This is a genomic window from Arthrobacter pigmenti, from assembly GCF_011927905.1.
GTDB classification, from domain to species: domain Bacteria; phylum Actinomycetota; class Actinomycetes; order Actinomycetales; family Micrococcaceae; genus Arthrobacter_D; species Arthrobacter_D pigmenti.
Genome location: NZ_JAATJL010000001.1, coordinates 2520498 through 2635840, shown reverse-complemented (window position 1 = coordinate 2635840; position 115343 = coordinate 2520498). Strand labels below are relative to the sequence as shown.

At 64.1% G+C, this 115343-nt stretch carries 109 protein-coding genes (2 of these 109 cut by a window edge); 60 read left to right on the top strand and 49 right to left on the bottom strand.

The window, feature by feature from the left end:
* Together paaZ and BJ994_RS12280 are read left to right on the top strand one after the other, a co-directional pair.
* Positions 1–1108, top strand: the 3' portion of a protein-coding gene (paaZ, locus tag BJ994_RS12285) for a phenylacetic acid degradation bifunctional protein PaaZ (protein ID WP_167994518.1). Its footprint begins 977 nt before the window's first position; 1108 of the gene's 2085 nt are visible here — the last part of the coding sequence; the start codon falls outside the window, past its left edge; it ends in the stop codon at positions 1106–1108.
* Positions 1109–1303: 195 nt separating this feature from the next.
* The gene (locus BJ994_RS12280; RefSeq protein WP_167994515.1) at positions 1304–2173 is read left to right on the top strand and encodes a type IV toxin-antitoxin system AbiEi family antitoxin domain-containing protein; all 870 of its coding nucleotides are present in this window, start codon (positions 1304–1306) and stop codon (positions 2171–2173) included.
* A 77-nt stretch (positions 2174–2250) separates the two neighbouring features.
* On the opposite strand, the gene BJ994_RS12275 is transcribed toward BJ994_RS12280, so the two are convergent.
* Genes BJ994_RS12275 through paaI form a run of 3 tightly spaced genes read right to left on the bottom strand, consistent with a single transcriptional unit; the run spans position 2251 to position 4718 of the window.
* Positions 2251–2856, bottom strand: a complete 606-nt coding sequence (locus BJ994_RS12275; RefSeq protein ID WP_167994513.1) for a TetR/AcrR family transcriptional regulator — start codon at positions 2854–2856, stop codon at positions 2251–2253.
* Between the two features lie 51 nt (positions 2857–2907).
* Entirely contained in the window at positions 2908–4239 is a 1332-nt protein-coding gene (gene paaK, locus BJ994_RS12270) for a phenylacetate--CoA ligase PaaK (RefSeq protein WP_167994511.1), read from the bottom strand.
* Positions 4236–4718, bottom strand: coding sequence for a hydroxyphenylacetyl-CoA thioesterase PaaI (gene paaI, locus BJ994_RS12265; RefSeq protein ID WP_167994509.1), 483 nt, complete (start codon positions 4716–4718; stop codon positions 4236–4238). The genes paaK and paaI overlap by 4 nt, the downstream gene beginning before the upstream one ends.
* Positions 4719–4894: 176 nt before the next feature.
* Between paaI and BJ994_RS12255 the strand changes: the two genes are divergently transcribed.
* A complete protein-coding gene (locus BJ994_RS12255) occupies positions 4895–6733 on the top strand; it encodes a gamma-glutamyltransferase family protein (protein WP_209066823.1) in 1839 nt (612 codons plus the stop codon).
* 10 nt (positions 6734–6743) lie between these two features.
* On the opposite strand, the gene BJ994_RS12250 is transcribed toward BJ994_RS12255, so the two are convergent.
* On the bottom strand, positions 6744–7103 hold the full coding sequence (locus tag BJ994_RS12250; protein WP_167994507.1) for an ArsR/SmtB family transcription factor: 360 nt from the start codon (positions 7101–7103) through the stop codon (positions 6744–6746).
* 3 nt (positions 7104–7106) lie between these two features.
* Entirely contained in the window at positions 7107–8342 is a 1236-nt protein-coding gene (locus tag BJ994_RS12245) for an MFS transporter (RefSeq protein WP_167994505.1), read from the bottom strand.
* A gap of 140 nt (positions 8343–8482) precedes the next feature.
* Here BJ994_RS12245 and BJ994_RS12240 point away from each other — a divergent pair, with 140 nt between their 5' ends.
* On the top strand, positions 8483–9901 hold the full coding sequence (locus BJ994_RS12240) for a GH1 family beta-glucosidase (protein ID WP_167994503.1): 1419 nt from the start codon (positions 8483–8485) through the stop codon (positions 9899–9901).
* On the opposite strand, the gene BJ994_RS12235 is transcribed toward BJ994_RS12240, so the two are convergent.
* From BJ994_RS12235 to BJ994_RS12220, 4 genes are all read right to left on the bottom strand, one after another.
* Positions 9878–10681: a hypothetical protein gene (locus BJ994_RS12235; protein ID WP_167994501.1), complete on the bottom strand. Its 804-nt coding sequence runs from the start codon at positions 10679–10681 to the stop codon at positions 9878–9880. The genes BJ994_RS12240 and BJ994_RS12235 overlap by 24 nt on opposite strands.
* Complete coding sequence (locus BJ994_RS12230; protein ID WP_167994499.1) at positions 10678–12045, bottom strand: serine/threonine-protein kinase; 1368 nt, start codon at positions 12043–12045, stop codon at positions 10678–10680. The genes BJ994_RS12235 and BJ994_RS12230 overlap by 4 nt, the downstream gene beginning before the upstream one ends.
* A gap of 137 nt (positions 12046–12182) precedes the next feature.
* The gene (locus tag BJ994_RS12225) at positions 12183–14375 is read right to left on the bottom strand and encodes a S9 family peptidase (RefSeq protein WP_167995995.1); all 2193 of its coding nucleotides are present in this window, start codon (positions 14373–14375) and stop codon (positions 12183–12185) included.
* A gap of 134 nt (positions 14376–14509) precedes the next feature.
* Positions 14510–15541 (bottom strand): LacI family DNA-binding transcriptional regulator, encoded by a 1032-nt coding sequence (locus BJ994_RS12220; protein ID WP_342450370.1) that lies wholly within the window; start codon positions 15539–15541, stop codon positions 14510–14512.
* 147 nt (positions 15542–15688) lie between these two features.
* Between BJ994_RS12220 and pulA the strand changes: the two genes are divergently transcribed.
* The 7 genes from pulA to BJ994_RS12185 all read left to right on the top strand — a co-directional run bounded on the left by pulA (position 15689) and on the right by BJ994_RS12185 (position 23633).
* Positions 15689–18757, top strand: a complete 3069-nt coding sequence (gene pulA / locus BJ994_RS12215) for a pullulanase-type alpha-1,6-glucosidase (protein WP_167994497.1) — start codon at positions 15689–15691, stop codon at positions 18755–18757.
* A 177-nt stretch (positions 18758–18934) separates the two neighbouring features.
* Complete coding sequence (gene paaA, locus BJ994_RS12210; RefSeq protein WP_245192287.1) at positions 18935–19909, top strand: 1,2-phenylacetyl-CoA epoxidase subunit PaaA; 975 nt, start codon at positions 18935–18937, stop codon at positions 19907–19909.
* Positions 19910–20263 carry a 1,2-phenylacetyl-CoA epoxidase subunit PaaB gene (gene paaB, locus BJ994_RS12205; RefSeq protein WP_167994495.1) on the top strand — a complete coding sequence of 118 codons (354 nt, stop codon included), beginning with the start codon at positions 19910–19912 and terminating at the stop codon, positions 20261–20263. It begins immediately after the preceding gene.
* Entirely contained in the window at positions 20260–21084 is an 825-nt protein-coding gene (gene paaC, locus BJ994_RS12200; protein ID WP_167994493.1) for a 1,2-phenylacetyl-CoA epoxidase subunit PaaC, read from the top strand. Before paaB ends, paaC begins: the two co-directional genes overlap by 4 nt.
* Positions 21078–21599: a 1,2-phenylacetyl-CoA epoxidase subunit PaaD gene (gene paaD / locus BJ994_RS12195; RefSeq protein ID WP_167994491.1), complete on the top strand. Its 522-nt coding sequence runs from the start codon at positions 21078–21080 to the stop codon at positions 21597–21599. Before paaC ends, paaD begins: the two co-directional genes overlap by 7 nt.
* Complete coding sequence (gene paaE, locus BJ994_RS12190) at positions 21599–22759, top strand: 1,2-phenylacetyl-CoA epoxidase subunit PaaE (protein ID WP_167994489.1); 1161 nt, start codon at positions 21599–21601, stop codon at positions 22757–22759. Before paaD ends, paaE begins: the two co-directional genes overlap by 1 nt.
* Before the next feature lie 94 nt (positions 22760–22853).
* Positions 22854–23633: an enoyl-CoA hydratase/isomerase family protein gene (locus BJ994_RS12185; protein WP_167994487.1), complete on the top strand. Its 780-nt coding sequence runs from the start codon at positions 22854–22856 to the stop codon at positions 23631–23633.
* A gap of 251 nt (positions 23634–23884) precedes the next feature.
* On the opposite strand, the gene BJ994_RS12180 is transcribed toward BJ994_RS12185, so the two are convergent.
* Entirely contained in the window at positions 23885–24328 is a 444-nt protein-coding gene (locus BJ994_RS12180; RefSeq protein WP_167994485.1) for an Lrp/AsnC family transcriptional regulator, read from the bottom strand.
* A gap of 213 nt (positions 24329–24541) precedes the next feature.
* Here BJ994_RS12180 and pdhA point away from each other — a divergent pair, with 213 nt between their 5' ends.
* The 4 genes from pdhA (at position 24542) to BJ994_RS12160 (ending at position 29227) form a co-directional block, all read left to right on the top strand.
* Positions 24542–25735 (top strand): pyruvate dehydrogenase (acetyl-transferring) E1 component subunit alpha, encoded by a 1194-nt coding sequence (gene pdhA / locus BJ994_RS12175; RefSeq protein ID WP_167994483.1) that lies wholly within the window; start codon positions 24542–24544, stop codon positions 25733–25735.
* On the top strand, positions 25732–26787 hold the full coding sequence (locus tag BJ994_RS12170) for an alpha-ketoacid dehydrogenase subunit beta (protein ID WP_167994481.1): 1056 nt from the start codon (positions 25732–25734) through the stop codon (positions 26785–26787). Before pdhA ends, BJ994_RS12170 begins: the two co-directional genes overlap by 4 nt.
* Positions 26784–28262 (top strand): dihydrolipoamide acetyltransferase family protein, encoded by a 1479-nt coding sequence (locus BJ994_RS12165; RefSeq protein WP_167994478.1) that lies wholly within the window; start codon positions 26784–26786, stop codon positions 28260–28262. The genes BJ994_RS12170 and BJ994_RS12165 overlap by 4 nt, the downstream gene beginning before the upstream one ends.
* 104 nt (positions 28263–28366) lie before the next feature.
* Complete coding sequence (locus BJ994_RS12160; RefSeq protein WP_167994476.1) at positions 28367–29227, top strand: MBL fold metallo-hydrolase; 861 nt, start codon at positions 28367–28369, stop codon at positions 29225–29227.
* A 95-nt stretch (positions 29228–29322) separates the two neighbouring features.
* Here the strand turns inward: BJ994_RS12160 and BJ994_RS12155 are convergent, their stop codons facing one another.
* Positions 29323–29958 (bottom strand): dTMP kinase, encoded by a 636-nt coding sequence (locus BJ994_RS12155; RefSeq protein WP_167994474.1) that lies wholly within the window; start codon positions 29956–29958, stop codon positions 29323–29325.
* 182 nt (positions 29959–30140) lie between these two features.
* On the opposite strand from BJ994_RS12155, the gene BJ994_RS12150 reads away from it, so the two are divergent.
* Genes BJ994_RS12150 through BJ994_RS12140 form a run of 3 tightly spaced genes read left to right on the top strand, consistent with a single transcriptional unit; the run spans position 30141 to position 32301 of the window.
* A complete protein-coding gene (locus tag BJ994_RS12150; RefSeq protein ID WP_167994472.1) occupies positions 30141–30623 on the top strand; it encodes a cupredoxin domain-containing protein in 483 nt (160 codons plus the stop codon).
* Entirely contained in the window at positions 30616–31068 is a 453-nt protein-coding gene (locus BJ994_RS12145; protein WP_167994470.1) for a hypothetical protein, read from the top strand. Before BJ994_RS12150 ends, BJ994_RS12145 begins: the two co-directional genes overlap by 8 nt.
* Positions 31069–31077: 9 nt before the next feature.
* On the top strand, positions 31078–32301 hold the full coding sequence (locus BJ994_RS12140; RefSeq protein ID WP_167994468.1) for an MFS transporter: 1224 nt from the start codon (positions 31078–31080) through the stop codon (positions 32299–32301).
* Here BJ994_RS12140 and BJ994_RS12135 read toward each other — a convergent pair.
* From BJ994_RS12135 to BJ994_RS12125, 3 genes are read right to left on the bottom strand one after another with little or no spacing between them, the layout of a single operon-like run.
* A complete protein-coding gene (locus tag BJ994_RS12135; RefSeq protein ID WP_342450368.1) occupies positions 32298–33206 on the bottom strand; it encodes a phosphatase PAP2 family protein in 909 nt (302 codons plus the stop codon). The genes BJ994_RS12140 and BJ994_RS12135 overlap by 4 nt on opposite strands.
* 39 nt (positions 33207–33245) lie before the next feature.
* Positions 33246–33872, bottom strand: coding sequence for a response regulator transcription factor (locus tag BJ994_RS12130; protein ID WP_167994466.1), 627 nt, complete (start codon positions 33870–33872; stop codon positions 33246–33248).
* Complete coding sequence (locus tag BJ994_RS12125; RefSeq protein ID WP_209066821.1) at positions 33869–35125, bottom strand: sensor histidine kinase; 1257 nt, start codon at positions 35123–35125, stop codon at positions 33869–33871. The genes BJ994_RS12130 and BJ994_RS12125 overlap by 4 nt, the downstream gene beginning before the upstream one ends.
* A 167-nt stretch (positions 35126–35292) precedes the next feature.
* Between BJ994_RS12125 and BJ994_RS12120 the strand changes: the two genes are divergently transcribed.
* Genes BJ994_RS12120 through BJ994_RS12110 form a run of 3 tightly spaced genes read left to right on the top strand, consistent with a single transcriptional unit; the run spans position 35293 to position 37273 of the window.
* The gene (locus tag BJ994_RS12120; protein WP_167994462.1) at positions 35293–35766 is read left to right on the top strand and encodes a small multi-drug export protein; all 474 of its coding nucleotides are present in this window, start codon (positions 35293–35295) and stop codon (positions 35764–35766) included.
* Between the two features lie 34 nt (positions 35767–35800).
* A complete protein-coding gene (locus BJ994_RS12115; protein WP_167994460.1) occupies positions 35801–36781 on the top strand; it encodes an o-succinylbenzoate synthase in 981 nt (326 codons plus the stop codon).
* Positions 36782–36805: 24 nt separating this feature from the next.
* Positions 36806–37273: an SRPBCC domain-containing protein gene (locus BJ994_RS12110; RefSeq protein ID WP_167994458.1), complete on the top strand. Its 468-nt coding sequence runs from the start codon at positions 36806–36808 to the stop codon at positions 37271–37273.
* A gap of 7 nt (positions 37274–37280) precedes the next feature.
* On the opposite strand, the gene BJ994_RS12105 is transcribed toward BJ994_RS12110, so the two are convergent.
* The 3 genes from BJ994_RS12105 to BJ994_RS12095 all read right to left on the bottom strand — a co-directional run bounded on the left by BJ994_RS12105 (position 37281) and on the right by BJ994_RS12095 (position 39360).
* A complete protein-coding gene (locus tag BJ994_RS12105; RefSeq protein WP_342450367.1) occupies positions 37281–38093 on the bottom strand; it encodes an alpha/beta fold hydrolase in 813 nt (270 codons plus the stop codon).
* An 86-nt stretch (positions 38094–38179) separates the two neighbouring features.
* Complete coding sequence (locus BJ994_RS12100; RefSeq protein ID WP_167994454.1) at positions 38180–38911, bottom strand: tyrosine-protein phosphatase; 732 nt, start codon at positions 38909–38911, stop codon at positions 38180–38182.
* A gap of 11 nt (positions 38912–38922) precedes the next feature.
* Positions 38923–39360 (bottom strand): VOC family protein, encoded by a 438-nt coding sequence (locus BJ994_RS12095; protein ID WP_167994452.1) that lies wholly within the window; start codon positions 39358–39360, stop codon positions 38923–38925.
* Between the two features lie 84 nt (positions 39361–39444).
* On the opposite strand from BJ994_RS12095, the gene BJ994_RS12090 reads away from it, so the two are divergent.
* On the top strand, positions 39445–39684 hold the full coding sequence (locus BJ994_RS12090; protein WP_167994451.1) for a hypothetical protein: 240 nt from the start codon (positions 39445–39447) through the stop codon (positions 39682–39684).
* A 181-nt stretch (positions 39685–39865) separates the two neighbouring features.
* Here BJ994_RS12090 and BJ994_RS12085 read toward each other — a convergent pair whose 3' ends face one another.
* The 3 genes from BJ994_RS12085 to BJ994_RS12075 form a co-directional block, all read right to left on the bottom strand.
* Complete coding sequence (locus BJ994_RS12085; protein WP_342450366.1) at positions 39866–41542, bottom strand: amidohydrolase; 1677 nt, start codon at positions 41540–41542, stop codon at positions 39866–39868.
* 38 nt (positions 41543–41580) lie between these two features.
* Positions 41581–42819 (bottom strand): MFS transporter, encoded by a 1239-nt coding sequence (locus BJ994_RS12080; RefSeq protein WP_167994449.1) that lies wholly within the window; start codon positions 42817–42819, stop codon positions 41581–41583.
* 110 nt (positions 42820–42929) lie between these two features.
* Positions 42930–43538, bottom strand: a complete 609-nt coding sequence (locus BJ994_RS12075; RefSeq protein ID WP_167994448.1) for a TetR/AcrR family transcriptional regulator — start codon at positions 43536–43538, stop codon at positions 42930–42932.
* A gap of 209 nt (positions 43539–43747) precedes the next feature.
* On the opposite strand from BJ994_RS12075, the gene BJ994_RS12070 reads away from it, so the two are divergent.
* Both BJ994_RS12070 and menD read left to right on the top strand, forming a co-directional pair.
* Entirely contained in the window at positions 43748–45916 is a 2169-nt protein-coding gene (locus tag BJ994_RS12070; RefSeq protein ID WP_167994447.1) for a PhoX family protein, read from the top strand.
* A gap of 61 nt (positions 45917–45977) precedes the next feature.
* Positions 45978–47669: a 2-succinyl-5-enolpyruvyl-6-hydroxy-3-cyclohexene-1-carboxylic-acid synthase gene (gene menD, locus BJ994_RS12065; RefSeq protein WP_167994446.1), complete on the top strand. Its 1692-nt coding sequence runs from the start codon at positions 45978–45980 to the stop codon at positions 47667–47669.
* A gap of 47 nt (positions 47670–47716) precedes the next feature.
* Here the strand turns inward: menD and BJ994_RS12060 are convergent, their stop codons facing one another.
* The 4 genes from BJ994_RS12060 to BJ994_RS12045 form a co-directional block, all read right to left on the bottom strand.
* Entirely contained in the window at positions 47717–48469 is a 753-nt protein-coding gene (locus BJ994_RS12060; RefSeq protein ID WP_167994445.1) for an amino acid ABC transporter ATP-binding protein, read from the bottom strand.
* Between the two features lie 3 nt (positions 48470–48472).
* Positions 48473–49258 carry an ABC transporter permease subunit gene (locus BJ994_RS12055; RefSeq protein WP_167994444.1) on the bottom strand — a complete coding sequence of 262 codons (786 nt, stop codon included), beginning with the start codon at positions 49256–49258 and terminating at the stop codon, positions 48473–48475.
* A 78-nt stretch (positions 49259–49336) separates the two neighbouring features.
* Positions 49337–50128, bottom strand: coding sequence for a transporter substrate-binding domain-containing protein (locus tag BJ994_RS12050; RefSeq protein WP_167994442.1), 792 nt, complete (start codon positions 50126–50128; stop codon positions 49337–49339).
* A 122-nt stretch (positions 50129–50250) separates the two neighbouring features.
* Positions 50251–51603, bottom strand: coding sequence for an isochorismate synthase (locus BJ994_RS12045; RefSeq protein WP_167994438.1), 1353 nt, complete (start codon positions 51601–51603; stop codon positions 50251–50253).
* Positions 51604–51698: 95 nt separating this feature from the next.
* Between BJ994_RS12045 and BJ994_RS12040 the strand changes: the two genes are divergently transcribed.
* The 3 genes from BJ994_RS12040 (at position 51699) to BJ994_RS12030 (ending at position 55147) form a co-directional block, all read left to right on the top strand.
* Entirely contained in the window at positions 51699–52463 is a 765-nt protein-coding gene (locus BJ994_RS12040) for a demethylmenaquinone methyltransferase (protein ID WP_167994436.1), read from the top strand.
* Complete coding sequence (locus BJ994_RS12035; RefSeq protein ID WP_167994434.1) at positions 52464–53732, top strand: geranylgeranyl reductase family protein; 1269 nt, start codon at positions 52464–52466, stop codon at positions 53730–53732.
* Between the two features lie 311 nt (positions 53733–54043).
* Positions 54044–55147, top strand: coding sequence for a polyprenyl synthetase family protein (locus BJ994_RS12030; protein WP_167994432.1), 1104 nt, complete (start codon positions 54044–54046; stop codon positions 55145–55147).
* A gap of 41 nt (positions 55148–55188) precedes the next feature.
* On the opposite strand, the gene BJ994_RS12025 is transcribed toward BJ994_RS12030, so the two are convergent.
* From BJ994_RS12025 to BJ994_RS12015, 3 genes are read right to left on the bottom strand one after another with little or no spacing between them, the layout of a single operon-like run.
* On the bottom strand, positions 55189–55662 hold the full coding sequence (locus tag BJ994_RS12025; protein ID WP_167994430.1) for an HIT family protein: 474 nt from the start codon (positions 55660–55662) through the stop codon (positions 55189–55191).
* Positions 55659–56087 (bottom strand): hypothetical protein, encoded by a 429-nt coding sequence (locus BJ994_RS12020; protein WP_167994428.1) that lies wholly within the window; start codon positions 56085–56087, stop codon positions 55659–55661. The genes BJ994_RS12025 and BJ994_RS12020 overlap by 4 nt, the downstream gene beginning before the upstream one ends.
* A 36-nt stretch (positions 56088–56123) precedes the next feature.
* On the bottom strand, positions 56124–56762 hold the full coding sequence (locus BJ994_RS12015) for a trimeric intracellular cation channel family protein (protein WP_167994426.1): 639 nt from the start codon (positions 56760–56762) through the stop codon (positions 56124–56126).
* Between the two features lie 72 nt (positions 56763–56834).
* Here BJ994_RS12015 and BJ994_RS12010 point away from each other — a divergent pair, with 72 nt between their 5' ends.
* The 11 genes from BJ994_RS12010 to BJ994_RS11960 all read left to right on the top strand — a co-directional run bounded on the left by BJ994_RS12010 (position 56835) and on the right by BJ994_RS11960 (position 70049).
* Complete coding sequence (locus BJ994_RS12010) at positions 56835–57530, top strand: sirohydrochlorin chelatase (protein ID WP_167994424.1); 696 nt, start codon at positions 56835–56837, stop codon at positions 57528–57530.
* Between the two features lie 104 nt (positions 57531–57634).
* Positions 57635–59383: a nitrite/sulfite reductase gene (locus BJ994_RS12005; protein ID WP_167994422.1), complete on the top strand. Its 1749-nt coding sequence runs from the start codon at positions 57635–57637 to the stop codon at positions 59381–59383.
* On the top strand, positions 59347–60129 hold the full coding sequence (locus tag BJ994_RS12000; protein ID WP_167994420.1) for a phosphoadenylyl-sulfate reductase: 783 nt from the start codon (positions 59347–59349) through the stop codon (positions 60127–60129). Before BJ994_RS12005 ends, BJ994_RS12000 begins: the two co-directional genes overlap by 37 nt.
* Before the next feature lie 278 nt (positions 60130–60407).
* Positions 60408–61262: a sulfate adenylyltransferase subunit CysD gene (gene cysD / locus BJ994_RS11995; RefSeq protein ID WP_425339408.1), complete on the top strand. Its 855-nt coding sequence runs from the start codon at positions 60408–60410 to the stop codon at positions 61260–61262.
* The gene (locus tag BJ994_RS11990) at positions 61262–62650 is read left to right on the top strand and encodes a sulfate adenylyltransferase subunit 1 (RefSeq protein WP_167994417.1); all 1389 of its coding nucleotides are present in this window, start codon (positions 61262–61264) and stop codon (positions 62648–62650) included. The genes cysD and BJ994_RS11990 overlap by 1 nt, the downstream gene beginning before the upstream one ends.
* Positions 62640–63824: an ABC transporter substrate-binding protein gene (locus BJ994_RS11985; protein WP_167994415.1), complete on the top strand. Its 1185-nt coding sequence runs from the start codon at positions 62640–62642 to the stop codon at positions 63822–63824. The genes BJ994_RS11990 and BJ994_RS11985 overlap by 11 nt, the downstream gene beginning before the upstream one ends.
* A complete protein-coding gene (locus tag BJ994_RS11980) occupies positions 63821–64537 on the top strand; it encodes an ABC transporter ATP-binding protein (RefSeq protein ID WP_342450364.1) in 717 nt (238 codons plus the stop codon). Before BJ994_RS11985 ends, BJ994_RS11980 begins: the two co-directional genes overlap by 4 nt.
* On the top strand, positions 64527–65462 hold the full coding sequence (locus BJ994_RS11975) for an ABC transporter permease (protein WP_167994413.1): 936 nt from the start codon (positions 64527–64529) through the stop codon (positions 65460–65462). Before BJ994_RS11980 ends, BJ994_RS11975 begins: the two co-directional genes overlap by 11 nt.
* Positions 65459–66709, top strand: a complete 1251-nt coding sequence (cobA, locus tag BJ994_RS11970; protein WP_167994411.1) for a uroporphyrinogen-III C-methyltransferase — start codon at positions 65459–65461, stop codon at positions 66707–66709. The genes BJ994_RS11975 and cobA overlap by 4 nt, the downstream gene beginning before the upstream one ends.
* 64 nt (positions 66710–66773) lie before the next feature.
* Positions 66774–68219: an FAD-dependent oxidoreductase gene (locus BJ994_RS11965; protein ID WP_167994409.1), complete on the top strand. Its 1446-nt coding sequence runs from the start codon at positions 66774–66776 to the stop codon at positions 68217–68219.
* A gap of 129 nt (positions 68220–68348) precedes the next feature.
* A complete protein-coding gene (locus BJ994_RS11960; protein WP_167994407.1) occupies positions 68349–70049 on the top strand; it encodes a sensor histidine kinase in 1701 nt (566 codons plus the stop codon).
* 90 nt (positions 70050–70139) lie between these two features.
* Here the strand turns inward: BJ994_RS11960 and BJ994_RS11955 are convergent, their stop codons facing one another.
* Together BJ994_RS11955 and BJ994_RS11950 are read right to left on the bottom strand one after the other, a co-directional pair.
* Complete coding sequence (locus BJ994_RS11955) at positions 70140–71714, bottom strand: BCCT family transporter (RefSeq protein ID WP_342450363.1); 1575 nt, start codon at positions 71712–71714, stop codon at positions 70140–70142.
* 169 nt (positions 71715–71883) lie between these two features.
* Positions 71884–72516: a putative glycolipid-binding domain-containing protein gene (locus BJ994_RS11950; protein ID WP_167994403.1), complete on the bottom strand. Its 633-nt coding sequence runs from the start codon at positions 72514–72516 to the stop codon at positions 71884–71886.
* A gap of 69 nt (positions 72517–72585) precedes the next feature.
* Between BJ994_RS11950 and BJ994_RS11945 the strand changes: the two genes are divergently transcribed.
* Positions 72586–73503 carry an alpha/beta hydrolase gene (locus tag BJ994_RS11945; protein ID WP_167994401.1) on the top strand — a complete coding sequence of 306 codons (918 nt, stop codon included), beginning with the start codon at positions 72586–72588 and terminating at the stop codon, positions 73501–73503.
* An 81-nt stretch (positions 73504–73584) separates the two neighbouring features.
* Positions 73585–74163: an isochorismatase family protein gene (locus BJ994_RS11940; RefSeq protein WP_167994399.1), complete on the top strand. Its 579-nt coding sequence runs from the start codon at positions 73585–73587 to the stop codon at positions 74161–74163.
* A gap of 32 nt (positions 74164–74195) precedes the next feature.
* Here the strand turns inward: BJ994_RS11940 and BJ994_RS11935 are convergent, their stop codons facing one another.
* Positions 74196–74720: a CGNR zinc finger domain-containing protein gene (locus BJ994_RS11935; RefSeq protein ID WP_167994397.1), complete on the bottom strand. Its 525-nt coding sequence runs from the start codon at positions 74718–74720 to the stop codon at positions 74196–74198.
* A 333-nt stretch (positions 74721–75053) separates the two neighbouring features.
* On the opposite strand from BJ994_RS11935, the gene BJ994_RS11930 reads away from it, so the two are divergent.
* Both BJ994_RS11930 and BJ994_RS11925 read left to right on the top strand, forming a co-directional pair.
* Positions 75054–75491 (top strand): sigma factor-like helix-turn-helix DNA-binding protein, encoded by a 438-nt coding sequence (locus BJ994_RS11930; RefSeq protein WP_167994395.1) that lies wholly within the window; start codon positions 75054–75056, stop codon positions 75489–75491.
* Positions 75475–75828: a TraR/DksA C4-type zinc finger protein gene (locus BJ994_RS11925; protein ID WP_167994393.1), complete on the top strand. Its 354-nt coding sequence runs from the start codon at positions 75475–75477 to the stop codon at positions 75826–75828. The genes BJ994_RS11930 and BJ994_RS11925 overlap by 17 nt, the downstream gene beginning before the upstream one ends.
* A 4-nt stretch (positions 75829–75832) precedes the next feature.
* Here the strand turns inward: BJ994_RS11925 and BJ994_RS11920 are convergent, their stop codons facing one another.
* Positions 75833–77248: a PucR family transcriptional regulator gene (locus BJ994_RS11920; protein ID WP_167994391.1), complete on the bottom strand. Its 1416-nt coding sequence runs from the start codon at positions 77246–77248 to the stop codon at positions 75833–75835.
* Between the two features lie 209 nt (positions 77249–77457).
* Between BJ994_RS11920 and BJ994_RS11915 the strand changes: the two genes are divergently transcribed.
* Together BJ994_RS11915 and gabT are read left to right on the top strand one after the other, a co-directional pair.
* Positions 77458–78888 (top strand): aminobutyraldehyde dehydrogenase, encoded by a 1431-nt coding sequence (locus tag BJ994_RS11915; RefSeq protein WP_167994389.1) that lies wholly within the window; start codon positions 77458–77460, stop codon positions 78886–78888.
* Positions 78889–78919: 31 nt separating this feature from the next.
* On the top strand, positions 78920–80296 hold the full coding sequence (gabT, locus tag BJ994_RS11910) for a 4-aminobutyrate--2-oxoglutarate transaminase (protein WP_167994387.1): 1377 nt from the start codon (positions 78920–78922) through the stop codon (positions 80294–80296).
* 77 nt (positions 80297–80373) lie between these two features.
* On the opposite strand, the gene BJ994_RS11905 is transcribed toward gabT, so the two are convergent.
* Genes BJ994_RS11905 through BJ994_RS11895 form a run of 3 tightly spaced genes read right to left on the bottom strand, consistent with a single transcriptional unit; the run spans position 80374 to position 81854 of the window.
* Complete coding sequence (locus BJ994_RS11905; RefSeq protein ID WP_342450362.1) at positions 80374–80610, bottom strand: helix-turn-helix domain-containing protein; 237 nt, start codon at positions 80608–80610, stop codon at positions 80374–80376.
* On the bottom strand, positions 80610–81215 hold the full coding sequence (locus BJ994_RS11900) for a DUF2975 domain-containing protein (RefSeq protein ID WP_167994385.1): 606 nt from the start codon (positions 81213–81215) through the stop codon (positions 80610–80612). The genes BJ994_RS11905 and BJ994_RS11900 overlap by 1 nt, the downstream gene beginning before the upstream one ends.
* Positions 81216–81854: a hypothetical protein gene (locus tag BJ994_RS11895; RefSeq protein WP_167994383.1), complete on the bottom strand. Its 639-nt coding sequence runs from the start codon at positions 81852–81854 to the stop codon at positions 81216–81218.
* Positions 81855–82166: 312 nt separating this feature from the next.
* Here BJ994_RS11895 and BJ994_RS11890 point away from each other — a divergent pair, with 312 nt between their 5' ends.
* The 5 genes from BJ994_RS11890 to BJ994_RS11870 all read left to right on the top strand — a co-directional run bounded on the left by BJ994_RS11890 (position 82167) and on the right by BJ994_RS11870 (position 88818).
* Positions 82167–83141, top strand: coding sequence for a nitrilase-related carbon-nitrogen hydrolase (locus BJ994_RS11890; protein ID WP_167994381.1), 975 nt, complete (start codon positions 82167–82169; stop codon positions 83139–83141).
* Positions 83142–83143: 2 nt separating this feature from the next.
* Positions 83144–84154, top strand: a complete 1011-nt coding sequence (locus BJ994_RS11885; RefSeq protein ID WP_209066811.1) for an agmatine deiminase family protein — start codon at positions 83144–83146, stop codon at positions 84152–84154.
* A 25-nt stretch (positions 84155–84179) separates the two neighbouring features.
* Positions 84180–85709 (top strand): APC family permease, encoded by a 1530-nt coding sequence (locus BJ994_RS11880; RefSeq protein ID WP_167994377.1) that lies wholly within the window; start codon positions 84180–84182, stop codon positions 85707–85709.
* A 182-nt stretch (positions 85710–85891) separates the two neighbouring features.
* Positions 85892–87301: a flavin monoamine oxidase family protein gene (locus BJ994_RS11875; protein ID WP_167994375.1), complete on the top strand. Its 1410-nt coding sequence runs from the start codon at positions 85892–85894 to the stop codon at positions 87299–87301.
* A gap of 8 nt (positions 87302–87309) precedes the next feature.
* Complete coding sequence (locus BJ994_RS11870; protein WP_167994373.1) at positions 87310–88818, top strand: APC family permease; 1509 nt, start codon at positions 87310–87312, stop codon at positions 88816–88818.
* Here the strand turns inward: BJ994_RS11870 and BJ994_RS11865 are convergent, their stop codons facing one another.
* The 9 genes from BJ994_RS11865 to BJ994_RS11825 form a co-directional block, all read right to left on the bottom strand.
* Positions 88819–89247 (bottom strand): universal stress protein, encoded by a 429-nt coding sequence (locus BJ994_RS11865; protein WP_167994371.1) that lies wholly within the window; start codon positions 89245–89247, stop codon positions 88819–88821.
* 110 nt (positions 89248–89357) lie between these two features.
* Positions 89358–90317: an EamA family transporter RarD gene (gene rarD / locus BJ994_RS11860; protein ID WP_342450361.1), complete on the bottom strand. Its 960-nt coding sequence runs from the start codon at positions 90315–90317 to the stop codon at positions 89358–89360.
* Positions 90318–90345: 28 nt separating this feature from the next.
* Positions 90346–91020 (bottom strand): TetR/AcrR family transcriptional regulator, encoded by a 675-nt coding sequence (locus BJ994_RS11855; protein WP_167994367.1) that lies wholly within the window; start codon positions 91018–91020, stop codon positions 90346–90348.
* The gene (locus BJ994_RS11850) at positions 91017–93071 is read right to left on the bottom strand and encodes a CocE/NonD family hydrolase (RefSeq protein ID WP_167994364.1); all 2055 of its coding nucleotides are present in this window, start codon (positions 93069–93071) and stop codon (positions 91017–91019) included. The genes BJ994_RS11855 and BJ994_RS11850 overlap by 4 nt, the downstream gene beginning before the upstream one ends.
* Positions 93068–94810, bottom strand: coding sequence for a dipeptide ABC transporter ATP-binding protein (locus BJ994_RS11845; RefSeq protein WP_167995988.1), 1743 nt, complete (start codon positions 94808–94810; stop codon positions 93068–93070). Before BJ994_RS11845 ends, BJ994_RS11850 begins: the two co-directional genes overlap by 4 nt.
* 8 nt (positions 94811–94818) lie before the next feature.
* The gene (locus BJ994_RS11840) at positions 94819–95658 is read right to left on the bottom strand and encodes an ABC transporter permease (RefSeq protein ID WP_167994362.1); all 840 of its coding nucleotides are present in this window, start codon (positions 95656–95658) and stop codon (positions 94819–94821) included.
* Positions 95655–96656: an ABC transporter permease gene (locus BJ994_RS11835; RefSeq protein ID WP_167994360.1), complete on the bottom strand. Its 1002-nt coding sequence runs from the start codon at positions 96654–96656 to the stop codon at positions 95655–95657. Before BJ994_RS11835 ends, BJ994_RS11840 begins: the two co-directional genes overlap by 4 nt.
* Positions 96656–98224 (bottom strand): ABC transporter substrate-binding protein, encoded by a 1569-nt coding sequence (locus BJ994_RS11830; protein WP_167994358.1) that lies wholly within the window; start codon positions 98222–98224, stop codon positions 96656–96658. Before BJ994_RS11830 ends, BJ994_RS11835 begins: the two co-directional genes overlap by 1 nt.
* An 88-nt stretch (positions 98225–98312) precedes the next feature.
* A complete protein-coding gene (locus tag BJ994_RS11825; protein WP_167994356.1) occupies positions 98313–99218 on the bottom strand; it encodes a LysR family transcriptional regulator in 906 nt (301 codons plus the stop codon).
* A gap of 131 nt (positions 99219–99349) precedes the next feature.
* Here BJ994_RS11825 and BJ994_RS11820 point away from each other — a divergent pair, with 131 nt between their 5' ends.
* Positions 99350–99727 carry a CBU_0592 family membrane protein gene (locus BJ994_RS11820; protein ID WP_167994354.1) on the top strand — a complete coding sequence of 126 codons (378 nt, stop codon included), beginning with the start codon at positions 99350–99352 and terminating at the stop codon, positions 99725–99727.
* 115 nt (positions 99728–99842) lie between these two features.
* Positions 99843–101276 carry an FAD-dependent oxidoreductase gene (locus BJ994_RS11815; protein ID WP_167994352.1) on the top strand — a complete coding sequence of 478 codons (1434 nt, stop codon included), beginning with the start codon at positions 99843–99845 and terminating at the stop codon, positions 101274–101276.
* Between the two features lie 141 nt (positions 101277–101417).
* On the opposite strand, the gene BJ994_RS11810 is transcribed toward BJ994_RS11815, so the two are convergent.
* The 3 genes from BJ994_RS11810 to BJ994_RS11800 form a co-directional block, all read right to left on the bottom strand.
* Complete coding sequence (locus tag BJ994_RS11810; protein ID WP_167994350.1) at positions 101418–101987, bottom strand: DapH/DapD/GlmU-related protein; 570 nt, start codon at positions 101985–101987, stop codon at positions 101418–101420.
* A 97-nt stretch (positions 101988–102084) separates the two neighbouring features.
* A complete protein-coding gene (locus BJ994_RS11805; RefSeq protein ID WP_167994348.1) occupies positions 102085–102549 on the bottom strand; it encodes a hypothetical protein in 465 nt (154 codons plus the stop codon).
* A 285-nt stretch (positions 102550–102834) separates the two neighbouring features.
* Positions 102835–104451, bottom strand: a complete 1617-nt coding sequence (locus tag BJ994_RS11800; RefSeq protein WP_209066809.1) for an HNH endonuclease signature motif containing protein — start codon at positions 104449–104451, stop codon at positions 102835–102837.
* A gap of 363 nt (positions 104452–104814) precedes the next feature.
* Here BJ994_RS11800 and BJ994_RS11795 point away from each other — a divergent pair, with 363 nt between their 5' ends.
* The 4 genes from BJ994_RS11795 (at position 104815) to BJ994_RS11780 (ending at position 109187) form a co-directional block, all read left to right on the top strand.
* Positions 104815–106116: a GAF domain-containing protein gene (locus BJ994_RS11795; protein WP_167994344.1), complete on the top strand. Its 1302-nt coding sequence runs from the start codon at positions 104815–104817 to the stop codon at positions 106114–106116.
* 87 nt (positions 106117–106203) lie between these two features.
* Entirely contained in the window at positions 106204–107727 is a 1524-nt protein-coding gene (exaC, locus tag BJ994_RS11790; RefSeq protein ID WP_167994343.1) for an acetaldehyde dehydrogenase ExaC, read from the top strand.
* Between the two features lie 51 nt (positions 107728–107778).
* On the top strand, positions 107779–108789 hold the full coding sequence (adhP, locus tag BJ994_RS11785) for an alcohol dehydrogenase AdhP (RefSeq protein ID WP_167995986.1): 1011 nt from the start codon (positions 107779–107781) through the stop codon (positions 108787–108789).
* Positions 108790–108791: 2 nt separating this feature from the next.
* Positions 108792–109187: a DUF779 domain-containing protein gene (locus tag BJ994_RS11780; RefSeq protein ID WP_209066808.1), complete on the top strand. Its 396-nt coding sequence runs from the start codon at positions 108792–108794 to the stop codon at positions 109185–109187.
* A 157-nt stretch (positions 109188–109344) separates the two neighbouring features.
* Here the strand turns inward: BJ994_RS11780 and BJ994_RS11775 are convergent, their stop codons facing one another.
* Both BJ994_RS11775 and BJ994_RS11770 read right to left on the bottom strand, forming a co-directional pair.
* Positions 109345–110145, bottom strand: a complete 801-nt coding sequence (locus BJ994_RS11775) for a hypothetical protein (protein WP_167994342.1) — start codon at positions 110143–110145, stop codon at positions 109345–109347.
* On the bottom strand, positions 110142–110705 hold the full coding sequence (locus BJ994_RS11770; RefSeq protein WP_167994341.1) for an RNA polymerase sigma factor: 564 nt from the start codon (positions 110703–110705) through the stop codon (positions 110142–110144). Before BJ994_RS11770 ends, BJ994_RS11775 begins: the two co-directional genes overlap by 4 nt.
* Positions 110706–110847: 142 nt before the next feature.
* Between BJ994_RS11770 and BJ994_RS18435 the strand changes: the two genes are divergently transcribed.
* Genes BJ994_RS18435 through BJ994_RS11750 form a run of 4 tightly spaced genes read left to right on the top strand, consistent with a single transcriptional unit; the run spans position 110848 to position 114044 of the window.
* Positions 110848–111348: a toxin-antitoxin system HicB family antitoxin gene (locus BJ994_RS18435; protein WP_167994340.1), complete on the top strand. Its 501-nt coding sequence runs from the start codon at positions 110848–110850 to the stop codon at positions 111346–111348.
* Positions 111349–111357: 9 nt separating this feature from the next.
* Positions 111358–112230, top strand: a complete 873-nt coding sequence (locus BJ994_RS11760; protein WP_167994339.1) for a DUF4097 family beta strand repeat-containing protein — start codon at positions 111358–111360, stop codon at positions 112228–112230.
* 15 nt (positions 112231–112245) lie between these two features.
* Complete coding sequence (locus BJ994_RS11755) at positions 112246–113214, top strand: ATP-binding cassette domain-containing protein (RefSeq protein ID WP_167994338.1); 969 nt, start codon at positions 112246–112248, stop codon at positions 113212–113214.
* Entirely contained in the window at positions 113211–114044 is an 834-nt protein-coding gene (locus BJ994_RS11750; RefSeq protein WP_245192286.1) for an ABC transporter permease, read from the top strand. The genes BJ994_RS11755 and BJ994_RS11750 overlap by 4 nt, the downstream gene beginning before the upstream one ends.
* A gap of 12 nt (positions 114045–114056) precedes the next feature.
* Here the strand turns inward: BJ994_RS11750 and BJ994_RS11745 are convergent, their stop codons facing one another.
* Entirely contained in the window at positions 114057–114554 is a 498-nt protein-coding gene (locus BJ994_RS11745; protein WP_167994337.1) for a GNAT family N-acetyltransferase, read from the bottom strand.
* 68 nt (positions 114555–114622) lie between these two features.
* On the opposite strand from BJ994_RS11745, the gene BJ994_RS11740 reads away from it, so the two are divergent.
* Positions 114623–115343 carry the 5' portion of a DNA polymerase III subunit beta family protein gene (locus BJ994_RS11740; RefSeq protein ID WP_167994335.1) on the top strand. 347 nt of this gene lie beyond the right edge of the window, so the window shows 721 of its 1068 coding nt (coding positions 1–721); it begins with the start codon at positions 114623–114625; its stop codon lies off the right edge, out of view.

The following is a 115343-nucleotide window of genomic DNA, read 5'->3' as shown; positions in this document are numbered from 1 at the left end:
TGCCGCCCGCGACCGCATCGAGCAGCGCGTCACGCTCGGTGACCCGCGCGCTGAGGGTGTCACCATGGGCGCGCTGGCCTCGCTGGGCCAGCTCCGGGACGTTCGCGCCGCCGTCGAGTCCATGATCGCCGCCGGTGGTGAGCTGGCGTACGGAACCTTGGATTCACCGCGGGTTACGCAGGCGGACGGGACGGTGGACGTCGTCGAAGATGGTGCCTTCATGTCGCCGGTTCTCCTCACCTGGGAGAACGCCGACGCCGTCGAGCTTCACACGGTGGAGGCGTTCGGCCCGGTCGCCTCCGTTGTAGGGTACGACGACGTCGCCCACGCCGTGCGCCTGGCCGCCATGGGCGAGGGTTCTCTGGTGGCGACAGTGTGCACCAATGATCCGTCTATTGCCCGCGAACTGGTTCTGGGGATCGCTGCCCACCACGGACGTGTGCTGCTGCTGAACCGGGAGGATGCGCGGTCCTCAACCGGGCATGGCTCGCCGGTGCCGCACCTCGTACACGGCGGACCGGGCCGGGCCGGGGGTGGCGAGGAGCTCGGTGGCATCCGTTCAGTGCTGCACCATATGCAGCGCACGGCGCTGCAGGGTTCACCGAACATGCTCACCGCCGTCACGGGCGTCTGGCACGCCGGAGCGGACCGCAACTTCGACGAGGAACACCCGTTCCGGAAGAACCTGGCAACTCTGCGTATCGGCGATGCCATCCGCTCCGACCTGCGCCAGGTGACGCTCGAGGACATCACGGCTTTCGCGAACACCACGGGGGACAAGTTCTACGCGCACACCAACGAGGAAGCTGCCGCGGCGAACCCGTTCTTCCCGGGCATCGTGGCGCACGGATACCTGCTGCTTTCCTGGGGTGCGGGGCTGTTCGTCGAGCCTGCGCCGGGGCCGGTCCTGGCTAACTACGGGCTCGAGAACCTGCGGTTCATCACGCCCGTTGCGGCGGGGGACTCCATCCGCGTCACGCTCACGGCAAAGCGGATCACCCCGCGCGAGGATGAGGAGTACGGCGAGGTTTCCTGGGATGCGGTGCTGACCAACCAGGATGACGAGATTGTTGCCACCTATGACGTCCTGACGCTCGTGGAGAAGTAGCCTCGCTTCGGCGCGTGAATCAACCCACCGACTCCGACGTTTCACGGGGTATGTCTAGACATACCCCGTGAAACCTATGATTCGGTGGGGCATAGTGTGCGTCCTACGTGCGGCCCAATATCGATCTGGGGCGACTTTTCCACATAGGAGTGGGTTCGTCCCCGCGCGTCGGCTGACTCGGCCACCATGGATCCCATGGAGATTGAGAACGTGCTGATCCTGCATGGAGGAGTCTGCCGCAGACGCGACCTGGTTGCTGCCGGAATCAGTGCGAGGAAGCTTCAGCGCGCACTGGAGGAACGTAGGGTAGCCAAGGCAAGACGCGGAATCTACGCGTTGCCGGACGCCGACCGCGGAAGGATTGCAGCTGCGGCGATGGGCGGGGAGCTTGCCTGCATCAGCGCCGCCGAGCGACTCAACCTGTGGGTGCTGCGCAAACCAACGCTCTTGCACGTGTGCTTCGACCAAGCGCGCCAGGTCGGGCCGGACGTCCGGGTGCATCGGGCAGCGCGGCCGGTAACACCTCTGCTCATCTGCCTGCAGGTTATGCGGTGCCTGCCTGAGCTAGATGCGCTCTGTATTGTCGAGTCCGCAGTTGTGAGGCGGCTGGTTTCACTCGAGCAACTCCGAAGCAGTACCGGCGGTAAACGGGATGCGCCACTGCGTCGGATCATAAGCCTCGTAGACCCGCACTCACAGTCCATACTTGAGACCGTCGCGCGATATCCACTCAGAGAAGCCGGGCTCGCCGTTCAGTCCCAGGTCTATGTGAAGGGGGTTGGGCGGCTGGATCTCTTCGTCGACGGGATCCTCGGAATCGAAGCCGATGGAAGGGAATATCACAGCGGGCCGGTGGAGTTCGAAGAGGACCGTCGTCGTTGGAACCTGCTCACAGTGGGTGGTGTCCCGGTCCTGCGTGTGACCCGCGGCCAAGTCGTGGACCGTCCTGAGGCGTATCTCAAAATGGTTCAGCAGACGCTCGCCGCTCACCGAGGCACGCACATCCGCGCAAGTGCTCCCATCGAATCCGGCGGTTCACTGGGCATGTCTAGACATACCCAGTGAACCGGGCGATTGAGTGGGTGCATCGATCGAGACCGGGCGGGAAGGATCGGGCGCGAGCACCGGGCAAATCGGCGGAGCTAGGCGTGGTGGTGGAGGCCCTCGAAGACCATGGCGATGACGTCGTCGGCAAGTTTCTCGGGCGTCAGGGGGCCGCCCGGCTTGTACCACTCGACCAGCGAGTTGATGGTGCCGAAGAGCAATCTCGTGGTGGTGCGCGGATCGATATCCTTCCGCACAGACCCCTCGGACCGGGCAGCTTCCACAAGGGCAGCCACCTGGTGATCAAAGGCACGACGGCGCTCAAGGGCTTCGCGCTCAACCTCCGTGTTGCCGCGCAGCCGCAGGAGCAGCGTCACGAAGGGCAACCGCTCGGTCAGGACGGCAATGGTGCCGCGCAGCACATATTCAAGGCGCTGGTCAGCCTTTCCATCGGTCGCGTCAGCATGGGTCAGAACCGCCTCGAGCCCGCCGAGCGCGTGATCCAGCGCCAGGCGCAACAGATCGCCCTTCGAAGGAACGTGGTGGTAGATAGCAGACTTGCTGATACCCAGGTTCTCGGCGAGCACGCCCATCGAGGTAGCCTCGTAGCCGTGCCGGTTGAAGACGTCAACGGCGATGTTGAGGACAGTCTGCTGGTCGTATCCGGGACGTCCGCGACGCGTTGCGGCCTGTGAACTGGGCATACGGGCTATTTTCGCATGAACGTTCGGTCAGCAGCGCTTTCAAGCGCCGAACTACGCCTTGGGTCGCAGGTCATAAATCCGCTTCAGCTTTCCGCTGGAGCGTGCCAGGGACCCCGTCTCCACAACCGATACCGCGCAGCTTGATCCGATGTGAATCTTGATCTGCTCGCTCAACTGGGAAGCGGCAGCCGCGGCGTCGTCGGAACTCACACCCTCGCGAGGCTCAATCCGGATAGTCAGCTGATCCATCCGCTGTCCCTCCGGGCGTGTGAGCTCCAGTTGGAAGTGCGGGCTCAGCGCCGGAATCCGCAGCGCAATCTCCTCGATCTGTGTGGGGAAAAGATTCACGCCGCGCAGGATGATCATGTCATCGCTGCGTCCCGTAATCCGGTCCATGCGGCGCATTCCCGGACGGGCCGTGCCGGGCAGCAAACGCGTGAGATCATGCGTTCGGTAGCGGATGATGGGCAGCGCTTCCTTGGTCAGCGAGGTGAAGACCAGTTCCCCGGATGAGCCGTCGTCGAGCACCGCATCTGTGAACGGGTCAATGATTTCCGGGCGGAAGTGATCCTCCCAGATGTGCGAGCCGTCTTTGGTTTCAACGCATTCGCCGGCGACGCCGGGACCCATCACCTCTGAGAGTCCGTAGATGTCGCACGCGTCGAAACCCATGCGTTCCTCAAGCTCGTGCCGCATTTCGGACGTCCATGGCTCGGCACCAAGCACCGCAGTCTTCAACGAGGTGCTTCGCGGATCGATTCCGGCTGCCACCATCGCATCGAGGATCGTGAGCAGATAGCTAGGCGTGCTGAGGATGGCGTCGGGCTCGAAGTCGCGGATGAGCTGCACCTGGCGCTCCGTCTGCCCGCCGGAGATCGGAATGACCGTGCAACCGAGCTTTTCGGCACCGAAATGCGCGCCCAGGCCGCCCGTGAAGAGACCGTAGCCGTAGGCGTTGTGAACCTTATCGCCCTTCTTGACCCCGCTCGCCCGCAGGGACCGCGCCACAAGCGAAGCCCACCGGTCAAGGTCCCCAGTGGTATAGCCGACGACGGTAGGCCGTCCGGTGGTGCCTGAGGACGCATGAATCCGCGCCACCTGGTCCTGTGGAACCGCAAACATGCCGAATGGGTAGGTCTGCCGAAGGTCTTCCTTGGTTGTGTAGGGGAACTTGGCGAGGTCCGAGAGCTCACGCAGATCGGTGGGATGGACCCCGGCGTCGTCGAACTTGCTGCGGTAGAGTTCTACCCTCTCGTACGCGTACTTGACCGTCCACTGGAGGCGCTCCAACTGCAGTTCTTCGATGCGGCCGCGGTCGAAACCCTCTTCGGCATCCCAGGTTGCGGCGTCCGCTGCGGTTGCCTTGATGGCTGTGGTGCTCATGCGTTCCTCTCTTCGGACTGGTTGTTCGGCGCGTTCCCGGACGGTTGGGAGCGGCGGTTGGGGACCGTACGCGAGCGTCCCCGGAACTCAGCAATAAGGCGCGTGTCGCCGTCGTCGTTCGCTGCTGTGATGGCGATGTCGTAGAGCCCGCTGCGTCCTGCCGAGGCCCGCCGATTGGCAACGGCGGTAAGCAGCTCGCCCGGCAGGGCGGAGGAGAGGAAGTTGATATCGACGCCGGACGCAACGGTGATGGTGTCCGTTTCGCCAACGGGATTACAGGCAAGCGCGAAGGCCGAATCGGCGAAGGCGAAGACCATGCCGCCGTGCGCAATGCCGAAGCCGTTCAACATCTCCTCGCGGAGGCGCATGGTGATGGTGGCATGCCCGTCCGCGAGTTGGACCACGTCGATTCCCAGCCAGCGAGAGGCATGATCCAGTTCGAGGATGGGGTGTGCAGGACGGACGTCAGTGTCCTTCATGGAGGCCTCTCAGAATTATTTACCGAATGTTCATTAGGTAATACCGGCACGGCGCCGACTGTCAAGCTGATGTTGGCATTGTGGCGCACCATCGGGACCTATAAAAGAGCCCTGCCGCACGCCCGCCAGCGGTGCTAGTCTGTTCCGCACAGCGGCGCTCCGGAAAGGGGTACGCCTTGCGACAACGAATTTTCCGGCTACTGGCCATCGCAGTGTGCTCGGTGTGGACGATCACGGCCTGCACGGTCCCGAATCCCCCGGAAACCGCGCCGACTTCGACAAGCACGGAGCAAACAACTCCGGCGCCCACAAGCACAGCCCCAACCACCACAGCCCCTACAACAGAGGCACCAACAACGACGCCGGCCCAGCCCCACGTCCAGGCGGTTGTCTCTTCCAACTCGCTCGCAACCGATGCCGGAGCTGAGATCCTCAACGCGGGCGGGACCGCCGCCGACGCGGCGGTGGCGGTGGCCGCGGTGCTGACCGTCGTCGAGCCGTTCTATTCGAGCGTTCTGGGCGGTGACACCTGGGCCCTCTACTACGACGCCGGCACGCAGGAAGCCACGAGCCTCAACGGTGTGGGCCCCGTTGGCAGCAAGGCGACGCTGGAAGATTACTCCGCCCGGGCGGGTGAGTACGGGATGCACCAAGCGATCCTGCCGGGTGCCTGGGACGGCTGGATGCTGTGGCTTCGCGACCACGGGAGGCTGGACCTGCGTGAGGTGCTCGCGCCTGCGATCGGGATCGCGCGGGCCGGCTATCCGGTCAGCACCGAAATGACCTTCTGGCTGACCCAGCAGGAAGTTAACATCCGGAACAGCCCCAAGCTGAGCGAGCTGTACCTGCGGAACGGTGCGTTGGTTGCGACCGGCCAGACCGTCACGCAGCCCGATCTCGCCGACACGCTCGAGGCGCTCGCAACCGCGTACGACGACGGCGCAGCCTCCTCGGGTGACGAGGCCGCCTCCCATGCGGCCGGCATCCAGGCCGCTCGGGACTACTTCTACCGGGGGCCCCTTGCGGAGGCGATCGTTGCGTATTCCGACGAGTTCGGCGGGTACCTGACACTTGAAGACTTCGCCGGGTACGAGGCGGAGCAGGTGGAGCCGATCTCGGTCGACTGGGGCCAAGGCCTCACGGTCCTGCAGAATCCGCCGAACAGCCAGGGGATCGCGATGCTCCTTGCACTGAATATCCTGAAGGCTGAGGACTGGACCGGGCGGTCGCCGTCGGACCCTGACGTGGTCCACCGCCAGGTGGAAGCGGTGAAGCTCGCCTATGCCGACCGCTTCGAGTACATCGGCGATCCGGACCGCACGGAGATGCCCGTGGAGGAACTGCTCTCGGACGAGTATGCCGCCACACAGCGCACCCGGATCGACATGGAGCGCGCGGCCGAGTGGCCCATCGAAGCCGGGCTGGACCGGCAGGCGACCGACACCACAACCTTCCACGTAACGGACGCCGAGGGGAACGCCTCAGCAGTCACTACCAGCCTGGGCGGCCAGTTTCTCGTGGTCGGGGACACGGGCATCCACATCAACGAGCGCATGAAGTTCATGTCAACCGATCCGGACAACGTGAACGCCGTGGCCCCGGGCGCAACCGTACGGCACACGTCCAACCCGTACATGGTGCTCCGGACCGGCCGGCCGTACCTGCTCGGCGGGAACACGGGCGTCGATACCCAGCCGCAGGCGCAGCTCCAACAGTTCATGAACGTGGTGGCGTTCGGGCTGGGTCCGCAGGAGGCTGTAGCCCAGCCGCGCTTCGTGAGCACCGCATTCCCGGCGTCGATTTTCCCGTATCCCGCGGACAACATCCTGCACGTCGAGACGAGCTACCCGGCTGCGACGGTTGAGAATCTGCGCGCCCGCGGCCACAACATCGCGATTGGGATCGGGATCTTCGGAACAGCGAACATGCTTGAAATCAGCGAGGACGGTTTGACGGCCCGCATCGGCGCGGAGCCCCGCAACGACACCGCCAGCGGTGTGGTGCTTCCGCCTTAGCGCCCAGCGGCTATTCGTGCGTGGGTTCGCCCGTGACGCGGTGGTCTGCATGGTTCATCCCTTCACGGACCAGGCGTGCCAGGTGCCCGTCGATGATGCTGTAGACAACGTTCCGGCCCTCCCTTTTCGCGCTGACCAGCTGGGTAAAGCGCAGCTTCGCCAGGTGTTGACTGACTGACGTCCGGGTTGCGCCCGTCCGCTCTACGAGGGAGCCCACACCCGCAGGATGCTCCGCGAGGAGCCAAAGGATGTGTAACCGGGTGGGATCAGCGAGCATCCGGAAGGTCGCAGCGCCTGCTTCCAGACGCGCACTGTCCGGCGTGATCGGGTGGTGCAGGCTCGGTGCACCGGATACCGGACTCTCGCTCATGTCTCACCTTCCCGACAGCGTGGACATTCCGTCGGCCTCCATTGCGGGCTCTGCGGGCCAGAGGCGAATCGCCGCCATTGTGCCCAGTGTAGCCAGTACAGCGAGAACGACGGCGGCGCTCACCTGACCGGCGACCGCGCCAACCCAGCCGGCCACTGGGTAGGTGAGGATAAAGCAGGCGTGGGACAGGGAAAACTGTGCGGTGAAGAGGTGCGGCCTGGTTGCATCCGTGGCCGCCCGGCGCAGTAACCGCGCCGAGGGCGTATTGATCATTGAGGTGCCGGCACCGAGGAACGCCCAGACCGCCAGCATCGCAGCCCACGGGGGTTCTGCAAGGACAACCAGGACCGCAGCAGCCATGCCGGCACTGATTACAGCCGCACCTGCGAGCATGAAGCTGCGGTCAGTGATCCGTTCCAGGAGGCGCGGAGTGATCAGGGCGATCACCATGGAACCCGCACCGAAGCAGGCGAGAGCCAGCGCGACTTCAGCATTGGATCCAGCGTAGATGTCCCTGACGTAAACCACCGTGTTGACCAGCACCAGGGCCGTTCCGCCGGCGACCACCAGGTTCAGGGCCAACAGGGCCCGCAGGGAAGGATCCCGAATGAAGATCCGGCTGCCCAGCGTCGTGCGATGCCAGACAGAGCCGGTGTTGGCCTGTACCGGCACGGAGGGTAGCCGGGCGGAAACGACCATCAGCGCGGAGAACAGGAACCCGGCCATCGTCCCCATGAAAAGGTTCGAGTAGCTCATCAGCGTCAGCAGCGCGGCGGCCAGCGCCGGGCTCAGCAGGGACTCCAGATCGTAGGCAAGGCGTGAGAGTGACAATGCCCGCGTATAGTCGCGTTCCTTCGGCAGAACAACGGGAATCAGTGACTGGAAAGCCGGCGTGAAGGTCGCGGAGGCCGATTGCAGGATGAACACCAGGATGTAGATCTGCCAGGCCTGGTCGATGAAGGGCAACGTCATCGCGATGCCGGCGCGCACCAGGTCCGCGCCCACCAGGACGGCCTTCTTCGGCAGTCTTTCCACCAGGGCCGCCATCACCGGGGCAACGAAGACGTAGGCGAGCATCTTGATGGTCAGTGCTGTGCCAAGCACGGCGCCCGCCCGGCCGCCGGCGAGGTCGAAGGCCAGCAGGCCCAGCGCAACCGTCAGCAGGCCAGTTCCCAGCAGAGCGATCACCTGGGCTGCGAAAAGATTCCGGTACGTCGGTACCTGCAGGACACTGAACATGGGCACAAACATATCTTTAAGTGCGCAGTTGTGCACATATGAACCTGTGCGGCATGGATGCGTGCTGTACTCTCAACCAAATCCTGCCGTTCTGCCGGTAGATGATCGGGTTTCAGGGAAACGCGTAAGGAGCAACCAGTATGAACGCAACAGCACCCTTCCCGGATGGGTTCCTGTGGGGAGCGGCTACCGCTGCCTACCAGATCGAGGGCGCGGCACACGAGGACGGTCGGCAGGACTCCATCTGGGATGTCTTTGCGCGCGTTCCCGGCGCCGTTGCTGACGCCCATAACGGCGACGTCGCCTGCGATCATTACCACCGGTACGCCGAGGATGTTGCGCTCATGAAGGAACTGGGGCTGGGCGCCTACCGCTTCTCGACATCATGGTCACGGTGCATGCCAGATGGCAGGACCCCTAATCCGGCGGGGATCCGGTTCTACTCGGACCTGGTGGATGAGTTGCTCGCTGCGGGCGTCACGCCGTGGTTGACCCTTTACCACTGGGACTTGCCGCAGGCGCTGGAGGACGACGGCGGGTGGACCAAACGCGAGACGGCGCACCTTTTCGCGGAGTACGCCAGAACCATGCACCAGGCACTCGGCGATCGCGTCCGGATCTGGACCACCCTGAATGAGCCGTGGTGCTCTGCGTTCCTCGGGTATGCCTCGGGTGAGCACGCTCCCGGGAGACAGGAACCCGCTGCGGCCCTGGCCGCCGCTCACCATCTGTTGCTTGCGCACGGACTGGCAACGCGTGAACTGCGGAAGGGCGACCCGGACGCCCAACTGGGACTCACCCTCAACTTCACCGTTCCGGACCCGCTCGATCCCGACAGCGAGGCTGACCGCGACGCCGCCCGGCGCATCGACGGACAGTTCAACCGGATCTTCCTGGACCCGGTGGTGAAAGGGCACTACCCGGAGGACGTGCTCGACGACGTACGCCACCTGGGTTTCGAGCGTTTCATCCAGCCCGGCGACCTTGACATAATCGCCACGCCGATCGACCTGCTCGGGGTGAACTATTACCACGGCGAAGCGGTCACCACCACAGCGCAGCCGCCCGTGGATAGGCCCGAATCGGCGCGTCGGCTTTCCTCGCCGTACGTCGCGGCCGACGGCGTATCCTCGGTCCCGCGCGGCCTGCCCGTGACCGCCATGGGCTGGGAGGTCCAGCCGGAGGGCCTTCGCAGGCTTCTGAACCGCCTGCACCAGGACTACACCGGGCCCAGGAACATTCCGCTTTACATCACGGAAAACGGCGCTGCGTACAACGACCACCCGGACGAATCCGGCTACGTGGATGACCAGGACCGCCTTGCCTTCATCGAATCACACCTCCACGCCGTCTCCGACGCCATCGCAGACGGCGCGGACGTCCGCGGCTACCTGGCGTGGTCGCTGCTCGATAACTTCGAGTGGTCCTGGGGCTACCACCAGCGGTTCGGCCTGGTGCGTGTGGACTACGAAACGCAGCGGCGCATCCCGAAGGCAAGCGCGCGCTGGTTCGCCGACGTCATCCGCGCCAACGGACTACCCGCCCGGACCACCCGGTGACCCTGGTGGTCCACCCGGCTCACCAGGCCCGCCCGGCTCACCGGGTGGCGCTGGTGGCCCGCCCGGCTCGGAACTTGGCGGCGGTTCTGGGTTGTCTGGCGGCCCGACGCCGGGGCCGGACTGCTCCGTAGGTGCAGGTGTTGGGGAACCCGACGGCTCAGGTGCGGGAGTGGTGCTTGGTGCGGGCGCAGGCTCAGTCGGCGCAGGTTCAGAAGGCGCAGGATCGGGTTCCGGTTCAGGAGGTGGGGGCTGGCTCGGTTCCGGTTCCGGCTCCGGTGTGGGCTCGGGATCAGGTGCCGGATCCGGTGCGGGGGTGGTAGCGGGTGCGGGCTCCGGTGCGGGAACAGGCTCAGGGGCGGGCGCAGGTGCCGGAGCGGGTACTTGAATAGGCGCTGGCGGGAAGGGCAGGCCGGGTGTGCCCGTTGGCTCTGGACTGGTTTGCTCCGGTGCTGGCGTAGCTGACTCAGACGGCGTGCCGTCGCTCAGGCTGCGATCGAGAAACACCCGGAGGTTGGTCATCGCTTCTTCTATCTCCCGCTGTTGTACGGAGTCGACTGCCCCAATGAGAGCGAGCGCACCCAATCGGGTACTCAGGCTGTCCAGCGCGTCCAGTGCTTCGGCGAAGTCGCCGCCCACGGAAAGTTGGCTGACTTCCAGGACGTCTGCCTGAAGCTGCCGCATTGCGGCCGCACCACTGTCCGGGGCAGGACTACAGCCGCTGAGCAGTGCCAGGCTTAGCGCTGCTCCTGCGGAGCAAAGACGGGCTGCTCTCTTCTTCACGGGGTGACACTCTCCTGCAAATTTTCCAAAAGTTCGCCAAGTTCCCCGGTCGCCGGAGGATAGTCAATGGGTTGGGAGTCCGTTCCCGGCAGAAGAGCAGGAACAAGGAAAGCCGCCGCAGTCAGAAGGGTTAGCACTGCCAGAAGCACTATCAGTGCCCACTGCAGCGCTCCCGGCCTGCGCCTGCGCGAAGATGTCACCGACCCTGAAGCCCCGTGTCCACGGTCCCCTTCGTCTTCTTCGTCAGGGGTATGCAGTGGTGCTCCGCGCCGGTTCTGCTGCGGTTGCTGTGCGGTTATGGGAAACGCCTCGTGTGGTGCGGCAGACGGCGATGCTGCTGTCGCATCCGAGGCTGTCAGGGCCGCCGTCGCTTCGCTGTCTTCGCCAGGCCCAACCACACCTACTGCTGCCGTCGGTAAGCCGGCCCGGGTATCGCCGTCGAGATTCCTCGCTGGGACAACCGACTGGCGGGTTTCACTGAACTCGGAATCGAGGACTGCCGAAACGTCCTTCGCGGAAGGACGGGCAGCCGGATCACGCTGCGTCATATCGCGGAGCAGCCGGCCCCAATCGCAGTCCGGCCAGGGAATTGCCGGGTCATGGTGGAGGCGGGCAGCGGCCGAGGCTGCAGCGGGACCGGGAAATGCGGTCTCCCCGGTGAGGCACTCAAGCAGGACCAGGCCGAGGGAATAGACATCGCTGGCAGCGGTCGCCGCAAGGCCTTCAGCCTGCTCGGGACTGAAGTAGGCAGCGGTGCCGACGGATTGGCCGGTGGCAGTCAGATGTGCATCTTCTACGAGGCGGGCGATGCCGAAATCCGTGAGTTTGGGCTTCTCGGCACGGCGGGGATTGCTGCTGGCACCAATGAGGATGTTGCCCGGTTTCACGTCGCGATGGACTACACCCTGGTCATGGATATATGCCAGCGCCTGGGCCACTCCGCGGCCCAGCGCCTTCGTTTCACCTTCAGTGAGCGGTGCATGGGAATTGGTGCGGCGGAGGTCCTCGCCGGTGATCAGTTCCATCACGAGGAACGCCCGGTGATGGAGGTCTTCCTTGTCAATGCCGATGTCAAAAACAGTCACCAGATTGGGGTGGTTCAGGCTGGCCAGTATCCTCGCTTCGGCCTGCTGGCGGGCCTCGTCATCCGATCCGACCGGCCCGGTGTGGAAAACCTTGACTGCTACGTCACGGCCCAGTATTTCGTCCCGTCCCTGATGGACTGACGCCATGCCACCCTGGCCGATGAGGCTGACAAGCCGGTACCGGCCTCCAAGGATTTGGTGCTGGACAGGCTCGTCCTGGGGGCCATCGGCTCCCACAGTTGTCGCAGCATGTGCCGAACCGGCACGCTTGCTGTCCATCTGTTAACTATACCGACGCGGGCTGTCATCGGTGGGCTGCAGGACGCCCGGCAGGGCTCCGAACACTTGTGCACTTTCCATACTGTGTATTCGGAGCCCAAGCCCTGAAAGATCGCGAGGTAGCGGGAATTTCGGGCCTACCCCGCGACGCCGGCGGTCCGCGTAAGCGGCGCCGTCGCACCGAGCGCGTCCGCAGCGAACGCATAGTCCCAGGCGACATCCTTCCACTGCTCGTAACGTCCGCTCGCGCCGCCGTGGCCGCCGTCCATCTCGGTCTTGAGCACGATCGGTTCGCTGCCGGTGGTCACCTCTCGCAGCTTCGCAACCCACTTCGCGGGCTCCACGTAGAGCACGCGTGTGTCGTTGAAGCTGGTGACGGCGGCGATGCGCGGGTACGTGGTTGCCTTCACGTTCTCGTACGGCGTGTACTCCTTCATGTACCGGTAGACCTCGGGATCGGTGATCGGGTTGCCCCACTCTTCCCACTCCAGCGCTGACAGCGGCAGCTCCGGATCGAGGATGGTGGTCAGCGCGTCCACGAACGGGACCTGCGCGATTACGGCACGGTACTTCTCCGGCGCGAGGTTGACGACGGCGCCCATCAGTAGGCCACCGGCCGATCCGCCGATTGCGGCGATCCGGTTCCGGTCCACCCAGCCGGATTCGGCGATGTGCGTGGTCGCATCGACGAAGTCGGTGAAGGTGTTCTTCTTGGCCAGCTTCTTGCCGTCCTCGTACCAGGTCCTGCCCATTTCGCCGCCGCCGCGGATGTGAGCGACTACGAACATCACGCCGCGATCCAGCAGCGACAGCCGCGAGATCGAGAACCCCGGGTCCATGCTGATCTCATAGCTGCCGTAGGCGTAGATGACGGCCGGGTTGGTGCCGTCATCGGTGAGATCGCGGCGCCGCAGCACCGACAACGGAATCTGCGTACCATCGGCCGCTGTTGCCCACTGGCGTTCGGCGACGTACTCCTCCGAGCGGTAACCGCCGCGCACCGGGGTTTCTTTGCGCAGGGTCAGCTCACCGCCGTCGAGCAGGTAGTCATAAATGCGGGGCGGTGTGAAGTAGGAAATGTAGGAAAGCCGGATCATCGGGGCTTCGAACTCGGCACCGGCGAGGGTGCAGGTGTAGAGATCTTCCTCGAAGGAGGGCTCGATCGGCGCGTGTTGGGACGAAGTGCCGAGACCTTCCCTCGGCAGGATCTGCACCCGCATGGTGGTGTCCTTGCGCACTGAAACCAGGACGTGCGTGGCCGTGACGGTCGCGCCGTGCACGCGGACGGCGTCGTCGTGCTCTACGACTGTCAACCACTGCTGCTCGGTGAGGGGGCGCTCGAACTGCTCAGCACCCACCAGGCTCACCATCGAGTTTTTCGCGCCGCGGTCATGGGTGAGGAGGTAGTGGAGGCGGCTGTCGATGGTCAGCGGTTCCGCTTCATAGAGCACACGCTCGGAACGGGGAATGAGGGTGGTGAGTCCGGCGTCCTGATTGCGCAGGTCCAGCACCCGGTATTCGCTGTACTCGGAGCAGCCGATGCCGATGAGCAACTGAGTGCGGTCAGCGGAGAGGTCGAAGCCGGTCCACATGGCGACGTCGTCCTCCTGGTAGACCAGCGCGTCGTCGTCGACGGCGGTCCCGAGACGGTGGGATTTCACCTGGTAGGGGCGCCAGCTGTCGTCCACGACGGTGTAGAACACCTGCCGTCCGTCCGGGGAAAACGCGACGCCGTAGAAGACGTTCGGGATCTCGTCCGGCAGCAGTTCACCGGATCGCAGATCCTTGATCCGGAGGGTGAAGCGCTCATCGCCGGCGTTGTCCACGCTGAAGGCAAGCAGGTTGCCGTCCTCGCTCACCGCGATCCCGCCGACGGAGAAGAACGGCTTGCCCTCGGCTTCGGCATTGCCGTCCAGCAGTATCTGCTCGCCGGGCACCGCCTGGCCCGGAACCACCTCGGGGGGAGTCCAGTCTTTAGCGACGTCCCCGGTATCGGTTGCACGGACGCGGCAGTGGATGCTGTACTGCTTCCCTTCCTCGGTGCGGGAGTAGTACCACCAGTCCTGCTTGCGGGCCGGCACCGAGAGATCCGTTTCCTGGGTGCGGTTCTTGATCTCGTTGAAAATGTCCTGACGGAGCTGTTCCTGACCGGCAGTAACGGCGTCGGTATAGGCGTTTTCTGCCGTGAGGTGCTCGACAACCTCCGGATTGTCCTTGGCGCGCAGCCACTCGTAGTCGTCGACGAACGTATCGCCGTGGTGGGTGCGTTCGGTGGGAACCTTCTTGGCGACAGGAGGGGTGACAGTCATGGCACCATCCTGCCAGAGCATGGCGCAGGCGACGCTCACGACGGTTCCGTGCAGGTTTGAAGTGCGCAGGTGCGTGTCGACGGGGAACACGCCGATGATCGTGGGAGGACGCACGCCGAACCTGCGCGGAATCGTTCTGCGGAAGGGCCGGGATGTCAGCCGGGAGCGGCGGCGGTAGACCCCCGGACTATCAGGTCAGATTCGAAGAGGACCTCGGTGCGGCTGCCTGGCTCACCCGACAGCTCCGTGAGCAGCGCCTGAACCGCCGCCTCCGCCATGGCGGAGACGGGCTGCCTGAGCGTTGTCAGCGGTGGGTCGGTGAAAGCCATCAGCGGAGAGTCGTCGAATCCGACGATCGACACGTCCTCCGGTACACGCAGGCTCCGCGAGCGCGCGGCGCGAATGGCGCCGAGGGCCATCACGTCCGACGCGCACACAATGCCGGTATGACCGGACTCCAGAAGCTCGACGGCTGCACTGTGCCCGCCCTCGATGCTGAACATGGTAACGGCTTTGTGCTCGGGGGGATCCGTCTGGCCCAGGTGTTGTTCGAGACCCGCCCGAAACCCTTCTGCCTTCCGCCGACTGGGAATGAAGTGCTCCGGCCCTGTGGCAAACCCGATGTTTCGATGGCCCAGGGAGGCAAGGTGCCGGACAGCGGTCTGGATGGCCATGGAGTCGTGATTGGCAATGGAAGGGGCGTCAATCTCGGGTCGGGTTCCGTTGGTCAGCACGAAAGGGATACCGCGTGCCCGCAGCCGGTGATACCTCTCAACACTTGCACGGCCGTCCGCGTGGGCGGCGCACACAAAAATCAGGCCACTCACGCCCTGATCCAGCAGCAGGGAGACATACTCGTCTTCCGTTACGCCGCCCCCCGGCAGAGTGCACAGCGCGGGAATGTAGTCGTTGGGGGCCACCAGGGCGCTGATGGCCCCTGCGAAGGCGGGAAAAATCGGGTTGACCAGGTCCGGGACCACGATGCCGATCTGCCCTTTCGCCCGGCCTGACAGGCGGTCCGGCCGCTCATAGCCAAGGTCATCCATGGCGGTCAGCACGGACTGCCGTGTCTCGCGTGAGGCGCCGCTGCGTCCGTTGAGTACCCGCGAGACCGTCGGCACACTGACTCCGGCACGGCGCGCAACGTCTTCCAGTCGGGGCTTGTCATTCAACGGAGGAAAATTCACGCCTCCATCGTATCGGGGCACATTACCAGTGTGAAAACTTTCATGAAACTTTCAGCAAGCTATTGACCGTTCGGTGTGCTGCTTCCTAGGGTGAGAAACGCCTACCACTAACACCGGACGTGCACTGTGGCACGTCGAGGAGGATCTATGCACACTTCAACACCAGCCCACCGCGGCCGACGGCGCTACGCCGGGTTGGCCGCCGGCGTCCTCGCCGTACCGCTGCTCGTCAGTCTGGTCCCGCTGCCGGCGCTCGCGGACCACAGCGCCGCCCCTGGTTCCGTAACCCTTGTCGGCTCCCTCCAATCCGAGCTCGGTTGCCCCGGCGACTGGCAGCCCGAGTGCGCCGCAAGCATCCTCAATGAGGTGGAGGGCTCACCCGGAACCTACAGCGGCACCTTCGATGTCCCGACGGGAGATTACGCTTACAAGGCGGCGCTCAACGGAAGCTGGGCCGAAAACTACGGCGACGGTGGCGCGGCGGGAGGAGCCGACATCCCCCTGACCGCGCAGGGTGGGCAAATCACCTTCACCTACAACCACAGCACGCATGTGATCACCAGCGACGTTCCGGAGTCACTGGTCGCTGGCGCCGCTGCGCACTGGTTGGCTCCGGGTGTCCTGGCCTGGGATCTTCAGGAAGCACCCGAGGGCTCCTTCTACCGGCTCTATTCCTCGATGGACGGCAGCCTGGAAGTGATCGACGGCGTTGTCACCAATGGTGAGTTCATTGACCTGGAGCGTAGCTCTGACGTGCTCAACCCTGAGCTGGCGGCCGCGTCCCCGCACCTGAAGTCCTTCGATACGCTGACGCTTCCGAAGAAGGCGGCTCGGCAGGCGAGACACCTGCTCAAGGGCGAGTTGCTTGCTGTGCAGCTGGCCGCCGACGGAACGGTCCTGCAGGCTACGGGCGTGCAGGCTCCCCGTGTGCTGGATGCCCTGTACCCGAACGCCCTCAAACGGACACTCGGGTTGAGCTGGAAGGGTCAGCGCCCGCGCTTTGACCTGTGGGCTCCGACTGCCCGGCAGGTGACCCTCCAGGTGTACCGGGAAGGGTCCGGCGGCGAGGCTCTGGCCACCGTTCCCTTGAAAGAAGGGCACGACGGCGTGTGGTCCCTTCTCGGGGAGAAGGACTGGAAAGATGCCTACTACCTCTACGAGGTGGAGGTCTACGTGCCGGAAACGGGGAAAGTGGAACGCAACGTCGTCACCGACCCCTACAGCGTGGGCCTGTCCACAAATTCAGAGCGCAGCATGATCGTGAATCTCGCGGACCCCTCACTCGCGCCGTCCGGCTGGAACTCAACAAAGAAGCCCGCGCTCGCTCAACCCGAGGACCTTTCACTGTATGAACTGCACGTCCGGGACTTCTCGATCTCCGACACCACAGTCCCGGCGGGGCGCCGTGGCACATACGCAGCCTTCGCCGAAACGGGCAGTGACGGAATGCAGCGGCTTGCAGACCTGGCGGATGCCGGGCTGAACGCCGTGCACCTCCTGCCGGTGAATGACATCGGAACCATTGAGGAGCGCCGCGATGTCCAGGCAGAGCCGCAGTGTGATCTGGCAAGTTTTGCTCCAGACAGTGATGGACAGCAGGCGTGCGTTTCAGCTGTTGCGGGCAAGGACGGCTTCAACTGGGGCTATGACCCGCTGCATTACACGACGCCGGAAGGCTCCTACACCACTAATCCGGAGGATGCGACCCGTATCCGCGAGTTCCGCGACATGGTGGCGGGCCTCAACGGCATCGGGCTTCGGGTCATCCAGGACGTGGTCTACAACCACACGGCCGGTGCCGGGCAGGAATCGAGCAACAATCTCGACCGGATCGTTCCCGGGTACTACCACCGGTTGAACCCGACCAGCGGAGCCGTCGAAACCTCGACCTGCTGCCCCAATACGGCAACTGAGAACGCCATGATGGGCAAGCTCATGGTGGACTCCGTGGTGACGCTCGCACGCACCTACAAGCTCGACGGATTCCGGTTCGACCTGATGGGTCATCACAGCAAGCAGAACATGCTCGACGTTCGCGCTGCGCTCGATGAGCTGACGCTCAAGAAGGACGGTGTTGACGGCAAGAGCATCTACGTCTATGGCGAAGGCTGGAACTTCGGCGAGGTGGCGAATAACGCGCGGTTCGAGCAGGCCACCCAGCTGAATATGGCCGGCACAGGCATCGGAACCTTCAACGACAGGCTTCGTGACGCGGTGCGAGGCGGCGGGCCGTTCGACGAAGACCCTCGAGTGCAGGGCTTCGGTTCCGGTCTCTGGACCCAGCCCAACGGTGCGGAGGTCAATGGCAGTCCTGAGGAGCAGCGCGCCCGCCTGCTGCTCAGCCAGGATCAGATCAAGGTCGGCCTGACCGGGAACCTGCGGGATTACAGCTTCATTGACCGCACGGGAACTGAAGTCACGGGCGCCGATGTCGATTACAACGGGAGTCCCGCAGGCTACACCGCCGATCCGCAGGAAGCCATCACCTATGTCGAGGCACACGACAACGAGACACTGTTCGACAGCCTCGCGTTCAAGCTGGCGCCCGGAACATCGATGGACGACCGCATCCGGTTCCAGACCCTCTCGCTCAGCACCACGGCCTTCGGCCAGGGTGTTTCCTTCTGGCACGCCGGGGGAGAGGCACTGCGCAGTAAGTCGCTCGACCGCAACAGCTACAACTCCGGTGATTGGTTCAACCTTCTGGACCACACCGGAACCGAAAACGGCTTCGCCCGCGGACTCCCGCCGCGTGCGGATAACGCTGACAAATACGAGTTCATGAAGCCGCTGCTGGCGGATCCCGCACTCAAGCCCGCGCCGGCGGAGATCGCAGCGGCTCGCGATCAGGCACTGTCCTTGCTGGAGATCCGCACGAGCACGCCGTTGTTCCACCTGGGCACGGCCGAGCTGGTTCAGCAGAAGGTGTCGTTCCCCACGGGCGGCCCCGAACAGACTCCGGGCGTGATTGTGATGCACATTGATGACATCAGCGGACCGGACCTGGATAGCGAGCGTAGCGGCGTCGTCGTCGTTTTCAACGCGTCTGACACCGCTACGACGCAAACGGTGGCGGCTGCTGCGGGGCAGTCCTTTGAGCTGCATCCAGTCCAGCGGAACGGCTCGGATGAGGTTGTGAAGGACGCGGCCTTCGATTCAGCGACGGGCAGCTTCACCGTACCGCCGCTCACGGTAGCGGTCTTCGAGGCAAAGTAGGAACAAGTAAGCAGCGGTTAGGGCCGGGACAGTGGAGCACGCTGTGCCGGCCCTTTCCGTGTCCACGGAGTGCTCCCGGTGTTGACTCTGAACTTGCCTCGCCGATATCCTGAACGAACGGTCGGTAATTATTTCGGTCTGGCATCGAGCCAGTCCGCGCACAGTGAGGTGACCATCATGACAACCGCTACGGAAGCGCCGCAGGATCTGACCGCGGAGCAGGAGCAGTTCGACAGGCTGATTGCCGACGACTCCCGCATTGAACCCCGTGACTGGATGCCCGAGGCATACCGAAAGACCCTCGCCCGGCAGATCTCCCAGCACGCGCACTCCGAGATCATCGGCATGCAGCCTGAGGCCAACTGGATTACGCGCGCGCCGAGCCTGAAGCGCAAGGCCATCCTTATGGCGAAGGTGCAGGATGAAGCGGGTCACGGGCTCTACCTCTACTCGGCAGCCGAGACCCTCGGCACCACCCGCGACCAGATGATGGCGGACCTCATCGCGGGTAAGGCGCGCTATTCGAGCATCTTCAACTACCCCGCGCGCACCTGGGCCGACATGGGTGCCATCGGCTGGCTGGTCGACGGCGCCGCCATCGCCAACCAGGTGCCGTTGTGCCGCGCCTCGTACGGACCGTACGGCCGCGCGATGGTGCGCATCTGCAAGGAAGAGTCCTTCCACCAGCGGCAGGGCTTCGAAATCCTTCTTGAGCTTGCCAACGGCACCGAAGCGCAGAAGCAGATGGCCCAGGACGCCGTGAACCGGTGGTACGCGCCGAGCCTCATGATGTTCGGCCCGCCGGACGATGATTCGCCGAACTCAAAGCAGTCCATGGCCTGGAACATCAAGCGCTTCTCTAATGATGAGCTGCGGTCCCGCTTCGTCGGCATGATCGTGGAGCAGGTCAAGACGCTCGGTCTCACCCTGCCGGATGATGAGATCGGGTACAACGAGGAATCAGGCAAGTGGGAGCACGACCCGCTCGACTGGGACGAGTTCAAGGAAGTCCTCGCCGGCCGTGGCCCCTGCAACGCCCAGCGCCTCGAGCGTCGCAGGGAAGCGCACGACGACGGCGCGTGGGTCCGTGAGGCTGCTGCGGCTTATGCCGCGAAGCAGGCTGAAAAGCGAACGATGGAAGAGGCGGCCTAGATGACCGGCGGATCAACAACCGGCGACGACGGCGCCAAGGCCCCCAGCGCGGAGCAGCCCAAACACCCGAAGGCTGAGCCGTGGCCACTGTGGGAAGTGTTCGTTCGTTCATCGCGCGGACTCAGCCACGTCCACGCCGGCTCGCTGCACGCTCCGGACGCCGAGATGGCTGTTCGCAACGCCCGTGATCTGTACACACGCCGCAACGAAGGCGTGAGCCTGTGGGTGGTGCCGGCGTCGTCGATCATTTCCAGCGACCCGGACGCCAAGGGCCAGTTCTTCGAGTCCCCGCAGGGCAAGGACTACCGCCATGCGACGTACTACACCAAGAGCGAGGGAGTGAAGCACCTGTGAGCGAGTCGAACGCGAGCGCCACCCGCATCACGCCCGGCAATGCGCTGCGGCCTGAAGACATCGCCGCCGCCGACCTCAAGCCGGGCGAGGCAGTGGGGGAGTACGCGCTTCGCCTGGGCGATGACGCGCTCATCCTGGCGCAGCGACTGGGATGGTGGATTTCCCGTGCGCCCGAACTCGAGGAAGACGTGGCGTTGGGCAATATCGCACTGGACCAGATGGGCCATGCGCGGTCCTTCCTCACCTATGCCGGGCGAGCCTGGGACAAGACGGAGGACGATCTCGCTTACTTCCGCGGGGAGGACGAGTTCCGCTCCTGCCATTTGGTGGAGCAGCCGGACGGCGACTTCGCGCGGACTATCGCACGCCAACTGGTGGTTTCCCACTACCAGTTCGAGCTGTACTCGCGGTTGATGGATTCTGCTGATCCCACGCTGGCCGCCATCGCTGCCAAGGCCGTGAAGGAAGTCGATTACCACCGCGACCACGCCGGCCAGTGGGTGTTGCGGCTCGCCCTCGGAACAGACGAGTCCCGCCGTCGCATGATCGCAGGCTTGACGCTGACCTGGCCTTATGTCGGCGAGCTGTTCGAGGACGACGCCCTTGTAGCCAATCTCGACGGCGTTGCAGTGCGGCCCTCGGCGCTTCGTGCTTCCTTTGATGCGCAGGTCGAGGCGATTTTCGCCGAAGCCGAGCTCGAGGCACCCGAGGTTCCTGCCGCCGTCGGCGGTGGCCGTTTTGGACGCCACAGCGAGCACCTGGGCTATCTGCTTGCTGAGATGCAGGTGTTGGCGCGCGAACATCCGGGGGCAACATGGTGAGCACACAGTGCGTATCGATCAGGACCCGCGAAGAGACGCTCTGGGACATCGCCGCCACGGTGGCAGACCCCGAGATTCCGGTCCTCACCATCGAGGACCTGGGCGTCCTGCGCTCGGTGAAGACCGACGACGACGGCGGCAACGGTGGGGTTGTCGTAGTCACGATAACCCCCACCTACTCGGGGTGCCCGGCCATGGATGCTATCCGTGATGACATCATCACTGCGCTCGCAGCGAATGGGTACACCGACGTGCGGGTGAACCTCGTGCTCTCACCAGCCTGGACCACGGACTGGATGAGCGCGGCCGGGAAGGTCAAGCTCGAGGAGTACGGGATTGCGCCGCCTACCGGGAAGGCTGCCGCAGGAAAGGTGAGCGTAGGCCTCAGCGTCAAGTGCCCGCAGTGCTCGTCCCTCAACACGCGTGAACTGACCCGCTTCGGGTCCACATCCTGCAAGGCGCTGTACGTCTGCCAGGATTGCCGCGAACCCTTCGACTACTTCAAGGTCCACTAATGGCAGTCAAACTAGCGCCGTCGAACAAGCGGCGCACAGCCTTCCATGAGCTGACGGTCGCGGAGGTGCGCCGTCTCACCGAGGACGCCATCGAGGTGACGTTCGCCGTTCCCGAGGAGCTGTCCGGGCGTTTCGATTACGTGCCGGGGCAGTATGTTGCGCTGCGCACCATGCTGGACGTCGACGGTGAGCCGAAGGAGGTTCGCCGCAGCTACTCGATCTGTGCCGAGCCGCAGCCGGGCGAGGTTCGTGTTGCCATCAAGAAGGATCTCGGAGGTACTTTCTCCACCTGGGCCAATGAACACCTGAGGGCCGGCGACAAGCTCGACGTCATGAGCCCCATGGGACAGTTCATTTCGAAGCACCCCATGAATGAGCTGAACAGCCCGGAAAACATCGACACCGACTTGGAACACTCTTTCGTCGCCGTGGCGGCGGGCTCCGGAATCACGCCTGTCATCGCGATCGCGCGCTCCGTCCTCGCGGCGAATCCGGCGGTGCGCTTCGATCTCATCTATGCGAACAAGGCCGCAATGGACGTGATGTTCCTCGAAGAGCTCGCTGATCTGAAGGACCGCTACCCGGCACGCTTCGCGCTTCATCATGTGCTTTCCCGCGAACAGCGCATTTCGCCGCTGCTCAGCGGGCGTATCGATGCCGAGAAGCTGCAGTCGTTGCTGGCCAACGTCATCCGGACCGACGACGTCGACGAGTGGTTCCTGTGCGGACCGTTCGAACTCGTCCAGTTGTGCCGGGACACGCTTGCCGAGCGCGGTGTGCCTGCGGAGAAGGTGCGGTTCGAGCTCTTCACCACTGGGGAGCCGACCAAGCCCGAGGGGCAGATCGGGCGGCCGGTCCGGGAGGATCAGACTGATGACAGCTATGCCATCACCTTCAACCTGGACGGCCTCCAGGGCAACGTCTCGAGCCCCACGCACGCGCGGGAGTCCATCCTCAATGCGGCGCTGCGGGTGCGCCCGGACGTCCCGTTCGCGTGCGCCGGCGGTGTCTGCGGGACCTGTCGCGCCAAACTGGTGAGCGGAACAGTGGATATGGAAGAGAACTACGCCCTGGAACCCGACGAAATAGCGGGCGGGTATGTGCTCACCTGCCAGTCCCGGCCCACCAGCCCTGAAGTCAGCGTGGACTACGACGCTTAACCCCACCATCGAGCGGCCACTTATGACGGCATCTCGGAAGGAAAGGCGTTATAAGTGGCCGCTCGATGTGCACGAAACTACCCAAGGAGCACTCATGATCGACCTGACCATTGAGAACAACGTCGCCGAAATCGTCCTGAACGCTCCGGAGAAGCTCAACGCCCTCAACGAGGATGCGGTCGCTGAGCTCTCGAGAGCGTACGACGACGCCGCCTCCGCCGCCGCGGAAGGCCGGGTCCGCGCGTTGCTCCTGCGCGGCGAAGGCCGTGCCTTCTGTGCGGGACGGGACATTGCCGGCGTCGAACCGGAAACGGACGACGCCGTCGCCTACCTCGACGGGCTCGTCACCCCACTGCTGAAGAAGATGGCCGGCTTCCCGGCACCGACCTTCGCCGCCGCACACGGCGCTTGCCTTGGCGTTGGCCTGGGTCTGCTCATCGCGACCGACGTCGTGTACGTTGCCGACTCCGCGAAGATCGGATCGCCGTTCGCCAAGCTGGGAGCCACACTGGACTCGGGGGGCCACTGGCTGTTCACCGAGCGGCTGGGAGCCCACCGCACGCTTGACCTGATCTACACAGCGGACCTGATGTCCGGCGCGGATGCAGTGGCTGGCGGCCTTTTCAGCCGCGTCTTCCCTGCCGACGAACTGCTCGATTCCACGCGGTCAACGGTGGGACGAGTTGCAAGCGGCGCTACCGGCGCTTTCCGGGCATCCAAGGGTTTGGTCGCCTCCATTCGGGATCGCAGGCTCGGACTCTGGGACGCAGTCTCCGAGGAAAATACCGCGCAAGGAGAATTGTGCGGCAGCGAGGACTACGCGGAGGGTTTCCGGGCCTTCCAGGAGAAGCGAACCCCGGTCTTCAAAGGCTGAAGGAACCGGTTCGCATCCACTGACTAATACACAAAAGCAACTAGTATTGCAACATTTTGAACTCGATTTACGTCGAATTCGCTACAACGGGGACATATTTGTCACTTTGTAGCATTTACTGGGACATGTGGTCGGGGTCGGTTCGTCGAGGGGCCTGATGGGGGATGGTGACATTTAGAACGGGATGTCACCTCCAGACGATGAATGCCCCGGCCACGCCGCTTTTTGAAACAGAGACACCTGAAGTTCTGTCACCGAGTGTCCATGTCCTCGAAGACCAGGAATGTCTGCGTGTCCAGCACCCCAGGCATGGACTGCAGCTGGTCGAAAATGACCCGGCGGAGATCGACGTTGTCCTCCGCGCGAACCAGCAGGATCACATCGAAGTCCCCACCAACCAGGGCTATATGGTGAATCTCTGGAATTGCCCGCAGCTGTTCCCTCAATTCCCGCCAGGAATGCTGCCGGACCTTGAGCGTGACATAGGCGGAGGATCTCAGGCCTGCCTTGATCGGGTCAATCAGTGCCGTGAACTTGGTGAGGACTCCGCTCTCCGTGAGCCGGGCAATGCGTGAATACGCGTGGGCGCGTGAGATATGCACGTTTTCCGCAACCGCTGTGACCGACAGCCGGCCATCCATTGTCAGCTCTGCAAGAATTTTCCGGTCCACTTCATCGAGCGGCTGCTCTACCATATGTCTACATCCTTGGTCGTAATCCAGATCACAATAACTTTTTGTCTACGAGAATAGCTGAACTGTATCCACCTATCCATGATTTCGGCGAGAACTGGATACGAAACCGCTCTCAGAAGGATAATCGAGGGACAGACCAGCGTCATCCGGTAGCGCCGGATGCGTCCAGGCAGAGGAGTCGCCCAAAGTGCCACGGCGGCGATGGAGGTAGCTATGACCATTCATTCGGAAAGCTCCACGGGCAATTCGGCGGACAACAACTACGGCGCGTCCATGAAGGACGGCGGTCAGCGCCGCAAAGGCCAGGACAGCGGTCCCTCGGCTGAGGAGTACATGCTCCCATCGGATGAGCCGGTACAACTGGTTGACCCGCGAGGTGAACACGTCCATAACGACCGCTACCCACTGCCCGACGGCGAAGCCCTCCTTGCCGCTTATGAGAAGTTGGTCATCGGCCGGCGAATCAACGAGCAGGCCAACGCGCTCGTCCGGCAGGGCCGCATGGCCGTCTACCCGTCATCCCACGGCCAGGAGGCATGCCAGGTGGCTGCCGCCGTCGTGCTCGAAAAGGATGACTGGCTCTTTCCCACCTACCGGGACACGGTATCGGTCATCACGCGCGGGGTTGACCCGCTGGAAGTGCTTACCCTGCTGCGCGGCGACTGGCACGCCGGCTATAACCCGCAGGAGCACAAGACCGCCACCCAGGCCACGCCCCTGGCAACCCAGCTGCTGCACGCCGTCGGAGTTGCCCATGCTGCGAAACTCCGCGGCGAGAACACCGTGGTGCTTGCGATGTGCGGCGACGGCGCCACCAGCGAGGGCGACTTCCACGAGGCACTGAACTTCGCGGCCGTTTTCCACGTGCCCGTAGTGTTCCTCATCCAGAACAATGAGTACGCCATCTCGGTGCCGTTGAAGAACCAGTCCGTGGCGCCGTCGTTGGCGCACAAGGCGATCGGCTACGGAATGCCGGGCGAACGGGTGGACGGAAACGATCTCGCAGCAATGCTGTCCGTTCTCGGCAAGGCCGCTGACCGGGCGCGCGACGGCGGCGGCCCGGCCCTCGTGGAAGCCCACACCTACCGGATGCAGGCCCACACCAACGCTGATGATCCCTCCCGCTACCGCCAGCAGTCCGACGTCGAGCAGTGGGTGCCGAAGGACCCGATAAGCCGGATGCGGACCTACCTGACCAACCTCAACCTGCTCACGGACGAGGTGGAGCGCAGCATCACGCAGGCCGCCGAACATATGGCCGCGACACTGCGCGACGGCCTGAATGAAGACCCCGAGGTTGATCCGATGGATCTCTTCGAGTTCGTCTACTCCGAGAAGACCAGCCAGTTGCGCGAGCAGGCCGCTCTGCTGAAGGAAGAACTCATCCGTGAAGGGGTCCAGCGATGACCGACACCGCCGTACGAGCCGCTCCGGCGCCGGCAAAAACCGGCCCGCAGCCAGTCACGTTCGCAAAGGCGCTCAACGCCGCGCTCGCTGATGCGATGGAAGCGGATTCATCAGTTGTGATGTTCGGTGAGGACGTTGGGCCGCTCGGCGGCGTCTTCCGCATCACTGACGGACTCACGGCCCGCTTCGGGGAGGAACGCTGCTTCGACACGCCGCTGGCCGAGGCCGGAATCATGGGCATGGCGGTCGGCATGGCGATGAACGGGATGCGTCCCGTCGTCGAGATGCAGTTCGACGCCTTCGCCTACCCCGCCTTCGAGCAGGTGGTCAGCCACGTTGCGAAGATGCCCAACCGGACCAAGGGTCGTGTCACGCTGCCGCTGGTCATCCGGATCCCGTATGCCGGCGGCATCGGAGGTGTGGAGCACCACTGCGACTCCTCCGAGTCCTACTACGCCCACACCCCCGGCCTCACTGTGCTGGCGCCCGCCACGGTCCGCGACGCCTACCTCATGCTGCGCGAAGCCATCCGCTTCCCCGACCCCGTGGTCTTCCTGGAGCCGAAGAAGTTGTACTGGTCCAAGGAGACGCTGGACCTTGAGGAACTTCGGAAAACAGCCGACGACGACGGCGCCCCGGGCGTTGGCCGCGCGGTGGTCGCCCGCACGGGTACTGACGCAACGCTGGTTGCGTACGGTCCCTCCGTTCCAACCGCGCTTGCCGCCGCAGCGGCAGCGGCCGAGGAAGGCCGCAGCCTCGAAGTGATCGACGTCCGCTCGATCGTTCCGTTCGACGATGAAACGGTGAGCGCCAGCGTGCGGAAGACGGGACGCGCCGTCGTTATCGCCGAAGCGCCGGGCTTCGCGTCGGTGGCTTCGGAGATTGTTGCCCGGATCCAGGAGCGCTGCTTCCACTCGCTCGCCGCACCCGTGCGCCGGGTGACGGGCTTCGACATCCCCTATCCCGCGCCGAAGCTCGAGCACTACTTCCTGCCCAGCGTGGACCGCATCCTGGACACCGTGGACGAACTGCAGTGGGAGGACGAGGCATGAGTGCCGAAACTCTTTCCCCTTCAGCGAAGGTCTTCCTGCTGCCCGACCTCGGCGAAGGACTGACCGAAGCTGAACTGGTCAACTGGCTGGTCGCGGAGGGTGACACGGTGGTCGTTGACCAGCCGGTCGCCGAAGTGGAGACCGCCAAGTCGACTGTGGAGGTGCCCTCGCCGTTCGCGGGCGTCGTCACCCGGCTGCATGGCGAAGCGGGAACAACCATCAACGTGGGTGCCCCGCTGATTTCCGTGCGTCCGGATGGTGCCCCTGGTGCTCCCGCAGGAAGCGCGGACGCCGAGGCTTACCGCGAGGAGGAGCGCGCCGGCGTTGACGTGCCCTCGGATGGGGAAGTGGCTTCCGCTCCCGCCGCCTCGGAAGCTGAAGCCGACGCAGGTGGCTCCGGCAACGTCCTGATCGGATACGGTACGCCCGGTACTGGGACGGGCGGACGGACCCGTCGGCGTAAATCTGCCGCGGCCGCGCCAGCTCCTGCAGCCGCGGCTCCCGCCGCTCCTGTCAACGAACCGGCCACGGAAACACAGGCCGTTCTCTGCATCTCACCGCTCGTCCGCAAGCTGGCCCGCGATGCTGGCATCGACCTGCGTTCCATCTCCGGCAGCGGTGCCAACGGGATGATCCTGCGCCGCGACGTCGAGCAAGCGCTGGGGTCTTCGAAAGCTTCCCAGACTGATTCGGTTGCTTCCGCCGGCTCCGGCCGCGCGGCTGCCTCGACGCTGAGCGGTACGGGTGACGAGGACCGCCGCAGCGGGTTGGGTATCTCCGACCGCATTCCGGTCAAGGGCGTCCGCAAGACTGTGGCGGAAGCCATGTCGCGCAGTCGTCGTGAAATACCAGAAGCGACCGTGTGGGTGGACGTCGATGCAACCGCACTGGTGAACCTCCGCGCCGAACTGAAGCGCCGTCAGCCCGATTCGACGCCGGGCATCCTGGCGTTCGTAGCGAGGTTTGCGCTCGCCGGGCTCGCGAAGTATCCGGAGCTGAACACCCGCATTGTTGAACGTGAGGACGGCACCAGCGAGATCCTGCGGTTCGACGGCGTGAATCTCGGAATCGCTGCGCAGACGGACCGCGGGCTGATGGTTCCGAGCGTGCATCGCGCGGACCGGCTCAGCGCGCGCGAACTGGACGCGGAGATCCGCCGGCTCGCCGCCGTTGCACGCGATGGAAAAGCGACGCCGGCCGAGCTCACATCGGGCACGTTCACGCTCAATAACTACGGGGTGTTCGGCGTCGACGGCAGCGCTGCAATCATCAACTACCCGGAGGCTGCGATCCTCGGACTCGGCCGGATCATCGACAGGCCGTGGGTGGTCGAGGGCGAACTAGATGTTCGGAAGGTGACCGAGCTGACCCTCGCGTTCGACCATCGCGTGTGCGACGGCGGAGTGGCGGGCGGTTTCCTCCGGTACGTTGCGGACGCCATCGAGAATCCGGGCGGCGTGCTGGCCGACCTCTAGCGGTTTGTCTGCCGCTAGCGCTCAGCGGCCCCCTGGGCTCGCTGCGCTCGCATCGGGTCCGTGCCGCTAGGCTTGAGCACAGCGCCGTCGAAGTGGAAGGAACCATGACCGAGCTGAGTACCGACCAGCCCCATCCCTGGCAGCAACTCGCCGAACACGTCTGGACGCTGCAGACCGATGGACTCCGGATGAACGTGGGCCTGGTGGTCGGCACTGAGCGTGCACTGGTGATCGATACGGGAACCGGTCCGCTGCAGGCGGCGTGGATTCTCGACGCGGTCCGCCAGATGACCGACCGGCCGATCACTGCGGTGAACACACACGCGCACTACGACCATGTCTTCGGGAACGCGTACCTCGCAGCTCACGGCGTTGAGGACTTCTGGGCGGCAGAGCGTTGCGCCGCCGTCGTCATCGAACACGGTGACAAGTGGCGGGCCGCTGTCGCCGCGCTGGAGCCGGCCATGGCATCGAACGACGGCGACCACACGAACCTCCATCCGGCTAACAAGCTGGTCACTGATGCGCCGGTGGACCTGGATCTTGGGGGAGTATCGGTAACGCTCTTCCACCTTGGACGTGGACACACTGACCACGATCTTTTGGTGGGCGCCGGGAACGTGCTCTTCACCGGAGACCTGGTCGAGGAAGGCGCGGATCCCGCCTTCGATGATTCGTTCCCGAGCGACTGGATCCGCACCCTGGGCAAGGTAGCCGCGCTCGATGACCTGTACGACGTGTTCGTGCCCGGTCATGGCTCGCCCGTCAGCGTGGACTTCGTGACCACGCAACTGAACAAAATGCGCAGCGCCGTACGCGTCACGAAAATCGCGATGGACGAAGCATCGGTAGACATGACCAAGGCCATCCCGATCCTGCCTTATGGTCCCGAGCAGTCGCGGGTGCTTCTTACCCGGCTTCGGACGCTCGCGCACTGGAAGTGGCTGGAACGCCAGAGCAGCTGAAGGTCGCGTGCCGGTTTCCCCATCTTCAGCGTCATTGTGCCACTGTTTGTACTGAAGCGTCCTTGCATTCCGGACGGGGATCGAGAGAGCGCCGACTAGGACGTGGGGAACGCAGTCCGGCTGAGACGGCGTTCAATCAACGAAAACAGCGCATGGGCGGTGCTCTGTGCCGAGCCGTTGCCGTCGAGAACAGCGAACGTATCGAAGCCCGGGAGTGAGCGGTAGGCGGCGTCCAACGCTGAGAGGAACTCCAGGGTCTCCTCATCCGTGGCACGCGAGGCGATGCGTGCGTGCGCCACACGCGGTTCCACACTGAGGTAGACCACCAGGTCAGGCTGTGGAAGCAGTTTCAGCAGCCACGGAATCAGGCGGCCGGCACTCAGCCCCCGCACCTTCCGCAGCGCCAGCTGGCAGCTGAGGTGCCGGTCGAAGACGACGACGCCGCGCCGTCGTCGTGCCCGGAACGTCGAGCGAAGTACGGCGAGCACGCGAAGCATGGTTTCGAGGGCATCCAGCACCCGCACTCCGAGGAGGGATTCCGCGGTGGCGGAGTAGCGTGAGGCCCACCGGTTCAGCGTGCGACGGCCGCCAGGATTCCGGTACAGCTCTGTCTCGACGCTCTGCGCGGCGAGCTCGCGCATCAGGGTCCGCGCAACCGTAGTTTTCCCCGCGCCGTCAATCCCAAGCAGGACCACACGGAGAACCTGTGGATTTCCTGGAATGCCGGTCATTTTTGCCTCTCGCGGGTGTACGCTCTGTCAACCCATTGTCGCAATGGCTACTGGACATCGACTGATAGCGCCATTATTGCTCCATCATCGCAGTCCGTTCGGCTTGCCGCAGCGAACACCATATGAGCTGGGTTACACGTTCCCGGAGCCACCGGACGTAGGTCCCGCCGGAATGGAGAGCCATGAACATCACGCGTAGTGCCCTTGGTTTAGTTCTCGCTGCAGCGCTCGTTGGAGTGGCGGGCTGCGGGTCCGGCGACGATCAGGCGGGTGAGGCCCCTCCCGCAGAGACAACCAGCGCTGCCGAGCCGACCGCCGATGAAGCCACCTCTGAGGACGCCTCAGAGGAACCGTCGGAAGAGACCTCTGAGACTGCTTCGGAAGAACCGACCGAGGAAGCGCCGGCCGAGGAAATTGTCATCACCATCCGAAACTTCGAGTACGAGATGCCGGAATCCGTCCCGGCCGGAGCCGAGATTACTGTCATCAACGAGGACACGGCCCCGCACACCGTGACAACGACGGAGACTGACGATTTCGATGCCGTCGCCGAGGGCGGCCAGACGGTCACGTTCACCGCTCCGTCGGAACCGGGAGAATATCCGTTCATCTGCACCTACCACCCGAACATGACGGGCACACTGGTGGTGACTAGCGATGGCTAGGAAAGCGGCCCGACGGCCGGCGGCGCATGGTCGTTCCACCGCGTTGCTGATGGTCCTTCGCGTGATCATCGCAGTGGGACTGGCCGTTGACGCCTACGTGCACTTCGTCCTCGCACCGCAGTACCAGTTCGCGTATCCGGACGGCATCGGCGGAGGGAACCTGTTCCGCATCCAGGCCGTGGTGGCAATTCTTGCTGCAATCTACGTACTCGTCCGGGGTAGCAGGCTGTCCTACGCCATAGCCGCGGTCGTCGCGCTTTCGGCGTTCGCCGCCGTTGTGCTGTCGGTGTATGTGCAGTTGCCCCAGATCGGGCCTATTCCGGCGATGTACGAGCCGCTCTGGTTCTTCGAGAAGACCGTGAGCGCGGTTGCGGAGGGGATTGCGGGGGTCCTCGCCGTCGTCGGCTTCTTCCTGGTGCCACGAAAGGACGCCGCCCTGCGCTAGCGTTGGACGGTGCCCCAGGAACCGTTCAGCCTCCGCAAGATAGCAATCGGAGCGTACGGTCCCTCGTTGCTGTACGGAGTGGCGACGGGGTCGATCACGCCCGTGATTGCGCTATCCGCGCGTGACCTGGGTGCGGACATTCCGACGGCGGCGCTCATCATCACGCTGACCGGAATCGGCTCGCTCTTGACCAATGTCCCGGCGACACTGGTCACCACAAGGTTCGGCGAGCGGTGGGCGCTCGTCGCGGCGTCGCTGTGGTGTTCGGCGGCGATGATCCTGGCCCTTTCCGCGCCGAACCTGGCAATTTTCGGCGCGGCGATCTTCATGGTCGGGATGGCCGGAGCGGTGTTTGGGCTGGCGCGGCAAAGTTACCTGACGGAGGCCGTACCGATCGACTTCCGCGCCCGTGCCCTGTCAACGTTGGGCGGTGTTACCCGGATCGGCGTGTTTATCGGTCCCTTTGCCGGTGCGCTCGCGATGAGCGGTCTGGGGCTCGACGGCGCGTACTGGGTGGGTGCCGCCGCCACCCTTGCAGCCGCTGTGCTGAGTTATCGGGTGCCGGAGCTTGCGGCGCCGCAGCACACCGTTCGCGGGCGGGGTTCACCGTCGGATCCTGCGACTCCTGTGCCACCTCCGGCGACGGTTCGCGCGATCCTGCGAAGTCACGCCAGGATCTTCGCCACTGTTGGCGTCGGCGTTCTGCTGATCGCCGCCGTCCGGGCCACACGGCAGGCAGTGCTGCCGCTCTGGGCGCAGGAGATAGGGCTGGACCCGACGACGACGTCGGTCATCTACGGTCTCTCCGGGGCCATCGACATGCTGATTTTTTACCCGGCTGGGAAGGTCATGGACCTTTACGGGCGGCGCTGGGTTGCGGTTCCGTGCATGCTGATCATGGGTACCGCGCTGCTGCTGCTTCCTCTGACACAGGATGCTTTCAGCCTGCTGCTCGTTGCACTGCTAATCGGGTTTGGCAACGGGATAGGGTCCGGGATTGTGATGACCCTTGGGGCTGACTTTTCGCCGTCGCCGGGCCGGCCGCAGTTCCTTGGCATCTGGCGGGTGCTGACTGACATCGGAACCATGGCAGGTCCGGGAACCGTTTCCGCCGTAACCGCGGCCGTCACCCTGGCCGGAGGGATCTGGACTACGGGCGTACTTGGTCTGATCGGGGCCGCGGCGCTCTGGCTCTGGGTGCCGCCGCGGAAGAAGCATCTCTCTGGTCGTTAGTCGCGGCGCAAGCGGGCCTGGGACGCGAAGAGCCAGCACGCCGTCGCACTGAGCGTGAAGCCCACGCCGACGATGAGCGCCAGGCCGGACCAGAAGAAGAGTGGAACGTTGGCGGTCCCGGGAACCGGTGCCGGGCCGATCAGTTGGACAAAGAAGTACAGACCCACGGATCCGAGCAGGCCAAGCAAACCAGGAATCCAACAGAACACCAGCCAAAGTCGGGATGCCGCCCAGTGCTCCCCGAATCCAGACCACACATTCCACGGGTTTCCAGTCCGCATGATCAGCAGGCCGCCAAGCAAGGTCCATGCGCCGACGACGAGGAACGCCGCCACTACATCTGCTGGTCGGTGCCAAAGATTGATGAACGTAGCCGCACCGGCCAGCACGGAGTACGCCCCGCCCGCGGCAGCCGCGAGGGGCCGCCATCGAGGGGAAACCACCAGGAAGATTGCCGCTGCGGCAGAAGCCGCCAGAGTGGTGTGACCTGAGGGCAGTGAATTGAAGTCAAGCGTGGGGACGCCGCGGTCCGGCCGGTCCAGCAGGAGGTTCTTCAGGACCTGGGTTGTCAGGTTAGCGCCAAGAATCGTTCCGAGCGCGATCCCGGCGGCAACCCATCGTCGTCGTCCCAGCGTCACGAACAGGATGACCGCGGCCGCAATGAACACCGAGATGACCGGGAGGCTGTCGAGGAACTGAAGGAACGGCAACTGGCTGTCAGGGGCGGCTATGCCGGCCTCACGCCACGCGGATTCGTCCGCGAACTGGCCGGTGGTGGTGCGCACAAACGCCCAATAGGTCCAGCCCAGTGCAGCGAAGCAGAACACAGAGCCGAGCACGAACAGCGCAGGCCGCCTGGCGGCGGTCCGGTAGCGGCGTTCGATGGTCGACTGCGTGGAGCTCACCTGCTTAACACTGACACAACGAGGATAAGGTTCCTCAATTCAGATCCAGCCTTGCTGCCACGCTTTCTCCGCAGCGTCGTGCCGCGAAACTGCATTCAGCTTGGCCATCGCGGAGGAGAGGTAGTTGCGCACCGTGCCGGAAGCCAGATGAAGGTCCCTGGCGATCTGCTGGACTGACGCCGTGGAGCGGCTCAGGCGAAGTGCATCAAGCTCGCGGTCGGTCAGCGGACACCGTTCGGCGGAGAGCGCCGCCGCAGCGATTTCAGCGTCGATGTAGCGCTTGCCGGCCCTGACGTCGCGGATCACATCTGCCAGGTCTTCGGCGGGCGTTGATTTCGGGACAAATCCCGAGACGCGCGTTGCGAGGGCTCGACGCAGGACGCCCGGCCTGGCATGCCGGGTCACGATGATCACACGGGTGGCAACTTTGGACAGTATGAGCGCTGCAGCCTCCAAGCCATCGGCTCCGGGCATCTCAAGGTCAAGGAGGCACACATCCGGCCGCTCGCTGATTGCGAGTTCAGCCGCGGTGAAGCCGTTGTCGGCGCTTGCAACCACTTCGATATCCGGTTCGAGGGCGAGCAACGCAACGAGTGCGCCCCTGATCAGGTGCTCGTCATCAGCGATCAGTAATCGTATGGTGCCCGGCGGCGCTGCTTCTTTCATGCGGGGCAACCTTGCGGCGAAGGGATGGTCAGCCGAAGCTCGAAGCGGTCATTCTCGGCGTCTTCCTTGACCTCCAGTTGTCCAGCGAGTGGAGCAACGCGAGCGCGCAGACCGGCAATTCCTGTCCCGGGCGTCCGGGCTGTCCTGTCACCAATCAGGCCGCTGTTGGCGATCTCAAGTACGTACTGCTGGTCCGCGGACAGGCTGAACCGCAGTGATACCCAAGTGGCGTCACTGTGGCGCAAAATATTCGTTGTCGCCTCGCGTACGCCCATGGCGAATGCATGGCGCAAGGTGGGATCAGGAGGCAGGGGTCCGACGTCGAGCTCGCAGTGAGCGCCGGCTGCAGTGAGCACCGAGCGGGCGTTTTCGAGTTCATTGTCGAGGGCGTCCTCACGGTACCCGGCAACCAGTGTACGGGTCTCCTCAAGCGCCTGACGGGCAATAACCCGGGTCTCGTGCAGATGCTCCCGCGACGCATCCGGATCGATGGCGAGCATACGTTCGGCCAGCTCGGCCTTGAGCGCGATCACCTGTAAATGATGCCCCTGAATGTCGTGAAGGTCGGCCGCGAAGCGTAGTCGTTCCCGGGCGACGGCGAGTTCGGCAGCCGTGCGGCGGTGCTCGTCGAGTTTCACTACGATCTCCCACCACCACAAGCTGCTCAACACCATCAGGGGGAAGGCAGCGGAGTAGATGAGAATTGGTCCAAGGCCGGAGTCCGGGCCGAAGCCCAGCGAGTAATCAGGAGGGTGGGTGGCCAGGAGCAGATGAAGGATAACCAGTGCAATTCCGGCTGCCAGTACGATCCGCCGCCGTGACTTTTCGAGCAGGGCGGCCCAGAGGCAGAGGGCGATCCACAGCGGAAGCGCTGCTGGAAACTCGCCGACCGACCGGAAGAACCCCAGGAACCAGATCGTTGCAGCCGGGGCGAGGAGGGCCACCGTCCAAGCGAGCTGTGGCTGACCGCCGCCGCGGCCCACCCGCAAGAACCAGCAGTAGCGGACCTGCATGGCACTGGCCATGAGCGTAAGCCCAACCAGCACGTTTGCCGTGGATGTGACTGGCGCCGAGAACGCCATCATAAGGAGCAGCGAGTCGAGGACAACACAGAAGAAGACGATCGAGCCAAGAGTGTAGAGCCAGGTGGACTGGACGCTGCGTCCGTGCGCGGAGCCGGCGTCGTCGTGCTGGCCGGTCACAGTTTCCTCGTGCTTCTCCGCCGTACCCGAACGGAGCGATGACTGGACCATGACTCCAGCGTAGAGCAATGACATTTGTCACCGGCCGGGCATGCAATACGGTCCGGAATCCTGTGACAGTGCGGCACTACAGGGGCTCGTATGGGAGCGCGAGGATTGAATCCTGGCCGATCCGCACAGGTGTTGGTCCGACTGGAACCCCACGAAAGGCATTTCCCTTGATTGAGCAACTGCAAGACTTCACTTCTTCGCTTCCTGACCTGCTGCAGTGGGTGGGGGTGATGCTGGCCGCTGCGATTCCGTTCGTGGAGTCCTACTTCGGGTCCATAATCGGCGTCCTTGCAGGCATCAACCCGGTGATCGCAATTGCTGCGGCAATCGTGGGTAATGTCGTCTCGATGCTGATTTTCGTGCTGAGCGCACACGGAGTGCGGGCGAAAGCCATCCAGGGCAAAGAGCCGAAGCCGCTCTCGCCCCGCAAGGAGAAGCTACGCCAACGGTTCGACAAGTACGGCGTTGCCGGCGTCAGTCTTCTCGGCCAGACCGTCCTTCCCAGTCAGATCACGTCCGCAGCGATGGTTTCCTTCGGCGCACCCAAGAACGTGGTGATCCTCTGGCAGGTCATTTCGATCATCATCTGGGGCGTCGTGTTTGGTGTGCTGGCTAGTTTGGGCGTTTCGACCCTGGCCTGATCGAAGCGGAGGCTGTTCGGCATACGCTGGACTGATGCCGGCCCCCACTGCTGAGGAACTGCGTTCCACCGCTCGTGTTGTCTCGATTCCGATGCGCGTCCGTTTCCGCGGTGTGACTCACCGCGAGGCGCTCATGCTGCGAGGTCCCGCCGGCTGGGGCGAGTTCGCTCCCTTTCCCGAGTACGACGACATCGAATCCGCCGCCTGGCTGCGCGCCGCCGTCGAAGCGGCGTGGGCCGGCTTCCCGGAGCCGGTGCGCGGCCGTGTGCCGGTGAACGCGACGGTTCCAGCGGTGGCGGCGTCCGACGTCGAACCCGTACTTGCACGTTTCGGGACAGCGCCCGCGGTCAAGATCAAGGTGGCAGAGCGAGGTCAGACACTCGACGACGACGTCGCCCGCGTCGCCGAGGTGCGGCGCCTCCTGCCCGTTGCCCGGCTGCGGGTCGATGCGAACGGCGGCTGGGATGTGCCCGCCGCGCTGGAGGCTTTAGAGGCGCTGGCGCCTTACGAACTGGAGTACGCCGAGCAGCCGGTGATGAGTATCGCGGACCTGCGGACTGTCCGGTTGGAACTACGTCGTCGAGAGATTTCGACTCTCATCGCGGCGGATGAAAGCGTGCGAAAAGCTGAGGATCCACTGCGGGTGGCGCACGAAGACGCAGCGGACTTGATCGTGGTGAAGGTTGCTCCGCTTGGTGGTGTGCGGCGTGCGCTGGACATCGTCGCCCAGGCCGGGCTGCCCGCCGTCGTAAGCTCTGCCCTGGACACGTCCGTGGGGATCAGCGCCGGTGTTGCGCTTGCCGCGTCCCTTCCCGAGCTGCCTTATGCGTGCGGGTTGGGAACACTGTCCCTGATGGAGGGGGACGTTTCGGCTACGCCGTTGATGCCCGACGGCGGGTGGTTGCCCGTGCGGGCGCCGGAGGTGAGCGAGGAACTGATCGAGCGCTACGCTGCTCCAGCCGAGCGGAGCGCATGGTGGCTCGAGCGGCTGGAGAGGGTTGTGGGGCTTCTCTGACGCCTATGAGGTTAGGCTCTCGTCATGCCACTTGTTGAGCGCGCACTTGATGCTGTGGACGGGCAGGTGACCCACAGTTGGTCGCTGGCCGTACCCTCGGACCTGGTTTGGTGGGGACTCACTGACGCCGAGGCATTGCCATGTTGGCTCGGAAAACTGACTTCCGGAGCGTTTGGCGTCGGGAACGTGGTGACGATCGAGCATGCCGAGGACTACTCCTGCACCAGCCGTATTCAGGCGTATGAACCGGGCCAGCTACTGAGCATGACATGGAAGTTCCCGGACGAACCGACGTCGGAGGTACGAATCTCGCTCAAACGGGCTGGTGCGTCAACGCATTTGGAATTGCGGCACGATGGCCTCGGAAGCGAGGCGGCCAATTACCTGACCGGTTGGCATACGCACCTTCTGTATCTTGAGGCGCTGCTCCTGGGCGAGCCCCGCTCCATGGAGGACTTTTGGTCCACTTACGATGCGCTCAGGCGGGCCTAAGGTGAGTTCATTCAGTGAAAGATCGTTGTTCTTCGACCCGGTCGAGCCATTCGACCATCAGAGCATCGAACAGCCCTGGTTGCTCGATCTGAAGGTTGTGTCCGGCTCTGTCCAATACGACGAAACTGGCTCGAGGATAATTTGCCAGGAGCGGATAGGTGTCCGCATATCCAGTAACTGCATCCTGACGTCCGGCAATGATGAGAATGGGACACTCGAACGTTCCTCCGGTATCCGGTGATTCGGTGAGTTCATACCGCTCTCGAATCCGGTTGAGCGCGGACTGGTCCGCTCGTTCCATCCCAGTGACAATTTCGTGCTGAGTCCGCCGCCAAGTCTCGAAGGTCTGAACCACCGCGTTGTCGTGGAACTCCCCAGTGTCCCCGATCTGCTCCAAGAGCGCAGGGTCCGCGACCAGAGCCTGATGCGCGGGTACGGTGCGTGCTTCATTGACCACAGCCATGCCGATGGAGCAAATCAAGGCCATGCCCAAGACTTGAGAATGACGACGCTGCAGGACGGCGCGAGCGATGTATCCGCCATAGGATTCACCGACCAGCAGAAACGGCTCCGATCCCAGCAGGGCGTCGACCGTGCCGAGCACGGCCTCCAGTACTTCGTCTGATCCTCCACGGCCGACCAACGACGGAGATTCGCCCATGCCCGGCAGGTCGACATAAACCCTGCGGTACCCCTCCCGCGCGGTGAAAAGCGGTTCCACGCAACCAACCATGAGTTGGCGGTCGGGCCCAAGCCCGTGGATCGCTACCATGGGAATCCCTTCGCCGTGGGTTTCGTAAGCCAGTGTGGTCGTTCTCACGGTGCGTTCAGTTGATCCCAATGGAAGCCGCCTTTCGTAAGGTGCTGTGTTTCTGACGCTGCGAACGGGAGCAGGCTGTGCTCACTTCACAGTGCTCTTTCTGGGACAGGTGCGAGTAAGCGGGCGCAGAGACGATCCACCTGGTCCTGACTCAGCCCGATGGTGGAGAGGTATTGCTCTACGGAACCGTAAATTTCGTCGATGTGGTGAAGCATCTGCTCGATGTTTTCCGCCCTCGCATTCTGCAAGTACTTTCGGCGTTCATGGGAAGTATCGTCCGGAGCGTCCCGAAGCGGTTGGGTAAAGACCTCACGCATATTGTGCTCCGTACGTTCGTAGTCCTCGCCGATAGCTTCATCTGTCACACCTGCCAGGCGCAGCAGCAGCGCGATAATCATTCCGGTTCTGTCCTTTCCAGAAGCACACGAGATCAAAATAGTGCCTTGCGGCGCTTCGGAAATCTCAAGCATGATCGCTGCGATCGTCGCCCTGTTTCGTTTCACGCTCCCTCGATAGATGGCGCCTAAGGTGGTCTCGGATTCGGGATCTCGCAGAGCCTCAGCAGCGGGGTCTATCAGAGGCCTCAACCTATAGACTGCGTCATCGGCAAATGGGTGGGCTAATGCACCGGCTTCCTCGATCGAACGTAGATCGAGCACGCGACTGAACTTCGGCATGGAGCCGGCATTTCTTGGCAGGCGATAATTGGTGGGCGTCTCGGACCGTACGACCGCGCCGTGCGCAGTCGTACCACCAGAGTGGAGCGGCAGGCCTCCAATGTCGCGAGCATTGCTGAATCCGGGTATGCAAGCGCCCATAGCGCGGTGGCTCAGTTCTTCTTCAGTTCCTGGGCGAGCATGACGATGATTCCGCTCGGCCCACGCAGGTATGTGAGTTTGTAGACGTCCTCGTAGGTCGCCACACCCCGCAATGGGTGACAGCCGTGTCTCGCGGCAATCTTGAGGGCCTCGTCGATGTCGTCGACCGAAAAAGCGACGCGGTGCATGCCGATCTCGTTGGGCCGGGTGGGCTCCGTCTCGATCGCGTCGGGGTGGATGTACTCGAAGAGCTCGAGACGACCATTGCCGTCTGGGGTTTGGAGCATGGCGATATTGGCGTGGTTCCCGTCGAGGCCGACGGCGGTGTCGGCCCACTCTCCGCTGACCGTGTCCCGGCCGAGGAGCTTGAGCCCGAGGTCGGTGAAGAAGGCGATCGCCGCTTCGAGGTCGCGGACAGCTACGCCGACATTCTCAAGTTTGATGGACACGAACCACACGCTACCAAGGCGCACAGAACTGTCCAGGGCGATCCGACCCTCGTCATTGTCCAGGGCGTCAATTATTGTGATGCGATGAGTAGGCAAAAGAAAGCTCTTCTGGCTGGGCTATGTGCTGCTGTAGCAGCGCTCCTTATTGGCGGCCTTCTCTTCGGTTGGGATAGCGGAGCACTACTGATTGCTGGGGGTTGTGGCTTGGGTGCGTATCTGGGAGGCCAGTGGGGCAATCAGAAGGCCAAAGAGACAGACGCCTACCGTGAAGAGTGGCTGGGTAAGCGCAAGAACGCAGCCCAGCCAAATCAGCCCGAGGAGTGAAGGACGTACGACGCGCCCCGGTGTACCCCCGGCACTCGGCGATTTCGCGTCGACCAGTCGATGCAGGTTCAGATGCCGCAGGAGGCCCATGTGCGATTCACTGAACGGAGCGAGCCCGTTCCATCGCGGAGTTCGTCTTGCGCCCAATCGTGTCTGACGACGCCGAGATCGATCGCTGCCGTTATGGAGTCGCGTGAGAATCTGCGCTTGTGGAGCAATCGACGTAGCCCGAAGTTGAGTTGGCTGCGTCGAAGCGGATCCTCCCGCCCACCACTGTCAGCCGCGTGCTGTTAGTCAAGAGCGCTTCTGCGTCGGAGCGGAAAGGGTCCGTATCCAGCACGGTGAAGTCTGCCAGGTGCCCGGACGTTATTTGCCCCTCACGGTCCTCGGCGCGACAGGAGTACGCGGCGTCGCGTGTGCCATGACACAGGGCGTCCGCGAGGCCCAGCGCGTACTCCGGACGGTTGGGCGGCAGTGACTGATCGATGGCCGACTTTCGCGTAGTAGCCACGTACATGTTCGGCAGGGGCTGGTGCGGCGCCGTGGGAGCATCGGTACTCAAAGCCAGTGTTGCTCCCGCAGCCAAAAACTCCGTCCACGGGTACGCCCGATGGACCCGGGCGTCGCCGAGCACCGACTGCCAGTTGTCCTGAATCGCCGGATCAGCGTGAACCGGCTGCACGGAAGCAACCACACCCAGCGCGGCTAGCCGTTGGATATTTGCCTCGGTGACTGTTTCAAGGTGTTCAATGCGGTGCCGACGGTCTCGCGGGCCGTTGATCCGGTATGCCTCCTCCAGAGCATCGAGGGCAATATCGGATGCTTCATCCCCGATGGCGTGCAGGGCAACCTGAAGGCCGGCGGCGTCAGCCGCTGCTACGACCGGAATCAGCGCCTCCCGGTCCCAGATCGGTTCGCACTGGCTGCCGTCAGCGTACGGCTCCTTCATCGCCGCGGTACAGCTGTCAATTACACCGTCAATGACGATCTTAATCCCGCGGATCTGCAGCCACTCACTGGAGAACTCAGCGGCGAGTTCGACGGCGCGCCGCACCTGGGCAAGGTTCTCCTCGGTGTTCTCGTGCCTGAAGACAAGCCAGTGGCCCTTGACGCGCAGGGGCAGGGAACCGCCGTGGCGTTGCAAGGCGCGGCGGAATGCCTCAAGGTCATCGTCCTGCACCGCCATGTCGACTGCGCTGGTCACGCCGACGGACAGGTAGTGCTCAAAGGCCGCTTCGAGGTGTGAATCACGATCCGCGTCGGTTGTTGCCCGCGCAAGAGCGGGCCAGACAATCTGCTGTGCTGCAGTTTCATAGAGCATCCCATCCGCTTCACCCCTCTCATCGCGGCCGATCCTTCCCCCGTGCGGATCGGGTGTGGCGTGGCCAATGCCGAGTTCGGCCAGCGCCGCACTGTTCACCCACACTGAGTGCAGATCATTCGCGTCGAGATAGACCGGCCGGTCCGGCACAGCTTCATCGAGCAGCCGGCGACTTGGCGCAGCCCCGCCCAGTGCGCTGTAAAGCCATCCCGTACCCAGGACCCGCGGCGCGTCCGGAGCCTCAGCGGCGGCCGCGCGCAACCGTTCCTGAATGGTAGACAGATCGGGTGCGTCGCGGAGCAGCACCTTCTGTGCGGACTGTCCCATCATCAGCAAGTGAGTGTGGGCGTCGACAAATCCGGGCAGGACGAAGCGACCTTCGAGATCAACTTCGCGCGCTGTCGATCCGGCAGCGGCGCGGGCGTCCTCCTCGGTGCCAACATAGACATATCGTGACGCTTCAACCACGAAGGCATCCGCGGGACTTCCGTTGGCCGTGAAAACTGCAGCGTTGAAGTAGAGAATGCTCTGGTTCACATCAGTACTTTCGTATTGTGCGGGAGAGTTAGTGGGCATCAGGCGATCGCGCTTCTGGTCCGGGCACCCTGCTGGATGGCGTCTTCACCCGTCTGCGTCTGTACCCGCACGGATGTCCGGGAAATCAGGACGAACGGAATCAGCAGGGCAAAAGTCATCACAGCAAGCACCGTTCCCATTCCGGCGTAGCCGATGCCGGTGGACAGCGAGGTACCGAAGAGCGGCCCGAAGGACGAACCGATCAGGTAGACGCCCAGTAGCGGGGCGGACCAGCGCCCTGAGGCGTCCAGTGCGGCTGCAACAGCAACGATGTAGACAAACGCGGCAGCATAGAGCGTATTCCACGCGATGATGACAACCAGATACCAGTCAGGGTCGGTCACCGTTCCGGACAACAGCTTCAGGAGCCCGCCCGCCACGAGGATGCACGCCAACGGCAGGGTGCGACCCAGACGCGCGCCGAACAGGCTAACCAGAGCCGTCGCAATGAGACCGCCCAAGGTTGAGAGGCTCAAGGCCAACCCCATGCCGGTTTCGTTTAGGCTCGCCTGGGCTGCTCCCATCGTGGCCGCTACGGCCCATAACGAATCCTCGCTCAGTGCCCATAGCGCAAAGCATGCCAACAGGGCGAAACCGGCAATTTTTACTCGCCGCGATGTGCCGCTGGCTCGCTCATGCGACGGCTCATTGCTGACGGGCGGATCCTGTGCCGGAAGCGGTAGCCATGAGGCAGCCAGCAGCGCAGCCGCGGCGAGGCCCGCGAGCAGCCCGAAAGCACTGCCCATTCCTGCGCCAAGTAGGGGGATCGCGAACAGCAGAACCGAGACGATCGCCCGGTTCACGAAACCGTTGATGCCCGAGACCCGCTCGGGGTTCCGCAGGGCGCCGAGCGCGGCACCGCCGGCTGACACGGCACCACCGGCGCCGAGACCGCCGAGAATAATGCCACCGACGACGACGGCGGGTACCGGCACGAAGGCGGCGGCACCGAATCCGATGGCCGTCATGGCGAGGCCAACCCGTGCGACGACGTAGCGTCCATTGCCTGCAGCGGACCAACGGGAGGTGAGCAGGCAGGAGAGGGCACAAGCGAGCAGGGAAGCAGTGATCAGGGCACCGGCGTCGATGACGGTGAAACCCAGTTCGGTGGTGAGGGCGAGAATCATGATCGGGGCCAGGTTTGCTGTCATGAAGCCCACAACGCTGATCCCGAACACGGAAACGGCGCGTTTGGCTGTCAGCGGTACTCGCGCCGACTCAACATTGGAATGGGACATGGTGCTCCTTCTGTGGAGGCATGATGTGAGCGTCATCACTAAACGAATGTCATTCATTTAGTTTGGAGCATCTTCACGCAACACACAAGAGGTTTAGTGAAAGCCTTTCACTAATTCTTTGCGGTCATAGCTCGGATCCCTGAAATCAGTATGTCGAGGCTGAAGCGAAAGGCAGTCCCGGCACGCTCCTCCGCTGAGCTGCTGCTCAGTGCACGGTTGAGCGCTGGAAAATCCCCCTCGGGCGGTGACCAGACGACGTCGGGTGCTGCCAGATCCAGGGCTGCGCCGAGTGCAAGATAATCGATCGTCGCGATGGCGGGGGCTATCTGCGCTGGAGTAAGGCCTGCACGCTCCAGAATGAGAGCAACTTCCTCATACAGGCCAATCACATCAAGATCCTGGATGGTCTGGGTCACCAGCATCGGTACCAGACGGGGGTGTGCGGCAAACCCGTCCCGATACGCAGTGATCAGAGCCGTCAGGGCGATGTCCCAATCAAGATCCTTGACTATAGGGAACGGGTGCTTCCTGAATAGCCGGCCCCGCATCAGCTCGACAATGTGCTCCCGGTTATCGATGTGGTTATACAGTGCCGACTGGCTGACACCGAGCCTGCCAGCGACCTTCGGGAAGCTGAAATCGCCAGATTCGTCCACCAGCGCCATTGCAGTATCGACAATGGCATCGACCGACAGCAAGGGAGAAGCAGGTCGGGGCATCGGGATCTCCTTCGGGTTGGCAACTCACTCGAATGTACTGCTCAGTCGGCATAGCAACGTGTGGAGGCCCGCCGTCGTCGTCGATCTGCCAACGCCGGGTGTTCGCCTTCAGTTGCGCACCCGTTTACCCAAGGACCCCGGATCGGTTCATTTCGCTTGCCAAGGTGAGACCGGCCCCACACCGAACAAATCCGGAAGGTTCTCTCAAAATGAGCGACACCAAACGCCGTCTCCTGCCCATGCTCGGCCACACCAACGGAAAGCGCAGCGCCGTCACCTGTGCGCTCAAGTGCGACAACGCGTGCGCTGCCGCCGTGTGCAACACGAGCAGCAACAACTACTTCCGGGACATTGTCTCGAACGAACTGTCCCGCCGCGCAGTCGTGGGCGCCGGGGCGGCCGGCGCCCTGACCATGCTCGTCGGTGCGAACTCCGCCGCTGCGGCGCCCGGGGGAGCGCGGATCGCCCCAGCTGTCGCTGCGAAGCGCGGTGGCGGAAAGAGCAAGCTCGCCTTTACGCCGATTGACCCCGTTGACGCCCTCGTTGACGATTTCACGGTTCCGGACGGGTACTCCTGGCGCACAGTGATCCGCTGGGGTGACCCGCTCTTCCGCAACTCGCCCGGATTCGACGCCAACAACCAGACTGCGGCCGCCCAGGAGCTGCAGTTCGGCTACAACTGCGACTACACGGACATCATCGAAATCCCGGGAAGCAAGGGCCGCCGGGCGGTCCTGTTCGCCAACCACGAGTACACCAATGAGAACATCATGTTCCCGCCGGAGATGCCGGCGGAGGAGGTCCGGGCAACAGCGCGCGCCGCGCACGGACTGTCGGTGGTGGAACTTGTTCGCAAGAACAAGAACGCGCCCTGGACGTACGTCGTCGGTGGCCGCCTGAACCGCCGCTTCCTCATGGAAACGCCGTATGAACTGACCGGGCCCGCAGCGGGCACGGAGTTCGTCAAAACCATCGACGATCCATCGGGCCGCACCATCCTCGGCACGCTCGGAAACTGCGCCGGCGGAACCACACCGTGGGGCACGATCCTCTCCGGCGAGGAAAACTTCAACGGTTATTTCGTCACCCCCGGCACCTCCGACGCCGACCGCCGGTACGGCCTGACTCCCAGCCCCACCGGACGCCGCTGGGAGATCGACGATCCCCGCTTCGACACCCGGAACGCAGGCTACGCGAACGAGGCCAACCGCTTCGGATACATCGTCGAGGTTGACCCGTTCGACCCCACATCCACCCCCAAGAAGCACTCAATGCTGGGCCGCTTCAAGCACGAGGGTGCGAACGTGATAGTCGCCGACGACGGCAGGGTAGTCGCGTACTCGGGCGATGATGAGCGCTTCGATTACCTGTACAAGTTCGTCTCGAGGAACAAAGTCCGGAAGGGGAACACTCCCGCTGACCGCCGGGCGAATATGAACCTCCTCTCCGAGGGTTCCCTCTACGTGGCGCGCTTCCAGGGCAACTCGGTTCCGGAGATTGACGGCACCGGGAGCCTTCCAACCGACGGCGCGTTCGACGGCGTCGGCGAGTGGCTGCCGCTCATCATCAACAACCGCTCGGCCGTCCCGGGCATGACCACTGCGGAGGTTGCCGTCTTCACGCGGTTAGCCGCTGACAAGGTCGGCCCCACCAAGATGGACCGGGCAGAGGACGTTGAGCCCAACCTGCACACCGGCAAGGTCTACGTTGCCTGCACCAACAACACCAATCGCGGCGTCGGCTCCAACACTCCCGTGGACGAGGCCAACCCGCGTACCCGCAACCGCGACGGCCACGTCGTCGAAATCACCGAGAACGGCGGCGACCAGACCTCCACGAGATTCACCTGGAACCTGTTGCTCGTCTGCGGTGACCCGTCGACGAACGCGAGCACCTACTTCGGTGGGTATCCTGCGGACAAGGTGTCGCCCATCTCCTGTCCCGATAATCTCGCGTTCGACAGTGCGGGCAACCTGTGGATTTCCACCGACGGGCAGCCGGGCACCATCGGCTACTGCGACGGACTGTTCCGCGTAACGCTGGAAGGCCGCGAGCGCGGTCGGGTGGACCAGTTCCTCGCTGTACCGCGCGACGGCGAGACCTGCGGCCCCATCATCCACGACGACGAGCAGAACGTCTTCGTCGCCGTCCAGCACCCAGGCGAAGAGGGGTCCTGGGGAGCGCACACCTCCCTCTTCCCCGACTACGTGCCGGAGTGGAGCGCGCCCAAGCGCGGCGAGGGCGCGTTGCCCCGCCCCTCCGTCATCCAGGTTTTCCCGGACGAGCGGAAGCGACAAGGCGACGACAAGCCCGGGCGCGGCCGTGGCAAGGGAAAGCCGCGCAACGATGAGAACCGTGGCGGCCGGAACAACAAGTAACTAACGTGCGGATCCGGTGACTTCGGCTGATCCGGACGCACCGGATCTGCACTAAAGTTCCATGACCGTGTGCGGGCAGTGTGAGGATGGGGGAGTGGACTCCATCGAATCAGCCCGCCGCATTACTGCCGCCCTTGCCGCCAACGGCATCACCGACGTCGTAGTCGCACCAGGCTCCCGCAGCGCCCCGCTGGCTTACGCCCTTGCCGAGACTGAGGCGGCGGGCATGCTGAAACTGCACGTCCGGATCGACGAGCGCGTCGCCGGGTTCACCGCGCTGGGCCTCGCCTCGGGATCCGGCCGCCCGGCCGCGGTGCTGACCACCTCAGGAACGGCCGTGGGTGAACTGATGCCCGCCGTGATGGAGGCCAACCATGCCGGGATCCCGCTGGTGGTGCTTTCGGCGGACCGCCCCGACGAGCTTCGCGGCACCGGCGCCAACCAGACCACCCGCCAGGCGGGACTGTTCGGCGTCCACGTACGCGCTGCCGTCGACGTCCCCGCCGGATCCGACCCCGCACCCCACCTCGCCCGTGCGCTTGCCGAAGCCCGGGGCGTCACACAGCCTCCCGGACCCGTCCAGGTGAACCTCGCCTTCCGGGACCCTCTCGTGCCGGGCGATTCCGCCCTATCGAAGCCTGCCGCGCCCTCCTCCGCGGCACGCACCGAACGCGATGAACCAACGACGACGGCGTCACCCGCCTCCGTGCCGGACGGCGAGCGAACAGTGGTGCTCGCCGGGCATGGCGCGGGGGAGATCGCGGCCGTTTTCGCGCAGCATCTTGGCCTGCCGCTGCTCGCAGAGCCCTCTTCCAACGCCCGTTTCGGGTCCTCGGCCATTGCACCGTATCGCCTGTTGCTCGAAGAGTTCGGTCCCCGGATCGGGAAGGTGGTGGTTTTCGGCCGACCCACGCTTTCCCGGCCCGTTGCTGCTCTGTTGGCCCGCACCGACGTCGAACGCGCCCTCTATGTCCCTGAGCCGGCGTCGTGGTTCGAAACGGGACGGCGACCGGAGCGCATCATCCCCGCGCTCGATGAGTTGCTCACGTTCGTCGGCCGCGGCGCGGACGGCTGGCTTGAGGAGTGGCAGGTGGCAGGCGCTCGCGCGGAAGCCGCCATCCGGCTGCTGCTCGCAGCGGAACCGGCACTGAACGGACTGCACGTTGCGGACGCGGTCTGGGAGGGCACCAGCGGCAACCTGGTGCTCGGGTCCTCCAACCCGATCCGCGACGTCGACCTGGTGGCTTCCGCCGGTTGGCATCCCCTCGAGGTGTACGCCAACCGCGGGCTTGCGGGAATTGACGGGACAATCTCCACGGCAAGCGGGATTGCGCTGGCGGCGGGCATTCCAACCCGCCTGCTGGTTGGGGATCTGACTTTCCTGCACGACGCCGGTGGCCTCCTTCTTGGAACCGGCGAAGAGGAGCCGGACCTGCAGGTCGTGGTGCTCAACGACGCGGGCGGAGGCATTTTCGGGCTGCTCGAACACGGTGAACCGGCTACGATCGAACGCTACGGTCCCGCTGTGGAACGGCTCTTCGGCACGCCCCATGAGGCGGATATCGCCGGGATCGCGGGCAGTTACGGTGTTGCGCACCGGCTGGTTTCCTCAGCCGAGGAGCTTGACGAGGCCCTGGCAGAGCCGATCGGGGGCCGGTCCATCGTGGAGGTCCGGACGAACCGCGCCGGTCTTCGCGATCTTCACGCCCGGGTGAAGGACGCAGTGCGCGAGGCCACGCGGACGGCCCGCTGAGTGCGCACATGATTCCCTCGAAGCGTCATTATGTGCGCACCCACGGGTTAGAGCACCTTCGAGAGGAACTCCTGTGTCCGAGCGTGCTGGGGGTTGCCGAGGACGTCCTCGGGCTTGCCCTGCTCCACAACCACGCCGCCGTCCATGAAGACAACACGGTCGCCTACTTCACGGGCGAAACCCATCTCGTGGGTTACAACCATCATGGTCATGCCGTCACGGGCGAGCTGCTTCATGACGTCCAGGACGTCACCCACCAGTTCGGGGTCCAGCGCGCTGGTGGGCTCATCGAAGAGCATCATGTCCGGGTCCATCGAGAGCGCGCGCGCAATGGCAACACGCTGCTGCTGGCCGCCGGAGAGCTGGGGAGGGAAAGCTTCCGCCTTCTCTGAGAGACCAACCTTTGCAAGGTTGCGCTTCGCAACCTCGATGGCCTCCGCTTTCTTGCGTTTCTTGGCCCGCATCTGCGCGAGCGTCAGGTTGCGGGTGACATTCAGGTGCGGAAAGAGGTTGAACTGCTGGAACACCATACCGATGCGGGTGCGGACCTGGTCCAGGTCCGTTTCCTTGTCGGTGATGTCCACCCCTTCCACCACAATAGTTCCCGAGGTGGGTTCCTCCAGCCGGTTCACGCAGCGCAGGAGGGTGGACTTGCCGGATCCGGACGGCCCGATAACGCAGACCACCTCGCCTTCGTCCACGTGGAAGTCGATTCCCTTGAGGACTTCGTTGTCGCCGAAGCTCTTGTGCAGGTTGCGCACCTCGATAGCGGGTACGCCGGTTTCTTTCGTTGCGGCCATGATCTACCGGCCTCTCTTGTTGTGGCGTTCCAGTTTGGCGACCAGCTGGGTGAGCGGCAGCGTGATGACAAGGTACAGCAGAGCGGCCAGGACCAGCGGGGTTGAGTTGGCCTGGGTGGTGAGGGCGTCGCGGGCAAAGGTGGTGAGTTCGCGTTCGCCCAGCGCCATGCCGACGATGAACAGCAGTGAGGTGTCCTTGATGAGGATGACGAGCTCATTGGTCAGCGGGGGAGTGACAATGCGGAAGGCCTGTGGCAGCACCACTGAAACCATGGTCCAGGAGGGGCGCATTCCCAAGGACCGGGCGGCTTCGACCTGACCCTTGGGTACGGCTTCGATGCCGGCCCGGAGAGTCTCGGCGATGTATGCGGAGGACACGATCATCAGCGCAATCAGGCCGGCGCCGGTGCTGCCGCCCGGGGGTTGCCAACCGGTTGCGATCGGCAGTCCGTAGGCGAATCCGAAGATCACCAGGAGGGCAGGCAGTCCGCGGAACAGTTCGATGTACGCCGTCGCGAACCAGCGGTACGGCAGCACCGGTGAGAGCTTCATCAAGGCGAAGACCAAACCGAGGATCATGCCGCCGACGAAGGCGATTGCTGTGTACAGCACGGTGTTTTTCGCCGCGATGGTGACGATCTCCGGGAACGTCTCCGCAGCAACCTCTAGGTTGAAGAAGTTGTTCTGGATCACTACCCAGTCGGTGGTAAGCACCACGACGGCGACAACGATGATGAAGACCGCATACAGAACGCCCTGAAAGAGCCGTTTACGGGTTGAGGGTTTCACGTGTTTCTACCTAACTTTCAGGAGGTGGACACGACAGCGGCAGTTCCACAATGGGAACTGCCGCTTGGCGTGTGAGGCTTACTGCTCCTCGAAGTAGGTGTTGTAAATCTCGTCGTAGGTGCCGTCTTCACGAAGCGCGGCGAGCTGCTCGTTGATAGCGGCGACCAGTTCTTCGGAGCCCTCAAGGGACATCGCGAATCCGTACTGCTCATCCGTTGGGTATTCCTCGGCGATGGTGAAGGCGCCGTCTTCGGTGTGCCCGATATTCACAGGGAGATCCTGCAGGATGGCGTCGATGCTGCCTGCCTGAATCGCGGCATACATTTCCGCGTCTCCGGGGAACTGCACAATCTCCGTGCCTTCCGGCGCGTTCTCTTCGGTGTAGGTGTAGCCGGTGGTTCCCTGCTGGGTGCCCACGGACTTGCCGGCGAGGTCTTCGATGCTCGCGATGTCCGAATCGGCAGGAACCAGGAGCGACTGCAATGACTCGTAGTAGGGGTCCGAGAACGTGAGGTTCTGCTGCCGCTCCTCGTTGATGGTGATTGCGCTCGCGCCGATGTCGCACTGGTTGGCGGCGAATGAAGCCCCGCTCTGCAGAGGTTCGAACGCGACATCCTCGATCGCGAGTTCCAGTTCCATGCCCTCGGCGATTGCACGCACCAGATCGATGTCGAAGCCGGTGTATTCGCCGTTCTCCTCGAACTCAAAGGGAGGGTAGGGGATGTCGGAGCAGACCGTAAGGCTTCCGGGGTTGACCAGGCCGAGCGGGTTGTCCGCGCCGCCTTCCGATTCGTTTCCGCCGCCGCACGCGGTCAGAGCCAGCGTGCCGACTGCCACAACGGCAAGCGACTTGGAGATCTTGGAGAACATGCAGATACCTCAGCTTTGAACGGGATGTAAAGAAACGTCATGGACGATTCTAGCTGTATAGAGATGTGCATCACAGGCTACAGGTATTGCCTATTGGTAACCAAGCGGTCCTTGGAAAAGATTCAATACCGTAATGGGACGGGAAGGCCCAGTGCCTCGATCATCGGCCGGAACTTACTCCAGGTCTCGGCCAGTTCGGCAGTCGGCTGGGATGCTTCCACGATCCCGCAGCCGGCATACATCCGCACCCGGGTGGGTGTTTCAACGACCGCGCCGCGTAACGCGATACCCCACTCGCCGTTCCCTACGGCGTCCATCCAGCCCACCGGCCCCGCATATGGGCCGCGCTCCAGGTGCTCAAGTTCCCGGATCAGCTCGCCGGCCACAGTGGTCGGCGTACCACATACGGCCGCGGTCGGGTGCAGCGCCTCGACCAGGGCCAACGACGACGGCACCCGGCCCTCGCCGTCGGGCGCCAATTCGGCGGTGACGTCGGAGGCGAGGTGCCAGACGTTCGGCAGTTCCAGCACGAAGGGTTCGCTGTGTGAGGTCATGGTGCGGGTGAACGGCTCGAGCTGGCGGGTGAGGGAATCGATCGCGATTTCATGCTCATGCTGCTGCTTCTCGGACCCGGCGAGAACTCGGTCGGCGTACCCGGCTTCACCGGCCGGGGCCGAGGAACGGTCCAGGGTTCCGGCCAGGACGCGTGCGCGCGCCGTCTGATCCTCGACCTTGATGAGCATCTCCGGCGTTGAACCGATCAGGCCGTCCACCGAGTAGGTCCAGCAGTCCGAATACCGCACGGCGAGTTCGCGGAGCACCTGGGCCGTTGAGATGGGCGATCCCAGCTCAGCCACTACATCACGGGCGAGCACCAGTTTGCTCAGCTCCCCATCACGAATGTGGGCAACACCGCGGCTTACCGCCGTCATCCACTGTTCCTCGGTGAGGATGCCGGGGGCCAGCCGGTCTTCCTGAGACGGCTTCCGCTCGGGTTCGACGTCGTCCAGAAAGGAGGCCAGAGCCGTCTCCGCTGCAGCGGGACTCAGCTCCGCGCCGTCGTCGTCGGTGATGTAGGTCAGCCAGCTTTTGCCATCCCGGCTGCCCACAATGATCTTCGGCACGATCAGGCGCGAGGGGTGGCGTGAGGTTTTGGAGAAGGCGAACGAACCGAAAGCCAACAGTCCGGTACCGGGCCGGGCAAGGGGGTCGACGACGTCGGCGGCGGCGATCACCTCGCGCCACCATTGCTGCCCTTCGGCGAACCGGCCGGGCCCGGAGGTGGTGAAGCGGGCAACCTCACCGAAGCCAACGAGGCCACCGCCACGGCGGATCCAGGTGTGTACGTCATTGCGGATCACGTAGTCGAGCAGGCCCGTGCTGAGCTCGAGATCGCCCCGCTCAAAGGTGATGCTGCGGAGCGCCGGCGCCTGGGTCAGCGGCGTCGCCACTGCGGCAGGGGACGGATTGCTCATGATGCATTAGCGTACTCCCGTCCGCGCTCAGGTCTGGATCGGGCCCGTTTCTGCCGTGATTGGGGGTGCAGTGCAATGTTTGAGACAATAGCGAAGTGAATCGAGCATCGCTGGATAAGCGTCCCGACGAAGTTGCGGCCATGTTTGACGACGTGGCGCCCAAGTATGACGTCGTGAATGACGTGCTCTCGCTAGGGCAAACACACCGTTGGCGGCGCATCGTGGTCGAGGCCGTCGATGCCAAGCCCGGTGACCGGGTGCTGGACCTCGCGGCCGGGACAGGAACCTCCAGTGAGCCGTTCGCTGACGCGGGAGTGAACGTCGTAGCGTGTGATTTCTCACTCGGAATGTTGCGCGTAGGCAAGCGCCGCCGGCCGGATATCGACTTCATCGCAGGCGACGCCACCAACCTCCCCTTCGCCGACAACTCCTTCGACGCCTGCACCATCTCCTTCGGCCTGCGCAACGTGGACAAACCCACCAGGGCGCTTGAGGAGATGCTGCGCGTGACCAAGCCAGGCGGCCGGCTGGTCATCGCCGAGTTCTCGCAGCCCACCATTGCACTCTGGCGCACCATGTATACCGAGTACCTCATGCGCGCGCTCCCCGCCATCGCCACGAAGGTCAGCTCCAACCCGGACGCATACGTCTACCTCGCCGAGTCCATCCGCGCCTGGCCCAACCAGGACCAACTCGCCGCCTGGATCAGCGGAAGCGGCTGGGATTCGGTTGCGTACCGCAACCTCAACGGCGGCATCGTAGCCGTACACCGTGCCACCAAGCCGGAGGGCGCCATTACGACGACGGCGGCCGCCTCCCAGACGCGCGGACGGCGGCGCAGCAGCAGGGCTGCCAACTAAGTGTCAGTCCTCATCCTCGGCGCTGGACCCGCTGGTTCCACCGCTGCGTACTACCTGGCTGCGGCCGGCATCGAAACCACTGTTCTCGAGAAGACTTTCTTCCCGCGTGAAAAGGTGTGCGGCGATGGCTTCACGCCACGGGCGGCGCGGGAGATCCAACTGTTGAGCCTGCCCCACGGCGAGGAACTGGGGTGGCGGCGTAACAAGGGGCTGCGACTCATCGCCGGCGGACGCACTGTCGAGATGCCGTGGCCCGAGCTTTCCGACTTCCCGTCCTACGGGCTGGTCCGAACCCGGTTTGGCTTCGATGAGCAGCTGGCCGCGCACGCGCGCTCGGCCGGTGCGCAGATTCTGGAGGGACACTCCGTCACCGAAGCGGTGCGGGACAAGACCGGGCGGGTGACCGGCGTCGTCGTCAATGTGCTTGGTCCCGACGGGAGGCGTACCGGCGAGAAGAAGACCTTCACGGCCGACGTCGTGCTGGCGGCGGACGGCAACTCCACGCGGACGGCCGTGAGCCTCGGCATGGCCAAGCGGGATGACCGGCCCCTTGGTGTGGCCGTGCGGACGTACTTCAACAGCCCGCGCCACGAGGACCCGTGGATGGAGGGCTGGCTTGAGCTGCCGGATGCCACCGGGAAGCCGCTGCCCGGGTACGGCTGGGTGTTCGGCGTGGGAGACGGCACATCGAACGTGGGGCTGGGGATCCTGAATTCCTCTGCATCGTTCGGCAAGCTGGACTACAAGCAGGTGCTGCGGGACTGGACCGCCGGAATGCCGGCCGAATGGGGGTTCTCCGAGGAAAACCAGGAGGGCGAGATCCGCGGCGCTGCGCTGCCCATGGGGTTCAACCGGACGCCGCACTATCAGCCCGGATTGTTGCTGCTGGGGGATGCCGGCGGGATGGTGTCGCCGTTCAACGGTGAGGGCATTTCCTATGCGATGGAATCGGCCAGGTACGCTGCGGAGTTCATCGAACGTGCCATGGCGGTTGCGCCGGGCCTTGCCCGGGACAACGTGCTGTCCGGTTACGCGGGCTTAATCCGCGATTCCTGGGGGAGCCACTTCACGCTCGGCCGTGTCTTCGCTGCCCTGATCGGCAAGCCGGCGATCCTGCGGCTGGCGCTGCGGACGGGCATGCCGATTCCCGTGCTGATGCGGTTCGTTGTGCGGATGCTCGCCAACCTGACGGATACGCAGGGGAAAGGCTTTGAGGACCGGGTCATCCGGGTTCTTGAGGGCTTGGTACCGGCGACCGGCAACCAGTAGGGCTAGATTCGTGCAGCTACGGGGGCTTCCGACGCCATCGGCTCACCTGAGCTGCACGAAAGTTCCCACGTTCCTCCACCGATAGTGCCTACCGGCCCCCCAACTTTCGCTGGCGCTCAAGTAGGGGCCCTGCCGATAGCGCCTACCGGCCCCCCAACTTTCGCTGGCGCTCAAGTAGGGGCCCTGCCGATAGCGCCTACCGGCCCCCCAACTTTCGCTGGCGCTCAAGTAGGGGCCCTGCCGATAGCGCCTACCGGCCCCCCAACTTTCGCTGGCGCTCAAGTAGGGGCCCTGCCGATAGGCTTAGGCACATGACGGATTCCTCCCACAGCAGCTGGACCAGCGCCGGCCATCCGCGTCCGATCGTCGACGAGATGGATACTTCCACCGGCGTCATCGCCACTGGTTTGCGACTGCCTGCCGGCTTTGCGCTGATTGCGGAGGACCCCCAACTCGGTCCGGCAGTGTCAACATGCCTTGCGAAGGTCGAGAAGCAGCTGCGTGAGGCGATCGCCAACTCCGACCCGCTCGCCGATGCAACGTCCCGCCACCTCGTCGAAGCCGGTGGCAAGCGAATCCGTCCGCTGCTGACCATCCTCGCCTCCCACCTCGGGAACGCAACGAGGCCGGAGGTGGTGGTTGCCGCCGTCGTCGTCGAATTGACCCACCTCGCCACCCTCTATCACGACGACGTCATGGACTCCGCGCCTTACCGCCGCGGCGCTCCGACCGCGCACGAGGTGTGGGGAAACTCCGTTGCGATCCTGACCGGAGACCTGATCTTCGCACGGGCGTCGATTCTGGTCTCCGAACTGGGAAGCCGCGCCCTCGGGATCCAGGCCCGTACTTTCGAGCGGTTGTGCCTTGGGCAGCTGCATGAGACCGTGGGGCCACAGGACGGCGAGGACCCGGTAGCGCATTATCTTTCGGTCATCGCTGACAAGACCGGTTCGCTGGTCGCAGCCTCGGGTCAGCTCGGTGCAATCTTCGCGGATGCGCCGGCGTCAGCTGTCGACGTCATGGTCTCGTACGGCGAGAAGGTCGGCGTGGCATTCCAACTGGCCGACGACGTCATTGACGTCACCGGGCTGAAGGTGAAGTCCGGCAAATCACCAGGCACGGACCTGCGGGAAGGCGTTCCCACTCTCCCGGTGCTGCTACTGCGGCAGGCGGCCACTTCCGGCGACGAATCCGCTGTGCGGGTGCTCGCCCTGGTGGACGGGGACCTCACCTCGGATGAGGCCCTGGCTGAGGCGGTCTCTGCCCTTCGTGAGCACCCGGCAACCCAGGAGGCCTGGGCGGTTGCACAACAGTGGGCTGACGACGCCGTCGCCGCGCTGGATCCGCTGCCCGACACCACCGTGAAACAGGCGCTGGCGAGCTTCGCGCAGGCTGTCGTCAGCCGCGACGTCTAGCCAGGTCTCGGCGCACCGTGAACCCGAGCCCGAGGGGGAACTCAGGAATCCAGTGCAGCTCGAAGCTCCGCTGCTTTCCGCGCCCGCACCGCCCGATCCACGATCGGACGCTTGGGCGTGAAGTAGAAGCCGTCCTTGTGCCAGCGGGGAAGTATGTGCTGGTGGTAGTGCCAGACGTGCTGGCTGCCTGCCGGCTCGTTGTGCTGGCGGGTTGAAACGCCGTCCGGGTTCCAGGCGCGTTTGATGGCGATCGCCATGTCGCGGCTGACGGTCATGATGCGGCCGGCGACGTCGTCGGGCAGTTCATACAACAGTTCGTAGTGCGCCCGCGGGATCACCAGGACGTGGCCGGGGTGGGGTTCGAATCCGTGGGAGGCGATGAAGGCCAGGACAAGCTCATCGGAGTAGATCAGGTCGCCGGGCTCGCAGAGGTTGGACTCAAACCTGAACTCACCGGAGGCGAGATCACAGAACGGGCACTCGTACCCCTCAGGGGCGTGGCGGACCCAGTTCATTCCGCCTCAACGTCGTCTTCAAACACCCACTCGAACATATCCAGCATGAATTCGCTGAAGGTGCCTTCCTCGTTCTTCCAGGAGGCGCGGGCATTGTTTCGGCGCCACACGATGGGATCGGGGACGCTCAGCTGGTCAGCGCGGATGCCCCACACGAACTTCTCGTCCACGTCTTCCATGAAGAGCAGGTAGCCGTCCTCGATCTCAAGCTCGTCCGGGTCCCAGACGTAGTGGAACGCTTCCATGATGTCCTCGGCCGCACCGACGGCGAGGTAGAACTCGCGCAGCGCCAGCGGAAGCGGGAAGTCCTGGTCCTGACGCATCTCCGCCAGTTCGTTTTCGGAAAGCCCGTCTTCAGCGACCCAGGGCTCGTCGAAGTAGGTGGGCACGAGGGCGCGGAATTTATCCAGGAACAGCTCGGTCACAGTGGCTCCAGGTGAAGGTAGGGGGATGCTGTAATCCTATCCCTCCCGCGGGGGCCTGAATTGCCGTGGCACCCGTGTGGCCAGTGGCGCCTGCCAGCCGGCACGCCATGCCAGGACGCGCAGCAGGAATACCAGGCCCGCGACGGCCACGCCTGTCAGCACGTTGAACCAGTCCAGCTTCGCAAGGACCACGGTCAGGGCGGCGCCGAGGAATGCGGGAAGGGCATAGATGTCGCCCGGATTGAACAGTTGTGGAACTTCGTTCGCAACGACGTCGCGCAGGAGGCCGCCCCCGACGGCGGTCGTCACGCCGAGCAGTACCGCCGCCACAGGGTTCAGGCCGGCATCAACAGCTTTCAGCGCACCGACGATGCAGAAGAGAGCCAGCCCACCGGCGTCGAACAGGACCAGGAGTTTGCTGACCTTCTCAAGCCGGGAGAACAAGAAGTACACCAGCGACGTGGCCAGCAGGGGCGGCGCAAGGTAGAGCGGGTTGGAGAAGGCCACGGGCACGACGCCGATGATGACGTCCCGTGCCACGCCGCCGCCCAGTGAAACAAGACAGGCCAACAGCAGCGATCCCACGAGATCAAAGCCTTTGCGTGCAGCAAGCAGCGATCCGGACACCGCGAAGAAGAAGACGCCGAACAGGTCGAGGATCAGCGCGGCGTTCATGGGAGCTTCCGGTTGGGGGCGGCACGGGACACAACTGTCAATTGTTGCCTAGCGGGTGCTTCAATTGCCAGCATGCAGACACATGAGCATCCCGTCCTGGTTGCCTGCTCCCATGGCACTAGCAGCACCGAGGGACAGGCAGCCGTCAACCGCATGCGCGATGAGATGCGGTTGCTAAGACCCGGGTTGGACATCCGTGAAGCCTACGTTGATGTCCAGCAGCCCGATCTTCCGGACGTGGTGGCTGCCCTTCCGGACGGGCCCGCGGTCATCGTGCCGCTGCTGCTGTCCGTGGGTTATCACGTGAAAGTGGACATTGCCGAGGCGGTTGCCGGCCGTCCTGGAACCGTTGCTTCAGCGCCTCTCGGACCGGACCCGCGGCTGGCGAAGCTGCTCCAGCAGCGCCTGGAGGAAGCGGGCGTGGAGGCGGGTGCCGCCGTCGTACTGGCTGCCGCGGGCTCGTCGGATCCTTCCGCGGCTGAAGACGTGAGCAAGCTTCTGGAACAGCTCGCGGAACTGCGCACGGGCCGGATCCTCGCAGGTTACGGAGCGAGCGCCAGGCCGTCGGTCCCCGAGGCTGTTCAGGAACTGCACGACGACGGCGCCGCGCCCGCGATCGCCTCCTACCTCCTGGCGCCGGGCTACTTCCATGACCAGCTCTCGAAGGCGGGTGCGAGCGTAGTGACGGACCCACTCCTTCCGGAAGTAATGCTCGCGCAGATCGCACTGGACCGCTACGACGAAGCATGTGCCCAGCTCGGCGTGTGAATCCTTGTCAAGGTCCTGACGCGATTGTGACGTGAGGTGTCTTCACGTGAACGGGTGTTGCCGGACCTTTGATGGGGTTCAGGAGCCGGTCCTACTGTTTTTACATGACGAGTTCAGTCGTGACCGACGCCGCCCAGGCCAACGCTGCCGCGCGGACCAAGCCTGCGCGGGCAAACCGGCCTGCCGCCAAGCCGCATGGCCAGTGGAAGGTGGACGGCACCACTCCGCTCAACGCCAACGAAACCTGGAAGCAGGAGGACAACGGGCTCAACGTCCGTGAGCGGATCGAGCAGATCTACTCCAAGAACGGTTTCGAATCGATCGACGGCACCGATCTCCATGGGCGTTTCCGCTGGTGGGGTCTGTACACGCAGCGCCGGCAGGGGATCGACGGCGGCAAGACCGCCACGCTTGAGCCGCACGAACTCGAAGACAAGTACTTCATGCTCCGCGTCCGCATTGACGGCGGGGCCCTGACCACGCACCAGTTGCGCGTCATCGGCGAAATCTCGACGGAGTTCGCGCGGGACTCTGCGGACATCACTGACCGCCAGAACATCCAGCTCCACTGGATCCGCGTCGAGGACGTTCCTGAAATTTGGAACCGGCTGGAGGCCGTGAACCTCTCCACGACGGAAGCATGCGGTGACGTTCCCCGCGTGATCCTCGGCTCGCCGGTCGCAGGTATCGCCAAAGACGAAATCATTGATCCCACACCGCTCATCCACGAACTGAGCGAGCGGTTCATCGGTGACCCCGAACTGGCGAACCTCCCGCGGAAGTACAAGACCGCGATCACCGGACACCCCAGCCAGGACGTGGTCCATGAGATCAACGATTTCGCTCTCGTCGGCGTTGTCCACCCGGAACTCGGAGCAGGTTACGACCTGTGGGTCGGCGGCGGGCTCTCCACGAACGCGCGTCTCGCGGAACGCCTCGGAGCATTCGTGTCCGCCGATGTCGCTGCCGAAGTATGGCTCGGCGTCACCAGCATCTTCCGCGACTACGGCTACCGCCGCATGCGCACCAAGGCCCGCCTGAAGTTCCTCCTCAATGACTGGGGACCGGAGAAGTTCCGGCAGATTCTGCAGGACGAATACCTCGGCTTCGAACTGCCGGATGGCCCGGCCGCGCCGAAGCCGCCAACCCCCGGCGACCACGTGGGCATCCACGAACAGAAGGACGGCAAGTTCTTCATCGGCGTTGCGCCGACGGTGGGCCGCGTCTCCGGCACCATCCTGACGTCCCTCGCCGACACGCTCGAGGCACACGGCACCACGCGCCTGCGCACCACCCCGCACCAGAAGCTTGTGATCCTCGACGTCGAGGAGGATCACGTTGAATCCCTCGTCGCTGAACTCGACGCACTGGGCCTCTCCGCCCGGCCGTCACTGTTCCGCCGTTCCACCATCGCGTGCACCGGCATCGAGTACTGCAAGCTCGCGATCGTCGAGACGAAGGTGACGGCAGCGACGGCCATCGCCGAACTTGAACGCCGCCTGGCCGACCTCGTTGACAACGGAACCCTGACGCAACCCATCGCCCTGCACATCAACGGCTGCCCGAACTCCTGCGCCCGCATCCAGACGGCGGACATCGGCCTCAAAGGCATGATGCTTCCAACGCCCGACGGCGATCCCACGCCAGGCTTCCAGGTTCACCTCGGTGGCGGACTCGCGGACTCCAACCGCGAAGAGGCGGGCCTCGGCCGCACCATCCGCGGACTCAAGGTCACCGTCGACAATCTCCCCGACTACGTCGAACGCGTGGTCCGCCAATACGCCGCCGACCGTAAGAACAACGAGACCTTCGCCGAATGGGCGCATCGCGCCGAGGAAGGAGTGCTGCAGTGAGTGAGGCCCCTGAGTTCACTGCCGTGTCGGATCAGGCGCGTCTTCCCCGTCGCTCAGAAGAGGAGCTGCGGGCGTTGGCTGCGGCCGGTGCCGAGGAACTCGGCTGGGATGCCGATTCCCGGGACGTCATTGCGTGGGTTGTGCGGAACTTCGACGTTTCCCAGGCCGCAGTCGCCTGCTCCATGGCCGATGCGGTGCTTCCGCACCTGGTCTCACAGCAGTATCCCGGCGTTGACGTCCTGTTCCTTGAGACCGGGTATCACTTCACCGAAACCCACATCACGCGGGACGAAGTCGCGGAGCAGCTCGACATCAACATCGTCAATGTCATGCCCGAACAGACCGTGGCTGAACAGGATGCTGAATACGGCAAGGACCTGTTCGGTCGGGACCCTGCACAGTGCTGCGCACTCCGGAAAATGGACCCCCTCAAGAAGGCCCTGTCCGGTTACGAAGTCTGGTTCACCGGTGTCCGCCGAGACGAAGGCCCCACACGGACCAACACCCCGTTGGTGACCTGGGACCATGTCCACAAACTGGTCAAGATCAACCCGGTTGCTGCGTGGACCTTCGACGAGCTGCTCGACTATGCCGGAGAGCACCAGGTGCCCGTCAACATGCTCCTCTCCAACGGCTACCCCTCGATCGGCTGCAAGCCCTGCACCCGTCCAGTAGCCCCAGGAGAAGACCCACGAGCCGGCCGTTGGGCCGGCCTAGCGAAGACAGAGTGCGGAATCCACCAATGAGCCACACCACCCAAACCATTGAGGACGCTAGCGTGAAGACTGAAGGTGCCCCCCAAAGCGCAGAGGCAGCAAATGCCGGCCAGGGAGTGGCATCTAAGTCTGCTGGCGAGGGCACCGCCGCGAGCTTGCGAGCGGTGGGAAGCCAGCCGACGCTGTCGAAGCCGCGTGGCGGACTGATCGAAGATCAGCCGCGCGGCGAAGGGGCGGGGCCGGCATTTGCTGCCTCCGCGCCCACAGCGAAGCGGCTCTCAAGCCTCGACGCCCTTGAGTCCGAAGCGATTCACATCATTCGCGAGGTTGTTGCCGAGTTTGAGCGGCCTGCGCTGCTGTTTTCGGGCGGCAAGGATTCCGTGGTCATGCTGCACCTTGCCACGAAGGCTTTCTGGCCCGGGAAGGTTCCGTTTCCGGTGCTGCACGTCGATACGGGGCATAACTTCCCAGAGGTCATCGAGTTCCGGGACCGGACTGTCGAGCGGCTTGGCGTGAGGCTCGTTGTCGGGTCCGTCCAGGAGTACATCGACCGCGGTGAGCTGCAGGACCGCGCCGACGGCACCCGGAACCCGCTTCAGACGGTTCCGCTGCTGGACACCATCAACGCCAACAAGTTCGACGCCGTTTTCGGCGGCGGCCGTCGCGATGAGGACAAGGCACGTGCCAAGGAACGGATCCTGAGCCTGCGCGACGAATTCGGCCAATGGGATCCCCGCAACCAGCGGCCTGAGCTGTGGAATCTTTACAACGGCCGGCACACAGTCGGCCAGCATGTGCGCGCCTTCCCGATCAGCAACTGGACCGAGTTGGACGTGTGGCGTTACATCGAACGCGAGAACATCGAGCTGCCGGGCCTTTACTACGCCCATGAGCGTGAGGTGTTCCGCCGCGACGGGATGTGGCGTGCAATCGGCGACGTTTCCCTGCCCACCGAGAAGGAAACCGTTGAAACCCGCACCGTCCGCTACCGGACCGTGGGTGACATGTCCTGCACCGGCGCCGTCGAATCTGACGCCGCGGACGTTGCGGCAGTAGTACGCGAAGTAGCCCTCAGCACCCTCACCGAACGCGGCGCAACCCGGGCAGATGACCGGATTTCCGAAGCCGCGATGGAAGACCGCAAGAAAGACGGGTACTTCTAATGAGCACAGCAGTTCAGAGCACCACCGCAGTAGAAACCGCCCTCGAGCACTCGACCCTGTTCCGGTTCGCCACGGCGGGCTCGGTCGACGACGGCAAGTCCACCCTCGTGGGCAGGCTCCTGCACGACAGCAAGTCGGTCCTGGCCGACCAGCTCGACGCCGTTGCCCGCACCTCAGCTGAGCGTGGTTTCGGTGGCGAGCGCGGGGGACTGGACCTTGCGCTGCTCACCGACGGACTGCGTGCCGAGCGTGAACAGGGCATCACCATCGACGTGGCGTACCGCTACTTCGCCACCGCGAACCGCACCTTCATCCTCGCGGACACCCCCGGGCATGTGCAGTACACGAAGAACACCGTGACCGGCGCGTCCACGGCCGACGCCGTCGTCGTACTCATTGACGCCCGCAAGGGCGTGCTGGAGCAGACCCGCAGGCACCTTGCGGTGTCGAGGCTGCTGCGCGTCGCGCACATCATCGTGGCGGTGAACAAGATCGACCTCGTGGACTACAGCGAAGCCGTCTTCCGCGATGTCGAGGCCCAGCTCAAGCAGGCCGCCCGGGAGCTCAAGGTCGACGAACCTGCCATCATCCCCGTTTCCGCCCTTGAAGGCGACAACGTGGTGGACCGGTCGGCGAAGACCCCCTGGTACAACGGTCCGTCGCTCCTGGAAACCCTCGAGCAGCTGCCGGCGTTGGCGGATCTTGAGACGGACATCGAGGCGTTCCGCTTCCCCGTGCAGACGGTCATCCGTCCGCAGGGCGCTGTGGCACCCGGGCTCGACGCGGAAGGCTACCGCGACTACCGCGGGTACGCGGGACAGGTTGCGGCCGGCTCCATCCGCGTAGGCGACGCCGTGACGGTGCAGCCGTCCGGCCGTGAAACCACGGTGACCGGCATCGACTTTGCAGGGCAGGAGCTCGTTGAGGCTTTCGCGCCGCAGTCAGTGGTGCTTCGTCTCGCCGACGACATCGACATCGCCCGAGGAGACCTCCTCGCCGAAGCGGGACCCGCAGCAGCCCTTCCTCAGCCCACCCAGGACCTCTACGCAGCACTCTGTTGGCTGTCGCCGAAGCCGCTGAAAGAGGGCTCGCGGCTCCTCATCAAGCACGGCAGCAAGACGGTCCAGGGACTGGTTCGCCAGGTCATCAACAAACTGGATCTCTCCACGTTCGCCGATCAACCGGCGTCGGGCCTTGAGCTCAACGACATCGGGACCGTCCACATTCGCCTGGCAGCACCGCTGCCCGTGGACAACTACGTGAACTTCCGCCGCACCGGAGCTTTCCTGGTCATCGACCCCTCCGACGGCAACACCCTGGCCGCAGGCCTGGTGGAATCCGACCACCTGGAACTGGCGGCCCGCGAGGACGAACGTTATGACATATGACCGCCCCACAGATTCCATCAACCGGCCCGTTAACGAGAACCTGAACAAGCGCTCCTCCAAGCGCGGCTTCCTGCTGAAGAGCCGCGTGGTCGAGGGCGTCATCGCCGGTTTCGCGGTGGTCGCCGTGGCGACCGGCGCAGCAATCGCCGCCTACGCCTCGGCGCAGTCAGCACCGGAACCAACGACGACGGCGGTCCCCGTCTCCGACGCCGAGGAACTTCGCCTGGGCTACTTCGGTAACCTCACCCATGCGCCCGCCCTCGTGGGGCTGGAGAATGGTTACTTCGCTGAGGAACTGGGCGACACAAAGCTGTCTACCCAGGCCTTCAACGCCGGACCTTCTGCCATCGAGGCGTTGAACGCCGGTGCCATCGACGCGACGTTCATAGGACCAAACCCGGCCATCAACTCGTACGTCCAGAGCAACGGTGAGTCGCTGCGGATTGTGGCCGGTGCAACCGCCGGTGGTGCGCAACTGGTCGTGAAGCCCGGCATCGATTCCCCCGAGGACCTCGCGGGTGCAACCCTTGCCTCGCCGCAGCTCGGCAACACCCAGGACGTCGCGCTGCGCGTATGGCTCCACGAACAGGGTTACGAAACAACAACCGAGGGAGGCGGGGACGTAGCAATCATCCCCACCGAGAACGCAACCACGCTCCAGCTGTTCCAGAACGGCGACATCGACGGCGCCTGGCTTCCCGAACCGTGGGCTTCCCGCCTGGTGGTCGACGCCGGAGCCGAAGTCCTGGTGGATGAGGCGGAGCTGTGGCCCGAGGGCAAGTTCGCGACGACGGTCCTCGTGGTGAACCGGCAGTACCTCGCGGAACACCCGAACCAGGTCAAGGCCCTCCTTCGGGCAGAGGAACGCGCCATCACCTGGCTGAACGAGAACCCGGAGCAGACCCCGGACCTCATCAATGCCGGCCTTGAGGCGGCGAACGCCAAGCCGCTGGCCGCACCGGTCGTCGAACGCGCGCTGGAAAACGTCACTTTCTCCCAGGAACCGCTGGCTGATGCGCTCGGTGAACTGCTCAAGGACGGGGTTCAGGCCGGTACAACGGATGACGCGGACCTCGCAGGCATCCTCGACCTCACCCTGCTCAATGACCAACAGGTGGAAGCCGGGCTGCAGGAGTACGAAGACGCCGGGCTCGGCGCAGGAACAGCACCGTGAACCCGCCCGCGCAGATCGAGATCTCAGGTCTTTCCAAACGGTTCGCCGCCGACGCGCCGCTGGTGCTCGACGACGTCAACCTTCGCGTCGCGCAGGGTGAGTTCGTTGCGCTGCTCGGCGCATCGGGTTGCGGCAAGTCAACCCTCCTGAACCTGATCGCCGGACTGGAGGAGCCGACGTCGGGCAATATTGCCTCGCCGAAGGCTGCGTTCATGTTCCAGGACGCCTCGCTTTTCCCCTGGTTGTCCGCCCAGGCGAACGTCGAACTGGCGCTGCAGCTGCGTGGTGCGGGCAAGGCGGAACGGCGCACGGAAGCCGCACGGCTGCTCGAGCTGGTCCACCTTTCCGATGCAGCGCACAAGCGTCCGCACGAGCTGTCCGGCGGCATGCGCCAGCGGGTGGCCCTCGCGCGGTCGCTCGCCCAGAACCGCGACGTGCTCCTCATGGATGAGCCGTTCGCCGCACTGGACGCCATTACCCGCGACCTGCTGCACGACGAGCTGCAGCGGGTATGGCGTGAGACCGGCCGAACCATCGTTTTCATCACGCACAACGTCCGTGAGGCCGTCCGGTTGGGCCAACGCGTACTGCTCATGTCTTCCCGTCCGGGACGCGTTGTTTCCGAGTGGGTTGTCGGGGAACAGGATCCTGCGGCATTGACGGCGGAAATCACCACCGAGCTGCGGAAGGAGATCCGCCGCCATGCAGCCTGAACCAGCTCTCATCCAGCGCGAAGACGGGATCGAGGACGTTCCAGTAAAACCGGCGTCGTTGACCGCCGAGGACGATCGCGCCCTCGAGAAGGGGCTCGACGCCCTCCAGCAGGAAACCAGCGTCCGGTCCTCCTGGAAGGCGAGCATCACCAAGGCGCTCCTGCCGGTCGCGGCGCTCGCCGCCGTGATCTACGCCTGGCAGATGTACATCTGGATTGCCCGCCCGCGCCCTGACCAGCTTCCCGGCCCCGCCGATGTCTTCGGCACACTGGGCACGCTGTGGCAGAACGGCGAAGCGGTGGAGACAGTCCTGACCAGCCTGCAGCGCGGCGTCGTCGGCTTCGTGATCGCTGTGGTCATTGCCACGCCGCTCGGGTTGCTGTTGGCCCAGAGCAGGATCCTCCGCGGGGCATTCGGACCGCTTATCTCTGGCCTGCAGGTACTGCCGTCCGTCGCCTGGGTGCCGGCCGCCGTCATCTGGTTCGGGCTCAGCGATGCCACCGTGTACTTCGTGGTGCTCATGGGCGCCATTCCGTCGATCACCAACGGACTGATCGCCGGCGTCGACCACGTTCCCGACCAGCATCGGCGCGTGGGCCACGTCCTTGGAGCAAGCCGTTGGGAACTTGCCACCCGCATCATCCTTCCGGCCGCGCTGCCCAGCTACGTGTCCGGGCTGAAGCAGGGCTGGGCGTTCTCCTGGCGCTCGCTCATGGCCGCGGAAATCATCGCCACCGGCGGCACACTCGGGTTCGGCCTCGGCGCGCTGCTGGACCAGGGCCGCCAGTTCTCGTCGATGGCAACCGTGATCGCCGCGATCCTGCTCATCCTTTTCATTGGCATCGTGGTGGAACTGCTCATCTTCGGTCCACTCGAACGCCGCCTGCTGCGCCGCCGTGGCCTGCTCATCGGAGGATCACAATGACCTACCCCCTCGGATTGCAGTTACGTGGACGCAAGGTCCTCGTGGTCGGCGGCGGCCCTGTGGCCGCGCGCCGCATCCCCGCCCTCCTCGACGACGGCGCCCTGGTCACCGTCGTCGCACCCTACGCCTGTGAGGACATCAGCGAGCGCGCAGCTGCTGGTTCGCTTCAGTGGCTGCAGCGGGAGTACGTCCCCGCCGATCTCGACGGCGCCTGGCTGGTCCTCAGCCATTCCGGTACTCCCGCGGTGGAGGACCGGGTGGCTGCCGACGCCGATGCCGCCCGCGTCTGGTGTGTCAAGGGCGGCGACCACCAGGCCTCCCGCGCCTGGGTTCCGGCTGTGGCGAAGGTCGACGACGTGAGTGTTGCAGTCAACACCAACGGTGATCCTAAACGGGCCGCTGCACTGCGCGACGGCGTTGCTGCGGCGCTGGACTCCGGCGAGCTGCCGCTGCGGCGCCACCGGCGTTCGCCGTCTTCTGAAGGCGCGGTCGGTTCCGTCGCTCTGGTGGGCGGCGGACCTGCCGACGCCGGCCTCATCACAACACGGGGGCGCCGGCTGCTGGCGATGGCCGACGTCGTCGTCGCCGACCGGCTGGGCCCGCGCGCCCTGATTCCCGGACTGGGCGCCGACGTCGAGGTCATCGAAGTGGGCAAGCTTCCCGGCAACCATCCGGTGCCGCAGGACGAGATCAACCGGATCCTCGTTGAGCAGGCGTTGCTGGGCAACCGGGTGGTGCGCCTCAAGGGCGGCGATCCGTACGTGCTCGGCCGCGGCGGCGAGGAAGAAGCGTACTGCCGCGACCACGGCGTGCCCGTGGAAGTGGTTCCCGGCGTCACCTCCGCCATTTCCGTACCCGCAGCTGCCGGCATTCCGGTCACGCACCGGGGAGTGGCGAAGGGCTTCAGCGTCATCACGGGGCACGAGGACATCACTCAGCAGGCCGGGCTCATCCCGGTGGGAAGCGACCACACGCTGGTGCTGCTGATGGGGGTGTCGCTGCTACCAAAGTCCGTGGCGTCGCTCATTAGCGGCGGCCGGCAGCCGTCCACACCGGTCGCTATCATCGAGAACGGATGGATGGATTCCCAGCGGGTCACCACCGGAACGCTCGAAACCATCGCCGGGCTCGCGGCGGTGCGCGGTGTGAAGTCTCCCGCCGTCATCGTGGTCGGTGATGTTGTGACCCTCTCGCCGCACTGGCCAACCAGTCACCTCCCGCTGAGTGTTGAGATAAACACCGAATAGCCCGCTCAAAACGTCATTATCTGCGCACTCAACGCCGACTCAACCCAAGAATAGGAACACAGCCGTGTCGCAACCCACTACCTTCCCCCACGCGCGTGCCTTGCGCGTCGCCGTCGTCGGGTCCGGTCCTGCCGGTGTCTACGCAGCGGACATCCTCACGAAGAGCGAGGCCGTCAAGAGCGGTGCGCTGACCGTCAGCATCGACCTCTATGACCGCTACCCCGCGCCGTACGGCCTCATCCGCTACGGTGTGGCGCCGGACCACCCGCGCATCAAGGGCATCGTGAACGCCCTGCACAAGGTGCTGGACCGCGGGGACATCCGCTTTTTCGGCAACGTCGAGTACGGCACGGACCTCACCATTGAGGACCTCCAGGCCCATTACGACGCCGTCATCTTTGCCACCGGCGCGATCAAGGACGCCGACCTCAACATCCCGGGCATCGAGCTCGAGGGATCCTTCGGCGGGGCGGACTTCGTGTCCTGGTTCGACGGGCACCCTGATGTTTCGCGGGAGTGGCCGCTCGAGGCAAAGGAAATCGCCGTCATCGGCAACGGGAACGTGGCCCTCGACGTGGCGCGCATGCTGTCCAAGCACGCCGAGGACCTGCTGGTAACCGAGATTCCGGACAACGTCTACGCCGGACTCAAGGCATCCCCTGTAACGGATGTGCACGTCTTCGGGCGGCGCGGACCGGCCCAGGTGAAGTTCACGCCGCTGGAGCTGCGGGAACTGTCCCACTCGCGCGACGTCGACATTGTGCTCTACCCCGAGGATTTCGAGTTCGACGCCGAATCCGACCGCCAGATCCAGACGAACAACCAGACCAAGACCATGGTCGGCACACTGACCAACTGGATCGCCGAGCAGCCCGAGGACGTCTCCGAGCTCAAGGCCTCCCGCCGCCTGCACCTGCACTTCCTGCACAATCCGGTGGAGGTGCTCGGTGAGGACGGCAAGGTTGCAGGTATCAAATTCGAGCGCACGGAACTCGACGGCACCGGAAACGCCGTGGGCACCGGTGAGTTCATCGATTACCCCGTACAGGCCGTGTACCGTGCGGTGGGCTACTTTGGGTCCGCCCTTCCGGAGGTCGAGTTCGATCACCGCCGTGGCGTGATCCCGAACGACGGCGGGCGCGTCCTGGATGCCGCCGGCACCCACGTGCCCGGCGTCTACGCCACGGGTTGGATCAAGCGCGGACCGGTCGGCCTGATCGGGCACACCAAGGGCGACGCACTGGAGACCGTCACGTACCTGCTCGAAGACCTGGAGAACCTGCCGGCCGCGAACGCGCCGGAGGAGACCGCCGTCGTCGAGCTCCTTGAAGCGCGCGGCGTGCAGTACACAACCTGGGAGGGCTGGATTGCCCTCGATGCCCACGAACGCGGCCTGGGTGATGCCGCGACCGAGATCGACGGCGTGGTCCGGGAGCGGATCAAGGTTGTGCCGCGTGAGGACATGGTCTCCATCTCCCGCAAGGACACTGCCGAAGTGGAAGTGAGCTAACTCTTCAACAACTATGCGCGCAACTGATGGCGCGTGAGTGGGTGCTCTATAGAGTGGAGGCATCCGGCGTGCGGTGCATCGGACAGATGCGCCGCACGTTCCGCAGTTGACCGTGAGGAGCACCGAACGATGGACAACGTTCTGTCTTATCTGACGTTCAATACCCGGCAGTTCCACGAAATGTCGATGCGGACACGGGTGCTCCTCAGCCAGGCGCCGATGTCCATCACTGTGGGCGTACTCGCGCTCGGAAGTGCGATCCTGCATCCGCAGGTGTGGGAGAGCGCCAGTTACCGCGCCGGTGTGATCATCAGTGCCCTCATCCTGCTGCTGTGCGCGGCCATCCCATGGGATCGGATGAAGTACGGGCTGTTCCTCATCATTCCCGTACTCAACTTCGTTCCCGTGTCCTTCCTGCGGACCGGCGCAGGAACGGAACTTCTCGGAATCGGCCTGCTGGCAGTGTTTCCGGTGGTGTGGCTCTGCGCCTCGGACCTGTACCCGCGGCTGTGCCTGGCGTTGAGCTTCCTCGGGCCGCTGGCCATGATCTGGGTTCCATTGTTCGTGAATGATCCGAACGTCACGGTGACCCAGCTCACGCAATCCATTCTGTTGCCGATCATCATCTTCGGAATTGCCGTGACCATCCGTGTGATGACAGCCAGCATGATGGACCAGCAGCGGGCCATGAAGGACAAGGACCACGCCCTGCAGCAACTACTCCACAAAAGCGCCCAGCGTGAGCGGCTGCTGAACGCTACGGTGAACACCGTCGACGTCGGCCTTCTCGCCATCGACGCGGACGGCCACGACATCCTGTTCAACCGGCGCCAGCATGAGATACACCGGATCGGCCTGCCGAAAGGGAGGGACGACGCACCAGAGAAGGACCTGCTCCTGTTCGAGGCCGACGGCGTGACCCCCGTCCCCGCCGAGATGCGACCGGCGTACCGCGCCGTGCAGGGCGACACCTTCTCAGACCACCTCATCCGGATAGGGGAGCATCCCGAGCAGCGGGCTCTTTCGGTTTCAGCGCGCGTCATGCTGGACGAGGCCGGAAACCGTGAGGGTGCCGTTTTGGCCTTCAATGACGTGACAGACCTCGTTGAAGCGTTGAACGCCAAGGAGGAGTTCGTTGCGATGGTTTCGCACGAGCTGCGCACGCCGCTTACCGTGATCGTCGGCCACCTGGAGATCCTGCTCGACGACGAACCGCCGGCGAACGTACTGTCCGGCCTCAACGTCATCGAACGAAACGTCAGCCGGCTCCGGAGGCTTGTTGACGACCTCCTTGCCGCTGCCGCAGGCACACCGGATGTGTCACCGGTTCCGAGCGACCTGGGGGACATTGCCCGTGAATCCGTGGGTGCCATCGCAGCGCGCGGGAGGGAAGCGGGCGTCGTCGTCGTCAATGATGTGCCGCAGGGGACGAGCGCGCATTGCGACCCTGCGCGCATCGGCCAGGTGCTGGACAACCTGCTGTCCAACGCGGTCAAGTATTCACCGTCCGGCGGGACCGTGACGGTGCGGGCGCAACGCATGCCCGGCTCAGTTGTGTGCGAGGTCGTGGACCAGGGCATGGGCATGAGCCCGGAGGACGCTGCAGAGGTCTTTTCGAAGTTCTTCCGCACGACGGCGGTGCGCGAGGCGGCGATTCCCGGCGTCGGGCTGGGCCTGGCTATTGTGCGCTCCATCGTCGAAGAGCACGGCGGGCAGATTCATTGCCGGAGTGAGTTAGGCCGGGGAACGACGTTCACTTTCGAACTGCCTGACAACCCCGGCGAAGAGGAAAGGGGGCAGCGCGAGGCGGCGGACGACGTCGTCGGGTAGTGCCGTCCTAAAGGATTTCGTGCAGCTCCGGCGGGTTCGAGCGTGTGTCGAGCCCCCAGAGCTGCACGAATCTTTCTATGGAAGCGGCGCTTATCTCGCGGATGCCTCCTCGGCGGTCCCGAGGTCTTCGGGCTGCCGCTCAGGGTCCGGCGCGGGCGTAGGCGGAGTACGACGGCGTTTCATGCCGGCCACGGCAGGATCTTTTCGAAGATCCATCATCAACGCGACGCACAACCCGACCATGATCAACACAAACGGCGCTGCGGCGATGATCGTCAGGGTCTGCAGCGCGCCCAGACTGCCGATGAACAGCAGGACGGCGGCCACCGCTCCGGTCATGGTTCCCCACAGAATGGTCAGCCACTTCCGCGGATTCTCGGACCCGAAGGACGAGAGGGATCCGAGCACAATGGACGATGCATCCGCGCCGGAGATGAAGAATACCGCCACGAGCAGTACCACCAGGATCGACGTGACCGCGGCGAGCGGATACTCGGCCAGTAGCGCAAACATCGCCGATTCCTGACTCTCCGCGTTTGCTGCTGCGATGTCCACGCCGTTGTTCTGCGCGGTGATTGCGGTGCCGCCCCACACGCCGAACCACACGAGGCTCACGGCGCTCGGCACAGCGACGACGCCGAAGATGAACTCACGGATGGTCCGGCCCCGGGAGATCTTCGCGAGGAACGAGCCGACGAAGGGCGTCCATGAAACCCACCAGGCCCAGTAGAAAATGGTCCAGGCAGCGAGCCACTCTTCACCGCCGAATGCGCCGGTACGCATTGCCATCTGGGGCAACGCGAAGAGGTAGTTGCCTGCGGAAGACGGAATCAGTTCGAGGATGAAGACCGTGGGGCCAACAACGAACAGGAACGCGAGCAGCACCAGCGCCGCGATCATGTTGCCGTTGGAAAGCCACTTGATGCCGCGGGAGATGCCGCTGACCGCGGACACCACGAAGCACACGGTCAGCAGCGCGATCAGGCCTACCTGCACCCAGAGGTTGCTCTCGATGCCGAAGACCTCGGTCAGCCCGCCGTTGATCTGCACAACGCCGAGACCCAGGGAAGTTGCCGAACCGAAGAGCGTTGCAAAAATCGCGAAGACGTCAATCGCGCGAAGAGCCTTGATGTTCGTGCGGCCACGGAACAGTGGAGCGAAAGCCGCACTGAAACCGGCACCGCGTCCCTTACGGAACGCCGAGTAGGCAAGGGCAAGTCCGACGACGGCGTAGATCGCCCAGGGATGCAGCGACCAGTGGAAGAGGGTGTAGTTCATGGCCTGACGCGCGGCGGCGTCGGTACCTGGCTCAACACCGTCAATGGGCGGCGTCAGATAATGGGAGATCGGTTCCGTCACGCCGTAGAACATGAGCCCGATGCCCATGCCGGCGCTGAACATCATCGCGATCCATGAGGCGCGGGAGAAGGCAGGCTTCTCATCATCCTTGCCCAGCCGGATGCGGCCGTACTTGCTGAAGGCGAGGAACGCGGCGAAAACCACGAAGCCCGTGGCGGTGAGCACGAAGGCCCAGGAGAAGTTGGATACCAATCCATCGAGGACGCTGCTGGTGACAGTGGCGAACCCGGCGGGGAAGACCACACCAAGAATCACCAGCGCCAGCACGACCACCAGGGACGTGTAAAAGACTGGGCGGTCGAGCACGCCTTTAACTGGCGTTGCGGTTGACGGCCCGGGAGGTCCGGATTGTTCCGGACGCTGCTGAGGGACAGAAGTAGACATAATTCCACGGTAGTCCCTGTACAGATAATGGTCACGTATGATAACCGGCCACGCTGTTGGTGGGTCGAAATGTGAGGAAACTAACTGGAATTCACCCGGTGAGCGTTGCCAGACCCGGATATTCGACGACTATCCCGTCCCGGTCGATCTGAAGCTCGGCAGTGAACCCGTGGTTGTCCGAGCTATAAAGGATAACGCCGTTTCGGTCCTCGCTCGGTGCACGGAGTTGGCTATACATCTGCTGGCTACGGACCACGCGCAGGCTCGGGACCTCCACCCAGGCCATGGCCATGGACGTTTCATCGGCCGGGGCCAGTTCTTCCGAGTGAAGGTTCAACCGCAGGATCGGCATGGTGTTGGTGACCGGGCAAAGACCCAGGTCGCAGTCCAGTGCACCGGTCAGCGATGAGGGGTCATCGATTCCCGCGCCTGGTAGCGGGCACTCGCCCGAGCTGTGCGTCGTACTTGACCAGACGCCGTCGTCGGACCGGTCCAGGTCCAGGTGCCGGCTCCAGCCGTGACCGTGGACGGTCGCGGTAAGCCTGCGGGTCACCCAGCCCTCCGTCGTCGTCAGCGCCCAGCTCATTGCGTACTCATCAGTGCGGGAGGTGCCGTGGGCGCTTAAGCGGCCCGGCTCGAGGTTGATGGTCGCGGTGTCCAGGCGTGCGGCGTCGTCGATGCCCTGCCAGCTGTGCAGCAGGCTCGTATGAAGTTGATTTCCCATTCGCTCACCTTAGAGAGCGGCAGGCCCGCCACGCCAGAGTCTGGACAGAACAGAGTCTAGATTGAAGGGATGACGAGCAACGGGGCAGGCGGCAGTATCGCAATGAGGGCAGCATGCGCGCTGCTGGGAAGGGGTCCTACGAAGCGGCGTTACCTGTCGCCGGAGCGGATGCGCGGAGAGTACTTCGCTCGCAGCTACCCGTCGCCCGTTGAGCCCCGCCATGGTATCCGCAAGCTCGGCAGCGTCAAGGAATCCCGCATCGCCGGTACGCGTGTGCTGACGGTGACGCCGCGGAAACCCTCCGGCCGCCACATCATCTATACGCACGGTGGCACCTATATCAATGAGCTTGTGCGGCCGCACTGGTGGATCATTGCCGAACTTGTCCGTCGGACCGGCGCCGCCGTCACCGTGCCGCTTTACCGGTTAGCGCCCGAGCACTCGTACCGGGAAGGCTATGCGCTCCTGACCGAGGTCTACCGGAGGGTGCTCGACGGCACGGAAGCGGCCGACGTCGTCCTCTCAGGCGACTCGGCGGGCGGCGGACTGGCCGTGGGGCAGGCCCTGCACTTCGCGGCGGAAGGACTGCCCGCGCCGGGTCAGCTCCTGCTGTTCTCGCCGTGGCTGGACATCACCGGAACAAATCCGGAGACAAAGCGTTACCAGCGGGTGGATCCCATGCTTGCCGTGCCAGGAGCGGTGGAAGCCGGATCCTGGTGGGCTGACGGCGAGAACCCACGGCATCCCCTCCTGAGTCCGGTCTTCGCGCAGCCCGACGCGCTCGCTGCGCTCCCGCCGGTTGAGATCCACCAGGGAGACCGTGACATCTGCATGGCGGATACCCGCCTGTTCGAGAGCAGAATGCACGACGCCGGCGGCCGGCTCACCGTGCATACCTACCTTGGCGCCTTCCACGTATTCGTGGCGCTACCGTTTCTTCCCGAATCGAGGGTGGCCTACGGCAGGATGGCCACATTGCTGCGCTGAATCAACCGAATGGCCGGATACTTCCGGTAATTGGCGCCCTTCAGCCTATCTTCGGCGTGTGCCCGCGCCGAGGATCGTTGTATGACTAAGCGAACCGATACCGCCCTCCTGGTGGTCGATGCCCAGGAGTCCTTCCGCCAGCGCACTGATGACTGGGCGGCAACCGCCAACCCAAAGGTGCTGGACCACATCGCACAGCTGGTGGAGCACGCACGTTCCAGCGGCGATCAGGTTGTGTGGGTAACCCACTCTGAGCCCGGGACTGACGGAGTGTTCGATCCAGTGAACGGCCACGTCCGGGTTGTGCCTGAACTCAAACCTGCGGACAACGAGATGCAGGTTACGAAAACCTCGGTCAACGCCTTCACGACCACCAACCTTCAACAGCAACTGACGCTTCGGGGTGTCCGCCGTCTGGTGATCTGCGGGATCCGCACGGAGCAGTGTTGCGAGACGACGGCGCGGGTGGCCAGTGATCTTGGCTTCGACGTGGAGTTCGTGATTGATGCCACGACAACGTCCGGCATTCCAGCGGGAGGGAACTATGGAGACGTTTCCGGTGAAGACCTGATGGATCGGACCGCCGGCATCCTGGCTGCGCGTGGTTTCGCCACGATCGTGACCACTGCCCAGCGGGTGGGAGAACCAGTGGCAGTGTGACGCCAGGAAACCGCGGCGGGCATCCGCTTGGTTCAGTGCTTCGTCGATTGGGCGCGGTGCCTTCGGACCGCTGCTCGATTGCCGCAACGCACTGAACAGTAGCGCTGGCGCCCGTTGCGGGTGACGTCAACAACAACCTGGCGGCAAGGCGCCGCTTCGCAACGGCTCACCCGATGCATGCCTCGGGTGACAAGGTGCAGCGATGTGCCGACGCTGATCACGGCGCGCAACACGGCAGGCAGCCCTTGACCATCATCGCGGTAGTGCAGATGCCAACCCTCGTTATCGTGATCCGTCAGGCGTGGGTACGCTGTGGCCTCTGCCATCTGCGCATTCAACAGCTCGGCCCGCGCGTCCGGGATGGATGTGTCGACGACGCGGAGCCACTCATCTATGACCTGCCGTGTGTGTTCGTGATCCTCCGGGCCCTCCGGAAACTGCATGGTCATGCCGAAATCGCGGGCGCGTGTCACGACGCCCGCCCGGTTGTCAGGCCATGCGTTTGCCAGCGATGCCGCCAACAGAACCGCGTACTCTCCGTAAGGGTTGAGATGCATAAGACTATTACAGCATCGTTGGATCCATGTTTCCTACTCCTGCACAGACAGCCAAGAGTCCAAGTCCCACCGCCGTCGAACATGAGCACGGGTGGATAACCGAATCGTCCCACCGCACCTCAATGGGTTACGTCCTGTATGTGCGGTGCGGAGCCTGCGGCGCTCGCAGGGTGGACAGTGCGAATCACCGGGACGCGGTGCCCTCGCGGCTGAGCCGGACCGCCGGAGCAGACCATGTGCCCACGGGGGCTGGTCGGGAAGATCACGGGGCGTTAGGCTCGGATAAGTAGGCTTATTATCCCGGGGCAGCGGGGAGAATTTTGAGGGGCGCTCATGGGTAGTGTTGAAAGTTCCACGAAGCTTGGCGCCTTGCTGCGCCGGGTAGGGCAGGGTGACCGCGCCGCGTTCACCGAATTTTATGCGGCTACTGCACCGTGCGCCTGTGGCCTCGCGGAGCATCTCCTGCCTGATCCAGTAGCTCACCGCACACTGGTGGAGCGGGCGTATCTCGAGGTGTGGGAACGGGCATCGGAGTACAAGCCTTCCTCAGGCAGCCCTGAAACGTGGCTGATAAACCTGCTGCACCGGCTGGCTGTGCGTGAGCTGCGTGAACACGACGACGCCCGGCCAACACAAACGGACCTCCTGCGCATGATCTATTTCGACGGGCTTACCTACCGGGACATCGCCAAGCGCCTCGGTGTGTCAACTGAAACAATCCGCGGGAGGATCCGCGAGAACCTTGGGTTACTGCGTGCCGGTCGGGTATGAGCGTTTCCGGTCCCTGCTTGAGGAGGAGTGGACGGCATCGCGTGCCGCCCAGGCAGCGCTGAGTGCCGATTTCGCGTCGACCAGTGACCTCCGGCGAGACTCCAACATCGATGACGAACACGATCCCGAAGGGTCCACCATCGCTTTCGAGCTGTCCCAGTCGGCAACCCTGATCCGGGATGTTGATTCGCGGATCGCCGAGGTCGAAGCCGCCCTCCACCGTCTGGATACCGGAACTTACGGCACCTGCGAAGTATGCCATGTTCCAATCGCCGAGGGCAGGCTGGAAGCCCGGCCATGGACGCGCTTCTGCATCAACCACGCGGCCGGTGCGTGAGAATCTATCGCAACCCGCGAACGTTCAACGCGAGGTAGAGGTGCACGCGGTCGGCCGTGATGGACGGGTCGTAGCCGGTCAGGTCCACAATCTGCTGGAGCCGGTAGCGGACCGTGTTCCGGTGCAGCTGCAGCACGTCGGCCACCGCCGCCACCGAACCGTTGAGCGCCAGGTATTTCTCAAGGGTCAGCATGAGTTCGGCGCCGTGCCGTTCATCGAACGCAGCAACCGGGTCCAGCGCCTCCGAAGCAAGGTCTGCCAGCGGTACGTCCTCACTCGCCATGAGAAGTGACGTAAGGCTCAACCGGTCCGGCCGGTTCACGGCCTGGCCGCGGGTGAGGGACTCGCGAGCCTCGAAGTAGCTCCACCGCAGCCCGCTGGGCTGGGCATACCCGCCGCCGAAACCTACTTTCGCGGTGAAACCCGCCCCGTGCAGGTACTCACTGATCTCGCGGCTGAGCGATTCGCCGTCGCTCTCCGGCACCGCGATCACCAACCGATCATCGAGGATGGCGGTCACGACGTCGTCGTGTTTGCCCGGGAGGGGAAGGGTGCGCAAGGCGCGGCGCTGCCCCGTCGCGACGTCGGCAATGACCACGCACTGGCGCCGCACGGTATCGATGCCCGCGCTGCCCAGGCGCGCCGCGGCGTCGGTCCCGGCGATGGTGCCGCGCACCACGTCCTGCAGGAGTTGGCCGACGACGGCGCGCTCGCTCGCCCTCCGCCGCGCCTGGTTGCTCAACTCGACGCTGATCAGGCTCTGGGCGTAAGCAACGATGGCGTCACGCTCATAGGGTTCGGCGATCGCGAGGGTGCAGCGGTCCTTCAGTCCGGTGGCCACGGGTACGCGGTGCCATTCCCGGTCCTGCTCCGCGCCGCTTCCGGTCGCGAAGAGACGCGTTCCGTACTGGGACAGTACGACGTCGGTGCGCAGCAGGGCGGCCAGCTCGCGCAGGAGCTGGGGGAGTCCGCCACCGCCCAGCAGGGCGGACGCGAGGACCTGATGGCCCTTCAACAGGTTCTCGAGACGGGCATAGTGCTCTTCGGACAGTGAATCGGCGACGATCTTGCCGATGGCGATAAACGGGGTTTCGTAAGGAACCCGGAAAACCGGCAGTCCAAGCTCGTCCGCCTGATCAAGAAATGCGGACGGCACCTTTTCGTGGCTAAGGCCGGTACCGAATCCGACCGCCAGCGCTCCGGAGGCGTGCACACGCTTGACGAAATTCCGTTGGGAGGTCGCGGACTTCTGACGCAGGCCGGTAGTGAGAACCACTTCGCCGCCGGACAGGAACGGCTGCGGATCTTCGAGCTCGGTAACGGCGACCCACTGCACCGGGACATCGGTGACGGGGCTTGTGCCCACCCGTTGCAGCTTCAACGCAGGGGCGGCCAACAGAGCGGACAGTGTGATCGCCATAACGTCAACTATAAGGCTTGAAGGTTGTGCGGATGCATCACGGTTTTCCGAATGCATTGTGCGCGTGGACCTAGGCGACGTGGTGCGCACCACGTAGGGTCGGCAGGGAAATCAGAGCCCAGCCCGCGTCGAGTCAGCAGAAATAACTGGTCCTGAGGCACATTGCTAGCTATTTCTACTGACTCGATGGGAACGAAAGGAACCCTGCCGTGGTCACTACCCTGCAGAACTTCATCAACGGCCAGTTCGTTACGCCAACCGGCAGCGAGCTGATCGACGTCGTCAATCCCACCAATGGGGAAGTTGTCGCGAAGTCGCCGGTTTCCGTGCAGGCCGACATCGACGCCGCGATGAGCGCCGCGAAGACCGCCTTCCCGGCATGGAAAGCCGTCACTCCGGGCCAGCGCCAGCTGATGCTGCTCAAGCTCGCCGACGCCATCGAAGCGAACAGCGACGAGTTGGTTGAAGCCCAGCACCGCAACACCGGCCAGGTCCGCGCGATGATCGCATCCGAAGAGATTGCCGCCGGCGCCGACCAGGTGCGCTTCTTCGCCGGCGCCGCACGCCTCCTCGAAGGCAAGTCAGCCGGAGAGTACTTTGAGGGCCACACCTCCTACGTCCGCCGCGAACCAGTCGGCGTCGTCGCGCAGGTTGCACCGTGGAACTACCCGTTCCTCATGGCCATCTGGAAGATCGGCCCGGCGCTCGCCGCCGGCAACACCATTGTGCTCAAGCCGAGCGACACCACCCCGGAATCCACGCTCGTTCTCGCCCGCCTCACGCAGGGCATCCTGCCCGACGGCGTCCTCAACGTTGTGCTCGGAACCGGCGAGACCGGCGCCGCAATGGTGGAGCACAAGACCCCCGCCATGGTTTCGATCACCGGATCCGTCCGTGCTGGTATCGCCGTCGCGACCGGCGCGGCAAAGGGCCTGAAGCGGGCACACCTTGAGCTCGGAGGCAAGGCGCCCGCCGTCGTTTTCGCTGATGCGGATTTGAAGAAGACTGCCGAAGCCATCGCTGAGTTCGCCTTCTTCAATGCCGGTCAGGACTGCACGGCCATTACCCGTGTGCTGGTGCAGGATGAAGCGCATGATGACCTCGTGACCGCGATGGTGGAACACACCAAGACCCTCACAACCGGCGACGCCGATGACACCAGGAACTACTTCGGCCCGCTGAACAACATCAACCACTTCAATTCCGTCAACGCCGTCATGGACGCGCTGCCTTCGCACTGCTCCGTTGCGGTCGGCGGCAAGCGCTCCGGTGACAAGGGCTACTTCTACGAGGCGACCATCATCACCGGCGCCAAGCAGACCGACGACATCGTGCAGAAGGAAACCTTCGGCCCGATCATCACGGTGCAGAAGTTCTCCACCGAGGACGAAGCAGTCGAGATGGCTAACGACGTCGAATACGCCCTGGCTTCCAGCATCTGGACCACCGACCACGGCACCGCCATGCGCGTCTCCCGCGACCTGGACTTCGGCGCCGTCTGGATTAACACCCACATCCTCCTCACCGCCGAGATGCCGCACGGTGGCTTCAAGAGCTCCGGTTACGGCAAGGACCTCTCCATGTACGGCGTGGAGGATTACACCCGCATCAAGCACGTCATGAGTGCGCTGGACGCCTGAGCTCCACGGCACCCTAGAAAGGACCGTTCCAATGACAACGCAGACCACCCACGCACTCCAGCCGCAGTTCCGGCTTGAACAGAAGCGCAGGATCACCGGCAGCTTCCCAGGTCCCAAGTCCGTCGCGCTCAACGAGCGCCGTTCCGCCGTCGTCGCCAAGGGGGTTGCCTCCGGCGTTCCCGTGTACGTGGCGGACGCCGACGGCGGCATCGTGCACGACGTCGATGGCAACTCCTTCATCGACCTCGGCTCGGGAATCGCGGTGACGAGCGTCGGGGCGTCGGATCCCGCCGTCGTCGCCGCCGTCAGGGAACAGGTGGAGCACTTCACTCATACCTGCTTCATGGTGACCCCGTACGAGGGTTACATCGCCGTTGCGGAGAAGCTCGCAGAGCTTACTCCGGGCGACTTCGAGAAGCGCACCGTCCTGTTCAACTCCGGCGCTGAAGCGGTGGAGAATGCCGTCAAGGTTGCCCGCGTGGCCACGGGCCGCACCGCCGTCGTCGCCTTTGATCACGCGTACCACGGACGCACCAACCTGACGATGGCGCTGACCGCGAAGTCCCTTCCGTACAAGGGTGGGCCTGCCGGTAACTTCGGGCCGTTCGCGTCCGAGGTCTACCGTGTGCCGATGAGCTACCCGTTCCGTGAGGAGAACCCGTCGATTTCGGGTGCTGAGGCGGCACGCCGGGCGATCACGATGATGGAGAAGCAGATCGGCGTGGAGTCGCTCGCGGGCATCATCATCGAGCCCATCCAGGGCGAGGGCGGTTTTATCGTCCCCGCCGAGGGCTTCCTGCCGACGCTCGCCGAGTGGGCGCGGGAGAACGGCGTCGTCTTCATTGCGGATGAGGTGCAGTCGGGCTTCTGCCGGACGGGCGAGTGGTTCGCCGTCAACCATGAGGGTGTTGTCCCGGATCTCATCACCATGGCGAAGGGTATTGCCGGCGGCATGCCGCTCTCGGCGGTCACGGGCCGGGCGGACCTGCTCGACGCCGTCCACCCCGGCGGCCTGGGCGGAACCTACGGCGGCAACCCGGTTGCGTGTGCGGCGGCGCTCGCGGCGATCGACACCATGACGGACCTTGACCTGTCGGCACGTGCGCGGCGGATCGAGGAGATTGTGGTTGCGCGCCTGCGTAAGTTGCAGTCGGAAACGGGCATCATCGGTGAGGTTCGTGGCCGCGGTGCCATGCTCGCGATCGAGTTCGTGATGCCCGGTTCGAAGGAGCCCAACCCGGTGGCGACGAAAGCCATCGCGGCCGCGTGCCTCGAGGAGGGTGTCATCATCCTCACCTGCGGCACGTACGGCAACGTGGTCCGGCTGCTGCCGCCGCTGGTGATCGGCGAGGAGTTGCTGAACGACGGCCTCGACGTGCTGGAGGCGGCGATCCGTGCCGTGAAGTAGCTTTTTCGATACAACGACGACGGCGGTCGGCTGGGATTTCCCGGGCGGCCGTCGTCGTCGTTTTGTTGGGCCGTGCCTCAGGCCTTCGGACGCTTGACGGTCAGGAGGTCGCCGACGTCGCACTCCAGCACCTCGCAGATCGCCCGCAGGGTGGAGAAGCGGATGGCACGGGCGCGGTCGTTCTTCAGGATCGACAGGTTTACGATGCTCATGTCCACTCGTCTGCCGAGCTCGGTCAGCGTCATCCCGCGTTGGGCCAGCAACTCGTCCAGGCGGCAGTGGATACCGGTATCTTCAGGTTCCTTTGCGGCCACTAGATGAGCCCGTCGGTATCTCGTCGAAGCCGGTACCCGGCCTCGAATGCTCCGGCAACCAGCACCGCGCCAATCCCGACCACGAACGGCAGAAGGTCCAGTTCCATGATGAAGAACGCGCTGTCATCCCGCGCGGGCAGCAACTGAATTCGTTCCAGAACCGCATGAACGCCGAACATGTGCAGCATTGAGCCAACGGTCCCGCTCACCATGACCGCAATCCCGGTGCCCCCGATGAGCCACGGCAGTCGGCGGGTGAACGGCTCGCGCCGGTAGATCCGCCACCCCAGCCAAGCGAGCATGGCAAGAGCGACGATCACTGCAAGGAACCCGAATGCGGACGCCGAACCGAGGAGCCAACGCTCATCGCTCGTGATGTCTGTCAGGGTGAGCGTCGTGTTTGCGTACTCCGCGTTTTGCACACCCTCAATTCCCTCGCCCAGTGCCGGCGTTTGCAGGTTGTCGAGCGGTACGTCCAGTTCAAGCGGGCCGGGTGCGACGGCGGTCAGTGCACCGGCCACAGACAGTGCCGCGGCGGCAAGTCCAAGTACGACGGCGATTCCCAAGGCAGTGCGCCGGTCAGCCCGTTGCATTGTTGTTCCCATTCAGACCAGTCCATCCGTTTCGCGCTGCAGGCGCGTGCCGATGTGGAAGGCGCCTGCGAAGAGCGCACAGAAGATGCCGAGTACGAGTCCAAGTGCATCGAACTCCGTGAAATAGTAGGTATTCGTGAAGGGCGCACCTTCGAGTGCAATCTCTAGGTCGGCAAGGATGGCCCCCTGCGCGTCCACGAGGATTGCGGGAAACACGAATGCACCTGTGATGTTCAGAGCTGCAACCGCGACCAGTCCGGCGGTCATCATTCGACCGAATGGCCGTTCGAGATAGACGCGCAAGGCCAGCCAGAAGAATACGACGAAGATCGCGACCATGAGCGCCACCGCGACAAGCATGGTTGTGATGAACGGCGTCATAGCGTCACCGCTGACGCCGTGCACTGCCATCGAGAACGAGTCGAACTGGGCTTCAGTCACGTTCGAGCTTTGGCTCCAATTCGAAGGCGGGGTGGCTGCGGGGAACGTTAGATACGTGGTGCCATTCGCGCCGAGAACGATCGCGGCAACGGAAATGAGGAGGAGAACGACGGTGCCCGTCCCCATCAGCAGCATGACCCCGAGCAGGCCGATTTTCTCTACAGCTTTCAGCGCCGCCCGCGGTTTGCCGGGCGAGAGTGCAGTAATCATTGAGACCTCCGAGATTGTTAACGATGTTCGATAACAACGATAGTCGTTAACCTATCGAATGTCGATGATTCACCTCCAGGCACCGAAGATGCCTGCCGCCGTCGTCGTTATTTCTGTGCCGATTCGCCCACCTTCTGGACCATGTGCAGCGTGTTGCCGCGCGACACGCCGCGATTAGGGGAGCAGCACCTCAGCAGGTGGGGGTTCTGGCGCGACGAGGAACCGCGCGCTCTTGCATCCGGGCCCAAGAGCGTCAATAATAAACGAACACCATTCGTTTTGTGACCCCCATCTCACACTGGAGCTTTCCCCATGATTGAAGTGACACGGAGCCAGACGCCGGAGTCCTACGCCCGTACCACGCCGCCCGTCCGTACGCCCCTCCGCGTGGGCCTGGTCCAGCATCGCTGGCAGCCTGACGAGAACGCCGTCAAGGCCGAACTCAACGAGGGCATCGCCCGCGCGGCTGCGCAGGGCGCCAAGGTTGTCTTCCTGCCCGAACTCACCCTGTCCCGCTACCCCGCGGACACCCTGCCCGAGGGCACGCCGGCCGACGACGCCGAAGACCTCCTCACCGGCCCCACCTTCACCTTCGCGGCGGAAGCGGCACGGAAGCACGACGTCAGCGTGCACGCCTCGCTCTACCAGAAGGCGGAAAACCCCGACGGCGATACAGACGGCCTTGGCCTCAACACGGCAATCCTCGTCTCGCCGAAGGGCGAGCTGCTCGCCCGTACACACAAACTCCACATCCCCGTCACCGAGGGGTATGTGGAGGACAAGTACTTCCGCCAGGGCCCGGCCGCTGAAGACGCCTACGCCGTCCACGGGCCTGAGGAGCTGAACGGCGCGCGCCTGGGCATGCCCACCTGCTGGGACGAGTGGTTCCCAGAGGTAGCCCGCCTCTACTCCCTGGCCGGCGCCGACCTGCTCGTCTACCCGACCGCCATCGGCTCCGAGCCCGCGTTCCCCAAGTTCGACACACAGCCCCTCTGGCAGCAGGTCATCGTCGGAAACGGCATTGCGAACGGCCTGTTCATGGTTGTCCCGAACCGCTGGGGCAACGAGGGAAACGTCAACTTCTACGGCTCGTCCTTCATCTCGGACCCGTACGGCCGCATCCTCGTTCAGGCACCCCGCGACGAATCCGCGGTGCTCGTCGCGGACCTCGACCTCGACCAGCGGAGCGACTGGCTCGAACTGTTCCCCTTCCTCACCACCCGCCGCCCGGACACCTACCAGGCCCTGCTGGACCCAGTGGCGGCGCGAAAGCTGGTCGCGTCATGAGGATGCCCGCGGAAACCACGCCGCAGGACCGGGTGTGGATGGCGTTCCCTCCCGGCGGTTACACCCTGGGTGACACCGCCGAAGAAGCTCACGCCGCCCGTAGCACCTGGGCGGCGGTGGCAAACGCCGTCGTCGACTTTGCGCCCGTGACCATGCTGGTTGACCCGGCCGACTTAGGAATCGCCGCCACCTACCTTCGGCCCACGATCGAAGTAGAGACCGCGCCCCTGAATGACGCCTGGATGCGGGACATCGGTCCCACTTTCGTGCACGACGACGACGGCGGCCTCGCGGCCATCGACTGGGTGTTCAACGGCTGGGGTCAGCAGGACTGGGCCCGCTGGGACAAGGACGAACTCATCGGCGCCCGTGTCGCGGAACTGGCGAATGTGAAGCGGATTTCCTCGAAGCTCGTCAATGAGGGCGGCGGAATCCACGTGGACGGCGAGGGGACCGTACTGGTCACCGAAACCGTTCAACTGGATCCCTTCCGCAACCCGGGCCTTACCAAGCGTGACGTTGAAGCGGAGCTCGTCCGGACCCTCGGCGCCACCAAGGTCATCTGGCTTCCACGAGGCCTCACCCGCGACTCCGAACAGTACGGAACCCGTGGCCATGTGGACATTGTCGCCACCATCCCCGAACCGGGAACGCTGCTGGTCCACAGCCAGCAAAACCCGGAGCACCCGGACTACCAGGTGAGCCGCGAGATCATCGCGTACCTCGCCACCACCACCGACGCCGCCGGACGACCCTGGCGCATCATCGAGGTGCCGGCTCCGGAAACCCTGACCGACGACGACGGGTGGGTGGACTACAGCTACATCAACCACCTCGTGGTCAACAACGGCGTCATCGCCTGCACGTTCAACGACCCCATGGACGACAAGGCATTGGCCATCCTCGCTGACGCCTACCCCGGGCGCACCCTCAGAGGCGTCGACGCCCGCGAACTCTTCGCCCGCGGCGGCGGAATCCACTGCATCACCCAGCAGCAGCCTGCTATCAACTGAACTTACGACGAGGTAAGGAAACCCCATGAGCACAACTCAAGTGCGCGCAACGAATGAAAAGTTCTCCAGCAAGGGCCTGAAGACAGGGCAGTTGGGGCTGCTCGCCGTCGTCGTGATCGGCATTTCCACCATCGCGCCGGCGTATGTCCTGACCAGTACGCTCGGGCCCACGGTGCAGAGCATCGGAGTGCACCTGCCTGCGATCTTCATTGTCGGCTTCATTCCGATGTTCCTGGTGGCGCTCGGCTACCGCGAACTGAACTCGGACACACCGGACAGCGGCACCACCTTCACGTGGGTGACCAAGGCGTTCGGGCCGTACATCGGCTGGATCGGCGGCTGGGGGCTGCTGGCGGCGAACATCATTGTGCTGTCCAACCTGGCCGGAGTGGCTGTCGACTTCTTCTACCTCTTCCTCGCACAGCTCACCGGGCAGGAAGCTATTGCTGACCTCGCCGGGATCCGCTGGCTCAACATCCTCACGTGCCTGGTGTTCGTCGGTGCGGCTGTATGGGTTTCCTGCCGCGGTGTGAAGACCACCAAGGCCGTGCAGTACGGTCTCGTGGGGCTGCAGGTAGTGGTGCTCGCCTGGTTCGTGATTGCTGCGTTCAGCAGGATTGGTCAAGGAACAGACCCTCAGGCGATCGCCTTCTCCTGGGACTGGTTCAACCCGTTCGGCATCGACAGCTTCTCAGCCTTCGCGGTCGGCCTCTCGCTCTCGATCTTCGCCTTCTGGGGCTGGGACGTCTGCCTCACCGTCAGCGAGGAAACCCGCAACGGCAAGAAGACCGCGGGGCTCGCAGCCGCGGTGACCGCCGTCGTCGTGCTCGGAATCTACCTGCTCGGGGCGATCGCCACGGTGATGTTCGCCGGCGTCGGGACCGAGGGTGTCGGCCTGAATAACCCGGACATTTCCGAGAATGTGTTCGCCGCGCTGGCCGCCCCGGTCATGGGACCGTTCGCGATTCTGCTCTCGCTCGCGGTGCTGTCCAGTTGCGCCGCGTCGCTGCAGTCGACGTTTGTCTCGCCTGCGCGTAGCCTGCTCGCTATGGGGTACTACAAGGCCCTGCCGGACAAGTTTGCCACCGTGCACCCGAGGTTCCGTTCGCCGGTCTTCGCGACCATAGTTGCCGGCGTGATCTCGGCCGGTTTCTACTCGCTGATGCGGGTGATCAGCGACAACGTCCTGAATGACACGATCATGGCGCTCGGCCTCATGATCTGCTTCTACTACGGGCTCACCGCACTGGCCTGTGTCTGGTATTTCCGCCGCACAGCCTTCGCGTCCGCCCGCAACCTGGTGTTCCGGTTCCTCGCACCCCTGCTGGGCGGACTCGGCCTGATCGTCGTGTTCCTGCAGACCGCGATCGACAGCTGGGACCCCGCATTCGGCAGCGGCTCGGAGGTCTTCGGCGTAGGGCTGGTGTTTGTGATCGGCGTCGGAATCATCGCCCTCGGCATCCTCGTGATGCTGTTGGTCCGCCGTACACACCCAGCCTTCTTCCGCGGCGAGACCCTGCGCAAGGACACTCCCGCGCTGGAGGTGGCGGAATGAAAGCACGACGACGGCCCGTCCAACACTCCTGGCTGACCCCGCCGCCCAGTTCGTGGCAGAGCGCGACCAACCAGGACACTCCGGCTGAGTGCGCAGATAACGAGGCTACGAGCTGCGCAAAAGGCAATGAGCTGCACACTCAACGCGCTAAGTAACACCAACTGTTAGACAAGGAACAACTGATGAATACCGACAACCATCCCACGCTTACCCGCGACGTCGTCGTTATCGGCGCCGGTGCCTCCGGCCTTACCGCCGCGACCGAGCTGAAGAAGGCCGGCCTGAGCGTAGCCGTCCTTGAGGCCCGGGACCGCGTCGGTGGCCGGCTCTGGACCCGCGAGATTGACGGCGCGATGCTGGAAATCGGCGGCCAGTGGGTCTCACCGGATCAGGATGCGCTGATCGAGACCCTCGCCGAACTGGGGCTGGACACCTACTCCCGCTACCGCGAGGGGGAGTCGCTCTACCTCGACGCTGCCGGCGCGCAAACCCGATTCACCGGCGAGATGTTCCCCGTTTCGGCTGAGACCGAAGCCGAGATGGAACGGCTCATCGAGGAACTTGACGCCCTCACCGCGGAGATCGGCCCCGAAGAGCCGTGGGCGCATGCCAAGGCACAGGAACTCGACCGGATTTCCTTCGCCCGTTGGCTCGAGGAACGTACCGATGACCAGGAGGCCCGCGACAATATCGGTATGTTCATCGCCGGCGCCATGCTGACCAAGCCGGCGCACTCCTTCTCCGCGCTGCAGGCCGTGCTGATGGCAGCCAGTGCGGGCAGCTTCACCCACCTGGTCGACGCCGATTTCATTCTCGACAAGCGCGTGGTCGGGGGATTGCAGCAGGTGCCGCTGCGCCTGGCGGAACGCCTTGGGGAGGACGTGCACCTGAACACTCCGGTGCGGACGGTTAGGTGGAACGACGACGGCGTGACAGTTGTCAGCGATAACGTCACCGTGCACGCCAAGCGCGTGATCATGGCCGTTCCGCCGAACCTGATCTCCCGGGTCAGCTTCGATCCGCCGCTGCCGCGCCGCCAGCACCAGATGCACCAGCACCTCTCGCTGGGCCTGGTCATCAAGGTTCACGCGGTCTATGAGAAGCCGTTCTGGCGCGAGCAGGGTCTCTCGGGAACGTGCTTCAGCCCCTACCAGCTGGTCCACGAGTCGTACGACAACACCAATCACGGGGACGCACGTGGAACGCTGGTCGGCTTCATCTCGGACGAACACGCCGACGCCGTCTTCCGCCTCAGCGCCGAAGAGCGTAAGCAGCGCGTCCTCGAATCCCTGGCCGCCTACTACGGCCCGGAAGCGTTGAACCCGGAGGTGTACTACGAAAGCGACTGGGGCACCGAAGAATGGACCCGCGGCGCGTACGCTGCAAGCTTCGACCTCGGTGGGTTGTCCCGTTACGGAGCGGACCAGAGCGCGCCCGTGGGCCCGATCTACTTCTCCTGCAGCGACTTCGCCGCCAAGGGCTACCAGCACGTGGACGGCGCTATCCGCATGGGCCGCAAGACAGCGCAGCTGATTCTGGCGGCGCAAGGCGAGGCTGCGCCGTCGTCGTACGCGGCAGCGAACTCGCACTAGGTCATGTCATGAGCATCGAATCGAAGAAGGAAACCGCGGGTGGGCTGAGCCTGAAGGGGCTCAAGCCAGGGACCGTAGGGCTGTTCGGGGCGGTGGTGATCGGGGTGTCCTGCATCGCGCCGGCCTACACGCTGACCGCAGCCCTCGGGCCCACTGTCGCGGAAGTGGGCGTGCAACTGCCGGCGATCTTCCTCGTCGGCTTCATCCCCATGCTGCTGGTGGCCCTCGGCTACCGGGAGCTGAACAACGCAATGCCTGACGCCGGGACCTCCTTCACCTGGTCCACCCGCGCCTTCGGGCCGTGGGTGGGCTGGATGGGTGGCTGGGGGCTGATCGCGGCGACGATCATCGTCCTGTCGAACCTGGCCGCCGTCGCGGTGGACTTCTTCTATTTGATGCTCGCCCAGCTCACCGGGAACCCGGCGCTCGCCGATCTGACGCTGAACCTGCCCCTGAACATTGCGACCACGCTGGTGTTCGTTGCGCTGGCCTGCTGGGTGTCCTACCGCGGGATGGAGACCACCAAGGCCGTGCAGTACGTGCTCGTCGGGTTCCAGGTGATTGTGCTGGCGTGGTTCGCGATCGCCGCGCTCGTGCACGTTGCCAATGGAACCGCGTTCGACGCCACGGCGATCACACCCGACTGGTTCAACCCGTTCGCCGTGGAGTCCTTCTCAGCGTTCGCCGCGGGTGTTTCGCTGTCCATCTTCGTGTACTGGGGCTGGGACGTCACCCTGACCATGAACGAGGAGACCAAGGACCCTGAGCGGACGCCGGGGCGTGCTGCCACGGTAACGGTCCTGGTGATCGTGGTGCTGTACCTCGCGGTATCGCTCGCCACGCTCGCCTACGCCGGGGTTGGCGACGGTGAACTCGGCGCCGGCAACGAGGATAACCAGGGCAGCATCTTCGCCGTGCTCGCCGGACCGGTGATGGGCCCGTTCGCGATCCTGATGTCACTGACGGTGCTGAGCAGTTCGGCGGCCTCGCTGCAATCGACGTTCGTCTCGCCTGCCCGCACCCTGCTGTCCATGGGGCACTATCGTGCGCTGCCGGCGTCGTACGCGCGGGTCAGCCCACGCTACAAGTCGCCCTCCTACGCCACCATTGCAGCAGCTGTGGCGGCCGCCGGATTCTACGTGGTCACGCGGGTGCTGTCCGAGAATGCGCTGTACGACACGATCACGGCGCTCGGCATGATGATCTGCTTCTACTACGGCATCACGGCGCTGGCCTGCGTCTGGTACTTCCGTGCGGTCGCGTTCTCCTCCGCCCGGGCGTTCCTGTTCAAGTTCCTGGCACCGCTGCTCGGCGGCGTCATCCTGCTGGTGATGTTCGTCAAGACAGCGTCCGATTCGATGGATCCCGCGTACGGTTCCGGGTCCTCGCTGTTCGGCGTGGGCCTGGTGTTTGTCCTCGGTATGGGTGTGATCCTGCTCGGCGCAGTGCTCATGCTGGTGATGTACCGGGTGAACCCGGCGTTCTTCCGCGGCGAGACGCTACGGAAGGCAAGCTAGCTAAGCTGTTCTCACGATCAGCACATCACACGGAGCATTGTGCGCAACGCTGCTCGCGACACTGCCCAGGACGCGGCCGAGGCCCTTCATGCCGACGTTGCCGACCACCAGCACTCCTGCGCCCGAACGTTCGGCTTCCCCAATCAGGGCGTACTGTGGTTTTCCACGAACGGCGAGCGGGCGGATAGACAGGTCCGGGTGCTCTTTTCGCAGTTTGTCCGCGACTTTCGAAGCGACCTCAAGTGCCCGTTCAGCGTCATCGAGAACCCAGGTCTCGCTGCCGATCTCCACAACTTCGGTGTTGTCCCTGGCATGGGCGCTCACCACGGTGAGTTCCACTCCCAGCCCCGCAGCCACAGCTGCTGCGCGGGAAGCTGCCTTGAAGGCGGTCTCACTGCCGTCTACTCCGACGATCACGGTTCCGGTCATGCTGCTCTTCTCCTTGGTGTGGCGGCTGGCGGTGCGGTGGACGGTAGTCCACTGAAGAGCCTATACGCCCAACACCCACGACGGCGGCGAGAGGCTCCGGAGGACAAGCGTTAGGCCGCGGCCCCAGCCAGTTCCGGCCGGCGCGGCCGCGCGTTCTTACGCACGGTACGGATCATGTCCACGGTGAGCAGGGCGAGCCCCACCCAGACCAGGCCGAAGCCGATCCACCGCTCGATGGGCATCTCCTCGCCGAACACCGTGAGCGCGAGGATGAACTGGAGCACTGGTGCAAGGTACTGCAGCATCCCGATGCTGGTGAGGGGAAGACGGCGGGCTGCCGCGCCGAAGAAGATCAGCGGTACGGCCGTGATGATGCCGGAGGCAGCCATGATCCAGAAGTGGCCGGTGCCTTCGGTGAGCAGAGTCGCGCCGCCGGAGAGCGTCAGCCAGATCATGACTGCGGCGGCGATCGGCGTGAGAACCGCGGTTTCGATGCTCAGGCTGGAAACGGCGTCGACACTCGGGCCCACCCGCTTCTTCACGAACCCGTAGAAACCGAAGGAGAACGCGAGTGCCAGCGCAATCCACGGCACGTTCCCGTAGCCGACAGCCAGTACGACGACGGCCACGAACCCCATTCCGACGGCCGCCCACTGGAGCGGGCGCAACCTCTCGCGGAGTACGAAGACGCCGAGCAGCACAGAAACGATCGGGTTGATGAAGTAGCCGAGCGAGGCCTCAATGGCGTGGCCGTTGGTCACGCCGTAGGTGTAGACGAACCAGTTGACGGCGATCAGGAGCGCAGCGACGGTGAGGGTTCCGAGCACCCTGGGGTTGCGGAACGCTGTCCGCACAGTGGTCCAGCCGCGCAGGACGGTCAGCAGCAGCGCGCAGAAAAGTAGTGACCAGAGCACGCGGTTGGCCACGATTTCGACGGCGGTGGCCGGCAGCAGGATGAGGAAGTAGATGGGGAGCAGGCCCCAGAGCCCGTATGCTCCGATGCCGAAGAGGATCCCCAGGGAGTTTTCGCTGCGGGGAGGTCGCTGACGGGCGCTGCTCGGTCTGGTCACAACAGGGAAAGGCGAAACAGCGCCGTATTTATTCCTTGGCTGCCCTGGGCAATCCGCCGCCGGACGCCATGACCTGCGCGCCACCGGAGGGTGCGTCGTCGAACACGGCATCGAGTTCGGCAGTCAGCAACTGCCGCAGCCACTGCCGGGCCACCAGATGGTCCAATCCGTCGGCGTTCATGCCCATCTGCGTCGCGATTCCGTCAGAGTAGGCAGCAACCTTCAACGCCACGGCGGAGGGAGACGCCAAAGAACTGAAGACTCCTTCCCGGATGCCGCGCTCGACCGTCTCCTGAAAGCATGCTTGCCACACCCGCAGCCGCCCATAGTCATTCTCGGCCATCCCCGGTCGGCGGGCGCTCGCCGTCCAGTAATCGGTCCACAAACGCCAATGGCCCGCCGTCGATTCACTTCCGTCGAACAGCGGGTCGATCAGCAGAGTGAGTGCGCGCACGGGGTCTGGCTCGTTGCGCGCCTTTTCGAGGAGCGGCGTGTAGAAGCGCTCTGTTTCGCGTTCGGCGACTTCACTCAAAATCTCGTCAACGCTCTTGAAGTGGTAGGTCACCGTACCTACAGATACTTCAGCCTGGGCAGCAATATCGCGCAGTTTCGTGCGGTGCAGCCCGTCGCGGATGATGACCTGACGCGCCGCCTCCACGATGAGCCCGCGGCGCACCAGCGGCGGCTGCCTCTGCCTGGTCATGCGGACGTCCTCGGAATTTCGTCATGCCAGGTCCGCTCCGCCACAAGTTCCTCCCTGGTGTCCGCCGTCGTCGCGTACGCCTGCAGGTGATTCGTCACAATAAAGTGGGTATCCGACGCCCGCACCGTGGACGTCGTCTCCAGGTGCGCCCGCCATCCGTCGTTCGCGAGAGTGATCGCCCACGCCGAGGTGGCTTCCGCGCTGAGCGGTTGCCCCTGACGGATACGGTAGGTCTCCCTGCTGTGCTCGGAGAAATCGAGCCCGTCCGGGTAGCGGCGGGATCCGCCGTAGCCCGGGTCCACGTCCAGCACCCATTCGCCGGTCTGAACGTCGTGCCGCACACTCCGCTGCGCCGGCGCCACAAACTTCGCGTTCACATCCTGCTGCTTTTCCGTCGGCGGAACGGGCACGACGGCGATTGGCCGGCTTTGCTCCGGCTCGCTGAAGCTCACTGCGGGCGCATCTCCGGCCTCCGCCAGCACGGGAACCTCAACGGAACTGGCCGCCAGATCCACCCGCAGTTCCGCCTCTTCCGCGTGCGGCCAGATCCACGGCCAGTAACTTGAGGAGATCGCCACACGGAGCGTGTGTCTGGCCGGCAGTGCATATCCGATGGAAACGAGGTCAATTTCCACGTCAACGGATTCGTTCACCGGCATCTCATCGCGCCGGTCACGTCCGTTGCGTTTGTTGAGGTTGAGCACGCCGCGTGTCACCAGCGTGGAAGCCCCGTCCGGGGCGACGTCGCACAGCCTGACGATGACATTCGCTTGGGGCCTGTCGCACGCCAGCCGCAACCGGACCCGAGGGTTGCCCAGGACTTCCAGCCGCTCCCGAAGTGCGAAGTCAAGACACACCGACCGCCCGTCCTCTGCCCGCTGGTCCGGCGGCAGATCGGTGGCATTGCCGAAGGGGAAGAACCGTCCGGCGTCGATCCCGGTGTGCTGAGGCGACTTCACGACCGCCGCACCGCCCGGCGCCGAACCCTGCGCGTCCTCGAACCGGAAGGTCCGGGATTCAATGGACGACGACGGCCACTCGCCAAGTGCGGTCCACTTGCCTTCGCGGACGGGATAGTACGTAGCCGGAGGCTCGGCTTCCATGAGATAGGCCCGGAGCTGTGGCTCACGGTCTGCACCGTTGTCCTCGTCTTTCAGCCAACGGTCCCACCAGCGCAGCGATTCCTGCAGGAAGCCGATGCCGGGGCCGGGTGCAAACTCCCGGTCAGGGTACTGGTGGGACCAGGGGCCGATGATGCCGCGCGCCGGGGCATCGAGGTTGGCAACAAGGCGCAGCACAGCATCCCGGTAGGGGTCATGCCAGCCGCCCACAGCGAGTACCGCCGCCTTGATGGAGTAGTAGTCTTCGCAGACGCTGCCGTGCCGCCAGTAGTCGTCCCGTTCCTGATGGGCGAGCCAGATCGGGGCAAGCGGCCGGTGCTGCTCAAGACGCGCGCGCCACTGGTCTACCCACGCTTCCCCGACCACTTCCGGCCGCGGGGGGCGGGCGTTGAACGCAAACATGGTTCCGGCCCAGGCCGCCATGTCGATGCCCAGTAGGGCCCCTCCCATGTAGTGGACGTCGTTGTCGTAGCGGTCGTCAGTGGAGCACACGGTGACAATCGCCTTGAGCGCCTCAGGCGCATGGGCGGCGAGCTGAAGCGAATTGAAACCGCCCCAGGAAATCCCGAACATCCCGAGGGAACCGGTGCACCACGGTTGCCGGGCGATCCACTCGATGACTGCCAGACCGTCGGTCTGCTCCTGAGCTGAGTATTCGTCGTCGAACGTTCCTCCGGAACTACCGGTGCCGCGGATGTCGACCCGGACCGAGGCGTAGCCGTGCCCGGCGTAGTAGGGATGCCGCTCGCTGTCGCGGGGAGACGTCCAGTCATCCAGGCGGTAGGGGAGGTATTCCAGCAGGCCGGGAACGGGCTGTTCGCGCGCGTTCTCAGGCATCCAGATCCGCGCGTGCAGGCGCACGCCGTCGGACAGGGGGATCCACGTATCCTCCACGGTGATGGACTCGGGAAGCGGGTCCACGTACTTCATACTGTTGCTTTGTCCTTCCATCTGCGGATTCGGTGTCCGGGTGAGGGCTCGTCCCATCCGCCGTCGGGGTGGTCCTCCCAGGAGTCCTCGCTGGGACCCGGTTCCGGCAGGTCGAGCTCGCCCGGCTCCAGTACGGCATCAACGAGCGATTCCGTGTACGGGTGATTGGGTCCGCTGAAGATGCTATCCACCGGACCTTCCTCGACGATGCGCCCGTTCTTCATGACCACCACGCGATCCGCCACGTCCTTGACCACCGCCAGGTCATGGCTGATGAACAGTGTGGTTAGGCCGCGGTGTTTCTGCAGCTCGGCGAGCAGCTCCAGAATCGCCGCCTGGACTGAAACGTCCAGGGCGGTGGTGATTTCGTCCGCGATGATCAGGCCCGGCTCCGCGGCGAGCGCCCGCGCGATGCCCACGCGCTGCCGCTGCCCTCCGGAAAGCTGCGCGGGGAGCCTGGATGCGAAGCTGGCGGGAAGACCCACTTCGGTGAGGAGTTCCTCAACCCTCCGCCGCTCGTCCTTCCGGGGCACCGTGCCGAACAGACGCAGCGGCCGGCGGATGGCTGATGCCACGGTCTGTCGGGGGTTCAGGGACGTATCGGCGTTCTGGAAGATGAGCTGCACCAGGCGGCGGAGGTCCGTGCTGCGCCGGGCAACCGGCTGAGTGAGGTCGCCGTCCTGGCCTACCCGCTCATCACGCAGGCGCATGGTGCCGCCGCTTGCGGGGGTCAGGCCCGCCAGCGACCACGCCATAGTGGACTTCCCGCTGCCCGATTCGCCGACGACGGCGAGCGTCTCACCGCGGCGGATGGTCAGGTCCACGCCGTCGACGGCGGGTGCTGCGCCTGCGTGATAGGAAATGGTGAGGTCCCGCGCCTCGACCAGCGGCTCATCCTGAACCGTCCGCGTGATCGCGGCAGAGGCACCGATCCGGGGAACGCTGTCCAGCAGCTCCCTGGTGTACTCCTGCTCCGGACGGGCAAACAGGCCGGCGGTGGCCTGGTTCTCCAGGATGCGTCCGTCCCGCATCACTGCGACGCGGTCGGCCATCCCGGAGACCACGCCAAGGTCATGGCTCACGATCAGCGCGGCGACGTTCAGCTCGCTGCGCAGGTCCTCGATCAGGCGCAGCACGGCGGCCTGGGTAACCACATCGAGCGCAGTGGTGGGTTCATCCAGTACCAGCACCTTCGGCCGTGCAGCGATGGCCATGGCGATGGACACACGCTGCTGCTGGCCGCCGGAGAGCTGGTGCGGGTAGCGCCTCGCCAACTCAGCCACGCGCGGAAGGCGAACCTGGTCCAGAAGCTCCAGTACCCGCCGTCGTCCGCCCGATATCCCGTGGCTCTCAAGTGCTTCCCGGACCTGCTTGCCGACCTGCATGGACGGTGTGAGCGACTGGCCGGCGTTCTGCGCAACCAGCGCAACCGTCCCCCCGCGCAGCTGCCGGAGTGCCTGGCCGTCCAGGTCGAAGACGTTTTGCCCATCGACGCGGACCTCTCCGCCCAGAATCTTCGATCCTGTTCGGAGCTCGGCCAGCAGCGTGCGTGCAACGGTGGACTTTCCGCTGCCGGATTCCCCGACCAGCCCGAAGGATTCGCCGGCAGCGATACTGAACTCGACGTCCTGCACCACGGGTACCAGGTCGCGGCCTGCCTCGTACGAAATCCGGAGGCCGGAGACCTGGACGAGCGCGCCGTCGTCGTTGGCTGGACGCGTCGGATTTGAGTCTGTCACCGAATTGTTCACTGTGCTGCTCCCGTCATCGCACGGTCGATTCCGAAGGCCTTGCCCAGCCCGTCCGCCGTGAGGTGAAGGCCGATCACAAAACTGGCGAGCGCGAAGACCGGGGCGACTGTCGCCAGCGGCACAACGGTGAGCGCTGTACGGTTCTCGGCGACCATCAGGCCCCAGTCGGGCGCCGGGGGATTGGCTCCGAAGCCGAGGAAGGACAGCGAGGAGATCAGCAGGACCACCCAGCTGGCGCGCATGGCGTACTCGACCAGTACGACATCGAGCACGTTGGGCAGCACCTCGCGGGTCACTATAGGGAGGGCCCGCTCGCCGCGCGCCCGGGCAGCCGTGACATAGTCCAGCGTGGTGACGGAGCGCGCGGCACCACGCACCACCCGGATCACCGCCGGTGTGTACACGACGACGACGGCGAGCACGATCACCGGCGCTCCCGCACCGAAGACCGTGACCACCACGAGCAGGGCAAGGATGGTGGGCACCGAGAGGATGGCGTCGACCACTCGCATGACGACGTCGTCAATCCAGTTATTCGCGTAGGCCACCAGAGAGCCGATCACCGCGCCGAGCGCGACGGCGATGGTAGTGGCGACGAAAGTGACGCCAAGGGCGTAGCGTCCGCCGTTCAGCGTCCGTGACAGCACGTCGCGGCCGAAGAGATCGGTGCCCAGCCAGTGCTGCCAGGTGGGTCCCTGCAATGCGGCGGCGGAGTCGCTGGCCACCGGATCATAGGGCGAGATCCACGGTGCCAGCAGGGCCAGCAGCACGTTGATGCCGATCAGCGCCAGGCCGATGATCGCCATGGGGCTGGAGATGCGGAGAAGTGTTTTCATGCCGGCGCCCCCTGCGTTGGTGCGTCTTCCGCGGGCTTCTTCCGTGCCCTTTGTCCACGGCCCCGCTGTCGAGGGTCAAGGGCCATCGCGGCGAGATCTGCCGCCAGGTTGCAGATCACGTAGATGAGTGCGGACAGGACTGCAATCGCCTGGATGGTGGGCAGATCACGGTTGAATACGGCGTCGAGCATGAGCGCGCCCATGCCTGGGTAGTTGAACACGTTCTCCACCACAACCACGCCGCCAAGGAGCCATGCGATGTCGATCGCCACAACGTTGAGCGTGGGCAGGAGCGCAGTGGGGAGTGCATGCCGGAACACGATGCGCTTTCGGCTGAGGCCCTTGAGCTTCGCCGTCGTGACAAATTCAGAAGCCATTACGTCGATCGTCGATGTGCGGGTCATCCGGATGATGTAGGCGGCCATGGCAAGCGAGAGCACCACCACGGGCAGCCAGATATTGGGGATCAGGTCCGGAATCGAGGCCGATGGTCCGTCGAGGGCCACGGCGGGGAAGACCGGAATGCCTATCGCGAAGGCCAGCACCAGAAGTGCTGCCACCATGAATTCGGGGATGCTCATTGCGATGAGGGAGAGGACAGAGATGCTGTGGTCTGCCCACTTGTCGCGCATCAGGCCCGCCACCACGCCGAGCAGCAGCGACAGTGTCACGGAGATCAGCACGGCCGGGATGGCGATCAGCAGGGTGTTGCGGAAGTGAAGCAGCAGCGTGGGGCCAACGGGTTCGCCCGAGACGAGCGAGACACCGAAGTCGCCCTGGACGGCACCCAGCAGCCATTCCCAGTAACGGATCCACACGGGGGTATCGAGACCCAGCCGTTCGCGGGTCTGGGCGAGTGCTTCCGGGGTGGCGTTCTGGCCGAGGATCTGCTGCGCCACGTCGCCGGGGAGTGCCTGCACGGCGAAGAAGACGAAGAAGGACGCCAGCAGGATGGTCAGGATTGAGGTACCTAGACGGCGGAGTATGAGGGTCAGCATCACGTCAGCCCTATATTGATGTAGTCGAATTCGAAGCCGTACTCGTCGTAATTCACGACGTTCCGGGCAAGGCCAACCAGACGGTCCCCGAACATCGGGGTCATGTCGGCGCCGTCGTCGATAATCACGCGCTGCGCGTCCTGGTAGATCGAGCGGCGCCGCTCGTCGTTCATTTCGCGGCGGGCTGCCATGAGCAGTCCGTCGAACTGCTCATTGGACCAGGCCGCTTCGTTGTAGGAGGAGCCGGACCGGAAGATCTGGTTCAGCAATTGGTCGATGGGCCGTCCGGTGAACCAGTAGCTGACGCACAGCGGTTCCTGGATCCAGATCTCCGTGTAGTAGGAATCGGCCGACGCGCTGGTCACGCGGAGATTGATTCCGGCTGCTTTGACGGCGTCCGCATAGGCCACGGCCATGGGCGTGAACACCGGGTCATAGGCCGAGGTGAAGATCTCGGTGGTGAAGCCTTCCTTTCCCGCCTGCTGCAGGAGCGCCCGAGCCTTCTCCGGGTCATACTCGCGCTGGAAGTCCAGGAAGGCTGCGTCCGACGGCGTTACCGGGTTGTCCCAGCCGGGCGTGCCGTTGCCTTGCAGAGCGGTCGCCACGATGTCCTGTGGGTTGTAGGCGAGCTTCATCGCCTGGCGCACCAGCGGATCGGAGAACTCCGGCGAGGTGGCCAGCATCGGGATCGTGTACCACTGGGCGTTCTCTGACCGCGCCACCGTGGTGTTCGACGACGACGCCACCACCCGCGCGGTGGCGAAGTCCAGGTTGGTCTGGCTGATGAAATCGATCTGACCGGCCAGGAGTGCGTTGACTCTGGCGCTGGTGTCCTGGACGGAGTAGAAGTCGATGCCTTCCAGAGCGGGTGGGCCGGCGAAGTGATCCGGAAATGCTTCCACGCTTCCCCTCCCTGCGGGAGTGAAGGAAGAGAGCCGGAAGGGTCCGGTCCCGACGGCGAAGCCGGGCGTGGGAGCCATGCCCTCAGGGACGATGTAGCACTGGTACGCCGTCAGGAGGGACGGGAACTCAGCATTGGGTGAGAGCAGATCGAAGACGAGGGTCAGGGGATCGACTGCCCTGATGCCTGCGGGTTCGAGGATCGGGGCAAGCACTCCTGCCTGCGGGGAGGCCACCTCCGGATCGAGGATTCGGGCGATGGAGTAGGCAGCATCCGCGGCGACCAGGGTCTGACCGTTATGGAATTTCACGTTCTCGCGGAGTTTGAAGGTCCAAACCCGGCCATCCGGCGTCGAACTCCATTCCTCAGCCAGGTCCGGCACGGTTTGGCCCTGCCGGTCGAGCTTGACCAGGCGGTTATAGAGGGCTCCCAGGTATTCGTAGGCCGAGAGCGAGCTCGCAGAATCCAGCGTTTCGGCTGCCGAAGCTGCGGGCCGTGCCACCCTTAGCCGTTTGCCCGGCGCTGGTACTCCGGTTGCCGCTCCCAGTGGGATTTCGGTGACCGGCTGCGAGGGTCCACAGCCGGTGATGCCTGCCGCGAGAGCACCGGCTCCAATGGTCAACCCGGCAGACAGGAGGCTTCTGCGGGAAAGCGATGGTGGAGTCATCACTGATAGCTCCTAACTAATCGTTCACATGAACGATACGCGTAGTGCACGTCACCTGGCTAGTGCATGACGGCGCCTATGCAAGCCTTCACGCCAGGGAAAGTTGACCCGCTTGGTGCACGATCGCTTCGATGACGGCGAGCGCTGCGTTCGAAGGTTCGCGCTTGCTCTGCCGGTGGCGGAGCACCAGGCGGCGGCTGCCCAATCCCGGCCGGTCGATGATCTCGATTCCGTCCGGCAGGTCACGCTCGAGGGCCAGTGCGGGCAACAGCGCAACTCCCTGTCCGGCAGCAACGAGGGACAGGGCGGACGAGAAGTCCGAGTAGCTGTGGGCGGTTCGTGGCGTGAGCTTCAGGTTGGCCGACACCCGCGCGAATGCCTGCGCCGAGGCTCCGTCGGGGTCGATGCCGAGCCAGGACAGGCGGTCCAGGTCCGGTACGGTCTGGTCGGAGAGAGCATCCCTGGGGACTATCAGCCGCCAGGGCTCGTCCAGCAGCGGCACTTCGCGGGTATACCGCGGGGCTGGATGGTCGGTGTCGAGATCGCGCTCAAGAATAACGACGTCGGCATCACCCGAGCGAAGCACGCCCGGCAGCTTTGACGAGGGAGTTTCGGAGATAACGACGTCGACCCCCGGCAGGTCACGCTGAAACGCGGCCAGCATCGGTGCGAGGATGCCGGTGATGACGGTCTGGAAGGCGCCGATCACCACGGTGCCGGAGACCTCGCCCTCAATCTCCATGACGCGGCGGCGCGCTTCGATGAGTTCCCGTTCGATGTTTTCGGCGGCTTCGGCCAGCACGCGGCCCGCCCGTGTGAGCGTGACGCCCCGCGGCCCCCGGTCCAGCAACCGCACCCTCTCTTCGCTTTCGAGTTTGCTGATCTGTTGTGACACGGCGGAGGGAGTCACATGGAGGGATTCGGCGGCGGCGAGGATGCCTCCCTGGCGTGCAACGGCAAGGAGAAACTCAAGGCGACGGGCGTCGGTTGGCATGTTTAGTAACTCTAAATGGGGAGTTTATAAATGGCGAGTTGTGCTTAACCTTTCGGGCGACGCATGATCTATCTGTCAGATCGAATCACGAGCCGTCCTTGGCGGCTCTTTCCCATCGGAGCAAGCTGTCCGTGGACACCTTTTTTCTTCTTTCAGTGCTGGGTTGGACCGGCGCATTGTGCACCATCACCGGGTACGGCTTGTTGACGGCGGGCAGGCTTGCGGCGACGTCGCGCCTGTTCCAGGCACTGAACATCACGGGCTCGGCGTTCCTGTTCTGTAGCGCGTATTTCAGTCAGGCCTGGCCATCAGCTGCCGTGAATGCGTTGTGGGCGTTCATTGGACTGCACGCGCTGATCATGATGTTGCGCACCAAGAAGAAAGCAGCACCTGAGCCAGTCCCGGTCGAGTGGCTGCGCTTCGACGATTCCACCGTCACTCCGCCCACGCTGCCGCTCACTCTGCTGCCGTCGTCGTCCGTGCAGCACCGGACGCTGACCGGAGTATAGCCAGCAGGCCGTGAGACCTGCGCCACTGCTTTCGACGCCGCACGCTGCGACATTTAGAATAGGAAACTGTGCGCTAATACGCGTGCGGTTGTCCATCCAGGAAGAAGGCGCATCAGTGTCCAGCACGACGTCGGCCCGACCACTTCGGGTTGCCATCATCGGTGCCGGCCCGGCCGGTGTCTATGCCGCAGACATCCTGACCAAGTCGCAGGAAGTGAAGGGTGGAGACTTCGAGGTCTCCATCGACCTGTTCGACCAGTACCCTGCGCCTTACGGCCTCATCCGGTACGGCGTTGCCCCTGATCATCCCCGTATCAAGGGGATCGTCAACGCCCTCCACAAGGTGCTGGATCGCGGCGACATACGATTCCTGGGCAACGTCAACTACGGGCGGGACCTCACCCTCTCCGACTTCCGCACCTTCTACGACGCCGTCATCTTCGCGACCGGCGCGGTGAAGGATGCCGAGTTGAATGTTCCGGGCGTTGACCTTGAGGGCTCGTTCGGGGGAGCGGACTTCGTGTCCTGGTACGACGGGCATCCGGACGTGGACCGCGACTGGCCGTTGGACGCCAAGGAGATCGCCGTCATCGGTAACGGCAACGTCGCCCTGGATATCGCGCGCGTGCTGTCCAAGCATGCTGACGACCTGCTGGTGACCGAGATTCCCGCGAACGTCTATGCGGCATTGAAGAGGTCGCCCGTCACTGACGTGCACGTCTTCGGCCGCCGCGGTCCGGCCCAGGTGAAGTTCACGCCGCTGGAGCTGCGTGAACTCTCCCACTCCCGCGACGTTGACATTGTGCTTTACCCCGAGGACTTCGACTTCGACGAGGCGTCCGAGCAACAGATCGCCACCAATAACCAGACCAAGACCATGGTCAAGACCCTGACCAACTGGCTGGTTGAGGATGACGGCCCCGATTCAAGGGTCGCTTCCCGCCGTCTTCACCTGCACTTCCTGCACAGCCCGGTCGAGATTACCGATTCACCGGAAACTCCGGGCAAGGTGGCGAACATTCGTTTTGAGCGCACCCAGTTGAACGGCACCGGTTCTGTTGAGGGCAGTGGCGAGTATGTCGACTATCCGGTTCAGGCGGTGTACCGGGCGATCGGCTACTTCGGCTCCGAGCTTCCCGAGGTAGGCTACGACGATCGGCACGGCGTCATCCCGAACGAGGGAGGCCGCGTCATCGACGAGTCCGGCAATCCGGTTCCCGGGATCTACTGCACGGGTTGGATCAAGCGCGGGCCGGTTGGCCTCATTGGCCACACCAAGGGTGATGCACTTGAAACCATCGGCTTCCTCCTTGAGGACCGTCTGAACCTTCCGGCGGCGGAGCACCCGTCCGAGGATGCCATTATCAACCTCCTCGAGGAGCGCGGCGTCCGTTACACCACCTGGGAAGGCTGGCTTCGGCTCGACGACCATGAGCTCAAGTTGGGCGCGAATTACGCGCACGACGACGGCACGCTGCCCGAGCTCGTCCGTGAACGCGTGAAGCTGGTGCCCCGCGAAGAGATGATCTCGATCTCCCGCGGCGAGTAGGGTTTGCGTGGTCTTGGCACCGAAACCGTTGCCAAGGCGCATGTGACGGTGTGTCGATGCCGCGGCGCTTGCGGGAAGTCAACGACTCCGCTGCTTCTGCGCAGCCGTCGCTGCCGTTTCAGTGGTTGAAATCGGTGCGGCTTAGTCGTGGACAGAGCGCACCACCCGCGCCGGCGAGCCGACAACAATGGTGCCGGCCGGTACGTCCTTCGTTACCACGGATGCAGCCGCCACTACGGCGTCATCACCTATCGTCACACCGGGTAGAACGGTGACGTTCGATCCAATCCAGACATTGCGACCGAGGACGATAGGCGCTGGATGCATATCTGCACGGCGGCTCGGGTCGAGATCGTGATTGAGCGTGGCCAGAACGGTGTTGTGCCCGATCAGGCAGTCGTCTCCGATGACCACGCCACCCTGGTCCTGAAACTTGCAGCCTGAATTGATGAAGATGCGCTTTCCGAACGTGATGTTCTTTCCGAAGTCCGAGTAGAAGGGCGGGAAGACCGTCACGGAGTCGTCCACGGACTTTCCGGTCAGCTGGCCCAACAGCTCGCGCACCCGCTCCGGTTCCTGATACCTGCCGTTGAGCTCCGAGGTAATGCGAAGTGCGTCCTGGCTTACCCGGTGCATGACTGCATGCAAGGGCGAACTGCCCGGAATGGTTTGGCCGGCGTTCAATGCCTCAAGGAGGTTGTGAAGCTCCATTAATACCTCTCTGATGAGTGTGGGCAAGCTGTCCGTGGGGCCGGCCCGCCGTCGTCGTTCACCTCCAACCTATCGGTAGTGATCAAAGGGGGCCGGGTCAGGTTTGGGGTGATCCCCGATAAGCCCACGCGAAAATCGCCAGGAGCGTGGCGAGAAGTGGCACCACAAGAAATGTGGGTTGGAGCGCCCAAGCATCATTCCCCGCAAGCAGGAAGATCAGCGCCCACGTCAGCGCAGCCGTGTAAGCGGAAAGCACGAGAAGGAAGCGGGACAGCATCGATCGCGGCCCTGGGGGAGCGGACTCGACGACGGCGCCAGCCACGTGCCGTCGTCGGGCGTGGACGTGGCGGGGCTCTCGGCGGGGCGGCCGTTCCCGGCCCTGAAACCGTACGGCCCAGAGCACGAGGGTGAGTGCGGCCGGCGGCATGAGTATCCAACCGGCTGAGAATGTGAGGGCAGGGATGGCCACCAGGATCCACGCGGCCCCTGCCCAGCACAGCGCGGCCGTGTAGCAGCCAACAAGGAACACACTGCCTCGTAGGGCACTCTTTGGAACGGTCATTCCCGACATCTAGCTCACCGCCTTGTTGCGGGTCGATTAGTCCTTCTATGAGAGCACCACATCCGGGATGGTGGCTAGGTGTTCGGCGGACGGATTCTCTGCCGACGAGAGCCCGAGTCGCATCATTTTGGTGAGGTAACGAGCTGGCCTTGCACGGTCGGCTGCGGCTGCTGCGTTGTGCCCGCGGGCAGGCGCGCACTCATGACCGATGTCCTCTCGTTCCCAATCACCGCTCACTCCTCGATAACCGCAGAGCCGTGCACTGTTCCTCCTGTGCCGCCGAACCTAGAACGGTGGTGGTGGTTCGGGGAGCGTGGTGTAGGTTTTGCCGGCGAGTGAGGTGCTGTGTACCGCACCGGATGGGTCTGTTGTGAAATCTGCCCAGATGCCGTCGGTTTTGAGTGTGTGGTGGAGTTTGCATCGGGGCGCGAGGTTGCTGAGTTCGGTGGTGCCGCCGTGGGCCCAGGGGATGGTGTGGTCGATTTCTGAGGTCCAGGAGGATCGGTTGCAGCCGGGATGGATGCAGGTGGGGTGGGTGATCCGCACCCAGTCCTGGAGGTGTTTGGGTGGGCGGTATCTGTCCCTGCCGACGCTGAGGACTGCACCGGTTTCGGGGTGGACGAGGATTCTGGTGAAGCTGGGTGCGTGGGCTGCGAGGTTGCGGGCGGTTTCCGGGTCGATGGGACCGTACCCGTCCAGATGGCCATCCGTGCAACCCTCCAGATCCGGCACACCAGCACCGGAATCAGCACCATTCAGATCAGCACCGTTCAAGTGGAAGCCGTTCACGTCGGAGTCGAGGGGATCCTGGCCGTCGTGGCCGGTCCCGCCTGTGCCAGCGCCGGCGGGACCGCCTGCACCCGCGCCGGTGGGATCGTTGCTGTTCATAGCGGAACCGGCCGGAGCGTCCATATTGCCCGCCGTGCCCTTCTTGCTCGTGCTTCCGGCAGCGTCGCCAGTTGTTGTGCTCGATCCTCCGACACCGCTGCCGGTGGCGTTTTGCCAGTCCTGTTTCCGGTGTCCGAGGAGGGTCATGACGGGGACGGTGAGGAACACGTTCGCACCGACACCGCGGTGGCCGGTGCCGTTCTTCGGGTCCCCGGTGCAGGTGTGGGTGAGGACGTCGGTGAAGACGTCCGCACGGAGTTGGTTCAGGGTGCGTGGTTCGTCCGGGCTTTGCAGGGCTCGGGCGGCGGTGTTGACCCGGTTGAAGATCCCGTGCGCTTGTTCCGCGGGCAGGTACGCGCCGAGCCAGGCCATACCGTCCTGCTCTGAGTGGATGGTGACGTCGCGGTCCTTGGCTGCCCGTTTGCGGCGTTCGATGATCGACTCAGGGTGTAGTTCCTCCCGTAGCCGGCGGCACCGCTGCGCCAGTTTCGGGCGCGTCAACGTGGCTGCGGTGTCCAGGATTTGCTCCTCGTACCCCGGTATTGCTTCGGCTGGGATGGTCCCGGATTCCTGCACGATCACCTGGGCTTGGACGGGGCTGAGAGTTCCGGCTTCGAGGGCTTCCCAGGTGGCCGGTAGGTCCTTACACAGGGTGAGCGCTTCGCTGAGGATCTGCTGCGCGGTCCGGCCCGGTACCCGCAGCAGGGGTGCGATCTCTTGGGCGGTGTAGGTGAAACCTGTCCCTGGGTGCTGCTGGCCGGTCCGGAACATTTCGTGCCCGTTTACGTGGTGGTGGACCTGGGCGATCAGTTCCGCCTGCTGTGCGGCAACCCACGACGTGAGCCGGTCAGCAGCTTTCAGCAGGTCCAAAGCGTCCGGTAACCCTTGTAGCCGTGGATGCTGCTCGATGAGCTGCCGTACCAGCGCCTCCGGTCCGGCAGCTTCCACACCTTCGGGCGCATCCTCATCCGCCGAGGAGCTGACACCGGACCCGTCCACGGAGGAATCGTCCACGGAGGAATCGTCCGTGGAGTAACCGTTCATGAAGGAATCCCGACCGAGGCAGAACAGACCATCACAAGCGACACCCCTCGGGCACGCACAGGTAGTACCCCCGGCCTCCCCGGCAGGGGAACCGGCTTCCGCCGTCGTTGATCCGTTCATGACTTCAGTCCATCACCCGCCACCGACAAAACCAGCGGCCCGGATCAGCCGGGAATTATGCCTACAGGGAACGGCGTCGAGAGATCTAGTTTCGGTCCGCGCTCATTTCGCGAACGTACCGCTGCCGACGTACAGACCCCCAGAGCGACGACGAAGATTCCGCCGCTACAATGTGAGGCACCCCACTTCGGGCTTCAACCCAAGGGAGCGGCAATGGCTCAGGCCGAACCAACTGACAAGTGTGCCCTCACGTCCAGGACCATTCAGCGGCGCATTCATGCTGCTCACGAGTCGCTCGCGAACGGCGAAAGCGTGCAGGGCAACGTCCGTTCGATCGTTCAGGACTCCTGGCTGCGGTCGCTGGCGCAACTGCCAAACCCTGAGCTCATCCTCGCTCCGCTCTTTTTCGGCGAGTCAGACCTTGAGTCGTACCGCCAGGGCCACCCACTCGCAACGATCATGCCCGTGATCCGAAAGCTGCTCGTTCGGCCCAGCCAGGACAGCGGGCTGCTCGTTGCAGTTGGTGATGAAAACGGACGCCTGCTGTGGGTTGACGGCGACCTGGCACTCAAGCGCAAGGCGGAGGGCATGATGTTCGTCGAAGGCGCGGACTGGTCCGAACTCGCTGTTGGCACCAGCGCGCCGGGCACCGCCTTGGCCCTCGGCCAGGGCATCCAGATCGCCGGCGCAGAGCACTTCAGCTCAAGGGTGCATCCCTGGAGTTGCACTGCAGTCCCACTGCACGATCCTGACTCGGGCACGGTGCTCGGCGTCGTCGACATCACAGGTGACGAGGAAGCCGTGGCGCCGCACACGCTCTCCCTCGTTCAGGCGACGGTTGCCGCCGCAGAGGCCCAGCTCAGTGTCCACCGGCTCAAGAACAGAACAACGAAGACACGGAAGGCATCGAGGTCGCTCTATCGGGACAGCCTGCAGATACTGGGCCGGGATACCGGCGAACTGCATGCCGGTGGATCGTCCGTCAGTTTGAGCGCGCGGCACGCTGAGTTGCTCACACTCCTCGCGCTGCATCCCAATGGCCTGACAGCGGAGGAACTCGCCGTGATGGCGTATCCGGAAGACGTCTCGGTGACCACCGTGCGAGCTGAGATGCTCCGGCTCCGCCGCCTCCTCGCGCGCCACACGCCGCAGCTGGTCCCGGAATCACGGCCATACCGGCTTCCGGCTGAGCTCGTTGTCGACGCCAGCCAGGTGATTAGCTACCTTCAGCGCGGAGCGCATCGTCTGGCGTTGAACATCTATCGCGGTGAAGTGTTGCCGCGTTCAGAGGCGCCCTCTATCGTCCGTCTTCGGCAGGAAGTGAGCGCCGTGCTCCGCGAAGCCGTACTCTCCGACGGCTCGCCCGACACGCTGTTGAAGTTCCTCCAGCTGCCGGAAGCCGAGAACGACGTCGGCGCGTGGCGGGACGCACTTCGCCTCCTTCCGGCGCGCTCGCCGCGGCGCGCCGTCGTCGTCGCCCACATCGAGCGGCTGGAGGCCGAACTCTCGGCGTAAACACGCGTTGCAACGTAGATGCAACGCAGGCGTTCCTAGGGTCGGGACATGGACGATGTCGTCCTCTCGAATCCCTAGGAGTTCACCATGACTGTTTACGCACAGCCGGGCCAGGAAGGCTCGAAGGTCACTTTCAAGCAGCGCTATGACAACTGGATCGGCGGCGAATGGGCCGCACCGATCAAGGGCCAGTATTTTGAGAACATCACGCCGGTCACAGGGAAGGTTTTCTGCGAGGTCGCGCGAAGCACCGCGGAGGACATCGACCTGGCACTGGACGCTGCGCACAAGGCGGCACCTGGTTGGGGCAAGACGTCGGTCGCCGAGCGTGCCGCCATCCTGAACCGCATCGCGGACCGCATCGAAGAAAACCTCGAGATGCTAGCCGTCGCAGAGACGTGGGATAACGGCAAGCCGGTTCGCGAAACGCTCGCTGCCGACCTGCCGCTGGCTGCGGATCACTTCCGTTATTTCGCCAGTGCGGTCCGCGCCCAGGAAGGCGGGATCTCACAGCTCGACGACGACACCACCGCCTACCATTTCCACGAGCCGCTCGGCGTGGTCGGGCAGATCATCCCGTGGAACTTCCCGCTGCTGATGGCTACGTGGAAGCTGGCGCCCGCGCTCGCCGCGGGCAACGCCGTCGTACTTAAACCCGCTGAACAGACGCCCGCGTCCATTCTGGTGCTGATGGAACTTATCGGCGACATCCTGCCCGCGGGCGTGCTCAACGTGGTCAATGGCTTCGGTGTCGAAGCCGGCAAGCCGCTCGCGTCGTCGAAGCGCATCCGAAAGATCGCGTTCACGGGGGAGACGACGACTGGCCGGCTGATCAGTCAGTACGCCAGTCAGAACCTGATTCCGGTGACTCTGGAACTCGGCGGCAAGAGCCCGAACATCTTCTTCTCGGACGTCGCGGAGAAGAACGACGCCTTCTATGACAAGGCGTTGGAAGGGTTCGCGCTGTTCGCGTTCAATCAGGGTGAAGTGTGCACGTGTCCGTCGCGGGCGCTGATTCAGGGTTCGATGTACGACTCGTTCATGTCCGACGCGATCGCCCGCGTAGAGAAGATGGTGCAGGGCAACCCGCTCGACACCGAGACGCAGGTCGGCGCACAGGCGTCCAACGATCAGCTCGAGAAGATCCTTTCCTACATGGACATCGGCAAGCAGGAGGGTGCAAAGGTTCTGATCGGCGGCGAGCGGATGTCGCTCGGCGGCGACCTCGCCGGCGGCTACTACGTCAAGCCCACCATCTTCGAAGGCACCAACACCATGCGCGTGTTCCAGGAGGAGATCTTCGGCCCGGTTGTGTCGGTCACGCGGTTCAACGACTATGCCGAAGCGATGGAGATCGCCAATGACACCCTCTACGGACTCGGAGCCGGGGTCTGGTCGCGCAACGGGAACGTCGCGTACCGCGCAGGGCGCGAGATTCAGGCCGGTCGCGTGTGGGTGAACAACTACCACGCCTACCCAGCCGGCGCGGCGTTCGGCGGGTACAAGTCCTCCGGTATCGGTCGCGAGAACCACACGATGATGCTGGACCACTACCAGCAGACCAAAAACCTGTTGGTCAGCTACAACGAGAACAAACTCGGCTTCTTCTAAGCCAGCCCCATCCACCTTTCCTTTCAAACTCAGGAGTGAAGCATGGCATCGATGCAGGCAGCAGTAGTGAACCAATTCGGCGCGGATCTTGCGGTCCAGGATGTCGAAGTCCCCACGCCAGGTCCGGGACAGGCCCTGGTGAGACTCGTGTCCAGCGGCGTCTGTCATACCGATCTGCACGCCGCAGAGGGTGATTGGCCTGTCAAACCGTCACCGCCTTTCGTGCCGGGCCACGAAGGTGTGGGTGAAGTGGTGTCGGTCGGCGAGGGCGTGACGGACGTTGCTGTCGGAGACTTCGTGGGGAACGCCTGGCTGTGGTCCGCCTGCGGCACCTGCGAGTACTGCCGTACCGGCTGGGAGACCCTGTGTGAGTCCCAGCAGAACGGCGGCTACAGCGTGGACGGCTCGTTCGGGCAGTACATGCTCGTCGAAACCCGCTTCGCGGCGCGGATCCCCGACGGCGTCGATCTGGTGGAGATAGCGCCAGTACTCTGCGCCGGCGTCACTGTCTACAAGGGCCTGAAGGTGACCGAAACACAGCCCGGCCAGTGGGTGGTAATCTCCGGTATCGGCGGGCTGGGACACATTGCCGTACAGTACGCCGTGGCCATGGGCCTGCGAGTCGCCGCCGTCGACATCGCAGAAGACAAGCTGGCCCTGGCACGCAGACACGGAGCCGAAATTACGGTGAATGCAGCGTTCGAGGACCCGGCCACCGCCATTCAGGAGAAGACCGGCGGCGCTCACGGTGTGCTGGTTACGGCGGTCCATCCTTCGGCCTTCGGCCAGGCGATCGCTATGGCACGCCGGGGCGGGACCATCGTCTTCAACGGCTTACCGCCGGGCGACTTTCCTGCTCCCATCTTTGCCATTGTGCTCAAGGGCCTGACCGTGCGCGGTTCCATCGTCGGAACCCGCCAGGACATGGAGGAGGCGCTGGAGTTCTATTCCCGTGGCTTGATCCATCCGACGTACCAGACCCACGACTTGGCCGACATCAATGCCGTCTTCGATGAAATGAAGCACGGCAAGATTGATGGCCGCGTGGTCATCAAGTACTGATCATGATTGATCTCGATGCTGCGGTGACGCTGCCCGGGGAGGACTTCTCCCGGGTGGCGCTCACTCGCCCAGCAGTCCGGTTGCTGCAGAAACTCTGGGGGATCCACGGGCCGCTCATGTTCCACCAATCGGGCGGGTGCTGCGACGGCTCGTCGCCCATGTGCTACCCGGCAGGCGATTTCATCACGGCGGAGGCAGACGTGCTGCTTGGCGTGTTTGATATCGCTCCTTCCGATGACGACGGCGTTTGGCCGATAGAGTTCTGGATGTCCCGCGAGCAGTTTGAGTACTGGAAACACACGCACCTGACCGTCGATGTGGTCGAAGGCCGGGGGAGCGGGTTCTCGGTCGAAGCTCCGGAGGGCAAACGCTTCCTGGTTCGCTCGCGGCTCATCTGAGCGCGAGAAGTGGCCCGGCGATTTCGATCGCAGGGTCGCCTCCTCGCTGCAATCGAGGTGCTCAGGGGCATATGCTCAGCACCGGCTGGATTCATCAGGACTGTGCTGCATACCGGGGAAACCGACTTGCGAAGAGAACTACTGCTGTAAGAGAGCGTCAGAGATGCAACTTACTGAGTCCCGTTGAGCCATCACGGTAGGTCACTACGACGTCCAGTCCATCGCTGGCGTGCTGAAGCTCATCCCCAGGCAGCCAAAGGGCAAAATGTCCCCTCGCTACGGTAGCCTGTACGTCTCCGACCGCTGGGCTCCGGTAGGTGACACCGACGACGTCCGAACCAGCTTCACCTGCTGCGAGGGAAATGCTCCCGCCAGACATCGTGCCGGTCCCTAGGCTTATTGCTCTGAGTTCCCGGGAATTTGGAGCTGCATAAGTGTCCGGTTTGCCTACGGATCCGATCATGCTCTTGCCAAAGAGGGAGGCAGAGTCATCCGTTACACACATTGCCGAGAACCCGTCCGGACCCGTCAGTACAACGGTGGTCCAGACGCCACGGCGTTCGGCGATAGCAATCTGTGCACCGCGGGCGTCATCTTCAAACTGTCCGCCGGCTACCTCACCGTGGGAATCCCGGCATTCTTCGGCTGCTTTCGCTGCTTCCTGCTCTTCGATGACAACTGGGCTGGCAGTCCAGCTCGCGAAGGCCTGATCTCCGCCGTTGAGTGACGGCAACGTGACGGCTGCGGCAGTCGCCGCGGCGATCACTCCGCCAGCCAGAGCAACTCGGCGGCCTACCTTTGACCGACGCGACGGTTCGATTGCCGGTCCCGATGGGTTAGCACGCAGTATCCTCTCGAGATCCGCGCTCGCACGGTTAGCACGGACGGGTCGAATGCTGCGGTCGGCTGCGTCTAGCGTACGTAAGCTTGCATCGATGTCGTCGTCACGGTGATTCATGATGTCGTCCTTTCGGAGAGGCTCGCTGACATGGCCTCAGGTTGTGGGAGGAGGTCAAGGTAAACCCGAAGAGTCCGGCGTGCCCGGCTGAGGCGTAAGCGAAATGCGACCGGCGAGATCCCCAATACGGCGGCCGCCTGCGTCGCTTTGAGCTCTTCGAAAACTGCGAGCCCTAACGCCTCTTGATGGGTTTCGGACAGGAGGTTCCAGGCTCTGCTGAGATCCGCTCGGCTGACGGCGAGGTCTGCGATTGACCCGTCCCGGGGTTGAACCGCCGGATCAGCGAGCCGCACTTCGAGGGCATGACGGCGTTGTTCGCCCCGGCGGGTGTTCAACAGGATGTTTCTGGCGATGCCGTAAATCCAGGCGCGCGCATCATCATCAGTGGCGGGCACTTCCTTGAGCCGGCGCCAAACGACCAGGAAGGTATCTGCGACTACATCCTCCGCATGGTCGGCGTGGGAACGTCGTTGAACGAATTTAAGCAGGCCCGGATACACGGCGTCGTATAAGGCTCTGAAGAAGTGCTCGCGGTCAGGGGGACTCGAAGCTTGTCTCATGCCCTGTACCTGTCCACTAGCGAAGTAAGTGTGTCGGATTGAAATTATGTCTGAACCCGAACGCTGACATAGGGGGACTCTCTGAAGAACGTTGCAGACAGAACACTTGCGTATGACACCACGGTGGTGTCACACTGGTGCCGTGGACATTTCAAGACACGTACAAGAACTTCAGGACCAGCTCATCGATGCAACGGAACTGGCCGGTGAGCAGGCTGCCGACATTGCCCGTAACCTAACCCGTTCCCTCGACGCTTCATTGCGATTGGTCATCCTAGAGGCACTTTCCGATGCGGCTGCTGAGATCACAGCGGAACTCGCACCCGGATCAGTCGACGTCCGGCTGCGTGGACGCGATCCCGAGTTCGTTGTGACACCACCGATGCAGCGTGACACCACAGAGGTGCCACCGACGCGGGAGTCGGCGGCTGACTACACCGTCGACGGCCAGGCAACACGAACCACTCTGCGCCTTCCTGAAAATCTCAAAACCAAAGCCGAGGCCGCAGCAACCCGTGAAGGCCTCTCCTTCAACACCTGGCTGGTGAGGGCGGTTGCCACCGCGCTCACCGAGAACACCAACACCCCCATTCAACTGCCCCCAAAGAGCAGCGGAAACCGATTCACCGGCTGGGTCCGGTAAGGAGCTCCCATGCAGTACACCTATGAAGCCTCAACTGCCATCGACGCAAAAGTCACCCTCATGATGGGCGAATTGGTGATCACCGCCGACGACGTCAGCGAAGTCACCGTCACCGTCGAACCCACACAACCGGACCGTCCGGCCGATGTCCGCGCGGCCGAGAACACCGCCGTCGACTTCGCGGATGGCCGCCTGACCATCATCCAGAAACGCGAGAACCTCGTGAGCACCTGGGTCAACAAGAGCTGGTCCATCGACGTTCACGTCCGGGTTCCCAAACGGTCCCGCTTCGAAGTGAAATCCTCCTACGGCAACATCCGGGTCCGCGGACTGCTCGGACGGTCCTCGCTCACCACCAGCTACGGCAACATCAGCGCCGGCGACGTCGCCGATTTGACCGCAAAAACCTCCCACGGCGAAATCACCCTTGACCGATCGAGCGGCACCACAACGCTCACCGCGTCCAGCGCCACAATTGGCGAGGTTTACGGCAGCGCGAGCCTGAAGTGTTCGCAAGGGAACGCCGTCGTCGGCCTCGTCATGGGCCAGCTCGAAGTGGCCGGCAGCTTCGGGAACATCGAGGTGCGCACCGTGATGGGCAACGTCAATGCCCGCACATCGCATGGCAGGATTCGGCTCGGTGACGGCGTCAGCGGCACTGCACAGCTGGCAACGAGCCACGGCGACATCGAGGTGGGCATCCGCCAGGGCACGCTTACCTGGCTGGACCTCGACACCAAGGCCGGCGCCGTCCGCAATGAACTGGCCGTCGCATCAGACGAACCACAGAACGACGACGACGACGGCGCCGCCGAGCGCTTAGAAGTCACCGCCCGCACCAATCACGGCAGCGTCCGCGCATTCCGCGCGGCTGCGAACTAAGAAGGGGGAATCACCATGAACACTGCCATTGCCACGGACCTCGCTTTCGACGTCCGTGGGCTACGCAAGAGCTTCGGAGCACAAACCGTCCTGGACGGAATTGACCTCTCGATCGGTCGTGGCAGCGTGTTTGCGCTGCTAGGTCCCAACGGTGCGGGCAAGACCACCACCGTCCAGATTCTCGCCACCTTGATTAAACCCGACGAGGGCACGGCGGTGGTTGGTGGCCATTCCATCGCCGATGAGCCGAGCCGGGTCCGCCGGATCATTGGCGTCACCGGACAGTTCTCTGCGGTTGACGAGCTTCTAACAGGCGCAGAAAACCTCCGGCTGATGGCGCGGCTCCGGCATGTGCCGAAAGACGGGCGTGAAGCACTGATCGAACGGCTGCTCCGCCAGTTCGACCTGGTGGATGTCGCCAACAAATCAGCCGCCACCTATTCGGGTGGCATGCGGCGCCGTCTCGATCTGGCCATGACCCTGGTTGGCGACCCGCAGATCATCTTCCTCGACGAGCCGACCACGGGCCTTGATCCGCGGAGCCGGCGCGCTATGTGGGACATCGTGCGCACCCTGGTTGCTGGCGGCGTCACCCTCTTCCTGACCACCCAGTACCTTGAGGAGGCGGACCAGCTCGCGGACCGGGTGGCCGTGCTCGACGGCGGGCGCATCGTCGCCGAAGGCACCCCCGCAGAGCTGAAGGCCGCCGTCGGTGAGGAGCAGCTGCGGCTTCGGTTCGCTACCGCGGAGGAAGTGGGCAAAGCGCGCGACGTACTGGCCGCCGTCGTACCCATTGACCTGCCTGCCGGCGGTGACGAGCTCGAACTTCGTGTGCCGACCCCCGCAAACGGCGCCGCCGTGCGCAGCGTGCTGAATGCGCTGGCAGCTGCCGGCGTCGAACCAAGTGAAGTGACCACTGCAGCCCCGGACCTGGACGACGTCTTCTTCGCGCTCACCGGAGCACCCACCAAGGAGGAATCATGACCACCATGACTGCACCGGCATTGGTCCGGGAATCGGGCGCTCTCGAGCGCACTCTCGCAGACACCGCAACGCTGACCGGGCGGGGCCTGCAACGGCTGATCCGCTACCCGTCAATGGTCATCATGATGATCGGCCTGCCGGTGATCTTCCTGCTGATGTTCGTCTACGTCTTCGGGGGAATGCTTGGAACTGGTTTGGGCACCGCGGGCGGCGGGGGAGTTGCGGCCTACCTGCAGTATGTGGTCCCGGGCATTGTGCTGATGGCTGTGGGCACCGGGGGTGCAGGGACTGCAATCTACATTGCGATGGACATGAGGCAGGGTGTGGCGGCCCGCCTGGCCACGATGGATGTATCGCGGATTGCGATCCTGTCCGCCCACGCTCTGGTGAGTGTGGTGCAGGCACTGCTGGCCACGCTCGCGGTTGGAGGGGTTGCAATGCTGCTCGGCTTCCGGCCGGCCGGTGGAGTGCTGGGCACCCTGGGGGCGCTCGGTGTGGTCGCTCTCGTGGCCTTCGCTATCACCTGGCTCTCCCTGGCACTCGGTATCATCTCGGACACCGTTGAAACCGCAAGCAACCTGCCCATGCCGCTGTCCTTCCTGCCCTTTCTGAGCAGCGGATTTGTGCCGACGGACTCTATGCCCGCATGGCTCGGTGTAGTCGCGGAGTATCAGCCGTTCACACCGTTCATCGAGACTGTGCGCGGTCTGCTAATGGGCACCGACATCGGGAACTACGGATGGCAGGCGCTGCTGTGGTGCGTGCTGCTGACCGGCACCGGCATGGTGTGGTCGCTGAGCAAGTACGAGGCGAGTCAGACGAGGTCCTAGTCCCTTTGTCTCTCAGCTGGAAGGCCGTGCCGCGACGTCCATCCAGTAGCGCCGGACCGCGCCTGGCCCTTCTTCGAGAACGCCGCCCTGAGACTCAATGGTTCGAGCCGATGCGAGGTTATTCACCTCGCAAACGATCAACACGCGCTCCATGCCGAGTGCTCGAGCCTGAGCGACCATACGGCCGAGTGCCCAGCCCGCCAGACCTCGTCCCCTCGCCGAAGGTCGGATGCCGTACCCAACGTGGCCGTGGCGCTGGTTGAAGTCGCAGTTCCCGAGCCGCAGGGCGATCCCGCCGAGGATCTGCTCGCCGTCGATGATCCAGCGGTAAATGCACCGGTCGGAGTCACGCGACAGGCGATCAAGCCAAGTGGAGAACCCTTTGGCGGATTCGACGTCGTCCGTGGGCAGCAGGCCAAAGCCGTCCTCGTGAAGTCCCGGTCCCCACTCGTCATGTGCCTCCTGCCAGGCGGCGTGTAACCGCCAGGTTGGCGAGATCAGTTGCGGCATGGAGCCAGCGTAACTGTCCAACGATGCCGGTTGACCTTCGAGTTGCTTGAAGCTCGATGATGGGGGACATGGATAACGACGCCGACCGGCTGATGAGTATTGGGACGTTCGCAGCTGCCACTGGTCTTACTGCAAGCGCCCTCCGGTTTTATGACGACACAGGCGTGCTGGCACCTGTTGAGGTCGATCCGCGGAACGGGTATCGGCTGTACGCAGAGGAGCAACTTGGTCGCGCTGAGCTCATATTCCTGCTGCGGGAAGCGCAGTTGCCGCTTTCGGTGATGAAGGCCGTGCTGGATGGTTCCGCGGACGAATCGAGTCTTGTACTTGGCAAGCACATGGACGAAATTTCCGCCGAGGCTCTGCGGGCGATGTCGGCCGCGCGCTCCGCACTGAACCTGTTCATAGGCGGTATATCTGGCCTGGTGGCAGTGCTACCCGGCTACGAGTTTGCGCGGGCGATCGGCCAGGTGCGTGTATCCGCCGCAGCATCAGGGCAGTTCCATACCATCGGCATCTCCACCGCCTCGCACGCGCTCAACCTGGTTGCAACGGACCGGCACCGATTGTCGTGGCGCACGTTGCGGCTCGCCTCCCCGACGGTCGAGAGCAGCACAGTGCACGTGTGCCTGGAATCCGCGCAGGAGTTGCTTCCCTGGGTGTCGGACAGGGCGGCGATAGAACTTCTTGCAGATGCCGGAGACGTGAGCGTACGTTGCATGGAGACCGGTGAACAGCGTTCCTTGGCTGTCGTAGAAGGCGATTTCCCGGACTACGGGGCGGTTGTTG

Coding starts and splice junctions, on each gene's coding strand:
- BJ994_RS12280 (WP_167994515.1), top strand. CDS start 1,304: ATGGAGATTGAGAACGTGCTGATCCTGCATGGAGGAGTCTGCCGCAGA.
- BJ994_RS12275 (WP_167994513.1), bottom strand. CDS start 2,856: ATGCCCAGTTCACAGGCCGCAACGCGTCGCGGACGTCCCGGATACGAC.
- paaK (WP_167994511.1), bottom strand. CDS start 4,239: ATGAGCACCACAGCCATCAAGGCAACCGCAGCGGACGCCGCAACCTGG.
- paaI (WP_167994509.1), bottom strand. CDS start 4,718: ATGAAGGACACTGACGTCCGTCCTGCACACCCCATCCTCGAACTGGAT.
- BJ994_RS12250 (WP_167994507.1), bottom strand. CDS start 7,103: ATGAGCGAGAGTCCGGTATCCGGTGCACCGAGCCTGCACCACCCGATC.
- BJ994_RS12245 (WP_167994505.1), bottom strand. CDS start 8,342: ATGTTCAGTGTCCTGCAGGTACCGACGTACCGGAATCTTTTCGCAGCC.
- BJ994_RS12240 (WP_167994503.1), top strand. CDS start 8,483: ATGAACGCAACAGCACCCTTCCCGGATGGGTTCCTGTGGGGAGCGGCT.
- BJ994_RS12230 (WP_167994499.1), bottom strand. CDS start 12,045: ATGGACAGCAAGCGTGCCGGTTCGGCACATGCTGCGACAACTGTGGGA.
- BJ994_RS12225 (WP_167995995.1), bottom strand. CDS start 14,375: ATGCTCTGGCAGGATGGTGCCATGACTGTCACCCCTCCTGTCGCCAAG.
- pulA (WP_167994497.1), top strand. CDS start 15,689: ATGCACACTTCAACACCAGCCCACCGCGGCCGACGGCGCTACGCCGGG.
- paaA (WP_245192287.1), top strand. CDS start 18,935: ATGACAACCGCTACGGAAGCGCCGCAGGATCTGACCGCGGAGCAGGAG.
- paaB (WP_167994495.1), top strand. CDS start 19,910: ATGACCGGCGGATCAACAACCGGCGACGACGGCGCCAAGGCCCCCAGC.
- paaD (WP_167994491.1), top strand. CDS start 21,078: ATGGTGAGCACACAGTGCGTATCGATCAGGACCCGCGAAGAGACGCTC.
- paaE (WP_167994489.1), top strand. CDS start 21,599: ATGGCAGTCAAACTAGCGCCGTCGAACAAGCGGCGCACAGCCTTCCAT.
- BJ994_RS12185 (WP_167994487.1), top strand. CDS start 22,854: ATGATCGACCTGACCATTGAGAACAACGTCGCCGAAATCGTCCTGAAC.
- BJ994_RS12180 (WP_167994485.1), bottom strand. CDS start 24,328: ATGGTAGAGCAGCCGCTCGATGAAGTGGACCGGAAAATTCTTGCAGAG.
- pdhA (WP_167994483.1), top strand. CDS start 24,542: ATGACCATTCATTCGGAAAGCTCCACGGGCAATTCGGCGGACAACAAC.
- BJ994_RS12170 (WP_167994481.1), top strand. CDS start 25,732: ATGACCGACACCGCCGTACGAGCCGCTCCGGCGCCGGCAAAAACCGGC.
- BJ994_RS12165 (WP_167994478.1), top strand. CDS start 26,784: ATGAGTGCCGAAACTCTTTCCCCTTCAGCGAAGGTCTTCCTGCTGCCC.
- BJ994_RS12160 (WP_167994476.1), top strand. CDS start 28,367: ATGACCGAGCTGAGTACCGACCAGCCCCATCCCTGGCAGCAACTCGCC.
- BJ994_RS12155 (WP_167994474.1), bottom strand. CDS start 29,958: ATGACCGGCATTCCAGGAAATCCACAGGTTCTCCGTGTGGTCCTGCTT.
- BJ994_RS12150 (WP_167994472.1), top strand. CDS start 30,141: ATGAACATCACGCGTAGTGCCCTTGGTTTAGTTCTCGCTGCAGCGCTC.
- BJ994_RS12145 (WP_167994470.1), top strand. CDS start 30,616: ATGGCTAGGAAAGCGGCCCGACGGCCGGCGGCGCATGGTCGTTCCACC.
- BJ994_RS12130 (WP_167994466.1), bottom strand. CDS start 33,872: ATGAAAGAAGCAGCGCCGCCGGGCACCATACGATTACTGATCGCTGAT.
- BJ994_RS12125 (WP_209066821.1), bottom strand. CDS start 35,125: ATGGTCCAGTCATCGCTCCGTTCGGGTACGGCGGAGAAGCACGAGGAA.
- BJ994_RS12115 (WP_167994460.1), top strand. CDS start 35,801: ATGCCGGCCCCCACTGCTGAGGAACTGCGTTCCACCGCTCGTGTTGTC.
- BJ994_RS12110 (WP_167994458.1), top strand. CDS start 36,806: ATGCCACTTGTTGAGCGCGCACTTGATGCTGTGGACGGGCAGGTGACC.
- BJ994_RS12100 (WP_167994454.1), bottom strand. CDS start 38,911: ATGGGCGCTTGCATACCCGGATTCAGCAATGCTCGCGACATTGGAGGC.
- BJ994_RS12090 (WP_167994451.1), top strand. CDS start 39,445: ATGAGTAGGCAAAAGAAAGCTCTTCTGGCTGGGCTATGTGCTGCTGTA.
- BJ994_RS12080 (WP_167994449.1), bottom strand. CDS start 42,819: ATGTCCCATTCCAATGTTGAGTCGGCGCGAGTACCGCTGACAGCCAAA.
- BJ994_RS12075 (WP_167994448.1), bottom strand. CDS start 43,538: ATGCCCCGACCTGCTTCTCCCTTGCTGTCGGTCGATGCCATTGTCGAT.
- BJ994_RS12070 (WP_167994447.1), top strand. CDS start 43,748: ATGAGCGACACCAAACGCCGTCTCCTGCCCATGCTCGGCCACACCAAC.
- menD (WP_167994446.1), top strand. CDS start 45,978: ATGACCGTGTGCGGGCAGTGTGAGGATGGGGGAGTGGACTCCATCGAA.
- BJ994_RS12060 (WP_167994445.1), bottom strand. CDS start 48,469: ATGGCCGCAACGAAAGAAACCGGCGTACCCGCTATCGAGGTGCGCAAC.
- BJ994_RS12050 (WP_167994442.1), bottom strand. CDS start 50,128: ATGTTCTCCAAGATCTCCAAGTCGCTTGCCGTTGTGGCAGTCGGCACG.
- BJ994_RS12045 (WP_167994438.1), bottom strand. CDS start 51,603: ATGAGCAATCCGTCCCCTGCCGCAGTGGCGACGCCGCTGACCCAGGCG.
- BJ994_RS12030 (WP_167994432.1), top strand. CDS start 54,044: ATGACGGATTCCTCCCACAGCAGCTGGACCAGCGCCGGCCATCCGCGT.
- BJ994_RS12025 (WP_167994430.1), bottom strand. CDS start 55,662: ATGAACTGGGTCCGCCACGCCCCTGAGGGGTACGAGTGCCCGTTCTGT.
- BJ994_RS12015 (WP_167994426.1), bottom strand. CDS start 56,762: ATGAACGCCGCGCTGATCCTCGACCTGTTCGGCGTCTTCTTCTTCGCG.
- BJ994_RS12010 (WP_167994424.1), top strand. CDS start 56,835: ATGCAGACACATGAGCATCCCGTCCTGGTTGCCTGCTCCCATGGCACT.
- BJ994_RS12005 (WP_167994422.1), top strand. CDS start 57,635: ATGACGAGTTCAGTCGTGACCGACGCCGCCCAGGCCAACGCTGCCGCG.
- BJ994_RS12000 (WP_167994420.1), top strand. CDS start 59,347: ATGGGCGCATCGCGCCGAGGAAGGAGTGCTGCAGTGAGTGAGGCCCCT.
- BJ994_RS11990 (WP_167994417.1), top strand. CDS start 61,262: ATGAGCACAGCAGTTCAGAGCACCACCGCAGTAGAAACCGCCCTCGAG.
- BJ994_RS11985 (WP_167994415.1), top strand. CDS start 62,640: ATGACATATGACCGCCCCACAGATTCCATCAACCGGCCCGTTAACGAG.
- BJ994_RS11975 (WP_167994413.1), top strand. CDS start 64,527: ATGCAGCCTGAACCAGCTCTCATCCAGCGCGAAGACGGGATCGAGGAC.
- cobA (WP_167994411.1), top strand. CDS start 65,459: ATGACCTACCCCCTCGGATTGCAGTTACGTGGACGCAAGGTCCTCGTG.
- BJ994_RS11960 (WP_167994407.1), top strand. CDS start 68,349: ATGGACAACGTTCTGTCTTATCTGACGTTCAATACCCGGCAGTTCCAC.
- BJ994_RS11950 (WP_167994403.1), bottom strand. CDS start 72,516: ATGGGAAATCAACTTCATACGAGCCTGCTGCACAGCTGGCAGGGCATC.
- BJ994_RS11945 (WP_167994401.1), top strand. CDS start 72,586: ATGACGAGCAACGGGGCAGGCGGCAGTATCGCAATGAGGGCAGCATGC.
- BJ994_RS11940 (WP_167994399.1), top strand. CDS start 73,585: ATGACTAAGCGAACCGATACCGCCCTCCTGGTGGTCGATGCCCAGGAG.
- BJ994_RS11935 (WP_167994397.1), bottom strand. CDS start 74,720: ATGCATCTCAACCCTTACGGAGAGTACGCGGTTCTGTTGGCGGCATCG.
- BJ994_RS11930 (WP_167994395.1), top strand. CDS start 75,054: ATGGGTAGTGTTGAAAGTTCCACGAAGCTTGGCGCCTTGCTGCGCCGG.
- BJ994_RS11920 (WP_167994391.1), bottom strand. CDS start 77,248: ATGGCGATCACACTGTCCGCTCTGTTGGCCGCCCCTGCGTTGAAGCTG.
- gabT (WP_167994387.1), top strand. CDS start 78,920: ATGACAACGCAGACCACCCACGCACTCCAGCCGCAGTTCCGGCTTGAA.
- BJ994_RS11900 (WP_167994385.1), bottom strand. CDS start 81,215: ATGGGAACAACAATGCAACGGGCTGACCGGCGCACTGCCTTGGGAATC.
- BJ994_RS11895 (WP_167994383.1), bottom strand. CDS start 81,854: ATGATTACTGCACTCTCGCCCGGCAAACCGCGGGCGGCGCTGAAAGCT.
- BJ994_RS11890 (WP_167994381.1), top strand. CDS start 82,167: ATGATTGAAGTGACACGGAGCCAGACGCCGGAGTCCTACGCCCGTACC.
- BJ994_RS11885 (WP_209066811.1), top strand. CDS start 83,144: ATGCCCGCGGAAACCACGCCGCAGGACCGGGTGTGGATGGCGTTCCCT.
- BJ994_RS11880 (WP_167994377.1), top strand. CDS start 84,180: ATGAGCACAACTCAAGTGCGCGCAACGAATGAAAAGTTCTCCAGCAAG.
- BJ994_RS11875 (WP_167994375.1), top strand. CDS start 85,892: ATGAATACCGACAACCATCCCACGCTTACCCGCGACGTCGTCGTTATC.
- BJ994_RS11870 (WP_167994373.1), top strand. CDS start 87,310: ATGAGCATCGAATCGAAGAAGGAAACCGCGGGTGGGCTGAGCCTGAAG.
- BJ994_RS11865 (WP_167994371.1), bottom strand. CDS start 89,247: ATGACCGGAACCGTGATCGTCGGAGTAGACGGCAGTGAGACCGCCTTC.
- BJ994_RS11855 (WP_167994367.1), bottom strand. CDS start 91,020: ATGACCAGGCAGAGGCAGCCGCCGCTGGTGCGCCGCGGGCTCATCGTG.
- BJ994_RS11850 (WP_167994364.1), bottom strand. CDS start 93,071: ATGAAGTACGTGGACCCGCTTCCCGAGTCCATCACCGTGGAGGATACG.
- BJ994_RS11840 (WP_167994362.1), bottom strand. CDS start 95,658: ATGAAAACACTTCTCCGCATCTCCAGCCCCATGGCGATCATCGGCCTG.
- BJ994_RS11835 (WP_167994360.1), bottom strand. CDS start 96,656: ATGCTGACCCTCATACTCCGCCGTCTAGGTACCTCAATCCTGACCATC.
- BJ994_RS11830 (WP_167994358.1), bottom strand. CDS start 98,224: ATGACTCCACCATCGCTTTCCCGCAGAAGCCTCCTGTCTGCCGGGTTG.
- BJ994_RS11825 (WP_167994356.1), bottom strand. CDS start 99,218: ATGCCAACCGACGCCCGTCGCCTTGAGTTTCTCCTTGCCGTTGCACGC.
- BJ994_RS11810 (WP_167994350.1), bottom strand. CDS start 101,987: ATGGAGCTTCACAACCTCCTTGAGGCATTGAACGCCGGCCAAACCATT.
- BJ994_RS11805 (WP_167994348.1), bottom strand. CDS start 102,549: ATGACCGTTCCAAAGAGTGCCCTACGAGGCAGTGTGTTCCTTGTTGGC.
- BJ994_RS11795 (WP_167994344.1), top strand. CDS start 104,815: ATGGCTCAGGCCGAACCAACTGACAAGTGTGCCCTCACGTCCAGGACC.
- exaC (WP_167994343.1), top strand. CDS start 106,204: ATGACTGTTTACGCACAGCCGGGCCAGGAAGGCTCGAAGGTCACTTTC.
- adhP (WP_167995986.1), top strand. CDS start 107,779: ATGCAGGCAGCAGTAGTGAACCAATTCGGCGCGGATCTTGCGGTCCAG.
- BJ994_RS11780 (WP_209066808.1), top strand. CDS start 108,792: ATGATTGATCTCGATGCTGCGGTGACGCTGCCCGGGGAGGACTTCTCC.
- BJ994_RS11775 (WP_167994342.1), bottom strand. CDS start 110,145: ATGAATCACCGTGACGACGACATCGATGCAAGCTTACGTACGCTAGAC.
- BJ994_RS11770 (WP_167994341.1), bottom strand. CDS start 110,705: ATGAGACAAGCTTCGAGTCCCCCTGACCGCGAGCACTTCTTCAGAGCC.
- BJ994_RS11760 (WP_167994339.1), top strand. CDS start 111,358: ATGCAGTACACCTATGAAGCCTCAACTGCCATCGACGCAAAAGTCACC.
- BJ994_RS11755 (WP_167994338.1), top strand. CDS start 112,246: ATGAACACTGCCATTGCCACGGACCTCGCTTTCGACGTCCGTGGGCTA.
- BJ994_RS11750 (WP_245192286.1), top strand. CDS start 113,211: ATGACCACCATGACTGCACCGGCATTGGTCCGGGAATCGGGCGCTCTC.
- BJ994_RS11745 (WP_167994337.1), bottom strand. CDS start 114,554: ATGCCGCAACTGATCTCGCCAACCTGGCGGTTACACGCCGCCTGGCAG.